Here is a 98,493-nt window from a genome sequence, read left to right on the forward strand (position 1 = left end):
CGGTCGACGGCACCCCAGACCCGCGCAGCCCCGCCAAGCGCAGAGCCGACGCGTTCGGGCAGATCCTCGACCACTACCTCTCCTCCAGCGACCGCCCCACCGAAGGCGGCGACAAACCCCACGTCAACCTCCACATCAACCTCCGCGACCTCACCGACCTCCGCGGCACCGCAGCAGGTGCAGCAGGTGCAGCAGGCAATGACAGCGGCGGTGGCAGTGGCAGTGGCAGTGGCGATGATTGCGGCAGCGCTGCCGGACCGACCCCTGATCGCGGCGCGTATCGGGACCTGTTCGGTGACGGCAGTTCTGTCGGCTGGCTGCCCTGGATGGGACCGCTCTCGCGCAACACCTCCCGACAACTCGCCTGCGACTGCATCCTCACCGCCATCGTCATGGACGAGGAAGGCAACCCACTCAACCTCGCTCGCACCGCCCGCACCGTCACCGCAAAACAGAAACGCGCATTGACAGCGCGCGATCACGGCTGCGCGTTCCCCGGCTGCGGGAAGCCCGCCGCCTGGACAGAGGGGCATCATATTTGGCATTGGGGCGACGGCGGACCCACCGACATGAACAACCTCGTTCTCCTCTGCGGATTCCACCACCGACTCATCCACCACTCGGACTGGGAAGTGTTCATCGGCACCGACAACCACCCCTGGTTCATACCCCCGGCCACCGTCGACCCCACCGGCAACCCCGACAATCCCACGCCCGAGCAGGCCCCCACATCGCCTGAACCGCCTTACCTGAGCGACCCCGAAAACAACACCAGCCCCGCACCGAGAACACGGTGCGGGGCCGGAAGAGTTTCTTCGACAGTCTGATTCGACTGGATCGGGCTCTCAGTCGTTGGCGTGCAACGCCGCGTTCAGTTCGACGCCGGTGCCCTTCCACGGCACCACCTCGACCGCGCCCGAGACAGAATTGCGTCGGAACAACACGTTGGACTTGCCGGTCAGAGTCGCCGCCTTCACCACAGTTCCATCTGGGCCGACAACCTTGGTGCCGGCAGTGATGTAGAGCCCGGCTTCGACTACACAGTCGTCGCCGAGAGAAATGCCGAGCCCGGAGTTCGCACCGAGCAGGCAGCTCTTCCCGACGGAGATGACGTTCTTGCCGCCACCGGACAACGTGCCCATGATCGACGCGCCGCCGCCCACGTCGGAACCGTCGCCCACCACGACGCCCGCGGAGATGCGTCCCTCGACCATCGAGTTTCCGAGAGTTCCTGCGTTGAAGTTGACGAAGCCCTCGTGCATGACCGTCGTTCCGCTGGCCAGGTGGGCACCGAGACGAACACGGTCGGCGTCGGCGATTCGAACCCCGGTGGGAACGACGTAGTCGACCAGGCGCGGGAACTTGTCGACGCCGTACACGGTCACATGACCGCGGGCACGAAGCTTCGCGCGCACCGTCTCGAAACCGTCGACCGCGGCGGGGCCGAAGTTGGTCCAGACCACATTGGCCAGCAAACCGAACACTCCGTCGAGGTTCTGCCCGTGTGGCTGAACCAATCGGTGCGAGAGCAGATGCAATCGCAGATACGCGTCGTGCGCGTCGGTGGGGGCGTCGTCGAGCGATGCGATGCTGGTGCGCACTGCGACTACCTCGACGCCGCGCGCCTCGTCGGGCCCGACCAGAGCGGCCAACTCCTCGGGAATGTCGGACCCCTCGAGCCGGGTGGTGCCGGTCTCGAAGCCCGACCCGAGCTCCGGGCTCGGAAACCAGGTGTCGAGAACGACACCCGACGTGGTGATGTTGGCAATACCTACTGCTGATGCTCCCTGTGCGCTCACGGCACGAAGAATACGCGGTGGGTCCGGTGAGCGGATCCGCCCACCATCACGGGAGCGCCGACTGTTTCTGGACTCGGATCCCGATCCGGCGTCGGTTCGTTACCGATTCGACTGTCGAGTGTGATCGCATCGGGATGCAGGTGGTCGGGAAGGTGTCGGCGCAGCTGACAGAGTTCTGTCGATGACCACCCGCACCGGCTCGCGTAGTCGTGGAGCTGCAGCCGCAATGGCCGACGGTGTGTCGTTCACTGGATTGGTGACGACGCTGGCCACGACGATCATCCTCGGAATTGCGCTGGGTTTGGTTGTCACAGGCGCGTGGTAGACAAGCCCATCGGCTGACAGGGGGTCGCCGGGGGTGGGGAGTGCCATGAATTCGAGCAAGACCGGACGTATGCGTTCGGCCGTGACGGTTGTCGCTGCGGTGCTGATGTCTGTGAGCAGCGTCGTCGGTTCCGGCACCGCGGCTGCTGCTCCCGATTGTGCCGCGGTCGGAGGGCGTTCGGCGGTGGTTGCGAAAATTCCCGGGTCAGCTCTGGAAGGGCTGGCCGTGGACGCCTCGGGACGCGCCTACGTCACCGACATCGTGTCGGGCCGGGTGTACCGAATCGACGCGCCCGGGCAGCCTGCGTACCCGATCGCGAAAGTTCCGAGTGGCGGCGGTGGAGCTCTTGCCTGGATGCCGGACGGCACCCTGCTGGTCGGCTACGGTGCCGACCCCCGCGTTTTCGTAGGCGACCTCGTCAAGGCTGCGGGCATCGTTCGACTCGACGTCGAGTCGCTGGTCGTCACTCCGTTCGCGACGGGTTTGAGTGCAGCCAACGGACTTGCCGTTGCCGCGGACGGGACCGTCTACGCCACCAACGACTTCGGCTCGCTCATCGGTCGGATCGGCCCCGACGGTTCCGTCGACCCGGCTTGGGCGCGCTTTCCGAGTGCCAACGGAGCGGTGCTCGATGCCGCCGGGCAGTACCTCTACGTCTCGCGAACGTTCGTGAACCCGGGCGTCAGCCGAATCCCCATCGCGAATCCATCTGCGCCGCAGAGCCTGCTGAACCTGTCCGGTCTCGATTCCTTCGCTGCTCCGGACGGTCTGACCCTCGATGACGCCGGACGCCCCGTAATACCGCTCAATGCGGGCGGTTCCGTCGTCCGGATCGACTCACCCGGGTCCACGTGCGTGATCGGTACCGGAACTCGGTTGACCAGTGTTGTCGTGTATGGACGTTCCGAGCAGGGCTTTTCGAGCGGGAGATTGTTCGGCGCAGGATTCGACGGCGTGGTCCGAGAGATTCCGGGGCCCACGGCCTAGGGTTGTCGCCGTGACGCTCGATTTGCATGCCGACCCGATAGACCTCACCGCGGCGCTGGTGGATATCCCCAGTGTCAGTGAGGACGAATCACGCATCGCCGACGAGGTGGAGCAGGCACTTCGCGCGCAGACTGCGGGTTTCGAGATCATTCGTAGCGGCAACGCAGTCCTGGCCAGAACCAATCGTGGACTGGGGTCTCGGGTCATGCTTGCCGGTCACCTCGACACGGTGCCCATTGCCGACAACGTGCCGTCGAGGCGGGAGCACGACAGTGCCGAGGGGGACATCCTGCACGGATGCGGAACCGTCGATATGAAGTCGGGTGACGCAGTGTTCTTGCATCTCGCGGCCACGATCGACAACCCCGCGCACGATCTGACCCTGGTGTTCTACGACTGCGAGGAGATCGCGGCCGCACGTAATGGACTCGGCCGTATCGAACGAGAGCTGCCCGAGTGGCTCGACGCCGACGTCGCCATCCTGGGCGAGCCATCCGGTGGTTTCATCGAGGCCGGTTGCCAAGGGACGCTGAGGGTTCGGCTCACGGCGTCGGGAACGCGGGCGCACAGTGCCCGTTCCTGGCTGGGAGACAACGCAATTCACAAATTCGGTGCAGCTCTCAATCGGCTCGCCGCCTACCGAGCCCGCACCGTCGACATCGACGGATGCGAGTATCGCGAAGGTTTGCAAGCGGTTCGGATATCCGGTGGGGTTGCCGGAAACGTCGTTCCCGACGCCGCCGAGCTCGACGTGAACTTCCGGTTCGCACCGGATCGCTCCGTCGACGAGGCCGTCGAGCATGTTCGTGAGGTGGTCCAGGGACTCGATCTGGGGTTCGAGGTCACCGACTCGTCACCGGGCGCTCTGCCCGGTCTGAACCGACCTGCGGCGGCCGCCCTCATCGAGGCTGCGGGCGGCCAGTTTCGGGCCAAGTACGGCTGGACCGACGTCTCCCGGTTCTCGGCGCTCGGTATCCCTGCGGTCAACTACGGGCCCGGCGATCCCAACCTCGCCCACAAGCGTGATGAGCGCGTCCCGGTCGAGCAGATCACGCACGTCACCCAGGTTCTCCGGAGCTACCTCTCCGCCGGATAACCTGAACGCCATGAACAGCGTCGAGGGAACCGGCAGTTTCGAGGGACACAGCAGTTTCGAGGGACACAGCAGCGAGAAGTCTGCCAAGCACAAAGGATCCGTTGTCCTGCGGCGCGGCCGGAACACCGAAACGTCCACCTCCGATCAACGCCTGCTCGACGAGCGTGGAACCGGAAACTGGATTCACTCCGATACCTGGCGCGTACTACGCATCCAGAGCGAATTCGTCGAAGGATTCGGTGCGCTCGCCGAGGTACCCAAAGCTGTGACGGTATTCGGTTCGGCGCGCACCCCCGTCGACCATCCTGAATACGCGCGAGCCCGGCAGCTCGGAGCAGCTCTCGCCCAGGAGGGTTTCGCAGTCATCACCGGAGGTGGCCCCGGCGCGATGGAAGGGGCCAACCGCGGTGCCTGCGAGGCCGACGGCTACTCGATCGGACTGGGCATCGAGCTCCCGTTCGAGCAAGGTCTCAACGAGTGGGTCGATCTGGGCGTCAATTTTCGCTACTTCTTCGTCCGCAAGACCATGTTCGTCAAGTACTCCCAGGCATTCGTCTGCCTGCCCGGCGGCTTCGGTACCCTCGACGAACTCTTCGAAGCGCTGACCCTGGTACAGACGGCCAAGGTGACCAAGTTCCCGATCGTGTTGTTGGGCAAAGACTTCTGGTCTGGACTGCTCGATTGGATCAAAACTACTCTCGTGAAAGAAGGCAAGGTGTCCGAGAAGGACCTCGACCTCATCCACTGCACCGACAGCGTCGACGAGGCCGTCCGCATCGTCCGCGAGGCACAGCAATGAGCGATCAGGCAGGGAACGATCAGTCAGGGAACGATCAGGCAGGAAACGACCGAGAGCGAACTGGGCTCAGTGTCTGCGTCTACTGCGCATCGGGGCCAGTGGACTCCAAGTTCATCGATTTGGCGGCGGAGGTCGGTACCGAGATCGGCAGGCGAGGCTGGCAGTTGGTGTCCGGTGGTGGCAACGTCTCGATGATGGGCGCGGTGGCGGCGGCGACGCGAGCGGCGGGGGGCAACACCGTCGGCGTCATCCCGAAGGCTCTCGTGCACCGTGAGGTCGCCGACGTCGATGCCGACGAACTGATCGTCACCGACACCATGCGCGAGCGTAAGAAGATCATGGAAGACCGCGCCGACGCATTCATCACGTTGCCCGGCGGTATCGGGACGCTCGAGGAGCTGTTCGAGACGTGGACTGCGGGCTACCTCGGGATGCACGGCAAGCCGATGGTGATGCTCGACCCGTTCGGGCATTTCGACGGAATGATGCAGTGGATCGACGGGCTTCGAGCAACCGGATTCGTGCAACAGCGAGCGGTCGATGCATTGGTCAGGGCAACGACTGTCGATGCTGCACTGGATGCGTGCGCAACGTTGTGACAGTTCACGAACCGTGGCCTCGTGGTGAGCTCCTCAAAGTTGTTACTCTCAAGTAGGGTAAGAAATCTCACATAGTCTTTGAAGGGGAGTTCATGGCTGTCGATGCCCGTCAGAAAATCGGAATGACCGACCTCGCGGTCGCGTTGCCGAAGATGGTGACGGAGGTACCGAGTCTGCTCAAAGGCCTGGCGGGATTCACCCGCAAGCCCGATCACAAGGTGTCGATCGGTCTGATCTTCCAGGACGCTGCCGCCAAGCACAGCAGTCGCCCGTTCGTGCGGTTCGAGGGCGAGTCGACCTCCTACAAGGACGCGAACGAGCTGGTCAATCAGTACGCCGCAGTCTTCGTCGAACACGGGGTCGAGCGCGGTGACGTCGTCGGAGTACTGAGCAAGAACCGCCCCGAGGCGTTGTTCGCTGCGCTCGCTGCCGTCAAGCTCGGAGCCACCGCAGGAATGCTGAACTACAACCAGCGCGGCGACGTGCTCGAGCACAGCCTCGGGATTCTCGACGCCAAGGTTCTGGTTCTCGACGAGAACGCGCAGGAAGCTCTCGATTCTCTCGATGGGGAACCGAAGGTCGGAGTTGTGTTGCCGCTGGGGAAGCTGGCCGAGCTCGCTGAGAAGGCGTCGACGTCCAACCCGTCGGTCACCGCGGAGATCCAGGCCAAGGAGAAGGCGTTCTACATCTTCACTTCGGGCACCACAGGCATGCCGAAGGCGAGCCTGATGAGCCATTTCCGCTGGCTCAAGTCGATGTCCGGCTTGGGCAACATGGGCGTCCGACTGCGCAGCAACGACGTGATCTACTGCTGCCTGCCGCTCTACCACAACAACGCATTGACGGTGACGCTGTCTTCGGTGCTTGCCGGCGGAGCGACCATGGCCATCGGCAAGCAGTTCTCGGTGAGCAATTTCTGGGACGACATTCGGGTCAACAAGGCCACGGCATTCACCTACATCGGTGAGCTGTGCCGCTACCTGCTGACGCAACCGAAGAAGAGCTCCGACCGCGACAACTCGGTGAAGCTGATCGTCGGCAACGGACTGCGCCCGGAGATCTGGGAAGAGTTCACCGAGCGATTCGGAATCTCCCGCGTTGCAGAGTTCTACGGTGCCAGCGAGTGCAATATCGCGTTCATCAACGCACTGAACATGAAGAAGACCGCAGGCATCTGCCCGCTTCCCTACGCCGTGGTGCAGTACGACGAGGAATCCGGAAAGGCCAAGCGTGGCCAGGACGGCAAGCTCCGCAAGGTCGGCAACGGGGAAATCGGACTGCTGCTGTCCAAGATCACCGACCGGGCACCGTTCGATGGCTACTCCGACGACAACGCCACCGAAAAGAAGATGGTGCGCGACGGCTTCAAGGACGGCGACGCCTGGTTCGATACCGGCGACCTGGTCCGCAAGCAGGGCTGGATGCATGTCGCGTTCGTCGATCGTCTCGGTGACACTTTCCGCTGGAAGGGCGAGAACGTGGCCACCACTCAGGTGGAGGGTGCTCTCGGCGGGCACTCGGCAGTCGACGGTGCCGTCGTCTACGGCGTAGACATCGACGGAACCGATGGCAAGGCGGGCATGGCTGCGGTCACGCTGCGCGAAGGAGAGACCTTCGACGGTAAAGCGGTGGCCGAACACCTCTACGACAAGCTCCCGACCTACGCGGTGCCGCTGTTCGTCCGGGTGGTCGACAGCCTCGAACAGACCTCGACGTTCAAGAGCCAGAAAGTGGCTCTGCGCAAACTGGGTTACGAGGAGGACAGCGCCAGCGACCTGTACGTGCTGCGCGGCAAGTCCGGTGGCTACGAAAAGGCGTACGACGGTTACGTCGACGAGGTGGCGGCAGGTAAGGCACCCAAGGGTTAGACGCGTGCCACTATTGATTTCATGAGCACTCTCTGCGGCAAACCGGTTGCCGACGATCGCGCTTTGGTGATGGCGATCGTCAATCGCACCCCCGATTCGTTCTACGACGGGGGTGCGAATTTCACCGATGATGCCGCGATGGCGTCGGTGCACCGGGCCGTCGCCGAGGGTGCCGACATGGTTGATATCGGCGGCGTGAAGGCCGGTCCCGGTGCCGTGGTCGATGCCGACGAGGAAATCCGTCGCGTCGTTCCGTTCGTCGAGGCCATCCGGGACGCATATCCGGAGTTGCTGATCAGTGTCGATACCTGGCGCAGCGAGGTCGCCCGGTTGGCGTGCGGAGTCGGCGCGGATCTGATCAACGACACATGGGCCGGGGCAGATCCCGAATTGGTGCGTGTTGCGGCGGCCGAGGGGGTCGGCATCGTCTGCTCGCACACCGGAGGTGCGGTGCCGCGGACCCGTCCGTACCGAGTTCGGTACGCCGATGTGGTGGCGGATGTGATCGCAGAAGTGACCGCAGCCGCCGAGAACGCTGTCGCGGAGGGGGTGAGGAAGGATTCGATCCTCATCGATCCGACGCACGATTTCGGGAAAAACACCTTTCACGGGCTCGAGTTGTTGCGGCGCGTGGACGATCTTGTAAACACCGGGTGGCCTGTGCTCATGGCGCTGAGCAACAAGGACTTCGTGGGCGAGACTCTAGGGGTAGAACTCGCCGACCGGTTGGAGGGAACATTGGCAGCGACAGCATTGGCCGCAGCAGGCGGAGCACGAATGTTCCGGGTGCACGAGGTTGCGTCGACCAGAAGAGTCGTCGATATGGTGGCGGCGATCCAGGGCCTTCGAGCCCCGGCGCGGACGGTCAGGGGTCTGGCATGACCCTTGCAGATCGAACGGACGTGACCATGACATGGTCCGAGAAAAACAGCTGGGACACCCCTGACTGGACCATCGCCGAACTGGAAGCGGCAAAGAAGGGGCGAACGGTGTCGGTGGTACTCCCGGCGCTGAACGAGGAACAGACGGTCGCCGCGGTCATCGACACGATTCACCCGTTGCTCGGGGGCCTCGTCGACGAGCTGATCGTGCTGGACTCCGGTTCGACCGACGAAACAGCCGTCCGCGCGACGGCGGCCGGTGCCCGTGTCATCAGCCGAGAGGAAGCGGTGCCCGGGGTCGACCCGGTCCCGGGCAAGGGCGAGGTGCTGTGGCGTGCGGTCGCGGCGTCGACCGGTGACCTCATCGCGTTCGTCGACTCCGATCTGATCAATCCCGATCCGGCGTTCGTGCCGAAATTGCTCGGGCCTCTGCTGATGGGCGACGGTATCCATCTCGTGAAGGGCTACTACCGCCGTCCACTGCGAGTCAGCGGAACAGAAGACGCCAACGGTGGTGGGCGTGTCACCGAGCTCGTGGCGCGGCCTCTGCTCGCTGCCCTGCGACCCGAGCTGACCGGCGTGATTCAGCCGCTCGGCGGCGAGTACGCGGGTACTCGCGAGTTGCTGTCCGCGGTGCCGTTCGCGCCCGGTTACGGAGTGGAGATCGGGCTGTTGCTCGATACGTACGACAGGCTCGGATTGCAGGCGATCGGCCAGGTCAACCTGGGTGTGCGCAAGCACCGCAACCGCCCGCTGGTCGAACTCGGGGCGATGAGCAGACAGATCGTCGGGACGATGCTCAATCGGTGCGGCATGACCGATTCCGGTGCCGGTCTGATGCAGTTCCGGGTCGACGGAGATTCGTTCGAGCCGTTCTCGACCGAGGTGTCGTTGCTCGACCGACCGGCGATGAACTCGCTGAAGTAGTCGTGTCGGTCGGTCGTGACAAGATCGTGGCATGTTGACGCTGCTGATCTACGTCGTCGTCATTGCCATAGTCGCTGCTGCACTGTTTTTCGTGGCGTCCAGTGTGTTCGGTCGCGGTGAGGAACTGGGTCCACTACCCGAGGGAACCACCGCGACCGTGCTGCCTGCGGAGGCCGTCACGGGAGCCGACGTGCGCTCACTGAAGTTCCAGCAGACCCTGCGTGGGTACAAGCCCAGTGAGGTGGATTGGGCGCTCGAACGCCTCGGTGGCGAAATAGACATTCTTCGGTCGCGGTTGGCTGCAGCCCAGTCGGGGGCACAGTCGGGGGAACAGTTGGGCGCGGTGAAATCGGCGACGACCGATCCGGACGAGTCGTGAGCGCTGTCCCCGGACCGGACGGAGAGCTGCGTTGTCCGTGGGGTGCCACCGACGACGAGGTGTATCGCAACTACCACGACACCGAGTGGGGGCAACCGCTCCACGGGCGCAACGAACTGTACGAGCGGCTGTGCCTCGAAGCCTTCCAATCCGGCTTGGCGTGGATCACGATCCTGCGTAAGCGCGAGAGTTTCCGGAGCGCTTTCGCCGGTTTCGATCCCGAACGAGTGGCCCGATTCGACGACGCCGACGTCGAGCGGTTGATGAACGATGCGTCGATCGTGCGTAATCGCCTCAAGATCGACGCCGCGGTCGGCAATGCTCGTGCAATCGTCGACTTCGAAGACACGGACCTCGACTCGCTGCTGTGGTCGTTCGCGCCCGAACCCCGGCCCGCGCGCCTGACCGAGTTCTCCGAGGTACCCGCCTGGACCCCCGAATCGAAGGCTCTGGCCACGGAGCTCAAGCGCCGAGGGTTGCGGTTCGTCGGTCCGACAACCGCTTACGCGTTGATGCAGGCCGCCGGAATGGTCGACGATCACTTGTCGGGGTGCTGGGTGCAGGTCACGAAACCCGACTCCGTTTCCCGGTATGGGCGGGGATAGGGAAGAATGGCAGTCAACACCCGTCGCCCCGCGACGAATTTATCTTTTAGGCCTAGGCGCCGAGCTGGTGGGCGCAGATCTGGAGGGAGCAGAGGATGGCGGCGATGAAGCCCCGGACTGGGGACGGTCCCCTCGAAGCAACCAAAGAGGGACGAGGAATCGTCATGCGTGTTCCACTCGAGGGGGGCGGCCGGTTGGTCGTCGAATTGACCCCCGACGAGGCCGCGGCACTCGGTGACGAACTGAAGGGTGTCACCGGCTGATCGCCGGGTCGTTAGATCGTCGCTCAGCCCCGCTCGCCGTGCCGGCCAGCGGGGCTTTGTGTTGTCGTGACGAGTGTTGTCGTGACGAGTGTTGTCGTGACGAGTGTTGTGGCCGGCGGGTCCGCTGCGTCCGGCTGTTCGATTGTGAGAGTGGTGTTCGATGCTGACGGACGTCGTCGATCTGTTGTTGTGTCCGCAGTGCCGGGCACGTGATGTCGAATCCGGGCTCGACGTCGGCGACACCGACAGAACACTCGTGTGCGATCGCGGTCATTCGTTCGACGTGGCCCGGCAGGGATACGTCAGTCTGCTGACCGGAGACGGCGGCAAGTTCACCGGTGACTCGGCCGAGATGATCACCGCACGCGAGGTGTTCCTGGAACGGGGGCACTTCGATCCGATAGCAGCGGCGGTCTCTGCTGCCGTCCCGGCCGGCGGTGACGCCGTGCTCGACGTCGGGGTGGGCACCGGACATTATCTCGCGGCCGTGCTCGACGCCCGTCCAGGTGCTCGGGGGATAGGCGTCGACGTCTCGAAGTTCGCTGCGCGCCGCGCCGCGCGGTCGCATCCTCGGCTGGGGTCCGTGATCGCGGACATCTGGAGTGGACTGCCGGTGCGCGCGGGCAGTCTGTCTGCGGTGACGTGCGTGTTCGCTCCACGCAACGCCGGTGAGATCGGCCGGGTCCTCGCCGCCGACGGTGTCCTGGTGGTCGTGACGCCCACGTCGCGGCATCAGCGTGAGTTGCGAGGTCCGCTGGGTCTCATCGGCGTCGAGGAGGACAAGACCCGCAGGCTCGGTGAGTCACTGTCCGGCCTGTTCGAGCCGGTGGCCCAGTCTCCGCTCGAGTACACGATGGTGCTCTCGCACACCGACATCGAATCGCTGATCGGAATGGGCCCGTCGGCGCGCCATGGTGACCCCGAGGCGCGGTCCGGTGCGCTGGCGCAGTTACCGGACAGCGTCGAGGTCACCGCGTCGGTGACGGTGTCGACCTATCGCACGACGGGTCAGCGTCGCCGCGCCAGCGCATCGTTGTAGACGGCGAGGGTCTGCTTCGCGATCGATGCCCACGAGAATTCGGCTACGGCGCGTTCGCGGCCTGCCTTGCCCATCGCCGTCGCGCGCGCGGGGTCCAGGGCGACGTCGTTGACGGTGTCGGCCAGATTCCGCTCGAAGGCGTCGGGCTCGTAGGAGTTGTAGTGCACCAGGCGTCCGGTGCGGCCGTCGTCTACGACCTCCGGTATGCCGCCGACATCCGAAGCCACGACGGCAGTTTCGCAGGCCATCGCCTCGAGATTGACGATGCCGAGTGGTTCGTAGACCGAGGGGCAGACGAACACTGCCGCCGCAGTGAGAATTTCGCGGATCTTCTCGGTGGGAAGCATGTCCTTGACCCAGAACACGCCGCCGCGTTGCTCGGCGAGCAGTGCCACCGCGCGCTCGGTCTCCGCGGCGATCTCGGGAGTATCGGGCGCGCCTGCGCACAGCACGAGCTGGATGGACGGGTCGAAGTGGTGGGCGGCCGCGATCAGGTGGCCGACGCCCTTCTGTCGGGTGATGCGCCCGACGAATGCGACGATCGGCTTGCTTCGATCCACACCGATCTCGTCCAGGGTCGAGGTGCCGTGGTCGGCAAACCAACGCTCGGTGTCGATTCCGTTGCGCACCACGTGAACCCGGCTCGGATCGAGCCGCGGGTAGGCGTCGAGCACATCTTTGGCCATACCTTCGCTGACGGCGATGACAGCATCGGCGTACTCCACGGCGTTGCGCTCCGACCACGACGAGATGCGGTACCCGCCGCCGAGCTGCTCGGCCTTCCACGGTCGCCGCGGCTCGAGCGAGTGTGCGGTGAGGATGTGGGGGACGTCGTACAACTCGGCGGCGAGGTGGCCGGCGAGGCCGGTATACCAGGTGTGTGAATGCACCACGTCCGCGTCGGCGGCCGCGTTCGCCATCCGCAGCTCTGCTGACAACGTCGTCAACGCAGCGTTGGCTCCGGCGAGTGCGGGATCCGGGTCGTGCACCTGCGCGGTGTCGCGAGGCGCGCCCATACAGTGGATGTCCACGTCGCACAGCGACTTCAGCTGCGCGGACAACTCCGTGACGTGAACTCCTGCGCCACCGTAGATCTCCGGGGGATATTCCTTGGTCATCATTGCTACGCGCACGTGAACGAACCTACATTCCCCAGCAGTTGTGCGTGTACTGCTCGCAAGGTTCTCTCGGTGCAGATAGGTTGAGTGGGTGAGGACACAACCGCACGTACTAGGCATCGTGCTTGCCGGCGGAGAGGGTAAGCGTCTTTACCCGATGACCGCTGACCGAGCCAAGCCGGCCGTGCCCTTCGGGGGCGCCTACCGACTCATCGACTTCGTACTGAGCAATCTCGTCAACGCCGGTTACCTCCGGCTTTGCGTGCTCACCCAGTACAAGTCCCATTCACTGGACCGCCACATCTCGCAGACGTGGCGGCTGTCCGGGTTCGCCGGGGAGTACATCACTCCGGTGCCTGCGCAGCAGCGTCTCGGGCCCCGGTGGTACACCGGCAGTGCCGACGCAATATTCCAGTCGCTGAACCTGGTGTACGACGAGGACCCCGAGTACATCGTGGTCTTCGGTGCCGACCACGTGTACCGGATGGACCCGGAGCAGATGGTGCAGCAGCACATCGATTCCGGTGCGGGCGTCACCGTCGCAGGTATTCGGGTTCCGCGCAGTGAGGCGTTCGCGTTCGGGTGCATCGACTCCGACGAGGACGGCAAGATCACCCAGTTTCTGGAGAAGCCGGCGCAGCCGCCCGGCACTCCCGACGACCCCAACGTCACCTACGCCTCCATGGGCAACTACGTATTCACCACCAAGGTGCTCATCGACGCCATCAAGGCCGACTCCGAGAACACCGACTCCGACCACGACATGGGCGGCGACATCATTCCGGCGCTCGTCGAAGCGGGCGTGGCTTCGGTCTACGACTTCAACGACAACGTCGTGCCCGGTGCCACCGAACGCGACCGTGGTTACTGGCGAGACGTGGGCACCATCGACGCCTTCTACGACGCGCACATGGACTTGGTGTCGGTGCATCCCATCTTCAATCTCTACAACCGCCGCTGGCCCATCCGAGGCTCGGCCGAGAACCTGCCGCCCGCGAAGTTCGTCCAGGGCGGTTTGGCCCAGGAATCCGTAGTCGGGGCCGGATGCATCCTGTCCGCGGCCACCGTGCGCAACTCGGTGCTCAGTTCCAACGTCATGATCGACAGTGGTGCCACGGTCGAGGGCAGCGTGCTGATGCCCGGTGTGCGGATCGGCAAGGGTGCCGTCGTCCGGCACGCGATCCTGGACAAGAACGTCGTCGTCGGTGACGGCGAGATCGTCGGTGTCGACCACGAGCGCGATCGTGAACGCTTCAACGTCAGCGCCGGGGGAGTGGTCTCGGTCGGTAAGGGCGTCTGGATTTAGAGCCTGCGGCATGTGAGTGTGGAGCCCTCTGGTCGTTTCGCGGGCTCCACTCTTGCCTCGTGACGGGCTACGAATTACCACTCACATGCTTACGATCTCGACGCGCAGATCAGTCCGTCGCCCAGCGGTAGCAGTACGGTCGTGAGCCGCTCGTCCTCGGCAATCGCCCGCGCCGCCGATCGGACCGCAACGGCGGTAGCGTCGCGCTGAGTCGGGTCGGCGACTCGCCCACCCAGTAACGCGTTGTGCAGCACCAGAACCCCGCCGGGGCGAAGCAGCCTGACGCTTTCGGCCACGAAGTGTGGATGGTCCGCAGGGCTGGCGTCGATGAACACCAGATCGTAGGCGTCGTCGGCCAACCGGGGGAGCACGTCCAGCGCCCAACCGTTGATCAAGCGAGTGCGTGAGGCCGCAATTCCCCCCGCGCGGAACGCTTCTCGCGCCGCACGCTGATGTTCGGGTTCGGTGTCGATAGTGGTGAGCACGCCGTCCGTGCGCATCCCGTCGAGCAGCCACAGGCCGCTGATTCCTGCGCCCGTTCCGATTTCGACGACCGTTTTCGCGCCGAGCATCTGAGTGAAGATGGACAGAACAGCTCCGACCGAAGGCGGGACAGGCGCGGCACCGAGGTCGACGGCGCGCTCTCTGGCTGCGATCAGTACCTCGTCCTCCTGCGCGGAGTCTTCGGCATAGGCGAGCATCTTCTCGGCGTTGGTCGGCACGTCCCGAGGCTATCGTGCCTCGGGCAGATTCTCACCCACACATTCTCAGGTGCGCCTCAGCCAATTCATACCGGACCCACACTCGGATCGGTCAGGCTGTGGAGTAATCGAAGGTCCGTCTCGATTGCGAAGTGTGAGCTGGAACATCCGAGGGTAGTCGTCGGTTGAATCAGAAGGACGTACGCAGTCCTGAGCAGGAGGATCCAGCTATTTACAAGATCAACGGCGATCGCAACACTGCGCGTCTACCCGAGTCCGTACCCACGCCCGACGATCTCAGCGGCACCGCCGTCTTCGATGCGACCGGCGAGGACTCCACCATGCCGTCCTGGGACGAATTGGTTCGCGAGCACGGCGACCGCGTGTACCGACTGGCGTACCGCTTGTCCGGCAACGCTCAGGATGCAGAGGATCTGACGCAGGACACCTTCATCCGGGTTTTCCGCTCGCTGTCGAACTACCAGCCGGGCACGTTCGAGGGCTGGCTTCATCGCATCACCACGAACCTGTTCCTCGACATGGTTCGTCGCCGCAGCCGCATTCGTATGGAAGCTCTCCCCGAGGACTACGACCGCGTCCCCTCCGATCGCCCCAACCCCGAACAGATCTATCACGACGCCCGACTCGACCCCGATCTTCAGTCCGCGCTCGACTCGTTGGCACCGGAGTTCCGCGCCGCGATCGTGCTGTGCGACATCGAAGGCCTGTCCTACGAAGAGATCGGTGCAACACTGGGTGTCAAGCTCGGAACGGTCCGCAGTCGCATTCACCGTGGACGCCAGGCGCTTCGCGAGTACCTTCGAGTGCACGGGAAGGTCGACTCAGGTCACGCAAGTGTCCACTAGCTACGAGGAGGGTTGGATGACGCAGGCGCGCAAGCCCCGGCAGTTCAGCTCAACCGAACATCTGGCCAGTGAGGCCGTGGCGGCCTACGTCGACGGCGAACTTCGGATGCCGGCATACCTTCGTGCAGCCCAGCATCTGTCCGAGTGCACCGAATGCGCGGCCGAGGTCGAGTCGCAGCAGCAGGCACGTCGGGCATTGCGCGGGGCGGGGGAGATGTCGATGCCGCATTCGCTGCTCGGGTTGCTCAGTCAGATTCCGTCCTGCGCGGGCAACGATGGACCCGCCCACACCAAACGAACGTTCAGGTCGTCCGTTGCCGGCGTCCGCCGTCGCCGACGCTGACCACATCGAGATCTGCCCGACGACTTCTCACCTGCATCGAACTTCTCACCTGCATCGAGCTGCCCCGACCGCTCGAGTGATACTGAACTCTCACACCGACGTATGCGAGGGGTAACCGGACGCGTGACATCGAATTCGACCAGCACCGAGACCGCAGGTACCGACCCGGCTGATGTCGAGCCCGCGGGTACCGGCCCGGAAGGTCCACGGTTGCCGCCGCGTCCGGTCTATCGGCCGTCCGTCGACCCGATGTCGGCCTCGGTGTTCGGACGTCCCGTCGACGTCGACGGCCCTTTCTCTCCGCGCCATCCCGGTGAGCAATTGCCCTCCCGAGTCTCGGTTCGGCCACCCGACCCGATCCTCGCCGAGGCGTTCGGACGCCCCGAGGACGCCCAGGAATCGTTGCAGCGTGACCCCACTGCCGAGAAGGAGAGCGATACCGCCCCGCCGGTTCCGGCCGATCCGTGGCGCGACCCCGCCGCCCAGGTGTCTCTCGGTCGGGCAGCGGTGGACACCCCACCGCCTTCTGCGCTGCCGCCGGGTACCAAACTCGGTGTGCGGGACGTGCTGTTCGGCCGATCGGTGTCCATCAGGGCACTCGTCGTGCTCGGTGTCCTGGCGCTCGTCATCGGGTTGATCGGTGGTCTGTTCGGTCGCCTCACCGCCGAAGTGACCGGCGCACTGACCAGCCAGAAAGTAACCCTGACCCAGTCCAGCGGCGACGACATCCCACGCGGGCAGATCAGCAAAGTCGCCGACGCGGTCCTGCCGTCGGTGGTGTCGATTCAGGTGACACTCGGCGAAACCGGGGGCACCGGCTCGGGCGTCGTCATCAGCGGTGACGGCTACATCGTGACGAACAACCACGTGATCTCCCTCGCCGCCTCCGACCCGGACAACTCGACGCTCGAAGTCACGTTCTCCGACGGCACCAAAGTGCCCGGCCGTATCGTCGGCCGCGACACCAAGACCGACCTCGCCGTCCTCAAGACCGACGTCGGCAACCTCACCGAGGCCCAGCTCGGTCGCTCCGCCGACGTTCGCGTCGGACAGGACGTCATTGCCGTCGGTTCCCCGCTGGGTTTGAACAAGACCGTCACCTCGGGCATCGTCAGCGCGCTCGATCGCCCGGTCGCCTTGTCGGGAGAAGGCACCGACACCGACGCCGTCATCGATGCCGTGCAGACCGACGCCGCCATCAACCCCGGCAACTCCGGTGGTCCACTGATCGACTTCGAGGGCCGCGTCATCGGCATCAACTCGGCCATCCGAAGCGAGAGCGGCGGATCGGTCGGCCTGGGCTTTGCCATCCCCGTCGACGAGGTCACCGAGGTGGCACAGGCCCTGATCCGGGACGGCGTCATGCGGCATCCCGACTTCGGCATCAACGCGCGTTCGGTCATCAACGACACCTCGGCAGGTGCTGAAGTTGCGAACGTTCGCGCAGGCGGCCCGGCGCAGCAGGCCGGAATTGTCGAAGGCGATGTCATCACCAAGGTCGGAGATCGTACGGTGGGCGACGCGGACGAACTGGTCGTCGCGGTGCAGTCCACCACGATCGGTGAGCCGGTTCCGGTACAGATAGTCCGCTCCGGACGGCTGGTGGACCTGTCCGTCACGCCGGTTTCGGACTGACGACGTAGGCTGGCAGGCGTGTTCGGCAACATCGGTTGGGGAGAGCTCGTAATACTCCTCGTAGCAGCTCTGGTCATCCTCGGCCCGGATCGCCTCCCCGGCGCGATCAGCTGGGTGTCCAAGTCCATCCGCCAGGTCAAGGACTACGCCAACGGCGCAAGTCAGCAGCTCAAGGAAGAGCTGGGTACCGACTTCGAGGATCTGCGCAAACCGCTCGCCGATCTCAACCAACTCCGCGGAATGACCCCGCGCGCAGTGATCACCAAGCATCTGCTCGACGGCGACGATTCGATCTTCAAGAATCCTCTGGACGACACGTTCAAGGGCAAGCCCTTCGACACCAAACCCAAGAACGTCGGCGGACCCACGCCGCAGAACGGCGTTCCTCCGGCTCCGGGGTCAGGCGCGGTATCCATGAGCAAGAACGAGCCGAAACTTGCTGCAGGCGACACTCCTCCGATCGACGCCGACGCCACGTAGTCGCACTCTTTCGTCCGGCCCGGCCCCACCCGTTCCGTGGCCACACCACTATCGCGTGAATGGACCATTGCATGCGTCTCGGCGGTTCGATGGTCCATTCACGCGGACCTAGCTGATGCGTGAATGGACCATTGGATACGTCTGAGTCGTGCACTGGTCCATTGACCCGGGCGGGGGAGAGCCGACGAAGTCGGGGTGGTCGAGTCGGTTCTAGAGCGTGCGGGCCGAGTCGATTCCGAGCGACATCCCGACCAGGCCACGCTCGCGTACTGCCAACTTCGCCGCCACTGCCTCCAGTGCCAGAGCCGCAGGCGACTCCGGGTCGCTCAAGACGATCGGCATACCGGCATCGCCACCCTCTCGGACGGCGGTGTCGAGGGGAATCTGGCCCAGCAGTGGGACGCTGGCACCCACCGCCTTGGTCAGTCTGTCCGACACATCCTGACCGCCACCGGATCCGAAGATGTCCATGCGGGTGCCGTCGGGGAGTTCGAGCCACGACATGTTCTCCACGACGCCTGCCACGCGCTGGCGCGTCTGCAGCGCGATTGCTCCGGCACGCTCGGCTACCTCGGCCGCGGCCTGCTGCGGAGTGGTGACCACCAGGATCTCGGCGCTCGGAATGAGTTGCGCGACGGAGATTGCCACGTCGCCGGTGCCGGGCGGGAGGTCGAGCAGCAGCACGTCCAGATCGCCCCAGAAGACGTCGGCGAGGAACTGCTGCAGGGCGCGGTGCAACATCGGTCCGCGCCACACCACCGGGGTGTTGCCCTGGGTGAACTGAGCGATCGAGATGAACTTCACCCCGTGCGCCTGCGGCGGCATGATCATCTTCTCGACCTGTGTCGGCCGCGCATCGTTGCCGAGCATGCGGGGCACGGAATGGCCGTAGATGTCGGCGTCGAGCACTCCCACCGACAGTCCGCGAGCGGTCAGTGATGCTGCGAGGTTGACGGTCACACTGGACTTACCGACGCCGCCCTTGCCCGACGCCACCGCGTACACGCGCGTGAGGGACCCGGGTTGCGCGAACGGGATGATCGGTTCGGCGGAATCGCCGCGCAGAGACTTGCGGAGCTCGGTGCGCTGCTCGTCGTTCATCACGTCGAGTTCGACCGAGACGGTGCCGACTCCGGCGACGTCGGCGACTGCGTTCTTCACACGATCGCTGATCTCGGTCTTCATCGGGCAGCCGGAGGTGGTGAGGTAGATACCCACGCCGACCGATCCGTCGTCGGAGATGTCTACGCTCTTGACCATCCCGAGGTCGGTGATGGGTTTGCGGATCTCCGGGTCGATCACTTTCGCGAGCGCGGTCCGAACGTCGGATTCGGTCAGTACAGCCATGGCTTCATGCTAGGCGGTGCGCTGGGTCCCGATGAACAGCAGGGCAGCCCGTTCGGTGCTGAGTCGACTGCAGTGCAGCCTCCGATCAGTGAATGCGCGGCAGCTGGTCCGAGGTCGGCACGATGCCGGTGGCGTATCCGGCAGACCACGCGAGCACGTTCGCCACGTAGGCCATCGAGTTGTTGTAGCGCAGGATCGCTTTCGTGGTGGATCCGAGGTCGCGCATGTTGGTGCCGTCGTCGCAGAGGTACATGCCGGTGGCCAGCGCTGCGTCGTACAGGTTCTGTGGGTCCGAGACCCCGTCGCCGTTGCCGTCGGCGTGGTAGAGGTTCCAGGTGGACGGTAGGAACTGCATGGGTCCGACGGCGCGATCGTATTCGGCGTCACCGTCCAGCGCTCCGCCGTCGGTGTCGGGGATCACCTGGTTGCCGGCGAGGGTGCCGTTCAGACGCGGGCCGAGGATGGGCTCGTGCAATTCGCCCGAGTCGTCGACCTTGCCGTTGTTGGCGTGGGTCGATTCGACGCGGCCGATACCGGCGATGACGGTCCAACTTATGCCGCAGCCCGGTTGCTGCTGGGCCAGGATTCGCTCGGCATTCTTGTATGCGGAGACGTTGACGACCGGAATCGCGATGGGGCTGACGGCGAGATTGGTGGGGAGCTCCGGTGTGGGCGGGATCTCGGGAGCCGGGGCGGGCGCGGGGACCGGAACCGGCACCGGAAGCTCGGCCTGGGCGACCGGCTGCGCCTGCTGATCCTGGGCGATCGGCTGCGGAGTTTCGACCACAGAGTTCGATTCCTGCGCGGCCGGCGCGGTCTTGGCGCTGACGAACGGAATGTATTCCGCGGCTCCGGCGCTGGTGGCCGCGGTGACAAGTCCTGCGGGGACGAGTCCTGCCAGAGCAATCATCGAATTCCGCCGAACCTTGGAAGTCGATGCTTTTCTGTGACGACCCACGCGAGCTGTACCTCCTGATTTCCCCGGATGAGCTCCGGGGTCCGACCTGCTGACCGGGATCGAGGGTACCTGATTCGAGACTGTTCCGTTACCGGGCTGTTATCGGGCGTGAGCGGTACTCGAATTACAGCGGGTCGCTGTCCGATGCCGTGTCGTCCGCCAGCCGCGCAGCAGCCTTCTTGCGTGCTTTTTTCGGGGTGCTCGGTGGCTGACCGGTCGCCGTTTCCAGCAGTGCTTTGATCTCGTCGAGTTCGCGTCGAAGGTAGTCGCGGGTAGCGACCTCGCCGACGGCGATGCGCAACGCCGCCAGCTCGCGAGCGAGGAACTCGGTGTCCGCCTTGGTCTGCTGGGCGCGGGAGCGGTCCTCCTCGAGGGAGACGCGGTCGCGGTCGTCCTGCCGATTCTGAGCGAGCAGGATCAGCGGTGCGGCGTAGGCTGCCTGGGTCGAGAACGCCAGGTTGAGCAGGATGAAGGGATACGGGTCCCACTGCAGGTTGATGGCAACGACGTTGAGGAAGATCCAGACGATGACGATGGCCGTCTGAATCGCCAGGTAACGGCCGGTGCCGAGGAACCGCGCGGCCTTCTCTCCCGACTTGCCGAGGTCGACGTCGAGGCTGACGTTGAACATCCGCGATCCGCGCGGGGTGTCCATTCTCTGGCGTGCTGATTCTTTCACTGTCCGGCCACTTCCTGATCTCGCCAGTCCTGGGGGAGCAGATGATCGAGGACGTCGTCCACGGTCACGGCTCCGACCAGGTGATCTTCATCGTCGACCACTGGGCCGCAGACGAGGTTGTACGTCGCGAAGTATCGCGTCACGGCGGTGAGGCTGTCCTCGGGGGACAACCGCGGCAGCGCGCTGTCCATCACTCCGCCGACCAGGCTCGCCGGGGGTTCTCGCAACAGTTGCTGCAAGTGGACACAGCCCAGGTACGGCCCGGTCGGTGTCGCGGTCGGTGGCCGCACCACGAACACCAGCGAGGCGAGCGCAGGAGTCAGATCGGGGTTGCGTACCCGGGCCAGAGCCTCGGCCACCGTCGTCGACGCGGTCAGTACGACGGGTTCGGGGGTCATCAGACCACCCGCGGTGTCGGGAGAGTGTTCGAGCAGGCGACGAACAGGCGCGGAGTCCTCCGGATCCATCAGTCGCAGAAGGGATTCCGCTTCGGTCTCGGGCAGCTCGCCCAGCAGGTCGGCGGCGTCGTCCGGGTCCATGGCCTCGAGGACGTCGGCACCGCGGTCCACGCCGAGATAATGCATCAACTCCACCTGATCGTCGTCGGGTAGTTCCTGGACGACGTCGGCGAGGCGCTCGTCGTCGAGGGCTCTCGCCACTTCCATGCGTCGTTTGACCGGCAGTTCGCGCATCGCGTTGGCGACGTCGGCTGCGCGCAGGTCCTCGAATTGCATGAGCAGCTGCGCCACACCCTGATCGGGCATCGAGAGCTCGTTCTGGGTGAGCCCTTGCACGTGCTGCCAGTCCACGACATGGATCGCGCCGCGCCGTGCCAGGCGCTGTCGTTGCTTGCGTACCGCCACCCGCGCGACCACCCAGTCCCTGGTTCGGGTGAGTTCGATACCGAGGTCGACGACGATGGAGTCGGCGTCGTGCAGCTCCTCGAGCTCGGGGTCGTCGACGCGCACCTTGGAGTCGAGGATCTGCGCGAACACCAGAATTTCGTTCGCGCGCTGGGTGAATCGACGCAGACTGACATTGCCGGTGGTGAGTTGAACCGAGTTGGGCTCGATGCTGGTCACCCGGAGCATCGGCACGAAAATTCTTCGGCGGGTTGCCAATTCGACCACCAGGCCCAGTGCCCTCGGTTGCGCTCTGCCGACGCGCATCGAGACGACGAGATCGCGAACCCGTCCGATGGATTCGCCGTCGGGGCCCAGGACACCCAGGCCGGAGAGCCTGGCCGCGAATACCTTGCTCAGTGCTGCCATGATGGCAAGGTTAGAGGCTTCTCCATTCGGAGTCGGAATCAGACAGGGGTTGTGTACCGGTGAATGCTTCGGGCCTACGGCGATCGGTGCTGGCCGTTCCTGGCAGTTCGGACAAGATGATCGCCAAGGCCAAGGGCCTACCGGCCGACGCGATCTTCCTCGATCTCGAGGATGCCGTGGCACCGATCGCAAAGGTCGAGGCTCGGGCGCGCATCGTCGATGCACTCAATTCCGATGGCTGGGGCGATCAGCTCAAGGTGGTTCGCGTCAACGACTGGACGACGCAGTGGACCTACGGTGACGTCATCGACGTCGTCTCGGGAGCAGGACACAATCTCGACGCGATTCTGCTGCCGAAGGTGGAGTGCGCCGCGCACGTGCAGGCATTGGATCTGTTGCTCACTCAACTCGAGCGCACGCACGGACTCGACGTCGGTGCCATCGGGATCGAGCCGCAGATCGAGAGCGCGCGCAGTCTGCGCAACATCGACGAGATCGCGACGGCGAGCCCACGGGTGCAGACGTTGGTGTTCGGCCCTGCAGATCTGATGGCGAGCGTGAACATGCGCACCCTCGTGGTCGGCGAGCAGCCGGTCGGGTACGACACCGGCGACGCCTACCACCACATTCTGATGACCATTCTGCTCGCGGCACGGACCCACGGACTGCAGGCGATCGATGGCCCCTATCTGCAGATTCGCGATCTCGACGCCTTCCGCCGTGCGGCGGGTCGCACGGCGGGCCTCGGCTTCGACGGCAAGTGGGTGCTGCATCCGACGCAGATCGAGGCCGCCAACGAGATCTTCGCGCCGCGTCAGGACGATTACGACAAGGCCGAGATGATTCTCGACGCGTACGAGTTCCATACTTCCGCGGCGGGCGGTGGTCGCGGAGCAGTGATGCTCGGCGACGAGATGATCGACGAGGCGAGCCGCAAGATGGCGCTCGTCGTCTCGGCGAAGGGGCGCGCTGCCGGGATGACGCGCACGACGGCCTTCGCACCGCCCACGTCCTGACGGAGCCGTCCGGCTCTGTAAACCGGCACAACGGGTGTGACGGTTGTCCGTTTCGGGGCACAATGGAGCTATGACCAATCCCCTCTCGCAGTCCGGCCGCCCAGGGCAGGGACTGCCGACGCCGCCATCCGGTTGGCCCATCGGCTCGTATCCCACCTACGCCGAGGCGCAGCGCGCCGTGGACTATCTCTCCGACGAAGAGTTCTCGGTGCAGGACGTCACGATCGTCGGCGTCGACCTGATGCAGGTCGAGCGCGTCCTCGGCCGCCTCACATGGCCCAAAGTCATTGGTGGAGGCATTGTTTCGGGAGCCTGGCTGGGCGTCTTCCTCGGTCTGGTTCTCGGAATATTCAGTGAGAACATTTTCGGAGCACTGCTCATCGGTGTCGGTGGCGGCATCATCTTCGGACTGATCTCGGCATCCATTCCCTACGCGGCCACCAAGGGACAGCGCGACTTCGCGTCGAGCATGCAGTTGGTTGCGGGTCGCTACGACGTCCTCTGTGAGCCTCGAACTGCGGAGAAAGCGCGCGATCTGCTCGCCAAGCTGTCGATCTGATCACAACGGTTGGACCATCCGGCAACCGACTGGTAACGGAATAGCCCCAAATCGCCCTCGAGTCCAGTGAGTTCGGTTACGTTTCTTTCGTGCACGGCAGTGTCGTCACGGGTGCTGCGCGAGTAACCGAACGTACGGAGGCGGAGAGTGCCGAGACATCGCGGTCGTAGGCGTGGAAAAGCAACGAGGATAGGGGTGTTGGCAGCAGCGGCTCTTGTCACGAGTCCGTTGCTCGCAGGGTGTGGTTCGTCCGACAGTTCGGTTCCGGTTCTGAGTTTTTACACTGCCGCAGACGGCGCAGAGCAGTACGCCGCTGCGGCACAGGTGTGTTCGGACGCCTCGAACGGTCGCTACCGCGTGGAGCAGTGGACTCTCCCCAAGAGCGCCAACGATCAGCGCCTCCAGCTCGCACGGCGTCTCGCCGGAAACGACCGGACGCTGGATCTGATGACGCTCGACGTGGTGTGGACGGCCGAATTCGCCGAAGCCGGGTGGGCATTGCCCGTCCCGGCCGACCTGTCGGCGAAACTGCGCGACGGCTCCACCCTGCAGGGCCCTCTGGCCACGGCGGAATGGCAGGACCAGCTGTACGCGGTTCCGCTCAACTCCAACACGCAATTGCTCTGGTACCGACCGGACGTGGTGCCCGGCGGTGCGCCGCCGCAGACGTGGGATGAGTTGATCGACGTGGCCGAGGCCAATGCGGCCGCGGGCAAGCCCGCGGAGATCGGCGTCCAGGCCAAGCAGTACGAGGGCTTCATGGTCTGGTTCAACACCTTGCTCGAGAGTGCAGGCGGGTCGGTCGTCGGAGAAGACGGAACGACGGTGACTCTGAACGACACTCCCGAGCACCGCGCCGCCACCGAGAAGGCCCTGGAGATCATCAAGCGCGTCGCCACCGCGGACGGTCACGATCCCTCGGTCTCGCAGAGCGACGAGGGAACCGCCCGGCTCGGCATGGAAGCGGGACGGATGGCCTTCCAGGTCAACTACCCCTTCGTGTTGCCCGGCCTGAAAGAGAACGCCGCGGCCGGCGCGGTGTCGTTCCTGGACCTGTCCGGTGTGCCTGCCGATCAGCAGGACGCGCGGATCGCCGAGGTCTTCCGCAGTGCGCCGTATCCGGAGGTCATTCCGGGTGAGCCCGCGAAGGTCACCATCGGCGGATTCAACATCGGTGTCGCGAAGACCACCCAGCACGAGGATCTGGCCTGGGATGCGGTGGCCTGCCTGACCAACGAGGAGAACCAGCGCAACAACGCCGTCAACGGTGGTGTGCCGCCGGTACTTGCACGTCTCTACGACGATCCCGAGTTCCAGGCTGTCTATCCCGCGTGGGAGGGCGTACTCGGTTCCATCCAATCGGCGGCAGTGCGGCCCGTATCTCCTGCCTACCAGAGCATTTCGATTCTGCTGACCGATGCGCTCAACCCACCCCAGGACATCGATCCGGTAGCCGACGTGGACAAACTCGCAGATCTGGTCACCAAGGCCGTCAATTCCGAAGGGTTGATTCCATGAGTGCTCACGCGGCCGAGCCGCAGCCGAAGGCTCACGACAAACAAGCGGCACTGAAGAACATCTCCGACGGCAAGAAGGCCGAACGTCGGCTGGGTCTGTTGCTCGTCGCACCCGCAGCGATCTTGATGCTCGCTGTCACCGGATACCCGATCGTCTACGCGTTCTGGCTCAGCCTGCAGAAGTACAACCTCGCGTTTCCCGAGGATCGAAGATTCGTCGGTGTCTCCAACTACGTCACGGTGCTCTCCGACGGCTACTGGTGGACGGCGTTTTCCGTCACGGCAGGCATCACGATCATCTCGGTGATCATCGAGTTCATCCTCGGCCTGGCGGTGGCTCTGGTCATGCACCGCACCATCTTCGGTCGTGGGCTGGTTCGCACCGTGGTGCTCATTCCGTACGGCATCGTGACCGTCGCCGCGGCCTACAGCTGGTACTACGCATGGACGCCGGGAACGGGCTATCTCGCGAATCTGTTGCCCGACGGTAGTGCTCCGCTCACCGAGCAGTTCCCCTCCTTGGCGATCGTCGTGCTGGCCGAGGTGTGGAAGACGACGCCGTTCATGGCGTTGCTGCTGCTGGCAGGACTGGCGCTGGTACCCGACGATCTGCTCAAGGCGGCCGAGGTCGACGGAGCGGGTGCCTGGACCAGGCTGATGCGCATCACGATCCCGTTGATGAAGCCGGCGATTCTCGTCGCGGTGCTGTTCCGCACACTCGATGCGTTCCGCATCTTCGACAACATCTACGTCCTCACTCGCGGTAGCAACGAGACAGGATCGGTGTCGATTCTCGGGTACAACAACCTGTTCGGTGCGTTCAACCTCGGACTCGGATCGGCGATCAGCATTCTGATCTTCTTCTGCGTCGCGATCATCGCGTTCGTGTTCATCAAGTTGTTCGGTGCCTCGGCACCGGGATCCGACGACGGAGGCCGCAAGTAATGACCACTGTTACGCCTCGCAAGAAGGTCGGTTGGACGGTCGTCAACGTCCTCGTCCTGCTCTACGCCCTGATTCCGCTGCTGTGGATCATCAGCCTCTCGTTCAAGTCGACGGCCACCATCGCCGACGGCAACTTCATCCCTACCTCGATCACCTTCGACAACTACAAGGGCATCTTCTCGACCAATCAGTTCACCTCTGCATTGGTGAACTCGATCGGCATCGGACTGATCACCACGGTGATCGCCGTGGTGATCGGCACGATGGCCGCCTATGCCGTTGCTCGCCTGGACTTTCCGGGTAAGAAGCTGCTGGTCGGTGCAGCGCTGCTGATCGCGATGTTCCCGCAGATCTCGCTGGTGACACCGTTGTTCGACATTTCCCGCTCGCTGGGACTGTTCGATACCTGGCCGGGACTGATCATTCCGTACATCACCTTCGCGTTGCCGTTGGCGATCTACACCCTCTCGGCGTTCTTCCGGGAGATTCCGTGGGAGCTCGAAAAAGCGGCGAAGATGGACGGCGCAACCCCCGCGCAGGCGTTCCGCAAGGTCATCGCCCCGCTGGCCGCCCCGGGTATCGTCACCGCATCGATCCTGGTGTTCATCTTCGCCTGGAACGACCTCCTTCTTGCCATCTCCTTGACGGCAACAGAGCGTTCGGTCACCGTCCCGGCGGCCATCTCGCAGTTCACCGGTAGCTCTCAGTTCGAGGAGCCCACAGGGTCGATCGCGGCGGCCGCCGTCGTCATCACGATCCCGATCATCATATTCGTGCTCTTCTTCCAACGACGTATCGTGGCGGGCTTGACGTCCGGCGCAGTGAAGGGATAACCGTCATGGCCGAAATCGTTCTCGACAAAGTCACCAAGCTCTACCCCGACGGCGCAGCTGCGGTCAGCGACGTCGACATCACCATCGCCGACGGCGAGTTCATCATTCTCGTCGGGCCGTCGGGCTGCGGAAAGTCGACCACCCTCAACATGATTGCCGGACTCGAGGACATCTCCTCCGGTGAACTGCGGATCGCGGGGGAGCGCGTCAACGAGCGGGCACCGAAGGATCGCGACATCGCGATGGTGTTCCAGTCCTACGCGCTGTATCCGCACATGACGGTGCGGCAGAACATCGCCTTCCCGCTGACTCTTGCGAAGCTCTCGAAGTCCGAGATCAACAGCAAGGTCGAGGAGGCAGCCAAGATCCTCGACCTGAGTCAGCACCTGGACCGCAAGCCGGCGAACCTCTCCGGTGGTCAGCGTCAGCGAGTTGCCATGGGACGTGCGATCGTTCGCACACCCTCGGCGTTCCTGATGGACGAGCCGTTGTCCAACCTCGACGCCAAGCTGCGAGTGCAGACCCGCGCCGAGATCTCGCGTCTGCAGAAGCGGCTCGGCACCACCACCGTGTACGTCACGCACGATCAGACCGAGGCCATGACTCTCGGCGATCGCGTCGTGGTGCTGCGCGGGGGACTGGTGCAGCAGATCGGGTCTCCGCAGGAGCTCTACGACAAGCCGCGAAACCTGTTCGTGGGTGGCTTCATCGGATCGCCCTCGATGAATTTCGTTCCCGGGCAGCTCACCTCGAACGGTGTGTCGACCGCGCTCGGCGATATCGAACTTCCGCTCGAGCGGATGGATTCGATCAAGGCCAAGAACCCGGGCCGCGAAGTGGTGGTGGGCATCCGTCCGGAGCACTTCGACGATGCTGCACTGATCGACGGGTACCAGAAGATGAGCGGGGCCACCTTCACCGCCACCGTCGATGTGCTGGAATCGATGGGCAGCGACAAATACGTGTACTTCACGCTCAAGGGCGCGCGAGTCGAGTCGAGTGAACTTCAGGAGCTCGCCGCCGACGCCGGTATTGCCGATCTCGGTGGCGCACAGGTGGTCGCTCGTCTTGCCGCCGAGTCCAAGGCCGCCGAGGGCGGTCAGGTGGAACTGTGGTTCGACCCGGCGAAGGTTGCGGTGTTCGACCAGGCCTCGGGTGCCAACCTGACGATCTGAGCGCTGCGCGCATGTGCGCGGAACTTCGTAGTGGGTTACGAAGTTCCGCGCACAACAGGTGAGAGCGCAGAACCGGTTGTCGGCCGCGAGAACCTGGTCGTGTCGGAATCGGCAACGACGGTCGATTCCGGATGCGGCGGGGTGCTCTTGATGGCCAGGGCCGCGAGGGCGACGACGGCGCATGCCGCAGCACCGGTGAGGAAGGCCGCGGTGTAGACGATTTCGCGGGCGACGGTCGTTCCGTCGATGGTGAACATGGCCAGCACGGTGGAGAGTGTGGCACTCGCGATCGAGGTGCCGACGGTTCGCACGATCGAGTTGACGCTGTTCGCCACACCGGTGTCCGCTGCGCTGACCTCGGCCATGAGCAGGTTGGGTAGGGCAGCGAACGCGAGGCTGACGAACAGGTTGATGACGATACCGGCGGTGATCAGTTGCCAGGCCCGATCATGGGCGAGTGCGACGAACACGAACCCGATCAGACCGATCATGGCTCCTGCTACGAGGACCCGGCGAGGTCCGTACGACCGAATGAAACGGCCGCTGACGACAGCTGAGACCACGCCCACCGCCGCGCCGGGCAGGAGGTACACGACGCTCGCTTCGAGAACGTTGGCGGTGAAGCCGTAGCCGGCCACGGCGCGCGGGGTCTGTACGAAGAACGAGCAGGCCAGAAAATTGACGAACATCCCGATGCCGACGAAGAGCGTGGCGACGTTGGTGGCGAGCAACGGCCCGTGGGTGAGCATCCGGGGTGCGACGAGGGGTTCGTCGGTGCGGTTCTCGAAGACCCACCACAGGGTTCCCAGCAGCGCGCCGGCGATGGCGCAGCCGATCGTGGCAACCGAACCCCACCCCCAGGTGCGGCCCTGTGTGAGTGCGAGAAACAGAAGCAGAAGTGTCCCGGCGAGCAGCACGGCACCCCACCAGTCGACGGAGCCGCCGGCGGTTCTCGGCCGAGCGGGAACTCCGAACCAGGCGATGGCGAGGGCGACGACGACGATGGCAACGGTGAGCCAGAACACCCGGTGATAGTCGGCGCCGTTGGAAGTGAGCAGTCCGGTCAACACCAGTCCGAACCCACCGCCGACACCGAGTGTGCCGGACAGGATTGCCATCGACCCGACCAGTTTCGCGGGCGGCATCTCGTCGCGCAGCACGGCCAGTGCGATGGGGAACAGGGCGTACGAGACGCCTTGCAGTACCCGACCGGCGAGCAGCCACACGAGTGAATCCGTCATGGCGGCCAGCAGCGATCCGGCGAGCACCACCGTCAGGACACCGACGAGGACGGGACGTTTGCCGTGCAGGTCGGCGAGTCGTCCGATGATGGGAGTGGCGATCACCGCGGCGAGAAGGTTGGCCGTGAGTACCCAGCCGGCTGCGGTGGTGCCGACGCCGAGCTGGGTGCCGATGGTTCCCACGATGGGTACGACCATCGTCTGCAGGACGGCGAGGGTCATGACGACGAAACAGAGTCCGGGCAGCAGAATGCGGCGGGTGGACATAGACGAACTACCTCATTACGTGATCAAAGTTCACAATCGCGCCGAATGAACAAAAGTGTTGAACGCATCTAAGTAGTTACCAGACATCGGTCCACTACGGAAGCGAGGACGGAGTCACTGCGGCCGGGTGGGTCTTCCCAGAGCTTTCTGTCGCAGTTCGCTGACGATCTCGTCGTTCCAGACGTGTTCGCGAACGAGGCGGTAACGCTCGCGGCTCATCCAGAGGTACGCCTCCGCATCGGTGCGATCCTCGAGGATCTCCGCCGCGCGCACCATGCGCACCACCGGCAGGTACTCCTCGCCGAACCAGCGGCGCGCGACGGTACCGCGGTCGACGAATTCACCGACCTCCTGCATCAATCGGAACCCCCAGGCCTCCACCGACTCGCTGAGCTGGGCGTAGTCGAAAGGATCGGAGACCTGAACTGCCTCGCGGGCCTTGCCGACCAACGGCACGCGGCTGAGGAAGATCCGGCGGTGATCCTTGATCAGCAGGTCGCCGGGTCGAGTGATGCCCTCGGGCGAGATGCGCGTGATGATCTCGGTGACCACGGCGTCGATCGTGGTCCGGTGCATCGCGAATGCGATGGAGACTCGATGATGACCGTCGACGACGAAGTGCATTCCACCGATGCGATAGACCTGGATCGGTGGCATCGCCTCGCCACGACGTTGCGCGGCCGCCAGCCGCTGCCAGCGTTCACGGATGCGCGCCGATGTCGGCCGGAAGAAGCGGTCGAAATCGCGGGTGCGATCGACGCTGCCGACGATGGTTTCGACTCGAATGACCTGCAGACCGAGGTGCCGCTCGCCCACCTTGCCGAGGGCGGTGACCACCTCGTCGAACGGCAGGATGGTGTTGACGTCGTCGGGCTGACGACGGAGCCATCCGACCAGGCGGGCCACGTCGGCGCGTCGACGCTGACGAGTGAAGTCGTTCTCCGCATCCGCGGCCGGAAAACCGGTGTCACGTGCCATGTCTGCGCCTCACGATCTTCGGTGCCTCGAATTCCGTTGTGCGGACGCCCGGTTCGATCTCGAGGAGGGTGTATCCGACGGTGTTGATGACCGCGGCGCCGTGCAGGGTCAGATCTTCCGGGGTGGCGCCGTGAGGATGAATGTGGCCGTGCAACAACAACCGTGGGGCCAGTCGACGCGTCACGTCGTCGAGACAGTCGAAGCCGACGTGCGCCGGATCGGTGTCGTCACCGACGCCGAGCGGCGGACTGTGGGTGAGCAGGATGTCGAGGGGGCGCTGGTCTTTGCGGACGGTGCGTTGCCAGGCGAACGTTCGAGTCAGGGTGCGTGAACGTCGGCGTTGCTGCCGCTGGGTCCACTGGTTGGGCCCGCCGTTGTAGCGGATAGACCCGCCCAGACCGGCGATACGCAGGCCGGCCGCGGAGACGATTCGGCGGTCGACGTTGACGGCACCGACCGGGCCCGGCCAGGTCGTGGGTAGCCCGGCGCGCATCCAACCCGCACGGCCGGCCGAGTATCCGGTGAGGTCGGCGTCGTGGTTGCCCGGAACGAACACGCACGGCGCGTTCAAGGCGTCGGTGAGGTACTCGAGGTAGTCGAAGGGGAGATCGCCCGCGCCGAGAATCAGGTCGACGTCGAGCGACTTCACCTGCGGACTCCACAGGGATTCGATCGTTTCGTCGGCAACAGCGAGAACGGAGACCACGGGTACGACGGTACCCACCTCGGGTGTGGTGGTACCTCCGAACGGACTTCTCGGACATCGGTGGTGTTGGATGGGTCAGGTGAGCGACAGTGTCATAGCAGCGGTACGCACACATCTGGCGACCGAGATCGGCGACGAGCAGCCGTCGTCCGCGTCGGTGACGTTCCTCGGTCTGGAGCCACTGGACGTCCTGAGATTCGGCGCGGACCCCGACGTGGTTCGGTACGTCAGTCTCGGCTGTTCTCGACACCCCATGGCCGATCCCAACGAACTCGTCGCGGACCCCGCGCGCGGTCCCCGAGCCGAATTGGTGCTGACCCTCAAAGGCGGCGCAGGTGTGGCGTCGGGCGTGCACAAGAGCGTGGCCGTGCTGGCCGCCTCGCCCGCGGTGGAGGGCGTCGTACTGGTCGAGGATGCGCTACTCGACCTGGGGGAACCGCTGTGGGCCACTGCGCCGTTCACCGCTGTGCTGCTCGGCGCGAGCGACATCGCCGACCTGACGCTGCCCGAGCCCTACGATCCTGTTCGTTTTCTGGCCGCTGTACCCCTGACCGGCACCGAGGCCGCCTGGGTACGGCTGCGCGGTGCCGACGCGCTGCGCGAGGCCTGGGCCGAGGCCGGGATCGACGTACGCGATCCGAATCGGTCCGCGGCCAGCCTCTGACGCTCGTCAGCGCGCGTAGGCCGCCAACTCAGGTTCGGCAGCGACCGAATCTTCGATGAAGTGCCGGGGCACCTGAGTGAGAAAGCTCGACCCGGTGGGCGCGGAGTCCGAGTCGAAGCGCACGTCGGGCATCGAGGTGGTGAAGCACAGATTGTGCGAAATGCGCTTGCGCACTGCCGGTCCGTCGTGATCGAGGGCATCGAGGACGATGTTGTAGGCAACGTTGTCGCCCAGAATGGTGAAGTGCTCCACGGGCCGCAGCGGACAGACGTCCTGGACGGCGATGTTCGCGGCTCCGGCAAGAGTGCTCGCCCGCGGTTGCGGATAGATGAGTTCGTCGAATCGGGTGAAGATCGAGGTGTAGCTGGGACCCTGCGGTAGCGGCTGCGCGGCCAGCGCCGTGAGGAACTGCGATCCGGTGGCGATCTGCCAGTTCGCCGGCGGGCACTGCTGCGAGTCGGCACACCCGTTTCGGGCCGAATCGGTGCCGTTGAACGGGGTGGCGAGGGAGATGAAATCCGACACCAGGGCAGGTAGATCCGGCCAGAAGGTCAAGGCCCAGAGCTCGTCCAAGGGGCCGTGCTGGTGACCCATCAGGACGACCTTGCGGCCGCTGTCTGCGGCCATCGTCCGAACCGCATGCACCACGTACTGCGCCGAGATCTGCAGGTCTCCGTAGCCCTCGTCGGGAAAGGACAGGCTGCACACCGGAATGCCGACGGCAGGCAGGGACTGCAGGTAGTTCCAGCCGAACGATTGCCGATCGGTGGCGAACGCCGGGGTGAGCAGCACAGGATCTCGGGTGGCGTCGTGCAGATCGGTGGTGCACGTGAGCGCGCGGTCGAGCTCGGCAGGCGCGACGGTCAGCGGCGGGCCGGTACCCGGATCGGCGAGAACCGGCTGAGCCGACGCTGCCCCCGGCGCGTACGAGCAGAGCACGGCGACCACCGAGGCCAGTACCAGTGTGCGGATTCTCATCGATCCCTTCCGGACGGGAGTGCAGATCCTCTGCAGTCTCATCCGGTGCCGACCGAGGGGCTCACCGCCCGGAGGGGGTCGGGGTAATCACCAACAACCGTCGGAATCCGTTGGACGACGTCCAGTCTCGCGCGTGCCTGCTAGAGCCAATCGTTCTTGTGGAACGTACGCCACAATCCGATACACACACATGCGACGATTGCGGCGATCACGTGGTACCCGTACGTCCAGTGCAACTCGGGCATGTTGTCGAAGTTCATCCCGTAGATGCCCGCGACCATCGTGGGCACAGCGGCGATCGCCACCCACGCCGAGATCTTGCGCATGTCCAGGTTCTGCTGCATCGTCACCCGCGCCAGCGCAGCGTCGACCAGAGAACTGAGCACCTCGTCGTACTCGGAGATTCGTTCGGCGACCGTGGTGTGGTGATCCTGAACGTCGCGCAGGTAGCGCCGCACGGACTTGGGGACGCTCGGTTCCTGGACCAGCCTCGCCAACGGCGTCGACAGTGGTGTCACCGAACGGCGTAGCTCGACGACTTCACGCTTGAGCAGGTAGATGTTCTCGATCGGCACGTGGTGATTGGGCGAGAACACCTCTTCTTCCATGCCGTCGACGTCCCGCTCGATCGAGTCGGTCACCGCGAGATATTCGTCGACGACGTGGTCTGCCACCGCATGCAACACCGCCGATGGGCCCAGTGCGAGCTGTTCGGGGTTCGCTTCGAGGCGATGCCTCACACCGGCCAACCCCGAATGCTCACCGTGCCGGACCGTGATGACGAACTCGCGGCCGACCATCACCATGATCTCGCCGCTCTCGACGATCTCGTTGGCGGTCGTCACCGACTCGTGTTCGACGTATTTCACCGTACGCAGCACGAGGAACGCGACGTCGTCGTAGCGCTCGAGCTTGGGGCGCTGGTGTGCGTGCACGGTGTCCTCGACCATCAGCTCGTGCAGTTCGTACGTCTGGGCGATCGCACTCATCTGATGGTCGTCGGGTGCGTGCAGACCGACCCACACGAACCCTTCGCCACGGCTTCGCACCTCGGCAATGGCCGAGGTGTGCGTGAATCTGCCGGGCAACCGAGCGCCGTCTACGTACACGGCGCAGTCGACGATCGCGCGAGCTGTGGGTACCGGAATTCGCGGGCCCGGGTCGTGGTCGGCCTTGGACCCTCGTCGATGCAAAGACGGGAGCGACGGGCGCGGCGGAAGGGACGGCATGGCGGACAATCGTACGCCAGCAAAACGACGCCGGAGTGGGCCTGGAACACTGGTCTGGTGCGCATCGATCTCCACACCCACTCGACGGCGTCGGACGGCACCGACAGCCCCGCCGAGCTGGTCCGCTCCGCGTCTGCGGCGGGACTGTCGGTGGTGGCCCTGACCGATCACGACACCACGTCGGGATGGGACGAAGCGGCGGCAGCCGTCCCGTCCGGTCTGACTCTCGTGCGCGGCATGGAACTCTCGTGCACCGGACGCGGCGAGGACGGCAAGCCGGTTCCAGTGCACCTGCTCGCGTATCTGTTCGACCCCGCGGACGAGGCCTTCGCGCAGGAGCGGGTCCGCCTGCGCAGAGAACGGGTGACTCGGCTGCGTGCCATTGCCGAGAACATGGCGGCCGACGGTCTGCCGATCGATCCCGATGCAGTGCTGGCCTCGGCCGGAGACGCGGCCGGACGACCACACCTGGGCCGCGCCCTGATCGACGCCGGATACGTGCCGGACATGAATGCCGCGTTCGCCGGTCCGCTTGCGACCAGCGGCAAATACTATGTGGAGAAGGCCGATACGCCGCTCGAGCTTGCGGTGGAGATGATCGCGGCAGCCGGCGGGGTCAGCGTGCTCGCACACGCCAGGGCCCGTGCTCGCGGCCGCATCCTCGACCTGGACCACATTCGCGAACTCGCCGCGCTCGGGCTCGGCGGGGTCGAAGTGCACCACATGGATCACTCGCCTCGAGACACCGCGGTGATGGCCGATCTCGCCGCCGAACTGGACCTGATAGTCACCGGGTCCTCGGATTACCACGGCACCAACAAGACGGTGAAGCTGGGCGAGTACACCACCGCCCCGGAGCAATACGACCGGATAGTGGCGGCGGCCCGCCCATGACATTCGACGTGACGCTCTACCTGACGGTGTTGATCACCCTGTTCGTGATCATGGACCCACCGGGCGCGATACCGGTGTTCCTGTCCCTGGTCGGCCGCAAGAGCAAGGAAGCCCGCAACAAGGCTGCCTGGCAGGCCCCCGCGGTCTCGCTGACCGTCATCTCGGTGTTCGCGATCGGCGGCCAAGCGATCCTGAGCTACTTGCACATCGGCATTCCGGCGCTTCAGGGTGCGGGCGGGCTGCTGCTGCTGCTCATCGCACTGTCGTTGCTCACCGGAAAGGGCGCGGGCGGCGACGCCGCTGCGGAGGATGTCAACGTGGCGCTCGTGCCGCTCGGAACCCCGCTGATGGCAGGTCCCGGTGCCATTGCGGCGGTGATCGTCTACGTCAGTCAGGCCGACGGCGACGCCGGCTCGCTGCTGGCGATTGCGTTGGGCATCATCACCATTCACGTTCTGTTCTTCCTGGTGCTGCGCTTCTCGACGGTGTTGATCAGGCTTCTCGGCGAAGGTGGTATTTCGCTGCTGGCGCGTATCGCAGGTCTGTTGCTGGCCGCCATCGCCGTGCAGTTGATTGCGGACTCGGTCCGCGGATTCGTGGCCGGAGGATGACCGGGGCAGTGTACGGCGCAGGGGCAGGGCTCCGATTCCTGCGCGGATTCAGCGGTATCGTCACCGCGGGATTGGTGGTGCTCGCGATCGGGGTTGCCGTCACCCAATACCTCGGCCACTCCCGTGGCTTTCCCGGTCCCGGTGTTCTCTCCGTCGCCGCCCACATCGCCGCCGCCGTCGTCGCCGTGGTCGCACAGCGGTTTGCCGACCACCGGCGCGGGTTCTCTGCGGTCCTCGGGGCGATCGCGGTCTTCGGCGTCGCGGCCCTCGTCCTGTGGACCCAGTGGTGGCAATAGAACACTCGATGGTGGCTGACAGAGCAGAGGGGCCACGACCGGTTCGTTCCTGACTCTGTGGTCAGGTCGAGTGGCGATATGGCACACTGGGTCACCGACAGGGCTACAGCCCATCGCCGATTGTGCAGGCACACCCGCCTCACGCGCGAGACACGCTCTCGGCAGTTTGCAGCCAGCACTGGCTCACTCCGGTAGCCCTCATTTCCCAGAACCACTCACTTCGTTGACATGCCTCGCCTTGCTGGTCGAGGTCGAGCGTGCGAGGAGCTTTCACCGTGACGGCAGTCGAAGACACCACAGCACAAGACACAGCACCGGACGGCCCGGCAGCTATCACCGACGAGGAGATCTTCGCCGGACATCTCGGCGGCAAGCTGTCGGTCGAACTGGCGGCACCGCTCGAGACCCAGCGGGATCTGTCCATCGCGTACACCCCCGGGGTAGCCCAGGTCAGCCGCGCCATCGCTGCCGACCCGACACTCGCGAAGCGATACACCTGGACCGACCGCCTCGTCGCCGTCATCTCCGACGGTTCCGCAGTGCTCGGCCTGGGCGACATCGGCCCTCGGGCGTCGTTGCCGGTGATGGAAGGCAAGGCCGCACTGTTCAAGAAGTTCGCCGGCCTCGACTCCATCCCGATCGTGCTCGATACCAACGACGTCGACGAGATCGTCGAGACGATCGTGCGGCTGCGGCACAGTTTCGGGGCCGTCAACCTCGAAGACATCTCGGCTCCGCGCTGTTTCGAGATCGAACGACGCGTCGTCGATGCCCTCGAGTGCCCGGTGATGCACGACGATCAGCACGGCACCGCCATCGTCGTCCTCGCCGCGCTCACCGGCGCGACGCGGGTGCAGGGGCGCGCCCTGTCGGAGCTTCGCGTCGTCGTGTCCGGTGCCGGCGCGGCGGGGGTGGCCTGCGCCAACATCCTGCTCGCAGCCGGAATCTCCGATGTGGTGGTTCTCGATTCCAAGGGCATCATTTCGGCGGGGCGGGGCGATCTCGGCGACGTCAAGGCCGATCTTGCCGCTCGGACCAACCCGCGGGGGATCAGCGGGGGACCGGGCGACGCATTGGCCGGAGCCGACGTGTTCCTCGGCCTGTCCGCGGGCAAGGTCGACGAGAGCTACATTGCCTCGATGGCACCGCAGTCGATCGTGTTCGCGTTGTCCAACCCCGACCCGGAGATCCACCCGCAGGTGGCGGGAAAGTACGCCGCCATCGTCGCGACCGGGCGAAGTGACTTCCCGAACCAGATCAACAATGTTCTCGCCTTCCCCGGTGTGTTCAAGGGCGCGCTCGACGCGGGCGCTCGACGTATCACCGAAGGCATGAAGCTCGCCGCTGCCGAGGCAATCCTCTCGGTTCTCGGCGACGAGTTGGCTGCGGACAAGATCGTCCCGAGCCCACTCGATCCTCGTGTCGCCCCGGCCGTTGCGGACGCAGTTGCGGCAGCAGCGCGAGCCGAGGGCGTCGCGTAGGAAAACGGAAGAAACACCGGCGAACCCAGCCCTACCAGGGCCGGTAGTTCGCCGGTGTCTTTCGTTGTCGGACGGGTCAGACCTCGGCCAGTGCTGTCGGCGTCCGACGCAGGCGACCGGTGCCCGGAACGGACGCCCATACCGCCAGCGCGAGCAGGCCGTCGACGACGAGGGTCAGCACGGCCACCAGGATCGCACCGACCAGAACTCGCACGTAGTCGTACAGCGCGAGCCCGTCGAAGATGTATCTGCCGAGCCCGCCGAGGTTGACGTAGGCCGCGATGGTCGCAGTGGCGATGATCTGCAGGGTGGTGTTGCGCAGGCCACCGAGAATGAGCGGCAGCGCGTTGGGAATCTCGACTCGCAGCAGTACCTGGGTCTCGGTCATGCCCATGGATCGGGCGGCGTCGACCACGTTCGCATCGACGTTGGCGATGCCGGAGTACGTGCCGGCCAGCAGCGGTGGAATGCCCAGCAGTATCAGCGCGATGATCGGCGGCACCAGCCCCAATCCGATCACCAGAACCAGGAACACGAGAATGCCGAGAGTGGGCAGCGAACGGAGCGCGTTGACGAGCCCGACCACCACGGCTTCGCCGCGGCGCAGGTGACCGATGAGCAGGCCGACCGGTATCGCGATGACGGCAGAGAGCAGCACCGCGAGCAGGGAGTAATACATGTGCTCGACCAGTCGCGCGCCGATGCCCGTCGGTCCGGCCCAATTGGCACCGTCGACTATGTACGAGAACGCCTCGGAGAACAGGTTCATGTGCGCGCCTTCTTCTTCGGCGAACTCGAGTTCGGGCGGGTCCACGGGGTGAGTCGACGACCCAGCAGATACAGCGCCGCGTCGAATATCAACGCCAGGAACACGATCGAGATGATGCCTGCGAAGATCTGATCGGGATAGTCGCGCTGGTAGCCCTGCGTGAACAGCTGCCCGAGGCCACCGATTCCGATCACCGAACCCACCGAGACCAACGAGATGTTGGTGACCGTCACGACGCGAATGTTGGCTATCAGCACCGGAAGCGCCAAGGGCAGCTCGACCGCCACCGCTCGCCGCAGCGTCGAGAAGCCCATCGCCTCAGCGGAATCGACGACAGCGAACGGCACCGAATCGAGCGCTTCGGGAACCGCGCGAACGAGTAGCGCGGTGGAGTACACCGTCAGGGCGATCACCACGTTGAGCGGATCGAGCACCGGCAGACCGAGCACCGCGGGGATGGTGACGAACAGTGCCAGTGACGGCAGGGTGAACGCGATGCTGGCCACCGTCAACGTGATTCGGCGGACCCACTTCGTGTTTCGGACGAGAGTGCCGACCGGAATCGCGATGACCAGTCCGATGAGCAGCGGGACGAGTGAGAGATACAGGTGTGTTTTCGTGTAGCCGAGAACGACATCGAAGTTGTCGATCAGCCAGCTCACTGCTCGTCGCCTCGTGCCGCCTCGAAATGGTGCCGATTGCGCTCCTCGTCTTCCGACTTGCGTTGAGCAGCAAGGGTTTCGAGGATCTCGGCACCGTCGACACTGCCCACGGCTGCGCCGGACGCGTCCACCGCGACGCCTATTCCCGACGGTGACGAGATCGCCGAGTCGAGTGCCTGCCGCAGATCGCCGCCCTCGAGGAACAGGGATCCGCCCGCCGCAGAGCTCTCGTCGACGCTCCGGCCGTCGCGCACCTTCTCGACGCCGGTCGCATCGATCCAGCCCAGTGGATGCCGCTGCGAGTCGACGACGAGAACCCACTGCCCCTGGTTCAGCCGGAGCCCGTGGATCTCGTCCTCGGTGGCCGTCTCGATCTTATGCATCGTCACCGACTGCGCCGACCGGAACGACAGGCCTCGATAGCCACGATCGCGGCCGACGAAGGACGCCACGAAGGGCGTCGCCGGAGCGGCCAGAATCGTCTCGGGCTTGTCGTATTGCTGCAGTCGTCCGTGCGGCCCGAAGACCGCGATGTGGTCGCCGAGCCGTACTGCTTCGTCGATGTCATGGGTGACGAACACGATCGTCTTCTTCAGCTCCGCCTGCAGCCGCAGCATTTCGGTCTGCAGATCCTCGCGCACCACCGGGTCGACTGCGCTGAAAGGCTCGTCCATCAGCAGGATCGGCGGGTCGGCGGCGAGGGCGCGGGCCACCCCGACCCGCTGTTGCTGCCCGCCGGAGAGCTGCGCTGGATAGCGCGAGGCGAAGGCCGGGTCGAGGCCGACGCGTTCGAGCACGTCGAGTGCGGCCTTGCGCGCCGCGCGGCGCGACTCGCCGTTGAGCACCGGCACCGTCGCGACGTTGTCGACGACCGTCCGATGCGGCAACAGCCCGGCGCTCTGGATGACGTAGCCGATTCCGCGCCGCAACTTCACCGCATCGGTGTCCGCGATGTTGCGACCGTCCACCGTGATCAGGCCCGAGGTGGGAGTGATCATGCGGTTGATCATGCGCATCGACGTGGTCTTGCCGCAGCCGGACGGCCCCACGAACACGGTGAACGAGTGCGGCTCGATCACCAGGTCCAAGGAGTCGACTGCCGTGGTGCCATCCGGATATGTCTTGTTGACGTGCTCGAAGGTGATCATCAGCTGACCGGCTGGTCCAGGCCCTTGTCCTTGACCCACGCTGCCGCTGCCGCCGCCGGTTCTGCCTTCTCGTCACCGGACACCGAGGTGTTCAGCGCGATCAGCTCTTCGGTGGTGATCTGCGCCGACACGGCGTCGAGAACCTGGGTGAGCTTGTCCGACTGCTTGTCCGTGCGCAGCACCGGGATGATGTTCTGGGCGGCGAAGTTGTTTTCCGGGTCCTCCAGAACGACGAGGTCGTTCTGCGCGATCGCGGGCGAGGTCGTGAAGATGTCCGCGGCCGTGACCTGACCGGAGACGAGGGCCTCGACCGTGGCCGGTCCGCCGCCGTCCGAGATCGGAATGTAGTTGCCGGCCGAGATATCCAGGCCGTACTTGTCTCGCAGTCCCGGCAGGCCGCCGACGCGTTCCTGGAATTCCGGAGTACCGGCGAAGGTCACCTCGGACGAGAACGGTGCGAGATCGCCGATGGTGGTGAGGTTGCGTTCGGTCGCCGTGGCGCGAGTGACCACGACGGCATCCTTGTCCTCGCCGGGAGCCTGGGCCGTCACGGTCAGATCGTCGCCCAGGGCGGCGGGCAGCGCGGCGAGGACGTCCTCCGAGGACGTGGCGGTCGAGGATTCGTCCAAGTACTGCAGCAGGTTGCCGGTGTAGTCGGGGATCATGTCGATCGATCCGTCCCGCACGGCGGGGATGTAGGCCTCGCGGCTGCCGATGTTGAGCTTGGTGCTCACCTCGAAGCCGTTGGCGCGCAGTGCCTCGGCATAGATGTTGGCCACGGTCTCGGACTCGGGGAAGTTGGCCGAGCCGATGATGATGGAGTTGGTGTCACCGTTGCTCTGGCCGCCACCGCTGGAGAGTGGATCCGAATTTCCGCCGCAGGCGGTCAGAGCGGTGACCGAGAGAGCGAGCGCGGCAACGGCTGCCACGGCCCTCGGAGCGGAGAACGCACGCGTGATTCGGGAGGTGGTCATGATGTCCTTCCATCGGTTCGGGCACAGTCCTACCCATCTCCACCGGCCATCACCGCAGTACGGGGGAATCGGCAGAATCAGGACTCGGGCTGTTCGGGATGGTAGTCGAAATCCGGGTACCCATAAGGTTGGTTCGACTACCGTCTCGTTCGCATCTGTGCCCCGCAGTCGAGATCGGTAAACCAGACAGGCAGTGAACAGGAGGAAATGACGGTGCGTTCGTCGGTTCTGGCCACGGCCGTGGTGGTGTCGATCGCCGGACTCCTCGGTGGTTGCAGCGCGGCTCCTTCATCCGAGCCCGCGGCCGTAGTCGTCGGAGCCGGCAACTCGGACGTCTCCCGGCTGCTCGCACAGATATACGCCGGTGCCGTGAGGTCGACGGGAGCGGACGTCACCGTGGACGAGGATCTCGGTGATCGAGCCGAGTACCTCGCTGCCCTCGATCGAGGGGAGGTGACGATGGTTCCCGAGGTGACCGGGGATCTGCTGCGCACCTTCGACACCCTCGCCACGGCAACCGAGGCCGAGGACGTGTTCGTCGAACTGAACCGGTCACTGCCTGCCGGGTTGTCGGTGGGGGATTACGCGACGGCCGAGGACCGACTCGCCATCGCGGTGGCGTCGGGCACGGTGTTGGACGACGTCGTTTTCGGCGAAGACGTGACGATCGGGGTGGTCGAGGGTGAGGTGGATCCGCTGGACGTCGTACACGCTGTTCCGCGTCGGGAGCCGACGTTCACCGGGGCGAGTTTCGGAGAGTTCATGGTGTATCCGGATGCGCAGTTCGCCGTCGACGACCTGAATTCCGGTGCGGTGGGTGCTCTCGCGATCCGCACCGCGTCGTTCGGGCCACTTGCGAAAGAACTGACGACCCTGCCCGACGACGATCATGTGTTCCCGGCACAGAACGTCGTTCCGCTCTATCGCAACGGGGTGCTCGGTGAGAGTGCTCTGAGGTCGTTCTCGGTGGTGGCGGGAGAGCTGACGACAGCGGACCTCGCCGACATGATCGGCGAGGTCCGCAGCGGTGTTCCGTCAGGCGATGTCGCCGGCCGTTGGCTCGGCGAGCACAACCTCTGATGCGCTCGTCGTCGAGGCCCTGACCTTCCGGCCCAGATAGGCGCCCATGTGCTGAACAGCCTGGGCCGCTTCGCGCATGATCGACGCCTGCAGATGCGCGACGTGCCAGAGTTTCTTGTATTCGACGTGTTCGAGCTCGACGCCGGACAGGCGAAGCTTGTCCGCGAACGCGGTGATCTGTGCGAACAACACTTCGTCGGTGCCGACGTGCATGACGATCGGCGGCAGCCCGTCCAGGTTTCCCAGGAGTGGGGCGAAGCCCTGATCGAGCGGATCACCCGCGCCCAGGTAGGCATCGGCCGAGCTGTACGACCACCCGGTGTTGACCACGAGATCCCGGTCCTTGACTGCGTCGCGCGCACCGGGATCGACCCACGGCGAGATCAGTCCGAGGGCAGCCGGGCTGGTTCCGTCGTCCACCAGGCGACGCGCGGTGGCCACCGACAGTCCGCCGCCGGCCGAGTCGCCGGCGATGGCGATGCGGTCCGCGGTGAATCCGTGGGATCGAACCAGCTCACGGAACGCCGCCACTGCGTCGTCCAGACCTGCCGGATACGGATTCTCCGGTGCCAATCGGTAGTCGAGCACGTAGACGGCACTGGCCGATTCCCTGGCCAGGTGTGCAGCAAGTGAGCGGTGTGTGTTGATCGATCCGATCGTGTACGCGCCGCCGTGCAGGTACAGAATCGCGGTGTCGCGTTCGGTCGCGCCGACAGTGACGCGCTCGGCCTTTCGTCCGGCGAGGGTCAGCTTCTGCGCGACGGTTCCGTGGGGAAGCGTCTGCAGCGGAGCCCCGGCTTCGAGGATTCGCCGCTGAGTCCGGAACGAGAACCGCGGATTGAGCGCGACGCGGTAGAACGGCTTCAGCGCAGCCGCGACGATCGGCAGGGGGACGTAGAAGGACTTCATCGTGCGCCCGCCTACTTCTTCGAGCGCGGCAGCGCGCGCTTTGATACTGCAGCGATCAAGCCCTGGTATCGCGAGCCGGTGATGCGCTGCAGCAGATCGAGGGCAATGGCGTCGGATCCGATGAGTACCCGGCCCTTGCCCTTCTCGACACCCTTGAGGATGGTCTTGGCCGCATCGACGGGGGTGGTCTTCGCGAGCTTGGTGTCGAAGAACTTCGCGAAGTCCGCCTGGTCGTAGTTCTCGGCGACGGTGGCGTTGCGGGCGATGGCGGTCTTGATGCCGCCGGGGTGCACCACGGTCACCTTCACCGGAGCCTTGGAGATCAGCATCTCGATGCGCAGGGATTCGCTGAAGCCACGAACCGCGAACTTCGCCGCGTTGTACGCGGACTGCGAGGGGATCGCGAGTAGACCGAAGAGGCTGGAGATGTTGATGATGTGGCCGTCGCCCGAGGCCTGGATGTGCGGCAGAAATGCCTTGGTGCCGTTGACGACTCCCCAGAAGTCGACGTCGACGATGCGCTCGATGTCCTTGAACGAGGACTTGTCCACGTCACCGTGGTAGGCGATGCCCGCGTTGTTGTAGATCTGGTTGACCTTGCCGAAATGTGCGACGACGGCGTCGGCGTAGTCCAGCACCGTCTCGCGCTGTGAGACGTCGAGGAAATCCGACTTGACCTCGGCTCCCAGTGCCTCGGCCTGGCGGACGGTCTCGTCGAGCCCGGTGGTGTCGACGTCGGACAGGGCCAACTTCGCTCCACGTCCGGCCAGTTCGAGGGCCAGTGCGCGGCCGATTCCGGAGCCTGCGCCGGTGACGACGGCTACTTTGCCTGTGAATGCACTCATCGAGAGGTCACCTTGTCTGTGTTGTTGCCGGCGGGGCTGTTCGCCGACGGTGCGGAGGGCAGATCGGACGTTGCGACGCTACGGTACGCATCGAGATCGAAGTGTTTGGTCATCTTGCGGAACTCGAATGTGAAGCCCGGCCACAGTGTCGTGTTGTTGCCGTGCTTGTCGAGGTACCAGCTGGCGCAACCGCCGTTCATCCACACGCTCTTGGACAGCTGGTCCTGCAGGGTGACGTTGTACTCGTCCTGCACGTCCTTGCGCACCTCGATGGTGCCGATGTCGTGCTTGTCGATGGTGTTCAACGCGTCGACCAAGTAGTTGATCTGCGATTCGATCATGAAGACCATCGAGGTGTGTCCCAGGCCGGTGTTGGGGCCGACCAGAAAGAACATGTTGGGGAAGTTCGCAACCGCGGCACCCTTGTAACCCTGCTGGCCACCGTCGTCGAAGGTCTCGGCCAGTGTGCGGCCGTCCTTGCCGGTGATGCCCTGGTACGCGGGGGAGTCGGTGACGTGAAAACCGGTGGCGACGACGAGTGCGTCGATGGGCCGCTCGGTGCCGTCCTCGGTCACGATGGACCTTGCGCGGACCTCGGCGATGCCGTCGGTGACGAGATCGACGTTGCTCTGCGCCAGCGCGGGGTAGTACGCGTTCGAGATCAGCATTCTCTTGCAGCCGATCCGGAAGTTCGGGGTGACCTTGGCGCGCAGCGCCTTGTCCTTGATCTGGGTGCGCAGATGATTCTCCGACGCCCACTGCAACGGCTTCATGAAGGCTGGGGACTTCGTCAATCCGACGACCTGAGTCTCGCGCATCGCGTAGATGCCGGCGCGGGACAGCCGCTGGAAGCCCGGAACGTGCTTGAAGGCGAAACGCTCCAGCTTGGTGTACGGGCGATCGGCGCGGGGGAGGATCCACGGCGCCGTGCGCTGGTAGACGTCGAGGTGCTCGACCTGGCCTGCGATGGCAGGCACGATCTGAATCGCCGATGCGCCGGTGCCGATGACGGCAACGCGCTTGCCCGCGAGTGAGACGTCGTGATTCCACTGCGCGGAGTGGAAGACCTCGCCCTCGAAGTCGTGAATTCCCTTGATGTCGGGAAGGTTCGGCTCGCACAACGCGCCGACGGCCGAGACGACGATCTTCGCGGTGTAGTCGCCGGTGGTGGTCTTCACGTCCCAGCGACTGGTGTCGGCATTCCAGCGGGCCGAGGTGACGTCCGTCCCGAAGACGTGCTTGTCCATGACGCCGTATTTGCGGGCGACTCCGGAGATGTACTTCTGGATCTCGGGCTGGGTGGAGAACGAGCGGGTCCAGTCCGGATTCAGGGCGAACGAGTACGAGTACAGATGCGACGGCACGTCGCAGGCTGCGCCGGGGTAGGTGTTGTCGCGCCAGGTGCCACCCACATCATGGCCGCGTTCGATGACGACGAAGTCCTTCTTGCCTGCTTTTGTCAGCTTGATTGCGGCACCGAGGCCGGCGAATCCGCTGCCGATGATCAGCGTATCGACGTGACGCGGCGTCGTTGCACGGTCCGAAGTATCTGTTACGGGAAGACTCATGTAGAGGACAATAGAAGCTTATTGAGTGTGAGTCAATAGTTATTGACTAACACTCAATAGGATGATTGCATGGCGAATGTGAGCAACGCCGGCGTTCCGACAACAAAGAGGACACGACTCAGTCCGCAACAACGACGAGCACAACTGATCGAGCTCGGCACCGAAATGCTGGCCGAACGCCCCCTCGAACAGATCTCCGTAGAGGACATCGCCGATCAAGCGGGCGTCTCCCGAGGTCTACTGTTCCACTACTTCGCCTCCAAGCAGGACTTTCACCTCGAAATAGTGCGCGAGGCATCCCGGTCGATGCTCGAGAGAACAGCCCCCGATCCCGATCTCGAGCCCTTCGAGATCCTCCGCGATTCCATCGCCAACTACGTCGACTACGTCAGCGAAAAACGCGACACCTTCATCTCCCTGCTCCGTGGCACTGCCAGCGGAGACCCGCAGATGCGCGAGGTGTTTGAGCAGACCCGCACCACCATGGCCGATCGCACCCTGGTTCAACTCGCCGTGCTCGACATGGATGTGACCCCCACCGTCGACCTTGCCGTCCGCGGCTGGATCGCTTTCGTGGAAGAAGCCACCATCACCTGGCTCCGCGACCCCCGCATCAGTCGCGACGAACTCATCGACCTCAACGTCAACGCGCTGCCCGCCGTCGCCCTGGCACCGGGAATGATCGCCGCCCTCCTCGAATCCGACGCGGAAGTCGAAGTCGAAGCGGCGACCTGAGCCGCCCGCCCGCCACCCCGCTCGCGTCAATGGACCATTGCACCGCTCAGACGTATGCAGTGGTCCATTGACGCAGAAGCAGGGGTCTGGAAACGACGACAGCGGCCCACCCCTAGAAAGGGGTGGGCCGCTGTCGCTAGTGGACTTTTCTAGCCTTCGCCGACTGCGTTGAAGGCCTCGTCGATGATCTCGAGCTGCTCGACGGCGTGGACCTTGCTCGAGCCCGACGACGGGGCGGACATTGCGCGACGGGAGATGCGCTTGATGCCGACCAGTTTCTCGGGCATGAGCTCGGGCAACGCGAGACCGAAGAACGGCCACGCACCCTGGTTCGCGGGCTCTTCCTGAACCCAACGGAATTCCGTTGCGTTCGGGTAGCTTTCGAGCGCTTCCCGGATCCGGCGGACCGGCACGGGGTAGAGCTGTTCGATGCGGACGATGGCGACGTCGTCGCGGTTGTCCTTCTGCTTGCGAGCGAGGAGCTCGTAGTAGAGCTTTCCGCTGACCATCAGTACGCGCTTGACCGCACTGCGGTCACCGGTGCCGGTGTCGTAGGTGGGCTCGTCGAACACCGAGTGGAACTTGCCGTCGGTGAAGTCCTCGATGTTGCTCACCGCAGCCTTGTTGCGCAGCATCGACTTCGGGGTGAAGACGATCAGCGGACGACGGATGCCGTCACGCGCGTGCCTGCGCAGCAGATGGAAGTAGTTCGCGGGGGTCGAGGGGAGAGCGACGGTCATCGAGCCTTCGGCGCACAACGTCAGGAAGCGTTCGATGCGACCGGACGTGTGGTCGGGGCCTTGACCTTCGTGGCCGTGCGGCAACAGCAGCACGACGTCGGAGAGCTGACCCCACTTGGCTTCACCGGACGAGATGAACTCGTCGATGATGGACTGTGCGCCGTTGACGAAGTCGCCGAACTGCGCTTCCCACATCACCAGCGCGTCCGGGTTGCCCACGGAGTAGCCGTACTCGAAGCCGACGGCCGCGAACTCGCTCAGTGCGGAGTCGTAGACCATGAACTTGCCGGGGTTGTCGCTGCCCAGGTTCTGCAGCGGGGTGTACTCGGCTCCGGTCTTCCGGTCGATGATCACCGAGTGCCGCTGGGTGAACGTTCCGCGTCGGGTGTCCTGGCCGGAGAAGCGGATGTTGCGTCCCTCGTCCACGAGCGATCCGAGTGCGAGCAGCTCACCGAAGGCCCAGTCGACCTTGCCTTCGTACGACATTTCGCGACGCTTCTCGAGCACCGGCTTGACGCGCGGGTGCACGTTGAAGCCGTCGGGCACGTCGAGGTGGGCGTCGCCGATGCGGTGCAGGACCGATTTGTCGACGGCTGTCTTGAGCTTGGTGGGCAACTGCTGGTCGAGTTCGACGGACTCGCTGGGCTCGGGGGTGTACTTCTCGAGTTCACGCACCTCGTTGAAGACGCGTTCGAGCTGGCCCTGGTAGTCGCGGAGTGCGTCCTCGGCTTCCTTGAGCGAGATGTCGCCGCGGCCGATGAGCGATTCGGTGTAGCTCTTACGGACGCTGCGCTTGGTGTCGATCACGTCGTACATCGCAGGCTGGGTCATCGAGGGGTCGTCGCCCTCGTTGTGACCGCGTCGGCGGTAGCAGATCATGTCGATGACGACGTCCTTGTGGAACTTCTGACGGAAGTCCACCGCCAGCTGCGCGACCCAGGCGCATGCCTCGGGGTCGTCGCCGTTGACGTGGAAGATCGGGGCGGCGATCATCTTCGCCACGTCGGTGCAGTACTCGGAGGAGCGTGAGAACTCCGGCGAGGTGGTGAAGCCGACCTGGTTGTTGACGACGATGTGCACGGTGCCGCCGGTGCGGTAGCCCCGCAGATCCGACAGGTTCAGTGTCTCGGCGACGACGCCCTGGCCGGCGAACGCAGCATCTCCGTGCAGCATGAGAGGCAGGACGGAGTAGCCGCCCTGGCCGGTGCCCTTGTCGTGCAGGTCCTGCTTGGCTCGGACGAGTCCTTCGAGAACCGGATCGACGGCCTCGAGGTGCGACGGGTTCGCCGTGAGCGAGACCTTGATGTCGTTCTCGCCGAACATCTGGATGTACGTGCCCTCGGCACCGAGGTGGTACTTCACGTCGCCGGAGCCGTGTGCGGCGGCCGGGTTCATGTTGCCCTCGAACTCGGTGAAGATCTTCGAGTAGGGCTTGCCGACGATGTTGGCGAGCACGTTCAGTCGGCCGCGGTGCGGCATGCCGATGACGACCTCGTCGAGCGCGTACTCGGCGCTCTGGTCGATCACCGAATCCATCATCGGGATGACCGACTCGGCACCTTCGAGCGAGAAGCGCTTCTGCCCGACGTACTTGGTCTGCAGGAACGTCTCGAACGCCTCGGCGGCGTTGAGCTTGCTCAGGATGTACTTCTGCTGCGCCACAGTCGGTTTGACGTGCTTTGCCTCGACGCGTTCCTGCAGCCAGGACACCTGCTCGGTCTCGAGGATGTGGGTGTATTCGACGCCCACGTGGCGGCAGTACGAGTCGCGCAGGACGCTCAGCACGTCGCGCAGCTTCATCTTGTCCTTGCCGTGGAACCCGCCGACCTTGAACTCGCGGTCGAGATCCCACAGCGTGAGGTCGTGGCTGATCACGTCGAGATCCGGATGCATCCGGAACTTGTCCTTGGTGAACTGCAACGGATCGGTGTCGGCCATCAGGTGCCCGCGGTTGCGGTACGCCGCGATGAGCTCGAGCACTCGGGTGTTCTTGTCGACCGTGCCCTCGGGCAGATCCTTGCGCCAGCGGATGGGCTCGTACGGAATCTTGAGCGAATGGAACAGCTCGTCGTAGAACTCGTCGCTGATCAGCAGGTTGTGGATCGTCTTGAGGAAGTCGCCCGATTCCGCGCCCTGAATGATGCGGTGGTCGTACGTCGAGGTCAGGGTCATGAGCTTGCCGACACCGAACTCGGCGAGGCGCTCGTCGCTGGCCCCCTGGAACTCTGCCGGGTACTCCATCGCGCCGGCACCGATGATGGCACCCTGGCCCTTCATCAACCGCGGCACCGAGTGCACGGTTCCGATTCCGCCGGGATTGGTCAGCGAGATGGTGACACCCTGGAAGTCTTCACCGGTGAGCTTGCCGTCGCGGGCGCGGCGCACGATGTCCTCGTACGCGTTGTAGAACTGCGTGAAGGTGAAGTCCTGAGTGTTCTTGATCGCGGCGACAACGAGGGAACGGTTTCCATCCTTGCCGGGCAGGTCGATAGCGAGACCGAGATTGATCGCTGCGGGAGTGACGGCGTTCGGCTTGCCGTCTACCTCGGCGAAATGGCGGTTCATGTTCGGGAACGCCTTGACGGCCTGCACGATGGCATAACCGAGCAGGTGCGTGAACGAGATCTTGCCACCTCGGGTACGCGCGAGGTGGTTGTTGACGACGAGACGGTTGTCCACCATCAGCTTCGCCGGGATTGCACGGACACTTGTCGCGGTCGGAATTTGCAACGAGGCGGACATGTTCTTCGCCACCGCCGCTGCGGCACCGCGCAGAACCTTGCTCGACTCCTCGCCGAATTCGGCTGCAGCGGGAGCCGACTTGGCCGGAGCTGCCTTCTTCTCGGCAGGCTTGGCGGCAGGCTTCGAGGCTTCTGCCTTGGGAGCGGGGGCCTTCGGAGCTTCGGTTTTGGGAGCAGCCTTCGGCGCTTCGGTATTTGGAGCAGCCTTCGGCGCTTCGGACTTGGGAGCGTCGGTCTTCTGCGGAGTCGAGGCGGCAGGCTTGGCTGGGGGCGCGGGTGCTGCGGGAGGAGCAGACTTGGTCGAGCTACCGTTCGAGGCCGCGCCGTTGCCCGACGCGCCGTTGGAGTCGCCAGCCGTGTCGTCGTCCATCACGGCGTCGGGGTCGTAACCGGTGAGAAACTCGTGCCAGCTCGCGTCGACGGAGGAAGGGTCCTGCTTGAATCGCTGGTACATCTCGTCGACCAGCCATTGATTCTGTCCGAATTGGGTAGTAGAGCTGCTGCTCACGGCAGTAGTTCGCCTCGTTTCTGTCTTCGTTCCCGTTCAGCGCGCGTACATCTCCAGGCTAGACCTTTGGTCCAGCTCACATGTGTCCGGGACGTAGCTGTGATACGTACTCACCGGTAACCATCGGCCTCGTTGTCGATGACTCCTTGGACTATCGAATTATTCCCGCGGTTCGTTTCGGCTGCAGTCCACAACTGCGTGTAGAAGCCGCCACGGAAGCGAAGCTCCGAGTGTTGTCCGACTTCCACGATACGGCCGCCGTCGACGACCACGATGAGATCCGCTCGTGCGGCGGTAGCCAATCTGTGAGCAACGACCACGGCGGTGCGGGTGCGCGCGACGGCATTGCTGGCCGCAAGCACGGTGCGTTCGGTCGCCGGATCGAGTGTGGCGGTGGCCTCGTCGAGTAGGAGCAGGTCGGGGTCGACCAGCTCGGCTCGGGCCAGTGCGATCAGCTGTCTCTGACCCGCGGACAATCCTTGACCCCGTTCTCCTACGGGTTGGTGCATACCGCCACGAAGTGCAGCAATGGTGCTCAGAGCACCCACCGAACGAGCCGCCTGCTCGATATCGGCGCGGCTGGCATCGGGTCTGCCGTAGGCGATGTTCGACGCCACGGTTCCGGTGAACAGGTGCGCCTCCTGCGGTACGACGCCGAGTCGGTGCCGGTAGTCCGAGAGGCGATAGTCGCGCAGATCGTGGCCGCCGACCCGCACCGAACCGGAGGTCGGATCGTAGAAGCGGGCCAGCAGTTTCACCACGGTGGATTTGCCGGCTCCGGTGCGCCCGACCAGGGCGACAGTGGTGCCGGCAGGAATGGTGAGAGTTACCTCACGCAGTGCATCGGTATGAGCCCCGGCATACCGAAAACCGACGTCGACGAGATCGATGTCGGCCCTGAGGCGACCGCCCGGGAGAGCGGTGGGGTCCGCGGCGGTGGCAGTTTCGATCGAACTCGTAGTGCGTAGCAGGTCGCCGATGCGACCGACTCCGACGCGCGCCTGCTGGTAGCCGTCGAACACTTGCGAGAGCTGCTGGATCGGGCCGAAGAGCAGTCCGAGGTAGAGCACGAACGCCACGAGGGTTCCCGCGGTGGTCGCCCCGGTTGCGATCTGATGCGCGCCGACGAACACCACGACGGCAAGGGCGATGTCGGAGAGCAACGTGATGAGCGGAAAGAACACCGAGATCGCGGTCTGCGATCTCATCCGGCTCGCTCGGTAGCGGTTGGAACGCTCGGCGAACCGGGACGCGGCGTACTCCTCGCGACGGTATGCCTGTGCGGCGCGCAACCCCGTGACGTTTTCCTGGAAGTCGGCATTGACGATCGAAATACGTTCGCGGGACGTCGAGTACGCCGCCGAGGAAATTCGCCGGAAGATCACGGTGGCCACGGCAAGGGGTGGTACGACCGCCAGCGCCACCAGCCCGAGAGTGAGGTCGGTGACGAGCAGTGCGGCGGCAATGCCCACCACGGTCAGCACGCTCACCACGGCCGTCGATGCGCCCGTTTGAATGAACGACGAGAGCGCATCGACGTCGGTTGTCATCCGGGTCATGATGCGGCCGGACAGCTCACGTTCGTAGTAGTCCAGGCCCAGCCGCTGAATGTGCGCGTAACTGCGCACGCGTAGTCCGAAGAGCACCCGCTCACCCGCTCGCGCGGTGATCACCGTCGTCCAACAGACGACGAACCAACTCGCTGCGGCCAGCACGACGCCGATAGAGGTGGCGATCCACAGAGTGTTCGAGTCTCCGCGCGCCACTCCGCTGTCCACCGCAAAGCGCACGAGGGAGGGAAAAGCGATCGAGGCCAGCGAGTCCAGTGCGAGCAGCACCACCACGGCTGCGAGCAGCAACCTGACCGGTCCGAGCAACCTCGACAGCCGGAAACCTGGATCGGGGCGCCGGAGCTCGGATCCCGATGCGCCGGGATCCTCGGTCGCCGGAGGCAGGGCCGCGACGGCCTCGGCGATGGCCGGGGTGGGCGCGAGCGAGCCGAAGGCCCCTGCCATCGCAGGACCGTGCCCACCACCACCGCCGGGTGCGGGCGAGGCGATGGTGCCGGGCTCGGGAGTCGATTCGAGCGCGCTATCGGGCCACAGTGTTTCGGCCGAGGGCTCAGGGACCGTGCCCGGCTCGAACTCGCCGCCGCCTGTTTCGTCACCGCCTGTTTCATCACCGCCTGTTTCGTCACCGCCGGCGAGCAGGGCGCGGAACAGTGGACAACGCCGATCGAGTTCGTCGACCGTCCCGGTGTCGATGATGCGGCCGTTGTCGAGTACGGCGACTCGGTCGGCCAGTGTCAGGGTGGAGCGGCGATGAGCGAGGACGAGAGTCGCGCGAGAACGGACGCCGCGCAACGCGTCGAAGATCGCGGCTTCGGTCTCGGCGTCGACTGCCGAGGTGGCGTCGTCGAGGATCAGAATTCGCGGATCGACGAGCAGAGCTCGCGCGAGGGCGATGCGTTGTCGTTGACCTCCGGAGAGGGTGAGTCCGCGTTCGCCGACGAGGCTGTCGTATCCCTCGGGCAGCGCCTCGATGAAGGTGGAGGCCTGCGCCAGGCGCGCCGCGTGCTCGATCTCGTCCGTAGTGGCGTCGGGCCTACCGAGAGCGATATTGGCGGCGATGCTGTCGGAGAACAGGAACGGTTCGTCGAACACCAGGGACACCGCCTCGCGCAGCGATGTGGAGTCGAGGTCGTCGATATCGACGGACATGTCGCCGGATGTGAGCGCGATCCGGCCCGCGGAAGGGCGGTAGAAGCGGGGCAGCAGGAGCGCGAGCGCGGTCTTTCCCGAGCCCGCATGCCCGACGACGGCAACCGTTTCGCCGGGCGAGATAGTCAGGTTCAGGCCCGTGAGCACGTCCCGCTCGGGCTCGAATCCGAAGGTGACCTCGCTGATACTGACGCCGAGTGGGCCGTCGGGCAATGCGATCGGCTGCGTCGGTTCCGGGTCGGACGGCTCGGTGTCGACAACCTCGTAGACGCGTTCGACGGCAGCGCGGGAGAGCTGCGCCATGATGATCACGGACGAGACGGTTCGGGTGACGGCGGACAGCGTGGCGACGTAGGTGGCGAAGGCCAGAAATGTGCCGATGGTGATGTTGCCCTGCAGCGCAAGATAGCCGCCGAGGGCGATGACACCGACGAGACCGAGCTGGGGGATGGTGGCCATCGACGGTGCGAACCGTGAGTTGATCCGCGCCGACCGCATGCGCTCGGAGAACAGTGTGCGGCCGAGTGCTTCGATGCGGTCCACGGCGCGAGCTTCCTGGCCGAAGCCCTTGACCACTCTGACGCCGGTGACGGTTTCTTCGACATGCTGGGCAAGGTCGGCGGCGCGCTGCTGCGCAGACCAGGTGGCCGCGAACAGGATCGGGCGGATGCGGTAGACGACGATGCCGACCGCGGGAACGATGAGGACCGCGACCACGGTGAGCAGCGGAGACAGGTACGCCATGACCATGAGGGCAAGGACGAACTGCAGTAGCGCCCCGGCCGACAGCGGCACCATGGCCAGCAGTCCCTGCACGAGTTGCAGGTCGGTGATCGACCTCGACACGACCTGACCGGTACGGATCTCGTCCTGCTTGCGGCCGTCGAGCCGCTGCAACGAGGCCAGCAGGTCCAGGCGCAGATCGTGTTGGACGTCGATGGAGAGCCTGCCTGCGAGCATGCGCCGACCGAACTGGCAGGCGAATCGTACGAGACCCAACAGCGCAATGGCCACCGCGACCGTGAGGATGACCTCGCCCTTGCCCGCGGTCGCGTCGTCGATCGCCAACCTGGTGAGCAGTGGGAACGAGATATCGATGACCGCGGCGATCATCGTCACGCCCAGCGCGCCCAAGGCCGTGCGACGGTGCAGCATGCACTGCGCGATCAGACGCCGAATCCAGCCGCGCGGCGTGCGCGACGCATCGCTGTCGGCAGCGACATCACTACTCGACCGATCGAGCTCGACGAGGGTGCTGTTGTTCGCCGAGTCGCTGCCTGCGGCCTCGCCACGGTTCGTCACCGAATTACTGTGTGCCATCGATCGACAACGGTAGACCCGACCACCGACACGATCGGCAGGCGAATGCGGGTCCCGGCGTCGACCTCAGTCGATGTCGCGGGTGCGGGCCGTAAACCAGCCGCCACCGGTCAGCACCGCGGCCCACAGCGCGAGCCCGAGCGGTGCCCACGGCCACGACGCCAGATCAGCGGCGCCGTCCAACTGAGTCGCCGCCATCGTCGGCAGTGTCAGGTTCGACGGCAACACGATGGCGATCGGTCCCAATCCCACTCCGAACAGGATCAGCGAGAGCAGTCCCTCGCCGAACGGCAGCCAGGCGACCAGCACGATCGCGGACCACGTCGGAGATTTGAGCAACAGGCCCAGGCCGGCACCGATCATCGACCACAGCACGATGGCCAGTAGGCACGATGCCACGACACCGATGAACGGGCCGTCGAGAACCACGGTCCGGTCGTTGAAGATCAGCAGACAGATCAGGCTGGCCAGCAAGACGATCAGTCCGTATCCGAGCCCGAACAGGGCAGTGACGATGAGCTTGGCCGCGATCACCCCGTCGCGGCCGCGGGCCGTCAGGAAGCTGGTGGTGATGGTCTTGTGGGGAAATTCGGTTCCGGCATTGACGGCACCGAAGATGCCGGCGAACAGAATCGCGGCACCGGCAGCGACGTACAGGCCGATCGAGGCGACCCCACCCGAGATCTGGAGGTCCTCCTCGAATTCACCCAACTGGTTCGCGATGACCGAGGTGATGACGGAGGCGAAAATTCCGACCACGATCGGTGCGATCGCCAGTGCCCACCAGAATTTCAGCGTCGTGACTTTGCGGATCTCCGAGGTCAACAGCGCGTTCATCGGGGACCTCCGTTCCAGTTCTGCGGCGGACCGTAATTCGGTGGCGGCGCGCCGTGGCCCTGCTGATAACCCGGGGGTGGTCCGTAGCCCTGCTGGTAGCCCGCCGGTGGTCCGTAGCCCGGTTGATGTCCGGGCGGCGGTCCGTACGGATCCTGCCGAACGGGTGCCGCGGCGTATTGACCCGCGGTCATGGACAGGAACACCTGCTCGAGGTCGACGTGTTCGCTGGTGGTGCCGAATACCGTGACAGCGGCACCGACGGCGATGCGTGCGATGGCGGCCTCGTCGACGCCGGCGACGCCGATGCGCCCGTCGGGCAGCAGTTGAGTGTCGTTGATGCCGTTCGAAGCCAACGCGAGAGCGAGTTTTGCGGGGTCCGATGCCGCCACGAGCACGCGACTCGGGCGGGTGGACCGTAGCTGTGCGATCGAACCCTGATACATCAGTGCGCCTGCGCTGACGATGACCAGGTTGTCGACTGTCTGCTCGATTTCGCGGAGGATGTGACTCGATACCAGGACCGTGCGACCCGACGCGGCAAACCCCTTGAGGAAGTCGCGAAGCCAGGCGATTCCTTCGGGGTCGAGACCGTTCGCGGGTTCGTCGAGTACGAGGATCTCCGGATCTCCGAGCAGAGCCGTCGCCAGTGTCAGGCGTTGACGCATGCCGAGGGAGAAGCCCCCTGCGGCGCGGTCTGCGGCATCGCCGAGGCCTACCAGGTTCAGCACGTCGAGTGCGCGGCTGTCGGGCACCCCGATCGCGGCGGTGTAGATCTGCAGATGATGTGCGGCGGTGCGCTTGGGATGCAGGCTCAGCGAGTCGAGGACGGCTCCGACCGTGCGTGCCGGGTGCGTGGCCGCGCGAAACGGGCTGCCGTTGACGAGGCCGACACCCGAGGTGGGTGCGACGAGTCCGAGCAGCATGCGCAGGGTGGTGGTCTTACCCGATCCGTTGGGGCCGAGGAATCCGGTGACGGTGCCGCGTGGAACGACGAAGCTCAGCTCCGACACCGCGCGAACGGTGCCGAACTGCTTGGTCAGGGCCTGCGCTTCCAGTGCTGCTCCCGGATAGCTGGTCATCTGTGCGAAATCCCCCTGGCCGTTGGTCACCTCGTGTGCCGGCTGCGCGAGGCAACCGGTACCCGAGGCTACGGGGTGCTCGGGTGTCACCTGTGCAATGCGGCGGCGATCTCTCGGTAGGTCTCGAGCGGATCGGCGTCGTCGGGGAGCGCGTGCAGTGTCACGTGCGATGCTCCGGCACCCAGATGCTCGTTCAGTCGAGCGGCGATTGCGTCGGCCGTGCCGTGCGCCACCAATGCGTCGATCAGGCGGTCACTGCCGCCGTCACCGATTTCCTCGTCCGAGTAGCCGAGCCGGTTCAGATTGTTGGTGTAGTTGCGCAGGTGCAGGTAGGGGTTGTTGACCGGCGGTCGGCCGATCGACCGCGCCTGCTCCGGATCGGATTCGAGTACCACTTTGTGTTCGGGTGCCAGGATCTTGTTCGGTCCCAGTGCTTCTCGCGCCTCGCGGGTGTGCTCGGGGGTGGTCAGGTAAGGATGCGCACCGGCGGTGCGGTCGGCGGCAAGGGCAAGCACCTTGGGCCCGAGCGCCGCGAGGACGCGCCGCTCCACCGGCACTCCGGCGGTGTCGAGGTCGTCGAGATACGCCACCAGGGCGTCGTACGGCTTGGTGTACTCCTGCGTCGCCTCGGGGTGGCCGGCACCGATTCCGAGGAGGAAGCGTCCTGGGTGCTTGCTCTCCAACCGGTGATACGACGCGGCGACGTCGGCCGCGGAATCGGACCAGATGTTGACGATTCCGGTTGCCACGACGATCGTCTCGGTGGCGTCGAGAATCTCCTCACTGGTAGCCAGATCCGCCGGCGGCGAGCCGCCCAGCCAGATCGTGCCGTAACCGAACGATTCGATCGCGCGCGACAGTTCGGGGGTGAAAGCCGAATGAAGTCGCCAGACGCCGTACGTGCCGAGTTCAGGTGTGGAAGTCATATCGAGTGCAACCCCTCCGCCTCGCGATGATTCCGCATCTCAGGCGTCGGGCTCGATGACGAGATTCTCCGGAAAGCGAGCGGGCGGTGCTCCGAAGGCATCGCGGGCGTTTTTGATGACGCCCTTGCCGACGGCGCGGTTTCCTGCTCCGCCGATCGCCGCGCCGATTCCGGCGGGGAGCATCTTGCCTACCACCAGCGCGCTGCGCCTGGCGAGGTACTTGGTGATGAACTTCTTCGCCAGAGACTTGTTCATGCTCGTCATCGAGCCACGGGGGATGCGGGAGGTGATCAGTGGTCCCCAGTTCTTGGCGGTCTTACCGACCGTCCGCTGCACGATCTGCATGCCCGACTCGCCCAGCGCGACCGAGAGCACCAGTGCGCGCCGCTGTTGGTGGTTCTCGACGGGAATGCCGTGCACGGACGCGACCGACAGCGTCAGCAGAGCCGAGGACTCGATGAAGAATGCGGTTTCGGCACCCACGGCGGTGAGCGACGCGACGGTTCCGATGCCGGGGATCGCCGCTGCGCCGCCCACCGCCGATCCACTGCCGGTGACCGCGAGCAGGAATCGCTTCTCGAGGCGTTCGATGATCTGCGCCGGGGTGTCGTACGGGTGTGCCCGACGCACGTGCGCCACGTACTTGTCGACAGCAGGTCCCTGCAGGCGGCTGGCGTTGTCGAGAATGTTGACCAGCGCACGTTCGAGCTTGCCTCCGTTAGAGACCTCGACCTCTGCATCGTCCTTTTTCCCTGCCATCGGTATCTCTTTCGGTCGCGATCATGGTGGCCCGGGCAGGGCCGGGCCGTGTGGGGTGCGGTGGTTCAGGCGACCCAGTGCTCCGGCGGAACGAGCTCGTCGGGCTTCGGCGGTGGGGGAGCAGTTCCGTCGCCGAAGGGCGATCCGCCCAGTGACTCGCGCCCGTGTGGCTCCAGCCAGCTCTGCAGATCCGGGCCCTTCGGCACGATGCCCGACGGGTTGATGTCGGTGTGCACCTCGTAGTAATGCCGCTTGATGTGGTCGAAGTCGACGGTGTCGCCGAATCCGGGGGTCTGGAACAAGTCGCGTGCGTAGTTCCACAGCACCGGCATCTCGCTGAGCTTGCTGCGGTTGCACTTGAAATGACCGTGATAGACGGGATCGAAGCGCACCAGGGTGGTGAACAGGCGCACGTCGGCCTCGGTGATGTGGTCGCCGACGAGGTAGCGCTGCGTGGACAGGCGTTCGACGAGCCAATCGAGGCGGGCGAACAGTTGGTCGTAGGCCTTGTCGTAGGCCTCCTGCGATCCGGCGAAACCACAGCGGTAGACGCCGTTGTTGACGTCCCTGAACACCAGTTCGGCGACTTCGTCGATCTCGCTGCGCAGCGCCTCCGGATACAGATCGGGCGCACCGTCGCGGTGGTACTGCGTCCACTCCGTGGACAGGTCGAGGGTGATCTGCGGGTAGTCGTTGGTGACGACCTCACCGGTGGGAACGTCGACGAGGGCTGGGACGGTGATACCGCGCTCGTACTCCGGGAATCGCGCGAAGTAGGCGTCCTGCAGTCGGGGGATCTGCAGTACCGAGTCGACGCCGTCGGGCTCTTCCTGGAAGTTCCAGCTGCGGGGGTCGTGGGTCGGCCCGGGAATCCCCAGAGACAGGACGTCTTCGAGGCCCAGTAGCCGGCGAACGATGATGGACCGGTGCGCCCACGGGCAGGCCCGAGCCGCAATCAGTCGATACCGCCCGGGCTCCACCGGATAGCCGTCCCGGCCGTCTGCGGTGATTCGCGTCGGAATGTAGTTGGTGTCGCGCTTGAATTCTTTGCCCGGTTCCACGTAGGCCGCATCGTCGCCCATGCTCTCAACTCCTCTTGTCGGTCGCTCTACCCGACGCTACCCACATCGGATACACCTCAATCTCGGTCACGAGCGGAGCGCGGCGGTGTGACACGCGCCGATTTCCACGTAGCCCAGGCGCGCGGCAAGGCGTCGAGCAATGGTGTTCTCGGGGCGTGATCGCCACTGCGGGATCAAGCCGTCGTCGATGGCGTCGTTGGTCGCCAGCCGGCCGACCACGTGGGCGTGACCCCGGCGGCGATGCTCCGGGTCCGTCAGTACGCGCATGTCCGCCAGGATCAGCTGCTCTTCCGAATAACCGGCTGCGGCGAGGGAGCGCGCGGAGTCTGCGGGTCGATCGTCGCCGAGCAACGTGAACCAGTTTCTCGATACCGGCTCTCCGAATGCCTCGCTGACGTCGGCAGCGCTGCAGTGTGTCGCGAGGTTGCGGGCGTGCGCCGCATCGTGGGAGATCAGTGGGTCGTGTACGTCTATGGAATGGCCGATCTCCGAGCCGTATGCCAGCGTGTGCGTATCGATCTCGTAGCGCTCGGAGCGGTCTCCCAGCAACGACGACATCCAGGTTCGGTCGGTACCCGCCTGGCCGGTGACAGTGCGTGAAGCGTCCACCGCCCAGGACGGACCCGAGATCAGGGTGGTCCCGGCGATTCGCAGGACCGTGATGTCCTCGGTGTCGACGACATGCTCGACGCGTGGTGCGTCGGTGTCGAGGGCCCGATCGTCGAGGTGCAGTCGCCGACACCAGGCCAGGCGGACGATGTCGAGTTTGTGAGTGTCGAATCGGCCGGCGTCGAAAGGGGGGAAATCCACGTTTCGAGACTATCCATCGCGTCACCGCGCCCGTGAGCAACGTTCTCGTTTCGTCGTCCGGAAGAAATCTTTGGGACTTTTTCGCCCCCGGAGTATCGCTCAGCGCCGATAGATGGCAGACTCACTTTTGAGATTAGAGCTTCGACGTGAAGATCTAGCTCGCTTACAGAAGGTTTACAGAATGACGCAGGGCAGTGTGAAGTGGTTCAACGGCGAAAAGGGCTTCGGCTTCATCGAGCAGGATGGTGGCGGACCGGACGTTTTCGTTCATTACTCGGAGATTCAGGGTAGCGGCTTCAAGTCGCTCGACGAGGGCCAGCGCGTGGAGTTCGAGGTGGGCCAGGGTCAGAAGGGCCCCCAGGCTACCGGCGTCCGCGCCATCTGATTCAAACTTCGTAACCCGAATTCCCCTGGCGGAGTGAACTTCTCGAAGTAATCTCCACCAGAAACTCGGTGACAGGGCCGGATACACGGAAGAAATTCCGAGTATCCGGCCTTCGTCTGTTCGAACGGGACATCGACTTCGGTCGGTGTCCCTTGTTCGTTCACATGGCATTGTGCGCGGTATGTCCGGTTGATCCCAGGTCGGAGCAATGTCCGTGTTGCTTTCGGTCGAATCACGGCCGTATATTCCAGCTGGAATAATTCAGCCGGAATATCGAGACGAGGTTCAATGCGTGGCGAGGTGGTGAACCCGCTGGGTGTCTCGGTTCTGGCACTGCTGTCGGAGGGGCAGATGCATCCCTACGAGATGTATCAGCTGCTGCTGGAACGCAAAGAGGATCGGATCGTCAAGGTTCGACCCGGTTCGCTCTATCACGCGGTCGCGCGACTTCACGAGCAGGCGCTGGTCGCCGAAGTCGGAACCGATCGCGGCGGAAATCGCCCCGAACGCACGACGTACGAGATCACGCCCGCCGGCAGACGAGCTCTCGCCGATCGACTGGCCGACATCCTCCGCTCCCCGGTTCGTGAGTATCCACGGTTCACGCTCGGTCTGTCCGAGATGCACAACCTGCCGGCCTCCGAGACCGTCGCATTGCTCCGAGCACGCGTCGAGTACCTGGCCCGCGAGATCGAGGAACTGTCCGGGTATCAGCGGCTGGCGGCAGAACGCAAGGTGTCCGAAATCTACTGGGCTGGAATCGATTACACGTACCACATGCTGACGGCCGAAGTGAACTGGTTGACGAGCTACATCGATCGCGTCGACAGCGGAGAGTTGCCGTGGCCGCACGAGATCTCCGCACTCCACGCCACCCTGACCGATCGTCACCGACCACACGACCCGACGCCTCGGGGATGAGGAGAACGCCATGAACGCCGTCGAGACCGCTCCGCTGCGAGCAGAGATCAGACCCTGGCCTGCCCTGTGGGCGCTGTGCCTGGGATTCTTCATGATCCTGGTCGACACCACCATCGTGGCCGTCGCGCAACCTGCAATTCTCGCCGGGTTGAACACCGACATCAACAACGTCATCTGGGTCACCAGTGCATATCTGTTGGCCTACGCGGTGCCACTGCTCGTCACCGGGCGTCTCGGTGACAAGTTCGGCCCCAAGAATCTGTACATCGCAGGGCTCGTCGTGTTCACGCTCGCATCGGCGTGGTGCGGACTGTCCGGATCCATCGAGATGCTCATCGCGGCCCGCGCCGTGCAGGGCCTCGGCGCTGCGATGATCACCCCGCAGACGATGGCCGTGATCACCCGGGTGTTCCCGGCCGAGAAGCGCGGAACGGCCATGGGCGCGTGGGGAGCGGTCGCCGGAGTGGCGACCCTCGTCGGCCCGATCCTCGGCGGTGTACTCGTCGACTCGCTCGGGTGGGAGTGGATCTTCTTCGTCAACCTGCCGGTCGGCATCGTCGCAATCGTGTTGGCGCTGAAGTTCGTTCCGGTGCTGCCCACTCACGACCACAAGTTCGATCTGCTCGGCGTCGCACTGAGCGCCATAGGTCTGTTCTGCATCGTGTTCGGTATTCAGGAGGGGCAGAAGTACGAGTGGGGGACCGGAATCTGGATGCTCATCGGCGTTGGAGTTCTCATCTTCGCTGGGTTCGTCTACTGGCAGGCGGTGAACACGAGCGAACCCCTCGTCCCCTTGGCGCTGTTCCGCGATCGCAACTTCTCGCTGTCCAATGTCGGTATCGCGGCAATGGGTTTCGCAATGTCCGGAATGATGCTGCCGATCATGTTCTACGCGCAGAGTGTCACCGGCCTGTCGCCTACTCGGTCGGCGCTGCTGTTCGTGCCGATGGCACTGCTGACCGGCATTCTCGCGCCCAACGTCGGCAAGCTCGTCGACAAGACGCATCCGCGGTACATCGCCGGATCTGGGCTGTTCATTCTTGCCGCATCGCTGCTGTGGTTCGCCTACGAGATGACGCCCACCACCGCAATCTGGAAGCTGCTGCTGCCCGTCGCGGCCATGGGCGTGGCAAATGCGCTGATCTGGTCTCCGTTGGCGGCCACAGCAACTCGTAATCTGCCGATGAGTCAGGCAGGCGCGGGCTCGGGTATCTACAACACCACCCGCATGGTCGGCTCGGTGCTCGGTAGCGCCGGCATCGGCGCGCTCATTCAGTCTCGCCTGGCCGCGGAACTACCTGCCGGTGGATCAGCCTCGGGCGCAAGCGAATTCGCAGGCCGAGTGCCCGAGATGTTGCGCGACGGATTCACCGCCGCCATGGCGCAATCGCTGATCTTGCCTGCCGCAGTGCTGTTCGTCGGCATGATCGCCGTCTGCTTCTACGCCCGGCCTGCGTTCAAGTAGCCCATGTGTGTGGAACTTCGTAGCCCACTACGAAGTTCCACACACATGCGGCGCAGCCGCTCTACAGTCCCAGATCGCGGCCGATGAGTTCCTTCATGATTTCGTTCGAGCCGGCCCAGATCTTGGTCACGCGAGCGTCTTTCCAGGCTCGGGCGGCGCGGTATTCGTTCATGAAGCCGTAGCCGCCGTGCAGTTGCACACAGTGGTCGAGAATCTCGTTCTGCACCTGCGAGCTCCACCACTTCGCCTTGGCCGCGTCGATGGCCGTCAGTTCGCCCTGACCGTGCGCGGCGATGCAGTTGTCGATGTATGCCTGCGCCACATCCAGTTTCGTGACGAGCTCGGCGAGCAGGAACTTGTTCCACTGCAGCGAGCCGATCTGCTGCCCGAATGCTTTACGGTCCTTGGCGTACTGCAGCGTCTCCTCGAGGATGGGGCGCACGTGTCCGAGGTTGGCCACCGAGCAGCTGATGCGTTCCTGGGGGAGCAGCTGCATCATGTGGATGAAGCCGCCGTCGAATTCGCCGATCATGTTCGCACTCGGCACCCTGACGTTCTCGAAGAACAGTTCGGCGGTGTCGGATTCGGGCTGACCGACCTTGTCGAGTTTGCGGCCGCGGGAGAAGCCCTCGGTGCCGTTCTCGACGGCGAAGAGTGTGATGCCCTTGGCCTTCTTCTCCGGGGTCGTGCGGGTGGCGACGATGACGAGGTCGGCGGAGTTGCCGTTGGTGATGAACGTCTTGGACCCGTTGATGATGTAGTCGTCGCCGTCCTTGACAGCAGTGGTTTTCAGCGCGGCCAGGTCGGAGCCGCCGGACGGCTCGGTCATCGCGATGGCAGTAAGGATCTCACCGCTGCAGAAGCCTGGCAGCCAGCGCTTCTTCTGCTCCTCGGTTGTGAGTTTGACCAGGTACGGAGCCACGATGTCCACGTGAATACCGAAGCACGACGCCACCGCGGCACTCGAGCGCGCGAGTTCCTCGCCGAGTACGGCGTTGAATCGGTAGTCCTCGGCTCCGCTGCCGCCGTACTCCTCCGGTACTTCGAGTCCCAGAAAGCCGTTGCGTCCCGCTTCGAGCCAGATCTCGCGGTCTATGTACCGCTGCTCGACGAGCTTCTCTTCGACTGGCGCGATGGTCCTGGCGACGAACTCACGTACCGACGCGCGGAAGTCGTCGTGGTCGGACTCGAACAGGCTGCGCTTCACTTACTTGTTCCTCTCGGTAACGGCTAATTCTGCGAACAATACTCGCTGGTAACAACCGTCCTGAACGGGTGTGGCACTATGCGAGACATGGTTGACGCACCCACTTCGCTCGTTCGATCCACCACCGAGGCCGGCGCCGAGGTTGCCGTGCTCACCTTCGATCACGGTCCTCTCAATCTCTTCGATCAGGCGATGTTCGACGCGGTGGCCGCGAATGTGGCCGATCTCGTCGCGAATCCACCGCGTGCGGTGTTGCTGCGCGCCGAGGGCAAGGTCAACTCTGCAGGCGTCGACGTGCATGTCTTCGAGGGGTTGTCCGCCGCGCAGGGCGCCGATCTGTGGCGTGGTTTGTTCGCCGAGATCGCGCACCCGCTCGAGTCGCTGCCCTGCCCGGTGATCTACGCCGCGCACGGTTTGACGCTCACCGCGGCGTTCGAGATCTCGTTGGCCTGCGACATCATTCTTGCCGGACCCAAGGCGAAATTCGGTCTGGTCGAGACCGTCGTCGGGTTGACGCCGTCGATGGGTGGGCCACAGCGGCTGGCCGAGCGGGCCGGGTCGGGTCGGGCTCGCGAGCTCGTCATGACCGGTGATCTGTACGACGCGCAGACACTGATGCAGTGGGGCGTGGTCAATCGGATCCACGACGATGTCGACGCCGCGGCTCTCGCACTGACGCATCGACTTGCCGACGGACCCACCGTTGCCCACTCGGCAACGAAACAGATTGTGGCGGCCTGGCGTTCGGGTGGCGTGGCCCACGCGGACGAGATCACCTCGGAGGTCTCGGGCGCACTGTTCGAGACCGAGGACCTGCGCGGCGCAGTCGCGAGTTTCCTCGAGAACGGTCCGGGAAATGCGACGTACCGCGGCAAGTAGGCTCGTATGAGTGAGTAACGATCAACTGGCCGAACTGCACCTGCACATCGAAGGATCGCTCGAGCCGCCGCTGATATTCGAGCTCGCCGAACGCAACTCCTTGTCCTTGCCGTACAACGACGTCGACGAGCTACAGGCGAAGTACGAGTTCACCGATCTGCAATCCTTCCTGGATCTGTACTACGCGAACATGGCCGTGCTGCAGACTGCCGAGGATTTCGCCGATCTCGCCCGGGCCTACTTTCGCCGTACGGCGCAGGCCGGAGTGACGCACGCGGAGATCTTCTTCGATCCGCAGGCACACACCGAACGCGGCGTGCCCCTCGCGGCCGTCGTCGACGGATTGGCCGACGCGTGTGCGTCCAGTGAGCGCGAATTCGGCGTCACCAGTGGGTTGATCGCGTCGATCCTGCGAGACAAGCCGGTGCTACACGCGAATCAGCTACTCGACGACCTGTTGGCGATGCAGGCTCCCATCATCGGTCTCGGTCTCGATTCGGCCGAGGTGGGCTATCCGCCGTCGTTGTTCGTCGACGTGTTCGCCAAAGCGCGCGCCGAGGGGCTGCACGTCGTTGCGCACGCCGGTGAGGAGGGGCCGCCGGAATACATCTGGCAGGCATTGGATCTGTTGAAGGTCGAGCGCATCGATCACGGGGTGCGGTGCCTGGAAGACGAGGCGCTGATCGCCCGCCTCGTCGAGGAGCAGATTCCGCTCACCGTCTGCCCGCTGTCCAACGTTCGACTCAAGGTGATCGACGACGTGCAGCAGCTCCCGCTGCGACAGATGCTCGAGCGAGGGCTGTCGGTGTCGATCAATTCCGACGACCCCGCCTACTTCGGCGGCTACGTCGACGACAATTTCGCTGCTCTCGAAGCAGGTATCGGCCTCACCGGGGCCGAGCGTACGACGCTGGCCGAGAACTCGATCCGCGCGAGCTTCGTGACGCGGTAGGAGTGGAGCCTGCAGGAACGACCCAATTATCAGATCAGCTCGCCGTCACCGAGATCTTCGGGTAGCCGGTGGCACCGTCTGGCACGGTGTCGGCGGTCCGGTTGGTTTGTAGCTCCCCGGCGGAGTTGGTGGCTCGGGCTCGGATCGAATGTTGCCCGGCAGGCAGGTCCATCTCGACCGCCCATTGCCGCCACGTGTCCTTGGAGTACTGCTCGGAGAGCGTGGCCGGAACCCAGTTACCCTCGTCCACCTGTACTTCTACGGCGTCGATGCCGGTGTGCTGATCCCAGGCGACGCCCGCGATCATCGATTTTCCGGCCGACACCGAGCTGCCCGACTGCGGGGTGTCGATACGCGAGGCCGTTTTGATGGGGCCACGAGCTCCCCAACCACGGTCGGTCCAATACGCCGTCACGCGATCGAATCGGGTGATCTCGATGTCGGTGACCCACTTGGTCGCCGAGACGTATCCGTACAGGCCGGGGACGACGAGCCGGGCCGGGTAGCCGTGCTCGACGGGCAGTGGTGCGCCGTTCATACCGACGGCGAGCAAAGCGTCGCGGCCGTCGAGCAACACTTCCAGGGGCGTGCCCGCAGTGAAGGCGTCACTGCTCGACGACAGCGCCATGTCGGCATCGGCGGAGATGCCCGCTTCTTCGAGAATGTCTCTGAGCGGGTAGCCGATCCATGTCGCGTTGCCCACGAGGTCACCGCCGACGATGTTGGACACGCAGGTCAACGTGACCGTCTTCTCCACCGCCTGGCGCTCGGCGAGATCGGCGAACGTCAGCTCGATCTCACGGTCCACCATGCCGTGGATGCGCAGCGACCACGTATCCGACGCCACGCGCGGCACGACCAAGGCAGTATCGATGCGGTAGAAGTCCTCGTTCGGGGTGATGTACGACGCGAGGCCGTCGATCTGCAGGTCTGCCCCGTCCGGGATCGGCGGTTGGGGCGTCGGTGTCGGAAGCATGAAGCCGAGCCGGTCGGCGGTGACGGCGCGGGCCGAGGTGAGCATCCGGCCGGCCGTTCCGGCGACAACACCGAGTACGGCGGCACCGGCGGCCAGAGTCAGGAAGCTGCGGCGGTTCATGCCCTCCGTCGCAGGCTCTGTAGCACCGATCAGGGCGTGCAGAACGACGATGCCCACGATGACGCCGCCGATGGTCGGGACGGCGTAGAGGACCGTCGCGTCCGGTCTGGTCACTGCCGCGAGAACGCCGAGCACCCCCAATACTGCAAATACCACGGCACCGATGGGTTTGCGGGCAATTCCCGCCCCCGCGGCGATGGCGCCGATCACCACGGCCATGCCGAGGAACAGGGCGAGCTTGTCGGAGGTACCGAAGGTATCGATGGCCCACTCGCGGACGGGGGCCGGACTGTTGTCGACGGCCGAGGACCCGACGGCGGTCAGTGGGGACGAGGTCGGTCCGATGGGTACGGCGATCAGCTCACCGACGCCGAGGACGACCCCGGCCGCGATGATGCCGGACAGCGCGCGTTTTCCTGTGCTCACTCGCTCCAATGTAAGCGTGCGGGCAGTGGCTGCGTCCACGGGATGCTCCACTCGAAGCGCTGACCTGGAGGAAACCGCCAGAACGTCGCAGGACCGGAGCAGAAATTGTGCGCACCGCTACACCGGTCAGCCGCTCAGGACAGCAGGTGCCCGAGGTAGTTGCTCCCGAACAGTTGCGTCGGATCCAGCGAGCTACGGATGCGCACGAAGTCGTCGAAGTGTTCGTAGGAACCGCGCAATTCTGCGCTGCCGAGAGAGTGCAATTTGCCCCAGTGCGGTCGCCCGCCGACGCTGCGGCAGACGGCTTCGACGGCGCCGAAGTATTCGCGGTGATCGCGGCGGTGGTACTGGTGCACGGCGATGTAGGCCGTCGGGCGTCCGTATGCGGTGGAGAGCCAGATGTCGTCGGCCGCGGCGAATCGCACTTCCACAGGGAACGCGATGGAGAGCGCGGATCGCTCGAGCCATCGATCCACCTCACGCAGTACCCAGCCGATCTCGGAAGCCGGCACCGCGTATTCCATCTCGACGAACTTGACGGTCCGCGACGACGCGAACACCCGGTACGAGCGGTCGGTGTACTCGCGGGCCGACAGCGCCCGGGCCGAGACCGCATTGAGACGAGGAATCAGGGCCGGCGCGCGCGTCACCATGCGGTTGAGACCTTCGAAGACCGTGTTGGACAACAATTCGTCGTCGATGTATGAGCGCACCTTTCCCAGCGGCCGCAGCGCAGTCTCACCGGGCAGGCGAGTGTTGCGTTTGGTCAGTACGCGGTCGGTGTGCGGAAACCAGTAGAACTCGAAGTGGTCGACGCCTGCGACGGTCTCGTCGAGACCATCGAGCGTCCCCCGCAGCGTCGACGGCTCCTCGACGGCTCGCAGAGCGAAGGCAGGCACGCAGTCGAGGGTGACGCGGGTGATGACACCGAGTGCGCCCAAGCCGATACGCGCTGCGCTGAACAGCTCCACATTCTCGTCCCGAGAGCACCGCACCGGCTGTCCGTCCGCGGTCATCAGCTCGATGGCGTGCACCTGGGTGGCGATCCCGCCGAAGCGTGCTCCGGTTCCATGAGTGCCGGTGGAGATGGCACCGGCAACGGACTGCTCGTCGATATCGCCGAGGTTCGTCATGGCCAGGCCCAGGTCCCACAACAATGCAGTCAACTCGCGCAATCGGGTACCGGCGAGCACGGTCACCCGGGCGGAACCGTCGTCGGCGCGAACGACCGATTCGATACCGCGTAGCGAGTCCAGATTGATCTGGACACCGTCGGTGACCGCAATCGGGGTGAAGGAGTGACCGGCACCGACGCACCGCACCGACCGAGACTGGTCGACGGCAGCCTGCAGTACGACGCGCAGTTCGTCCACCGACGAGGGTTCGGCTCGATACGACGGATACGCATGCTGGTTGCCCGCCCAGTTCTGCCACGACCGCTCGATCATCGAATCACTATGTCAAACGCGCGTTCCGCAGGCTCCACTCCTGTCCTGCCCGGGTCGTTCCGCAGGCTCCACTCCTGTCCTGCCCGGGTCGTTCCGCAGGCTCCACTCCTGTCCTGCCCGGGTCGTTCCGCAGGCTCCACTCCTGTCCTGCCCGGGTCGTTCCGCAGGCTCCACTCCTGTCCTGCTCCCGGTTCCGCCGGGTCAATCCGAGGCGCAGACCTCGGACGCGCCCTAGTATCGGGTCATGCAAACGAGGTTGCCCGCGGACGTGCGACGCGCACAACTGGTGCAGTCGGCGATCGACGTCGCAGAGCGGGTGGGTATCGAGTCCTTGACGGTGCGCGCGCTCTCGGAGGATGCGGACGTCACCAAGGGCATCGTGCAGTACCACTTCGAGACCAAGCAGGATCTGGTGATCGCGATGGGGGAGCACCTCATCGTCGACGTCACCGAAATTCTGCACGCCGCGCTGGACAGCGCTGTCGGGACGCGTGAACTGCCCGGCGTCCGGGGCCTGCGAGAGCTGGTACACGGTGGATTGAGCGCGGTGTGGTTGCTGATCGAGAAGTCGCCGGATCGGCAGTTGCTCGCGTACGAGATCAAGACCTATCTGCTCCGCCATCGCGCGCTCGGCTCGGCGACGGCCGCCGAGATCGCCAGCGGACAGTATCGAATCCGAGATTCCGAGGCGCAGCTGTTCTTCGAGAAGTGCTCCGCTCACACCGGCACGCGATGGCTCGAGCCGGTCGAGTCGATCGCGCGGTTCGCGATGGCCACCCTCGACGGTCTGGTGCTGCGCTGGTTGGTCGACCGTAACGACCTCGAGGTGCTGGCGCAGATCGACGACCTGTCGGGGTCGATCGCAACCAAGGCCCACGACCGCTGAGGGCCCCGACACTCGCCGGGACTTCTGGGCCGCGGAGTGTTTGACTGTGTAGGCCCGGCAACGACGAAGGAATGAGCCGTATGAGTTCGATCGCCGGTGTCGCAATCACCGACTCGACACCACTGTCCCGCATAGCCACTGCCACCGAGGGACTCGAATCTCCTTTGGCTGCAGTCGATTCAGCAGCTCTCGACGCCAACGCGGCGGCTCTGCGAGCACGAGCGAACGGCGTACCGATCCGGATCGCCAGCAAGTCGGTGCGATGCCGGGCCGTACTCGATCGGGTCCTCGCGATCGATGGCGTGAGCGGAGTCATGGCGTACTCATTGCGCGAGGCAGTGTGGCTGGCGCGCCAGGGAGTCGAGGACATCCTGATGGGATACCCGAGCGTCGATCGCACCGCGCTCGCAGAGGTCGTCAACGATCGCGTGCTGTCGGGGCGTATCACGCTGATGGTCGACGACGTCGCGCAACTCGAGATCGTGCGCGACGCCACCCACAGTGAGCTTCTCAAACCCCGTATCTGTATCGACGTCGATGCCTCGCTGAGGATCGGGCCGCTGCACATCGGGGTCAGGCGTTCCCCGCTGCGTGAACCCGAGCAGGTTGCCGCCTTCGCGCGGGTTGCGCACTCGCAAGGGTTCAGGGTGGTCGGCCTGATGTTCTACGAGGCGCAGATCGCCGGGGTGCCCGATTCCAACGTCGCGGTGGAATTGATGAAGTCGCTGTCGTCCCGTGAGATCTCCACGCGCAGAACGGCAGTGGTCGAGGCGGTGACTGCAGCGGTGGGGCGTATCGAGATCGTCAACAGCGGCGGCACCGGTTCGCTCGACTTCTCGGCAGCCGATCCGGTCGTCACCGAGGTCACGGCCGGATCCGGCCTGTTCGCGCCGACGCTGTTCGATCGGTATCGCGCGTTCTCGGCCGAGCCGTCGCTGTTCTTCGCGTTGCCGGCGGTGCGCAAACCGACCCCGCAGATCGCGACATTGTTCGGCGGTGGTTACATCGCGTCGGGCCCGGCGTCGGCGTCCCGTTCGCCCCGTCCGGTCGCCTGGTCGAGGAAGGCCAGGGGGCTGGTCACATCCGGGCTGAAGTTGCTGCGCAACGAGGGGGCAGGCGAGGTGCAGACGCCGGTGAGTGGAGCCGATGAGGTGCAGATCGGTGATCGAGTCTGGTTCCGACACGCCAAGGCGGGCGAGCTGTGCGAGCGATTCGACACCCTGCATCTGGTGCACGCGGACGGATCGGTCGAGGCGGTTCCCACCTATCGCGGCGAGGGCATGGCGTTCGGCTGAATTCCGTTCTCGCACAAGCTCATGAAGGTGCCGAGGGTGACCAGTCCGGCCGGGGTCGACGGTAGGTAGTGGGTCAGTGCTCGCGATCGGATCAGTATTGCGGCCCACTGACCGCGCGATACAGCTACGTTGAGTCTGTTGCGAGAGAGCAGAAATCCCATGCCGCGCGGAACGTCCTCGATCGCCGATGCCGCCATCGAAATCAACACCACCGGTGCTTGACGGCCCTGGAATTTGTCGACGGTCCCCACCGAGACGTCGCCGAGTCCGGCGGCCGCGAGTCGCTCGAGGATGACGGCGACCTGCGCGTTGTAGGCCGCGACGACCAAGAAGTCGGCCTGCTCCATCGGCCGCGCACCGTCGAAGGAGTGTGGATCGCTCCACCGTAGGCCCAGTAGGTCCTGCACTCGTGCGACGATTTCGTCGGCCTCCTCCACCGAGTCCGTGGAATTGCCGTGATGGTCCAGGTAGACCGTGTGTAGGCCAGGATCGATGGATTCGAGCGAACGTGCCTGTGTCACATCGCTGTTGGACTCCAGTTTGCCCTCGTACGACAGCGCCGAAACCGGTGCGCACAGGTCCGGATGCATCCGCCAGGTCGTCGCGAGGAAGTATCCGCGATCGGCGGGCAGGGTCGGGTGACCGTTCGTGATCCAGCCCAGAGCCGACTCGTCCACGGGCTCGGGGTGGGTGCCCTGGCTGACCTGCGGCAACTGTGCGGGGTCGCCGAGCAGCAACAGATTGCGTGCGGACACCGAGACCGCGATGGTGTTGGCCAGCGAAAACTGCCCGGCCTCGTCGACGACGAGCAGATCCAGGGCCCCGGCCGGTATCCGGCCGGGGTTGGAGAAGTCCCACGCGGTGCCGCCGATGACGCAGCCCGCCTCGGCCTCGGTGACGAATCGGGAGTAGTCCGTCGGCTCGACGACGGTGTGGGCGGTCGGGGCTTTCTTGCCTACCCGGGCTGGATCCACCCCGGCTTTGACGATCGTGTCCAGCAGATTGTTCACCACGTGATGCGACTGGCCCACCACACCGATGCGCCAGTGATGGACATCGACCAATTCGGCAATCACCCGCGCTGCCGTGTAGGTCTTCCCGGTCCCGGGTGGGCCCTGCACGGCAACGTAGGAATTGTCCAGATCGAGCAGCGCAGCGGTAACCGCCGTTGCGTAATCGCTGCCCTGCGCAGCGGGAAGGCCGGTACCGGACCGGGTTCGGGGCGCGGACCGCGTCAGTAGATCGGCGACGGCCGTGCGCGGAAGATGCGGCAGAACGGCGCTGACCTCGGTGGCAACGCCGGCGATCGCTTCTTCGAGATATTTGGTCGCCGGCGGCGGTTCCGGTGCGGTCGCGATGGGAAAGTCGGTGTACTCGTCCACGCCCTTACGCAGGTTCTCCTGCACCACGACCATGTCGAGGGTTCCCTCGTAGCCGGTCTGGACAATCTCGACCGACGTGGTCGCCCGATGGTTCGGTTGCTGCTTCGGCAGTCCGTCGGGGGCCGGGTCGGCGTAGAGCAGTGTGACCTTCGAGCCCGAGAGGGCACCGTTGCTCAGGTGTCCCAGTAGTTTGATCTGCCGACGCAGAACTCGTTGCTTCGGTGCTGTTTTCATCCAGTCGTGCACCAGTTCGGCGCGCTCGACCTTCAGCACGTCGGCGGCGTCGGCCCACTCGTCCAGTGGCTCGGTCAGGCGATCGAAGTGACCCCACCAGAACGGCTTTCGCTCGCGCCGGTGATATCCGATGGCCCCGGAGAACAGGGCGACGGCCTGCTGCGTCGGGGTACGGTCCCAGGGCAGTCCTGCGTACTCGGCGAGTTGGAGCTCGAGTTCGCTCGCGCTGTCCCCGGCGCGCTCTTCGAGCTCGAGTTGCTGGTTCGCCCGCGGCTGCACACCGGCATCCGACGCGCGTTCGAGTAGCCAGTCACGCAGTCGCAGAGTCGATTCGCAGTCGGTTCGGTTGTACTCGGCGATGTCGGCCAGGAGAGCCGCGGCCTCGGCATCTTTGCCCTGATCACGTAGATCGCACCAGTTCGCGTACTCGACGATCGACGCCGCCGCGTCGGTGACCTCGCCGTCGCGGGCTGCGGGCATGTACAGCGGTTCGAGTTTCTTGATGCTGTAGGACCGGGCTCCGATGCGCACCGCGGATCGGACGACGGGATACAGGTCCACCAGCACGTTGTGTCGCAACAGGTCGTCGACCGCGTCCTCACCCACTCCGTACCGTCCGGCGAGCCTGAGCAGAGCGGTCTTCTCGTACGGCGCGTAGTGGTAGACGTGCATGTTCGGGTACACAGAACGGCGCGCGGACACGTAGTCGAGGAACTCGATCAGGGCACGGCGTTCCTGGGCGCGATCGTGCGCCCAGAACGGCAGGAATTCGCCGTCGGCGGTGTAGACCCCGAAGAGGTACTCCAATCCCCATTCGGTGCTGCCGTTTTCGGCCCACAGTGGGTCGCCCTCGAAGTCGAAGAAGATGTCGCCGGGATCGGGCTCGGGTAGCACTCCGAGGGCGTCGGCGTCGAAGATCTCGAACTCGGCGTCGCCGCTGCGCTCCTGGCGAACCTGTAACGCGGCCTGCGCCCGGAGATTGGCCAGCGTGCGCGTGGACATGCCGTCCACGGTCCCGGTCGAGGCGGCGAGCTGGTCCACCGTCACGATTCCCGCGTCGAACAGCTTGTCTCGGGCACTCGCGCGCATGCCGGCGACGAGAACCAGATCCCGATGCTGCTCCACTTCCACCGTGCAGGCCTCGCACTGCCCACAACCGGAGTAGCGCGGATCGAACCAGTCCACAACGCTGCCCTCGGCGTGATGTTCGTCGAGGATGTGTTGTAGGTGTTCGCGAGACTGTCGGTAAACCGGGAGTATCTCGGCGAGAGCGTGTGCGGAGTCGCTGCCGTCGCCGAGCATCAGGTGGACGTTCTCGCTCGGGGTGATCCCGCCGGCCCGCAGTGCGTCGGCATAGGCCGCCAGCTGCAGCAGCGCAGGCACTTTCGCGTGCCGCGACAGTTTGGTGTCGTAGACGGAGTAGCTCGGGCCCTGTGCCACCAGGAAGTCGCAGAAGCCCAGGAACCGACCGTCGAAGAAGGTGGCCTGGTATACCACTGGGGTGCGTGCGGTCAGGGCGGTGAACGTCGCCCAGGAGGCGTCGGCCAGTTCCTGCGCAGTGCGGCCCGGTCGCTCCATCGTCAGTACGCCGCCGGGGTAGCGCTGCTCGAATGCGTCCAGCTGGCGGCGTTCGTGCTCGAATCCGAGTGCAGACGTGCGGTCGAGCATGGGATCGGACTCGGCGACTGCTCGTGGGATCAGTCCGGTCAGCCCGTCGAGCCGGCGCAGCAACCCGAATTCGCAGGACGCTGCTGCCGCGAGGTCGCTGGCGCTGTAGATGACCCGATCGCCGAGGAGGAACACAAGCGCCAACCCTAGCTATCGACGTACGAGCGACCGACGAGAGCGCTACCGGTCACGTTGCGCGCGGAAGCCGTCGCGAAGAGGCAAAATGGTCCAATGCCTTTTTTCGACGGAGCCACCGGTGCGGTCCACTACCGAAACTGGACTGTTCCCGATGCTCGTTTCGGTCTTGTCTTTCTGCACGGTCTCGGTCAGAACAGTGGCCACTACCACCGCTTCGCTCGCGTCCTGAACGGACGCGGAGTGGACGTGTGGGCGGTCGATCACGTGGGCCACGGTCTCACCGAGGGGGAGCTGACCGACGCTGCTCAGATTCGCGGCCTCGCCCAGAATGCACTGCAGTTGCTCGACATCGCCGAGGCCGAGCATCCGGAGTTGTCGTTCGCGCTGATGGGTCATTCGCTGGGTGCGGCGACGGCCATCGCAGCGCTCGGCGCGCATCCGCAGGCGGTTCGGTGCGCCGTGCTGTGCGGCACCCCGAAGTCGGTGACCGGTGCGGCCGACGATCTCGCAGACAACGTGATCCCGATTCTCGCCGTGCACGGCGTCGACGACCGGTTGGCTCCGGTCGATGCGGTGCGTGAGTGGATCGGCGGCGTGCCCGACGCGTCCCTGCGCGAGTTCGAGGACGGCGGTCACGACCTGCTGCACGAGAAGATCCACCTGCAGGTGACGTTGTCGGTCGCGGAGTTCCTCGACGACCACATGTCCTGACCCGGCAGCCGTGAGGCCGGTACCGCACGCAGGAAGGGCCCGACGCGAGGAGATTGCGCCGGGCCCTTCTTGTGTGTTCTGTTCCTACGAGTAGATGGCCTCGATGTCGCTGCCACGCTCGGAGTGGATGATGTTGCGCTTGAGCTTCATCGTGGGGGTGAGCTCACCGGTTTCGACGGTGAAGTCGTGCTCGAGGAGCGAGTATTTCTTGATCTGCTCCGGGTTGGAGACCTTCTTGTTCGCCTCGGCGACGGCCTTGTCGATCTCTGCGACGAGGTCGGCGTTCTTCGACAGTTCCGCGAACGGGATATCGGCAGAGAGGTTGTGCCGTTCGAGCCAGCCCGGCAGTGCTTCGGGGTCGAGGGTGATGAGTGCTCCGATGAACGGCTTGGCATCACCGACGACGAGGCACTGGCTGACGATCGCGTTGGCGCGCAGGGCGTCCTCGAGCACCGCGGGGGCGACGTTCTTGCCGCCGGCGGTGACGATGATTTCCTTCTTGCGGCCGGTGATCGAGACGTAGCCTTCCTGGTCGATCGCGCCGAGGTCACCGGTGTGGAACCAGCCGTCGACGATCGACTCGGATGTGGCCTTCTCGTTGTGCCAGTAGCCGCTGAACACCACCGGGCCCTTGAGGAGCAGTTCACCGTCTTCGGCGACCTTCACCGAGTGGCCGTTGATGGGCTTGCCGACGGTGCCGACGCGCTGTTCCTTGGTGGTGTTGACGGTGACAGCGGCGCTGGTCTCGGTCAGTCCGTAGCCCTCGTAGACCGGTACGCCCGCACCGCGGAAGAAGTGGCCGAGGCGAGCGCCGAGAGGACCGCCGCCGGACACTGCGCGCTCGCAGTTGCCGCCGAGCGCAGCCCGCAGCTTGGAGTAGACGAGCTTGTCGAACACGGTGTGCTTGAGGTTCAGGACCAGGCCGGCTCCACCCTTTTCCTGTGCCTCGCTCCACTCGATGGCCGTGGCGGCTGCCTTGTCGAAGATGCTGCCCTTGCCGCCGTCGTGTGCCTTCTGCTTGGCCGAGTTGTAGACCTTCTCGAATACTCGCGGCACCGAGAGGATGAAGTCCGGCTTGAAGACAGCGAACTGCTCCACCAGGGTCGATACGTCCGAGGTGTGGCCCACGGTGGCTTTGGACTCGAATGCGCCGAACGAGATGGCGCGGGCGAACACGTGCGCCATCGGGAGGAACATCAACGTGCGGTTGCCCTCCTTCATCGAGTCGTGCAGGGCGATCTGGGTGGCCTGGACCTCGGCGTAGAAGTTCGAGTGCGTCAGCTGCACGCCCTTGGGGCGGCCGGTGGTGCCCGAGGTGTAGATCAACGTTGCCGGCGACTGCGCGGTGACCTGGTGGCGACGTGCATGCAGGTCCTCGTCGCTGACCTCGGCGCCGCGGGTGGTCAGTTCGTCGATGGCTCCGGCGTCGATCTGCAGCACCTCACGCAGATCCTTGGCACCCTCGGTGACCTCTTTGAGGTTCGAGGCGTGCGCTGCCGTCTCGACGACGAGCAGTTTCGTGGCCGAGTCCTCGAGAATCCACTGGGCCTGATCGGCGGAGGAGGTCTCGTAGATCGCGACGGTGCATCCGCCCGCGGTCCAGATGGCGTAATCGACGACGACCCACTCGTAGCGTGTCGCGCTGAGGATGGCGACGCGGTCGCCGAGTTCGACGCCGGAGGCGATCAGTCCTTTGGCTACTGCGGCGACTTCCTTGGCGAACTGGGCCGCGGTGACGTCGGTCCAGGTGCCGTTGACGAGTCGCTGGAACGGTACGAGGTTCGGCGATTCCTTCTCGTACCGGAAGACGGTGTCGGCCATGGATGCGTCGTCGGGAATGGTGAACGACGCCGGCACAGAATATTCGCGCACTGCTGGACCCCTTACGGAAAGAAAGCGTGGTAGTTGTGCATTTCATCACACCCGAGTCCGTAACGCACCACCGAGGTTGTCCGGTATGCGCATTTTGCCGGTCGATTCGGATGAGTTGAGTGTGACTTGGAGTACAACTTAACCGTCCGTCGTGGAGCTTCGCCGTCGGGTCGGGGCTGTGAGGCCGCTCGCACGAGCCGCTACCGTCGCCGTTTTCGTCACCTGATCAGCGCAGAAGGGGTCGAACAGGGCGAGCAGGTACTAAACTCTTCCGATATATGAGCACTTCAGAATCTGATCAGGATGCCGCCGTGACGTCTGACGAGACGAGTTCGCCCCCTCCGGAGTCCACGACCGTTCCCGGTGAGTCCACTACCGCTCCCGGTGAGTCCGCGTCCGTACCCGAAGGTGACGACATCACCTTCGCCGATCTCGGAATCGACGAGCGGGTCCTGAAGGCCCTGCGCGACGTCGGTTACGAGAGCCCGTCGCCCATTCAGGCGGCCACCATTCCGCCGCTGATGGCCGGCAACGACGTCGTCGGTCTCGCACAGACCGGAACCGGTAAAACCGCCGCGTTCGCGGTGCCGATCCTGTCCCGTCTCGACGTATCGCGACGGGTGCCGCAGGCCTTGGTGCTGGCACCGACGCGCGAGCTGGCACTTCAGGTCGCCGAGGCGTTCGGCAAGTACGCCACGCACATTCCGGGTCTGCACATTCTGCCGATCTACGGCGGCCAGGCGTACGGCATTCAGCTCTCCGGCCTGCGCAAGGGCGCGCAGATCATCGTCGGTACACCGGGCCGCGTCATCGACCACCTCGAGAAGGGCACGCTCGACCTGTCCGGCCTCGAATATCTGGTACTCGACGAGGCCGACGAGATGCTCAAGATGGGTTTCCAGGAGGACGTCGAGCGCATCCTCTCCGATACCCCGGAGTACAAGCAGGTCGCGTTGTTCTCGGCGACCATGCCCGCCGCGATCCGCAAGATCTCCAAGCAGTACTTGCACGATCCGGTGGAGATCACCGTCAAGACCAAGACGTCGACGGCGCCGAACATCACCCAGCGCTACGTTCAGGTGGCCCACCAGCGCAAGCTCGAGGCGCTCACTCGAATCTTCGAGGTCGAAGAGTTCGAGGCCATGATCATGTTCGTGCGCACCAAGCAGGCCACCGAGGAACTCGCCGAAAAGCTGCGGGCGCGGGGCTTCTCGGCGGCTGCCATCAACGGCGACATCGTGCAGGCTCAGCGTGAGCGCACCATCGGCCAGCTCAAGAACGGTCAGATCGACATTCTGGTGGCCACCGATGTCGCGGCCCGTGGTCTCGACGTCGATCGCATCTCGCACGTCATCAACTACGACATTCCGCACGACACCGAGTCCTACGTGCACCGCATCGGTCGAACCGGCCGCGCCGGTAGAGCCGGTCAGGCGCTGCTGTTCGTTGCACCGCGCGAGCGGCATCTGCTCAAGGCCATCGAGCGTGCGACGCGTCAGCCGATCACCGAGATGCAGCTGCCCAGCGTCGACGACGTCAACGCCCAGCGCGTGACGAAGTTCAAGGACTCGATCACCGAGAGTCTGGGCAACGAGAATCTGGCGTTGTTCCGTCGGCTGATCGAGGACTACGAGCGCGAGCACGACGTGCCGTTGGTCGATATCGCCGCGGCGCTGGCCATCCAGTCTCGCGACGGCGAAGCGTTCCTGTTGAAGCCGGAGCCGCCTGCCCCGCCGCGGGCACCTCGTGAGCCGCGGGAAGCTCGTCCGCCGCGGACGTTCGACGAGGATGCGGCCAGTTCGCATCACCGCAAGACCGGACAGGAAATGGCGACGTACCGCATCAGCGTCGGCAAGCGGCATCATGTCGCTCCGGGCGCGATCGTCGGTGCTATCGCCAACGAGGGCGGTCTGCGTCGAAGCGACTTCGGGCACATCAGTATTCGCCCCGATCACTCGCTGGTGGAACTGCCGGCCGATCTCGCCGACGAGACCGTCGAGGCGTTGCGACGTACCCGCATCAGCGGCGTGCTGATTCAGCTGCAACCCGATTCCGGTCCTCCCGGACGTAGTGGCGGGCCTCGCGGCGGCGGAAAGTTCAAGGGCAAGCGCTAGAGCGCTGCGCGCATGTGCGCGGTAATTCGTAGTGGGCTACGAATTACCGCGCACGACCCGAGGATCGACCGGGATCTCGGCGTTTGGTGGCCGAGGCCTCGGGTATCCGCCCGAGCATGACCACCGTCACACTTCGTGTCAATGGGGCCGATCGCGAGTTCGACTGCGATACCCGAACCACCCTGCTCGACGCGCTCCGCGAGAATCTCGATCTGATCGGTGCCAAGAAGGGCTGCGATCACGGGCAGTGCGGAGCATGCACCGTTCTGGTCGACGGGCGGCGAATCAACAGTTGCCTGACGTTCGCGGTCGCGCAGAGCGGTCGGGACATCGCCACAGTCGAAGGATTGGCCGACGGAGACACACTGCATCCCGTGCAGCAGGCTTTCGTCGACCGGGACGCGTTCCAATGCGGATACTGCACTTCCGGGCAGATCTGCTCCGCGGTAGCGGTGATCGAAGAGGCCAAGCAGGGTTGGCCCAGTGCGGTCACCGAGGACCTCGAGGCCACCGACGTCGAACTCGATTCCGGTGAAGTGCGAGAACGTATGAGTGGCAACCTCTGTCGCTGCGGTGCGTACGCCAACATCGTTCCGGCCGTACAGGACGCGAACTCGTGAGAACCTTCGAATACGAGACCGCCACCGCAGTCGACGACGCCGTGGCCCGCCTCTCCCAGGACGAACACGCGATGGTGCTCGGTGGGGGAACCAACCTCGTCGACCTGATGAAGCTCGGTGTCTCGCATCCGACGACCCTGATCGACGTGACGCGGCTACCGTTGCACGACATCGATATCTCCGACGACGGTTCCCTGCGCGTCGGCGCGGCCGTGACCAACAGTGATCTCGCTGTGCATCCGGTGGTTCGTCAGCGCTATCCGGTGCTCTCGCGTGCGGTGCTCTCGGGTGCCTCGGGCCAATTGCGAAACATGGCGACGACCGGCGGAAATCTGTTCCAGCGCACTCGATGCGTGTACTTCATGGACGCGTCCAAGCCGTGCAACAAGCGCGAACCGGGCTCGGGCTGCCCGGCGCGTGCGGGTGAGCACCGAAACCTCGCCATCCTCGGTGCCTCGGAGTCCTGTGTGGCAACCCATCCCTCGGACATGGCAGTCGCGCTGTCGGCGCTCGATGCGCGCGTCGTGGTTCGCGGAGTCGACGGTGAGCGTGTCCTCGAGATCGACGACTTCTATCGACTTCCCGGTGACGAGCCCGAGCGCGACAACACGGTTGCGCGGGAAGAGATCGTCACAGCCATCGAGATTCCGAAGCCCGCGGACACCTCCCACTCCACCTACCGCAAGGTCCGGGATCGGCAGTCCTATGCGTTTGCGGTCGCATCCGTTGCCGCCGTGCTCGATGTCGAGGACGGGATCGTGCGCGGGGTATCGATCGCGCTGGGCGGTGTCGCACACAAGCCGTGGCGGGCGCGCACTGCCGAGCACGCGCTGCTGGGCGCGGCCGCTGATGAGGCGTCGTTCCGGCGGGCGATGGCGCTCGAGCTCGACGCTGTTGAACCGCTCCGAGACAACGCATTCAAGATTCCGCTTGCGACCAACCTGGTTGCTCGCACGCTCGTCGAACTCACAGAGCTGGCCGCACTCACGGAACGAGGAGATCGGGTATGACCGCATCGATCGGGCAGTCGATTCGGCGGACCGAATCGATCGCGAAGGTGACCGGCCGAGCGAGGTACGCCGCGGAGCAGCCGCCGGCCGTCGGGCAGCTGTACGCCTGGTACGTGCCTGCGACGATTCCGGCGGGCACGGTCGAGCACGTCGAACTCGATGCCGATTCGGAGACGCACACCGTCCTGTGGCACGGCAACGCCGAGAAGCTCGGAGACGTCGAGGATGCCGAGCTGCATGTGCTGCAGTCGAGCACCGTCGCCTACCGAGGCCAGGTCGTGGCTGTCGTCATGGCCGACACCCTTCAAGCTGCGCGTGCGGCCGCTGCCCGAGTGCAGGTGCGCTACGCAGATGTTCGTTCGCCCGACAACACTCTGACGGCCCAGCACGCCTCGCTCTACGCACCGGAATCCGTCAACGCGGGATTTCCCACCGATGTCACCGTCGGTGATCCGGATGCCGCGTTGCAGACGGCCGCGCACGTGGTCGACAACTGGTACTCGACGGCTCCGATGCACAACAGTCCTATGGAACCGCACGCCACCACGGCACAGTGGTCCGACGGTGTTCTGACGGTGTGGGATTCGACGCAGGCACCGTCGGGAGTCCAGGGCGATCTGGCCACTGCCTTCGGCCTCGAGCCCGAGAACGTTCGTGTGATCGCCGAAAACGTCGGCGGCGGATTCGGCGCGAAGGGGAGTACCCGGCCCAACGCCGTCCTCGCGGCGATGGCTGCTCGGGCCACCGGCCGCACGGTGAAGCTGGTACTACCGAGGCAGGCACTGTTCGATCTGGTCGGATATCGCACGCCGACGCTCAATCATGTTCGCCTGGGGGCCGATGCGGACGGCATGCTGCTGGCGATCACGCACGATTCTTTCCAGCAGACCAGCACGATCTTCGAGTTCTGCGAGCAGACCGCCGAATCCAGTCGGCACATCTACGCGGCCGCGAACCGGCGCACCACGCATCGCTTGGCGACGCTCGATGTAGGAACGCCGCGGTGGATGCGGGCACCGGGGGAAGCGCCGGGCATGTTCGCGGTCGAGGTGGCGATCGACGAATTGGCCGTTGCCACCGGTATCGACCCCATCGAACTGCGCATCCGCAACGAGCCGGACGTCGACCCCGCGAGCGGCAACGCGTTCAGCTCACGAAGCGTGGTGCAGTGCCTCCGGGAAGGCGCAGAGAAATTCGGATGGGACCGCCGCGACGCCAGGCCCGGTCAGCGCCGAGAAGGGCGCACCCTCGTCGGGATGGGCGTGGCATCGGCGAGTTATCCGGTGCTGATCTCGCCGAGTACCGCCTCGGCTCGGGTGCAGCAGGACGGCACGATCACGGTGTCCGTCGCAGCGACCGACATCGGAACCGGCGCGCGCACGGTGCTCCGCCAGATCGCCGCCGACGCTCTCGAGGTCGATGCGGACAGCGTCACCGTCGAGCTCGGCGACAGTGCTCTGCCCACTGCTCCCGGAGCCGGAGGATCCTCGGGTACCTCGTCCTGGGGCTGGGCTGTCACCAAGGTTTGTCATGCGTTGAAATCTCAGGGTCCGTACGAGCCGGGCAACTCCGCCGAGGCAGATACCACCGAGGACGTCGAGGGCCAGAAGGAGTTGGCGCGCATGGCGTTCGGTGCCCAGTTCGCCGAGGTCGCCGTCGACATCGACACCGGTGAAATTCGGGTGCGAAAGATGTTGGGCGTCTTCGGCATCGGTGCGGTGATGAATCCACGCCTGGCCAGGTCTCAGCTCATCGGTGGCATGACGTTCGGGCTCGGGATGGCGCTGATGGAGAACGGCGTCGTCGACCACGAGTTCGGCGGGTTCGCCAATCACGATTTCGCGGAGTACCACATCCCGGTGTGCGCGGACGTCACCGATCTCGAGGCCGTCTGGGTCGAGGAGGTCGATACCGAGCTCGCTCCGATGGGCGGCAAGGGAATCGGTGAGATCGGTGCAGTGGGGTCTCCGGCGGCCATCGACAACGCGATCTACAACGCCACCGGCGTTCGAGTCCGTGATCTGCCGATTACGTTGGACAAGGTGCTACGGCAGTGGCGCTAGGCCAGAATCCGCTGCAGGAATTGCCGCGTGCGCGGCTCGGTCGGGTTCACCAGCACCTGATCGGGAGTGCCTCGCTCGAGGACGACGCCGTTCTCGATGAAGAGCACCTGATCGGCGACCTGCTGAGCGAAGCGGATTTCGTGAGTCACGATCACCATCGTCCAGCCCTCGGCCGCAAGGCTTTTGATGACGGCCAGAACCTCACCGACGAGCTCGGGATCGAGGGCCGAGGTGGGCTCGTCGAACAGCATCAGTTTCGGGTGCAGCGCGAGGGCGCGCGCAATTCCGACGCGCTGTTGCTGACCGCCGGAGAGCTGGAACGGGTATTGGTCGGACTTCGCGTCCAGACCGATCTGATCGAGAATCGCATGCGCGTCGCGGACGGCATCGTCCTTGGCGCGCCTCTGCACGATCACCGGTCCCTCGATGATGTTCTGCAGCACCGTCTTGTGTGGAAAGAGGTTGTGGCTCTGAAAGACCATGCCGCTCTGGGCGCGAAAAAGTCGCAGCTGTGCGGCATCGACCGGCTGGTCGAAGTCCACCGACACCTCGCCGATGCGGATGATCCCCGAGTCGGCCCGGTCGAGTGCATTCAGTGAGCGCAGCACCGTGGTCTTGCCGGATCCGGACGGCCCGATGATGACGGTGACGGTGCCGGACGGCACCGCGAACGAGATGTCCTTCAGCACCTCGAGAGTTCCGAACGATTTCTTCAGCGCGGATACTTCCAGCAGGTCTGTCATTTCGCCACGTACCTGTCGAGTCGGACTTCGAGTTTGCCTTGGAAGAACGAGAGAATGATGCAGATCACCCAGTAGTACAGCGCTGCAACGGAATACAGCGTGAAGAAGTCGAAGGTCGGGGCCGCCGCGAGTTGCGCGACGCGCAGCAGTTCGGTCACCAGGATGGTCGAAGCGAGGGAGGTGTCCTTGACGAGCGAGATCAGCGTGTTGGACAGCGGGGGTACCGCGGTGCGGAGGGCCTGCGGAAGCACGATGCGCTGCAGCGTCGTTCGGTACCCCATGCCGATGGTCTGCGCGGCCTCCCATTGGCCCTTGGGCACGCTCAGTATCGCCGCACGGATGACCTCGGCCGCATAGCCACCGACGTTCAACGAGAATGCGACGACTGCCGCCGGGAACGGCGAGATCACGATGCCGAACTGCGGTAACCCGTAGAAGATGATGAACAGCTGCAGTAGCAGGGGAGTGCCACGGATGATCGAGACGTAGAACCGGGCGACTGCAGCGAGCGGTTTCATCGACGAAATGCGCGCGAGCGCCACCGCGAGAGCGATGACGAGCCCGACCACGAAGCTGATGGCGGTCAGCGGAATGGTCATGGTGACTGTCGCTTCGAGCATCGGCCACAGGTTGTCGAGAACCAACTGCATCTTCGACGGTGCGGTCGAGCCCGCATCCTCGCTCACCGGCGCGGCGGTGTCGGCGGTCGGTGCCGCGACGTCGCTGCCGAAATACTTGCTCGAGATCTCCGCGATGGTGCCGTTCTCACGCAGTGTGTCGATGGCGGTGTCGACCTCGTCCATCAGCCCGCTGTTCTTGCGGGTCACGAAGGATTGCAGGGTCGTGTCGCCGGTATCGCCGGCAATCTTCACTCCGGTGTCGCCGGTCTGCTGCAGGTATTCGGCGATCGCGAGCGAGTCGTTGACGGTGGCGTCGACGCGGCCGTCCTTGACGAGAGTGACCGCCTGGACGAATCCCTCGACGGCCTCGACGTTCGCTCCTGCGTTCGCGGCGACCTCGGCCCAGTTGCTCGTCGAGGACTGGGCGGTGGTCTTGCCGGCGAGGTCCGCCAACGAGGAGATGGTGGTGTCGTCTGCGGCGGTGAGGATTTGGCCTTGCGACACCGTGTAGGGCTTGGACAGGTCGTAGGCCGCTTGCCGAGCCGGAGTGATCGAGACCTGGTTGGCGATGAGGTCGAATCGTTGGGACTGCAGGCCGGCGAAGATCGAGTCGAACGGGGTCTGCACGAAGTCGACGCGCACGCCCAGCTCCGCGCCGACCGCGTTGACGACGTCGATGTCGTATCCGGTCAGTTGCCCGTCCGCGCCCTGATAGCTGAACGGGCTGTAGGTGCCCTCGGTACCGACCACCAGGACACCCTCGTCCCGGATGCGTTCCAGCAGTGACTGCGTGGACGAACTGCACCCGGACAAACCGAGTATGCCGATCAGAATTGCGACCAGAGCGAGGGTCGATCTGCGCACCATGCGCGCCTGCTTTCGCTGTAATGACGAGTGGAGAAAAACCTACCCGTCGATCTCCAACTCCGCTGACACCACCACGGTGTTGTTCATGGGGAGTGCGGCCACCCCGAGCGCAGTGCGCGCGTGGCTACCGATCTCGGGACCGAAGAGCGCAAGCACGATGTCGGAGAAGCCGTTGACGACCGTGGTGGTCTGAGTGAAGCCGTGATCGGCGTTGACCGACCCCGTCACTGTCAGCCATGCGCTGATGCGATCGAGGTCGCCGATCGCGCGGGCGACGCTACCGAGGACGGCCAGTGCAGTATCGCGGGCGGCGTCGGTGGCAGCGTCGAGACTCACCTGCGACGGAACTGCGCCGAACGGGCCCGCCAAGGTGCCGTCGGGTGCCAACGGAGAGTGACCCGAGGCGAAGACGCGGCGGCCGCGCACCCGCACCCATTCGAACGAGAACTCGAAACCGGGTGGTGCGGTCGGTTCCCCGGGCAACGTGAAGCCCAGTTCGGTGATGCGACGTTCGATCTCCATGATCGAAAATCCTGTCAGACCGCGACACCGTTGATGGTGCGAACGGTCCAGCGAGAACCGTCGTGTTCGAGGGTGGACACGCCCGCGTTGAGAATTCGCGGGGAGTGCCGGCGCCGGATCGCGTCGAAGATCGCTCGGATGACGCCGCCGTGTGCGACGGCGATCACCGCCGCCTCCGGGTAACGCGAGGCGATGTCGTCGACGGCGCGCACGCCTCGCACGATCAGGTTCGAGCGCGGCTCCAAACCCGGGTACAGACCGTCCGGCCAGTGCGAATATGCATCCCAGTCGGTGAATCCCTCGGCGTCGCCGAAGTGCCGTTCGGCCAGATCCGGGAATTCGTCGGTGCGGGTCAGACCCAGGTGAGCGCCGATGATGTCGGCGGTTTCGGCTGCTCGGACCAACGGTGAACTGACGAGGTGGTCCCACCCGCGGTACTCGAGTTGGTAGCCGGCCTCGCGAGCCTGAGCACGGCCGGTGTCGTTGAGAGGTATGTCCGATGAGCCCTGCAGACGCCCGTGCAGATTCCAGTTCGTTTCACCGTGCCGAACCAGTGCTAGAAAAGTCATAGTGAGCGGAGAATATCCCAGAGTTACCAGGGAGTACGGTCGATACAAGGATACGCGAACGAGCTTGGAGGATTGTCGATGAATCTTGCCCTGACAGAAGAAGAGGCCGCGTTCCGCGAGGAGATGCGGACGTTCTTCACCACGAAGATCCCTGCCGAGATTCGCGAGAAGAGCGCGACGGGTCAGGAGTTGAGCAAGGACGAAGTGGTCACGACCATGCGAATCCTGAACGAGAACGGCTTGGCGGTGCCTCACTGGCCTGCAGAGTTCGGCGGTCGCGACTGGTCCGCGGTGCAGCGTCACATCTGGCTCGACGAGATGCAATTGGCCTCGGTGCCGGAGCCGTTGGCGTTCAACGCCTCGATGGTCGGCCCCGTCATTGCGACGTTCGGCTCGCAGGAGCTCAAGGAGAAGTTCCTGCCGAAGACGGCGAACCTCGACATCTGGTGGTGCCAGGGGTTCTCCGAGCCAGAAGCCGGATCGGACCTTGCGTCGCTCCGCACCACCGCGATTCGCGACGGCGACGACTACATCGTCAACGGGCAGAAGACGTGGACCACGCTCGGCCAGAACGCCGACTGGATCTTCATGTTGGTGCGAACCAACCCGGACGCGCCGAAGAAGCAGGCCGGAATTTCGTTCCTGCTCATCGATCTGGACACCCCCGGCATCGAGATGCGGCCCATCAAGCTGGTCGACGGCAGCGTCGAGGTCAATGAGGTCTTCTTCGAGAACGTCCGCGTTCCGGCCGAGAACCTCGTCGGCGAGGAAAACCAGGGCTGGAGCTACGCCAAGTTCCTGCTCGGCAACGAGCGCACCGGCGTCGCCCGCGCCGGACACACCAAAGTGCATCTGGGACAGGCGAAGAAGCATGCCGCGCAGACGAAGGTCGGCACCGGGACGCTCCTCGAGGACCCGTTGTTCGCGGCCAAGATGGCCGAGGTCGAAAACGAACTGCTCGCCCTGGAGTTGACTCAGCTTCGGATGGTCTCGAGCTCGGACGACGGCAAGCCGAATCCGGCGTCGTCCATCCTCAAGCTTCGGGGATCGGAACTGCAGCAGTCCACCACCGAATTGCTGATGGACGTCGCTGGACCGGATTCGCTGCCCTACGAGGCAGGCGAGGACATCGAGAGCGAAGGCTGGGCACAGCGGTCGGTACCGGGGTATCTCAACTTCCGCAAGGTCTCGATCTACGGCGGCTCGAACGAGGTTCAGCGCACCATCATCGCCTCGGCGATTCTCGGACTGTAAGGGAGCATCTGAAGACATGGATTTCGAACTCAACGAAGAGCAGAAGCTGCTGCGCGACACCACCCGTGAGGTGTTCTCGCGTGCCTACGACACCGAGAAGCGCAACAAGATCGTTGCCGGCGAACTCGGGTGGAGCACCGACGTCTGGAAGCAGCTGGCCGAGGTCGGCCTGCTCGGTCTGACGTTCAGCGAGGACGACGGTGGTATGGACGCCGGTCCGGTGGAGATCATGGCGGTCATGACCGAGGTCGGACGCCGTCTGGCGCCGGAGCCGATTCTCGACGCCGTTCTCGTTCCCGGCGGTTTGATCTCGGAGCTCGGCAGCGCCGATCAGCGCAAGCGGCTCCTGCCGCCCGTGGCCGAGGGATCGTCGATGCTGGCGTTCGCGCACAACGAATCCGGTAGTCGCTGGCCCAACGTCGAGGTCGCTACCACCGCCACCGAGGATGGCGGATCGTGGTCGATCAACGGCGTCAAGAACCCGGTTCCGCACGGCGGCAGCGCAGATGTGATCGTCGTGAGTGCCGCACTCGCCGACGGCGGAACGGGCCTGTTCGTCGTCGACGCCGACGCGACCGGCCTCACCCGCAAGTCCTACGCGACCCACGACGGTCAGCGCGCCGCTCAGATCGAGTTCGTCGATGTTGCGGCCGAGCCGCTCGGCACAGCGGAGAATGCGGCGGCCGCGATCGAGGGAGCCGAGGTACGGGCGCAGGCCGCGTTGTGCGCCGAGGCCGTCGGTGCCATGGAGGAGTCGCTTCGGTTGACCACCGACTACCTCAAGGCGCGCAAGCAGTTCGGGGTTCCGCTGGCCAAGTTCCAGGCGCTCACCTTCCGGGCGGCGGATATGTACGTGCTGCTCGAGCTGGCCCGCAGCATGAGCCTCTACGCCACGATGGCGTTGGCGGACGGCAATGTCGACCCGACGATCGCCTCGCGTGCGAAGCTGCAGATCTCGCGGTCCGGTCGCAAGATCGGCCAGGAGGCGATTCAGCTGCACGGTGGAATCGGCGTCACCGCCGAATATCCGGTGGGTCACTACACCAGTCGACTGGTCGCCATCGAGCACACTCTCGGCGGTGCCGACGAGCATCTGCGCATTCTGGCGTCCAAGGTCTCCGATCACGACCTCATCGAGATCTGACCTGTAAATTGGGTCGTTCCGTAGGCTCCACGCCTGCTCGGATACACGTCACAGAAACCTCGGGCCCGGTCACCTTCCGAAGGTGACCGGGCCCGAGGTTTTCGTGAACGGTGTCAGCTGCCCAAATCTGCCTGAACGACAAGGTCGGCAACCGCTGTGGGATTCGATACCAGAATGGCGTGCGAACCGGGTACCTCGGTCACCGTCGCCCCGGCTCGTTGTGCCATGAAGCGTTCGGCCGACGTCGGGATGATCTGGTCTTGCTGGGGAATCAGTGCCCAGGAGGGCGTGTCGGCCCAGGACGGTGGGCCGCTCGGCTCGAGCAGAGCACCGGCGGCGATGGTCTTCTGGTGAGCAGCCATGCGGGCCGCCTGCTCCTCGCTCAGGTCAGGCGCGAAGAACGTGCGAAACAGAGCGGGCGTGACGTACGAGTCGACGTTCTTGCCGATCACGTTGGAGGTGTCGTCGACGATCGACAGGCCGATCACCGGTGGGACCAACGCCGTCACAGGGAATCGGAACGGATCGAGTTCGAGCGCGACGGGTTCGCCTTCGACCGGCATGAACGCAGCAACGTAGACCAGGGCCTCGACGTTCTCGGCGTGCACGTTGCTGATCACGGTGCCCGCGTACGAGTGGCCTACCAACACCACGGGGCCGTCGATACCCTCGACGACGTCGGTCACCGAGGCCGCATCGAACGCAGGGCCCCGCAGGGAGTTCTCAGCTGTGACGACGGGGTAGCCTCGGCCGCGTAGGTTTGCCGCGACGCCGTCCCAGCTGGTGCTGTCGGCGAAGGCTCCGTGTACGAGAACGACGGTCGGCAGCCCCTGTGCAGCGGCCGGAGCAACGCCGATGCCGACCATGGTGCCCACGGTCAAGGTCGCGGCCGCGAGCAATGAAGTCCAGCTTCGTGTACGCATGCTTCCAACTTGCCACACGCCATAAGTTCTCGCGGTGTTCACCGCCTGGATCGGACCAGCTTGGTCTCAGGGAGAGCTCGTATGCTTGGGTTGTAGGCAGTCGCGTTTGCCCGACCGGGTGATCGTGAAACGGTAGGTCCGATCGTGAGCGAGAGTTCGATGAAGTCTCGGATGGCCGAGTACCCACGTCCCCATCACTGTTTGCTGCACATCAGTGACACGCATCTCGTCGACGGTGAAGGCCGGTTGTACGGCGGGGTGGACAGTGAGTTACGGCTCGAGCAGGTAATGACCGACGTTCGCAACTCCGGCGTCCGCCCCGACGCATTGGTGTTCACGGGCGACCTGACGGACAAGGGCGAGCCGGGCGCCTACGAGAAGCTGCGGGCTCTGGTCGAGCCGGTCGCCGAGGAACTGGGCGCGCAGATCGTCTGGGCGATGGGCAATCACGACGACCGCGCGACGTTCCGTCAGAAGCTTCTCGACGCCGAACCGAGTGGTCGGTCCATCGATCGCCTGCACGACGTCGACGGTCTTCGCATTGTCACCCTCGATACGACGGTCCCCGGCGAGCATCACGGCGAACTCGGCGACGAGCAATTGGCCTGGCTGGCCGACACTCTCGCAACGCCGGCCGAATTCGGCACCATTCTGGCGATGCATCATCCGCCGGTGCCTACTGTGCTCGATCTCGCCGTGCTGGTCGAACTGCTCGATCAGCCGCGCCTCGCCGCCGTGCTGCGCGGAACCGATGTGAGATCCATTCTCGCTGGGCACCTGCACTATTCGACGACCGCCACGTTCGCAGGCATTCCCGTTTCGGTCGCGTCGGCCACGTGCTACACGCAGGATCTCAACGTGCCCGCCGGCGGATTGCGCGGCCGCGACGGTGCCCAGGGATACAACCTGGTCCATGTATACGACGACACGATCGTGCATTCGGTGGTGCCGACGGGATCGTACGACACCGTGGGAGAGACGGTGTCCGCACAGGAAACCGCGCGCAGGTTGAGCGAAGCGGGAGTCACCATCGCAGACAGCGCTCGCCGAAAGACCTTCAGCGACGCCTGAGTGTCAGCGCTCGTCGTTGCGGGGGCGTTCCCAGGGTGCGGCGATGGGGAAATACTGATCCAGGAACTGCGTCACCGACCGCGTGCGCAGATCCAGGTCGACCTCGGGAAAGCTGCCGTCGTTGAGGCAGAAGAAGTCGACCGACCGCTTGGGTAGCAAGTTCTCCATGGCTTCCAACCCCGCTGCGGTAGTGGTGTCCACATACCGAACCTTGGCGTCCTTCTGGACCACGGCGCGACCGCTCATCAGTGCGTAATAGTGGTACAGCGAATTCGTCACCGAGATATTGGTACTGGCCCGGAATGCACTCGCTGCGGTGGAGGCGAATTCGTCCGGGAATTCGTTCTCCATTTCCTGCATCACACTGCGGCGCAACGGAGTTGCTGCATGTTCGAGGTGTCTGGTGGTGGTCATCCCGAATCGGTCCTGCAGGATTCGACGGTTCACTCGTGCCGCATTCTCGAACCCGCTGCGATCGGCGTCGCTGTAGCCCAACCCGATTCGGGTCGTCGCCTCGATGAACATGCTGATTCCGCCGGGGGAGAAGAACATCGAGGGACTGACCGGACGGCCGAAGAACATGTCGTCGTTCGAGTACAGGAAATGCTCGGACAGTCCGGGGATGTGATGCAGCTGACACTCGACGGCCTGCGAATTGTGGGTCGGTAGAACGGATGTGTCGACGAAGAACGCCTCGCTCGGCACGAACCTCACCGTGGGATGGTCGGCGAGCCATGCCGGTCTCGGCGAGTCGGTGGCCACGAAGATGCGTCTGATCCACGGCGCATACATGTGAATCGACCGCAGCGCGTACTTGAGCTCGTCGATCTGACGGTAACGAGCGGCCGAATCGTCGCCCTCGCCGACCACGTAGTTGGACATCCGTCGCGCGCGCTGGGCCTGAAATTCCGCCGAGGAGCCGTCGACCCACGAGAAGACGATGTCGATGTCGAAATTGATGTCCGACGCGTGGTCGGCGAACATGTTCTCGATGGTCGGCCAGCTTCTACCGAAGCGTTCGACAGTTCCACGAACGGCCTCGTCGGGCCGGATGTTGCGTCTGGTCAAGGAGTTCTCGATCGGTAGCACGATCTCGGACGGCGAGAACGACCACAGTTCGATCTGTACCGCCGTCGACGCGCCGTAGTACAGCCCGCTGAAGGGCTCTACCCGTGGGCGGTACAGGCGCACGATCCGCGCGTTCGCCGACGGCGACAGCGTGCCGTCGGCCACCAGCACTGCTTTTCCGCGGGCGTCGACGGTCTTGGAGTAGAACGGCTCGGCGTGGCAGGCATGCACCAGCGCGGCGGTGAGTGCTTCTCGGGCGGCCAGTTCGATGGCGATGACGGGGCGTTCGTCGTTTCCGCGAACGAGCAAGTATTTGATGCGTGCGGAGTCCAGTACGGCGCGAACGAACAGCAGATCCTCGACCATGGCCTGGTGGGGAGTGGTGGAGGTGATGGTCAGCGCGTAGCGGCCGTCGTGGCTCACGACGTCGGATCGTTCACTCAGTCGCGCTGCGGATGCTGCAGATTCTCGGGTGGCGGCATCGTCGGTCTCGTGCTCCGGTGGAACGAGGTAGATTTCGTGCGGGGCAGAAGACGTGGTGATGGCGTTCCTTCCGGAGTGTGCGCGCTGGCCGAGAAACCCCGGTGCCCGCTCAGTCTAGTGCAGGTCCGCGGCATTTCCGACGGGCTGCGGTAGAACCCGGCTCGCCGCGACCAGGCCCAGTGCTACTCCAGCGGCGTCAGCGAGAGCGTCGGCGGCCGATCCTGACCGGCCCAGCGGCAGAATCGCCTGCAGAAACTCCGAGGCGATCGCGAATCCCAGCACCCACAGTGCAGTCCGAATCCAGTCGATCCCGGCCAGGCGTGAGGTGTACGCCAGTACCGCGAACAGGACGAAGTGAATGATCTTGTCGCTGTGCTCGAACCCCGACGGCACCCCGGAAGCGGGGGTGAACAGTACGACCAGCGACACCACGAACGTGACGGCGAGGGGAACCTGATACTTCGACGGCGAGAACACCTGCCGAGTTTACCGGCGCTGCAGCACCACAACTGTGTCGATTCGCTCATCGCCGTCGGGCGTGATGCGGGTCCGATGTTCGGCGTGGATCACCTCGAACCCGTCGCCGGCCGCAGCGACGACCGGTTCCGGTGCAAACAGTCGATGCCTGGCCGGATGCTGCGCCGCATGGCTGTCGCTTGGACTGTGGCCGACGATCAGGAGACGTCCCTTCGGTGCGACCGCTGCGGCGAACCTGCGGGTGGTCAGTTCGAGTTCGTCCGGTGGCACCTGCAGGAAGTGCACCGACACCAGATCGAACGCCGCGGCCGGGGGAGTCCAGTCCAGAACATCCTCTTGTTGCCACTGCATCGAGAGTGTCGGCGGCTCGAGTGCCTGTTGTGCTGCACGAGCGCGGCCGAGGGCTACATCGGAGATGTCGACACCTGTCACGTCCCAACCCGCACCGGCCAGCCACAGGGAGTCGGCACCTTCACCGCAGCCGATGTCCAGGGCGCGGCCCGGAGTCAGCTCGGACGCTTCCTGTACCAACACTGCGTTGGGATTGCCGCTCCAGATCGCGGTGCGCTGGTTGTAGAGGTCGTCCCAGAATGCTTCGTCGAAGGTGCCGTTCTCGAAATCCGGTTCCGTGTTGCTCCGGTCGGCGGGATGAGCGTGCGCGTGCGTGTGATCGGCCATGGTTCGAGACTGCCCGCTCACGTACGCGGGCGCAAACAAATTTGCTCGATCAGCAAAGAGAGGTTTTGGGTAGAGTGGCTCGTCATGGACGAACCGGAACGCGAAGTACTGACGTGGGAAACCTTCGGGGACGTCTCGCGCGACCTGACCAAGAAGATCGTCGACGACGGCTTCGTTCCGGACATCGTCATCGCGATCGCCCGCGGAGGGTTGATTCCCGCCGGAGCGATCGCGTATGCCATGGGTGTCAAGGCTGCCGGCACCCTCAATGTCGAGTTCTACTCCGATATCGAGGAGACTCTGGCCGATCCTGTTGTCCTGGAACCCCTCTTGGATACCGACTCGATCGTCGGCAAGAAGCTGCTCGTCGTCGACGATGTCGCCGACTCCGGTCGCACACTGGCTCTGGTCATCGATCTGTTGAAAGTGCATACGCCCGATGTGCGCTCGGCCGTCATCTACACCAAGCCGAGAACCATTGTGCAGCCTGACTATTCATGGCGTGAGACCGACAAGTGGATCAATTTTCCGTGGTCCACGTTGCCGGTCATCAGCTGAGTTATTCGCTGGAGACGTCGATCAGCACCTTGCCGACGGTTCCGTTCTCCACTGCGTCGTGCGCGGCTGCGGTCTCGCTCAGCGAGTAGCGGTGCAGCGGAAGCCCGGTGTCTTCACCGACCTCCAGCACGCCTGCGGCCGCGGCGGCGCTGACGTCTGCCTCGGCATTGCGCAGAGCCTCGTCGCCGACGGTGTAGAGGAGAATGAACTGGTAGCGAGTGTTGAGCACCATATTCGGCCGAACGTCGAATGTGACGGTGTCGCCGCCGTTGTTGGCGTAGACGGCAACCGATGCTCGGTTCGCTCCCACGGCAGCGTTGAGTGCGGCGTTCTGAGCGGGAGCGACCTCGACGATCAGATCGATTCCGGCAGGGATCAATTCGCGAATCTCGGCTGCGGCGTCGCCGGTCTTGTAATTCACGACATGGTGCGCACCGGCCGCAGTGGCCAGAGCGCCCTTCTCCGGTCCGCTGACCGTCGTCACCACGGTCGCGCCGGCCCACCGAGCCAACTGGATCGCGGCGTGTCCGACGGCACCGGCACCGCCGGCAACCAGAACCGACTTGCCGTCCAGCGCGCCTGGATGAAGCCGTGTGGGTCCGTCCTCGGAGACGGTCAATGCGCGGTGCGCCGTCATCGCGGGGACTCCGAGGCTTGCGCCCACGTCGAACCCGACGCCGTCGGGCAGCGAAACCACCCGGGAGGCGGGCAGAATCGCGAAGGCCTGTGCCGTTCCGGTCGGACGTTGGTGCTGGGCGAGGTAGACCCAGACCCGATCTCCGACGGAGACTCCGTCGACGTCGGGGCCGACAGCGTCGATCACGCCGGCACCGTCCTGGTTCGGTACCACCTCGTCGAATGCCAGCTTCTCGCCCGGCCCGGAGCCGGTCCTGTTCTTCCAGTCCGTCGGATTGACGCCCGAGACCACGATGCGTACGCGCACTTCGCCTGCGGCGGGAGCGGTCACCTCGCGATCCTTCAGTTCCAGGACGGACGAATCGCCGGTGCGGGTGTACACGATCGCTGAAGCAGTCATACCGGGGTCAACGCGCGCGGCCCGCCCCGATGTTCCCCGCGAGGTAATCGGGGTATGCATGACTGGTCATCAGTGCTGTCGAAGAAGAGATGGATCTTTCATGAACCACAACGACCTGCTCACCGACGCGTTCGACCGGATCAAAGAACTCGTTCATTCGATATTGGACGACATCCCCGCCGCCGCGTTGACCTACCGGCCGGACTCCGATGCAAACAGCGTCGCGTGGTTGGTGTGGCACCTGACTCGGGTGCAGGACGACCACATCGCCGGTGTTGCCGGAAGCGAGCAGCTCTGGAACTCCGACTCGTGGTTCGAGCGCTTCGGTCTTCCGTTCGACCGGTCCGACATCGGATACGGCCAGTCGTCCTCGGACGTCGCCGAGGTCACCTCCAGCGCCGAGCTGCTGCGCGAGTACCACGACGCCGTGCACTCGAAAACCGTTGCGTACCTGAGCAGCGTCGGTGTCGACGACTTGGACCGGATCGTCGACGAGAACTGGGATCCGCCGGTGACGCTCGGTGCACGGCTGATATCGGTGGTGTCCGACGACCTTCAGCATGCCGGGCAGGCGAGCTACGTGCTCGGCCTGTACACCCGGCAGGCCCAGTAGTCAGGCGTAGCGCTTCTGCAGGTTTTCCAGCGTCTTGGCGATGTTGCGACGCTGGAACTGCGGGAACGTCTTGCCGCTGGTGACGATCTTGTCGAACACGAGGGCCAGGGCATCGGGCCACTTCGTGCGGTCGTCGGTCCAGGTCTCGGTGACTTTCGTGCCGCTCGCCACCGGCTCGAAGTCGTAGCGCCAGGTTGCGTTCGCGCCCTTGATCTTCGGAGTGCTCTTGCCGATGGCGTGGACGCGAAATTCGAATGTCTTGCCCGGGTCGGCTGCGGTGACGGTGCAGCGAGTGATCCACTTCGCCCGGCCGCGCTTGTTGGTTCCGTCGAACACCATCCCCACGTAGGCACTCTCGCGAGCGTCGTGGACCGTGGCACCCGTGTTCTCGGGGCTCCACCCGCCCATCTTGGTGGGGTCGCTGATTGCAGCGTAGAGCGTGTCGGCGTCGGCGTTCACGACGATGCTGTCCGAGACGGTGAATTCACGTGTCATGACGACGCACCGTTCTTCAGACCGGGATGGATTCGAGTGAGCATGGGCACTAACAGCGTTCGCGGGGTGATCTGGGCGAAGATCGATCCGATGCGGTTGGCGGGCCCGGGGATCGAGACCATGCGTCCCTTGGTCATATCGTCGACGGCTGTCTTGGCCACCGTTTCTGCCGACACCCACATGATCGATGGAAGTGCCTTCTCTGCATCGTCTTTCGCGAACCCTGCGGCCTCGCCGAATCCGGTCTGCACCGGTCCGGGGCACAGTGCGGTCGCGGTCACTCCGGTTCCGCGCAGCTCACCGGTCAGGGACTGGGTGTACGAGAGCACGAATGCCTTGCACGCGCCGTAGCCGGCCTGGCCGGGCAAGGGCTGGAACGCTGCAGTCGAGGCCACATTGAGCAGTGCGCCGCGCCCTCGCTGGATCATGCCGGGGAGGAATCGGGTGCACAGGTCTGCGACGGCGACCACGTCGACCTCGATCATGTGCATCTCCGCGTCCGGGTTCGATTCCGCGACGGGCCCGAGAGTGGAGAGTCCGGCGTTGTTGATCAGGATGTCCGGGATCATGCCGAGCTCGGTGATGCGGCCGAGCAGTTCTGCGCGCACCGTGCGGTCGGAGAGGTCGGCGGCGAGGACTTCGGCGCGGACGCCCAGCGCGCGGATTTCGTCGGCCAGTTCGCTCAGCTTGTCGGCGCGGCGGGCGACGAGAGTGACGCCGTGGCCACGGGAGGCGAGTTCGCGGGCGATGGCAGCCCCGATTCCCGAAGACGCTCCCGTCACGACGGCTGTCCGGTCAGGGGCTGGGCGGGGAAGGCTCATGGTCCCACCGTAGCGAACGCGCCTTGTGCAGCGCATTTGAGTACGTATAGAAGGTTAGCCTACTCTTACTTTGCTTTCCTGATTGTTCGTCGAGAGGTAACCATGTCTTCAGCTCCGTCGGCCGGCCCACGGACTGCCCGTCGTACGACTTTGCTGTCCGCCCTCGTCGTGTCGGCCCTCGTGGTCGGTGCGTGTTCCAGTACCGATACCGCCGACGCAGAACAGGCCGATGGCGGCGAATTTGTTGCCGTCACTATCGATTCGGCACTGGGCCAGGCCGTCATTACCGACAAGCCGGAGCGCATTGTCACCCTCGGGCAGGGATCTGCCGAGACGGCGATCGCGCTGGGTACCGTCCCGGTCGGTGTCGAGGAGTATTCGTGGGGTGCCGACGAATCCGGTTATCTGCCTTGGGTTCACGACGCGGTGACCGAGCTAGGAGCCGAATTGCCGCAGCAGTTCACCGGCGGAACAGAATTGAACATCGAAGCGGTCGCGGCGCTCGCGCCGGATCTGATCCTGGCCCCGTGGTCGGGAGTGACGCAGGATCAATTCGACAAGATGAGCGCGTTCGCTCCGGTGGTCGCATACGAGGAGCAGCCGTGGACAACGGCCTGGCAAGACCAGATCATTGTCATCGGCAAGGCCATGGGTGAGGAGCAGAAGGCGGCAGAAGAAATCGACAAGATCGAGAGCCGCTTCGCCGACGCTGCTACCGAGCATCCTGATTACGCCGGAGTGAGCTTCTCGTACATCTACAACACCGGGCCCGGGACGCTCGGGGTGTTTCTCGCCGATGAGCAGCGCGTTGCGATGGTCCGCGCCCTCGGGTTGCAGGTCGATCCGGTGGTGAACACGCTCGACGAGACCGAGGGCACCGACTCGGCGGTCATCGGGTTGGAGAACGCGAATCTGTTGAACGATTCCGATCTGATCTTCACCTTCTACTCGGATCCGCAGAACCGCACCGATACCGAGAAACAGCCCGCGTACAAGCAGATTCCGGCGGTGTCGCGTGGTTCGGTCGTCGCGCCGACGGATCAGTCCTTCGTGACCGGGTCGTCCATCATCAACCCTTTGACGGTGCCGTGGGCACTCGAGCGATATGTGCCGATGATCGACGAGGCCGTCTCGACGCTGGGCGAAGCGGGGCCGTCGTAAGCGGACGTATGCTTTCGCCGTTGTCTCGATACCGAGCTGTTACGACTGGGAGGCCCGGTGGCGTCTCACCGGCCAGCGAGGGTTCCGTCGAACATGTCGAAAGGGAGAACGGACTATGGGCGTCGCATCGATCGTGACTCTCGCGGTAATTATGGTTGCCGGCTCGATGTCTGCGGTCATCATCGCCGTTACCACCCGTCGGAAGAAATAGGCATTGCACCGCACGGTGACTGCATCAGCAATGTACTCGAATCAGACTGTCGAACAGGCTCTTCCGGCCCCGCACCGGGTTCTCGGCGCGGGGCTGGTGTTGTTTTCGGGGTCGCTCAGGTGAGGTGGTTCAGGCGATGTGGGGGCCTGCTCGGGCGTGGGATTGTAGGGGTTGTCGGTGGGGGTCGACGGTGGCCGGGGGTATGAACCAGGGGTGGTTGTCGGCGGCGATGAACACTTCCCAGTCGGAGTGGTGGATGAGTCGGTGGTGGAATCCGCAGAGGAGGACGAGGTTGTTCATGTCGGTGGGTCCGCCGTCTGCCCAGTGCCAGATGTGGTGGCCTTCGGTCCAGGCGGCGGGTTTGCCGCAGCCGGGGAAGGCGCAGCCGTGATCGCGGGCGGTGAGGGCTCGTTTCTGTTTGGCGGTGACGGTGCGGGCGGTGCGGGCGAGGTTGAGTGGGTTGCCTTCCTCGTCCATGACGATGGCGGTGAGGATGCAGTCGCAGGCGAGTTGTCGGGAGGTGTTGCGCGAGAG

At 64.7% G+C, this 98,493-nt stretch carries 92 protein-coding genes and 1 pseudogene; 49 read left to right on the forward strand and 44 right to left on the reverse strand.

Going from position 1 to position 98,493, the window contains the following annotated elements; all coding sequences use genetic code 11:
• A pseudogene (locus RHODMAR_RS10565) lies at nucleotides 1-739 on the forward strand (DUF222 domain-containing protein); the annotation flags it as partial.
• 106 nt (nucleotides 740-845) lie between these two features.
• Here RHODMAR_RS10565 and dapD read toward each other — a convergent pair.
• On the reverse strand, nucleotides 846-1,799 hold the full coding sequence (dapD, locus tag RHODMAR_RS10570; RefSeq protein ID WP_008714262.1) for a 2,3,4,5-tetrahydropyridine-2,6-dicarboxylate N-succinyltransferase: 954 nt from the start codon (nucleotides 1,797-1,799) through the stop codon (nucleotides 846-848).
• 181 nt (nucleotides 1,800-1,980) lie between these two features.
• Here dapD and RHODMAR_RS28230 point away from each other — a divergent pair, with 181 nt between their 5' ends.
• From RHODMAR_RS28230 to RHODMAR_RS10625, 12 genes are all read left to right on the forward strand, one after another.
• Nucleotides 1,981-2,124 (forward strand): hypothetical protein, encoded by a 144-nt coding sequence (locus tag RHODMAR_RS28230; protein ID WP_157226056.1) that lies wholly within the window; start codon nucleotides 1,981-1,983, stop codon nucleotides 2,122-2,124.
• A gap of 45 nt (nucleotides 2,125-2,169) precedes the next feature.
• Nucleotides 2,170-3,111, forward strand: a complete 942-nt coding sequence (locus RHODMAR_RS10580; protein WP_008714264.1) for an SMP-30/gluconolactonase/LRE family protein — start codon at nucleotides 2,170-2,172, stop codon at nucleotides 3,109-3,111.
• Between the two features lie 10 nt (nucleotides 3,112-3,121).
• A complete protein-coding gene (dapE, locus tag RHODMAR_RS10585; protein ID WP_008714265.1) occupies nucleotides 3,122-4,207 on the forward strand; it encodes a succinyl-diaminopimelate desuccinylase in 1,086 nt (361 codons plus the stop codon).
• A 10-nt stretch (nucleotides 4,208-4,217) separates the two neighbouring features.
• Nucleotides 4,218-5,006 (forward strand): TIGR00730 family Rossman fold protein, encoded by a 789-nt coding sequence (locus RHODMAR_RS10590; RefSeq protein ID WP_008714266.1) that lies wholly within the window; start codon nucleotides 4,218-4,220, stop codon nucleotides 5,004-5,006.
• On the forward strand, nucleotides 5,003-5,605 hold the full coding sequence (locus RHODMAR_RS10595; RefSeq protein WP_081605963.1) for a TIGR00730 family Rossman fold protein: 603 nt from the start codon (nucleotides 5,003-5,005) through the stop codon (nucleotides 5,603-5,605). Before RHODMAR_RS10590 ends, RHODMAR_RS10595 begins: the two co-directional genes overlap by 4 nt.
• 92 nt (nucleotides 5,606-5,697) lie before the next feature.
• Entirely contained in the window at nucleotides 5,698-7,473 is a 1,776-nt protein-coding gene (locus RHODMAR_RS10600; RefSeq protein WP_008714270.1) for a long-chain-acyl-CoA synthetase, read from the forward strand.
• Between the two features lie 21 nt (nucleotides 7,474-7,494).
• The gene (gene folP, locus RHODMAR_RS10605; RefSeq protein ID WP_008714271.1) at nucleotides 7,495-8,355 is read left to right on the forward strand and encodes a dihydropteroate synthase; all 861 of its coding nucleotides are present in this window, start codon (nucleotides 7,495-7,497) and stop codon (nucleotides 8,353-8,355) included.
• On the forward strand, nucleotides 8,352-9,281 hold the full coding sequence (locus RHODMAR_RS10610) for a glucosyl-3-phosphoglycerate synthase (protein ID WP_008714272.1): 930 nt from the start codon (nucleotides 8,352-8,354) through the stop codon (nucleotides 9,279-9,281). Before folP ends, RHODMAR_RS10610 begins: the two co-directional genes overlap by 4 nt.
• Nucleotides 9,282-9,312: 31 nt before the next feature.
• Entirely contained in the window at nucleotides 9,313-9,660 is a 348-nt protein-coding gene (locus tag RHODMAR_RS10615; RefSeq protein ID WP_008714274.1) for a DivIVA domain-containing protein, read from the forward strand.
• The gene (locus RHODMAR_RS10620) at nucleotides 9,657-10,265 is read left to right on the forward strand and encodes a DNA-3-methyladenine glycosylase I (RefSeq protein WP_008714276.1); all 609 of its coding nucleotides are present in this window, start codon (nucleotides 9,657-9,659) and stop codon (nucleotides 10,263-10,265) included. Before RHODMAR_RS10615 ends, RHODMAR_RS10620 begins: the two co-directional genes overlap by 4 nt.
• Nucleotides 10,266-10,360: 95 nt before the next feature.
• On the forward strand, nucleotides 10,361-10,528 hold the full coding sequence (locus RHODMAR_RS27520; RefSeq protein WP_008714277.1) for a DUF3117 domain-containing protein: 168 nt from the start codon (nucleotides 10,361-10,363) through the stop codon (nucleotides 10,526-10,528).
• Between the two features lie 160 nt (nucleotides 10,529-10,688).
• Nucleotides 10,689-11,567 (forward strand): methyltransferase domain-containing protein, encoded by an 879-nt coding sequence (locus RHODMAR_RS10625; RefSeq protein WP_008714279.1) that lies wholly within the window; start codon nucleotides 10,689-10,691, stop codon nucleotides 11,565-11,567.
• Here the strand turns inward: RHODMAR_RS10625 and glgA are convergent.
• Nucleotides 11,537-12,700 carry a glycogen synthase gene (gene glgA, locus RHODMAR_RS10630; RefSeq protein WP_008714281.1) on the reverse strand — a complete coding sequence of 388 codons (1,164 nt, stop codon included), beginning with the start codon at nucleotides 12,698-12,700 and terminating at the stop codon, nucleotides 11,537-11,539. The genes RHODMAR_RS10625 and glgA overlap by 31 nt on opposite strands.
• A 76-nt stretch (nucleotides 12,701-12,776) precedes the next feature.
• Here glgA and glgC point away from each other — a divergent pair, with 76 nt between their 5' ends.
• On the forward strand, nucleotides 12,777-13,991 hold the full coding sequence (gene glgC, locus RHODMAR_RS10635; RefSeq protein ID WP_008714283.1) for a glucose-1-phosphate adenylyltransferase: 1,215 nt from the start codon (nucleotides 12,777-12,779) through the stop codon (nucleotides 13,989-13,991).
• Nucleotides 13,992-14,080: 89 nt separating this feature from the next.
• On the opposite strand, the gene RHODMAR_RS10640 is transcribed toward glgC, so the two are convergent.
• Nucleotides 14,081-14,692 (reverse strand): O-methyltransferase, encoded by a 612-nt coding sequence (locus tag RHODMAR_RS10640; protein ID WP_042938747.1) that lies wholly within the window; start codon nucleotides 14,690-14,692, stop codon nucleotides 14,081-14,083.
• Nucleotides 14,693-14,931: 239 nt separating this feature from the next.
• Between RHODMAR_RS10640 and sigE the strand changes: the two genes are divergently transcribed.
• The 4 genes from sigE to tatB all read left to right on the forward strand — a co-directional run bounded on the left by sigE (nucleotide 14,932) and on the right by tatB (nucleotide 18,016).
• A complete protein-coding gene (gene sigE, locus RHODMAR_RS10645) occupies nucleotides 14,932-15,558 on the forward strand; it encodes an RNA polymerase sigma factor SigE (protein WP_051047947.1) in 627 nt (208 codons plus the stop codon).
• Nucleotides 15,559-15,574: 16 nt separating this feature from the next.
• Nucleotides 15,575-15,901, forward strand: coding sequence for a hypothetical protein (locus RHODMAR_RS10650; RefSeq protein ID WP_008714288.1), 327 nt, complete (start codon nucleotides 15,575-15,577; stop codon nucleotides 15,899-15,901).
• Between the two features lie 102 nt (nucleotides 15,902-16,003).
• Nucleotides 16,004-17,536: a trypsin-like peptidase domain-containing protein gene (locus tag RHODMAR_RS10655; protein ID WP_081605964.1), complete on the forward strand. Its 1,533-nt coding sequence runs from the start codon at nucleotides 16,004-16,006 to the stop codon at nucleotides 17,534-17,536.
• Between the two features lie 18 nt (nucleotides 17,537-17,554).
• On the forward strand, nucleotides 17,555-18,016 hold the full coding sequence (gene tatB / locus RHODMAR_RS10660; protein ID WP_008714291.1) for a Sec-independent protein translocase protein TatB: 462 nt from the start codon (nucleotides 17,555-17,557) through the stop codon (nucleotides 18,014-18,016).
• Nucleotides 18,017-18,226: 210 nt separating this feature from the next.
• Here tatB and RHODMAR_RS10665 read toward each other — a convergent pair whose 3' ends face one another.
• The 4 genes from RHODMAR_RS10665 to RHODMAR_RS10680 all read right to left on the reverse strand — a co-directional run bounded on the left by RHODMAR_RS10665 (nucleotide 18,227) and on the right by RHODMAR_RS10680 (nucleotide 22,271).
• Complete coding sequence (locus tag RHODMAR_RS10665) at nucleotides 18,227-19,363, reverse strand: Mrp/NBP35 family ATP-binding protein (protein ID WP_008714292.1); 1,137 nt, start codon at nucleotides 19,361-19,363, stop codon at nucleotides 18,227-18,229.
• A gap of 85 nt (nucleotides 19,364-19,448) precedes the next feature.
• Entirely contained in the window at nucleotides 19,449-20,273 is an 825-nt protein-coding gene (locus RHODMAR_RS10670) for a lytic transglycosylase domain-containing protein (protein ID WP_008714295.1), read from the reverse strand.
• 172 nt (nucleotides 20,274-20,445) lie between these two features.
• Nucleotides 20,446-20,976, reverse strand: coding sequence for a DUF1003 domain-containing protein (locus RHODMAR_RS10675; protein WP_008714296.1), 531 nt, complete (start codon nucleotides 20,974-20,976; stop codon nucleotides 20,446-20,448).
• Between the two features lie 20 nt (nucleotides 20,977-20,996).
• Nucleotides 20,997-22,271 carry a magnesium transporter MgtE N-terminal domain-containing protein gene (locus RHODMAR_RS10680; protein ID WP_008714298.1) on the reverse strand — a complete coding sequence of 425 codons (1,275 nt, stop codon included), beginning with the start codon at nucleotides 22,269-22,271 and terminating at the stop codon, nucleotides 20,997-20,999.
• A gap of 59 nt (nucleotides 22,272-22,330) precedes the next feature.
• Here RHODMAR_RS10680 and RHODMAR_RS10685 point away from each other — a divergent pair, with 59 nt between their 5' ends.
• The 6 genes from RHODMAR_RS10685 to RHODMAR_RS10710 all read left to right on the forward strand — a co-directional run bounded on the left by RHODMAR_RS10685 (nucleotide 22,331) and on the right by RHODMAR_RS10710 (nucleotide 28,316).
• On the forward strand, nucleotides 22,331-23,287 hold the full coding sequence (locus RHODMAR_RS10685; RefSeq protein ID WP_042938732.1) for an HpcH/HpaI aldolase/citrate lyase family protein: 957 nt from the start codon (nucleotides 22,331-22,333) through the stop codon (nucleotides 23,285-23,287).
• A gap of 70 nt (nucleotides 23,288-23,357) precedes the next feature.
• Entirely contained in the window at nucleotides 23,358-23,846 is a 489-nt protein-coding gene (locus tag RHODMAR_RS10690; protein ID WP_008714301.1) for a general stress protein, read from the forward strand.
• Between the two features lie 195 nt (nucleotides 23,847-24,041).
• A complete protein-coding gene (locus RHODMAR_RS10695; RefSeq protein WP_008714303.1) occupies nucleotides 24,042-25,364 on the forward strand; it encodes an ABC transporter substrate-binding protein in 1,323 nt (440 codons plus the stop codon).
• Nucleotides 25,361-26,308 carry a carbohydrate ABC transporter permease gene (locus tag RHODMAR_RS10700; RefSeq protein ID WP_008714304.1) on the forward strand — a complete coding sequence of 316 codons (948 nt, stop codon included), beginning with the start codon at nucleotides 25,361-25,363 and terminating at the stop codon, nucleotides 26,306-26,308. The genes RHODMAR_RS10695 and RHODMAR_RS10700 overlap by 4 nt, the downstream gene beginning before the upstream one ends.
• Nucleotides 26,308-27,141 carry a carbohydrate ABC transporter permease gene (locus tag RHODMAR_RS10705; protein ID WP_008714305.1) on the forward strand — a complete coding sequence of 278 codons (834 nt, stop codon included), beginning with the start codon at nucleotides 26,308-26,310 and terminating at the stop codon, nucleotides 27,139-27,141. Before RHODMAR_RS10700 ends, RHODMAR_RS10705 begins: the two co-directional genes overlap by 1 nt.
• Nucleotides 27,142-27,146: 5 nt before the next feature.
• Entirely contained in the window at nucleotides 27,147-28,316 is a 1,170-nt protein-coding gene (locus RHODMAR_RS10710) for an ABC transporter ATP-binding protein (protein WP_008714307.1), read from the forward strand.
• A gap of 35 nt (nucleotides 28,317-28,351) precedes the next feature.
• Here RHODMAR_RS10710 and RHODMAR_RS10715 read toward each other — a convergent pair whose 3' ends face one another.
• The 3 genes from RHODMAR_RS10715 to RHODMAR_RS10725 all read right to left on the reverse strand — a co-directional run bounded on the left by RHODMAR_RS10715 (nucleotide 28,352) and on the right by RHODMAR_RS10725 (nucleotide 31,508).
• Nucleotides 28,352-29,824, reverse strand: coding sequence for an MFS transporter (locus RHODMAR_RS10715; protein ID WP_008714309.1), 1,473 nt, complete (start codon nucleotides 29,822-29,824; stop codon nucleotides 28,352-28,354).
• Between the two features lie 114 nt (nucleotides 29,825-29,938).
• Entirely contained in the window at nucleotides 29,939-30,802 is an 864-nt protein-coding gene (locus tag RHODMAR_RS10720; RefSeq protein ID WP_008714311.1) for a hypothetical protein, read from the reverse strand.
• Entirely contained in the window at nucleotides 30,792-31,508 is a 717-nt protein-coding gene (locus tag RHODMAR_RS10725; protein ID WP_042938751.1) for a metallophosphoesterase family protein, read from the reverse strand. Before RHODMAR_RS10725 ends, RHODMAR_RS10720 begins: the two co-directional genes overlap by 11 nt.
• A gap of 79 nt (nucleotides 31,509-31,587) precedes the next feature.
• Between RHODMAR_RS10725 and RHODMAR_RS10730 the strand changes: the two genes are divergently transcribed.
• On the forward strand, nucleotides 31,588-32,172 hold the full coding sequence (locus tag RHODMAR_RS10730; RefSeq protein WP_198289430.1) for a suppressor of fused domain protein: 585 nt from the start codon (nucleotides 31,588-31,590) through the stop codon (nucleotides 32,170-32,172).
• Between the two features lie 6 nt (nucleotides 32,173-32,178).
• Here the strand turns inward: RHODMAR_RS10730 and RHODMAR_RS10735 are convergent, their stop codons facing one another.
• Nucleotides 32,179-33,150: an esterase/lipase family protein gene (locus RHODMAR_RS10735; protein ID WP_008714317.1), complete on the reverse strand. Its 972-nt coding sequence runs from the start codon at nucleotides 33,148-33,150 to the stop codon at nucleotides 32,179-32,181.
• Nucleotides 33,151-33,290: 140 nt separating this feature from the next.
• Complete coding sequence (locus RHODMAR_RS28665) at nucleotides 33,291-34,379, reverse strand: magnesium and cobalt transport protein CorA (protein ID WP_042938733.1); 1,089 nt, start codon at nucleotides 34,377-34,379, stop codon at nucleotides 33,291-33,293.
• 57 nt (nucleotides 34,380-34,436) lie between these two features.
• On the opposite strand from RHODMAR_RS28665, the gene RHODMAR_RS28670 reads away from it, so the two are divergent.
• The 4 genes from RHODMAR_RS28670 to RHODMAR_RS10760 all read left to right on the forward strand — a co-directional run bounded on the left by RHODMAR_RS28670 (nucleotide 34,437) and on the right by RHODMAR_RS10760 (nucleotide 37,661).
• Nucleotides 34,437-35,273: a PHP domain-containing protein gene (locus RHODMAR_RS28670; RefSeq protein WP_042938734.1), complete on the forward strand. Its 837-nt coding sequence runs from the start codon at nucleotides 34,437-34,439 to the stop codon at nucleotides 35,271-35,273.
• Nucleotides 35,270-35,884, forward strand: coding sequence for a MarC family protein (locus RHODMAR_RS10750; protein WP_008714323.1), 615 nt, complete (start codon nucleotides 35,270-35,272; stop codon nucleotides 35,882-35,884). The genes RHODMAR_RS28670 and RHODMAR_RS10750 overlap by 4 nt, the downstream gene beginning before the upstream one ends.
• Nucleotides 35,881-36,180, forward strand: coding sequence for a hypothetical protein (locus tag RHODMAR_RS10755; protein ID WP_008714325.1), 300 nt, complete (start codon nucleotides 35,881-35,883; stop codon nucleotides 36,178-36,180). Before RHODMAR_RS10750 ends, RHODMAR_RS10755 begins: the two co-directional genes overlap by 4 nt.
• A 275-nt stretch (nucleotides 36,181-36,455) precedes the next feature.
• Nucleotides 36,456-37,661, forward strand: coding sequence for an NAD(P)-dependent malic enzyme (locus tag RHODMAR_RS10760; protein WP_008714327.1), 1,206 nt, complete (start codon nucleotides 36,456-36,458; stop codon nucleotides 37,659-37,661).
• Between the two features lie 76 nt (nucleotides 37,662-37,737).
• On the opposite strand, the gene RHODMAR_RS10765 is transcribed toward RHODMAR_RS10760, so the two are convergent.
• Genes RHODMAR_RS10765 through RHODMAR_RS10780 form a run of 4 tightly spaced genes read right to left on the reverse strand, consistent with a single transcriptional unit; the run spans nucleotide 37,738 to nucleotide 41,214 of the window.
• A complete protein-coding gene (locus RHODMAR_RS10765; RefSeq protein ID WP_008714328.1) occupies nucleotides 37,738-38,430 on the reverse strand; it encodes an ABC transporter permease in 693 nt (230 codons plus the stop codon).
• Nucleotides 38,427-39,092 (reverse strand): ABC transporter permease, encoded by a 666-nt coding sequence (locus RHODMAR_RS10770; RefSeq protein ID WP_008714329.1) that lies wholly within the window; start codon nucleotides 39,090-39,092, stop codon nucleotides 38,427-38,429. The genes RHODMAR_RS10765 and RHODMAR_RS10770 overlap by 4 nt, the downstream gene beginning before the upstream one ends.
• Entirely contained in the window at nucleotides 39,089-40,240 is a 1,152-nt protein-coding gene (locus RHODMAR_RS10775) for an ABC transporter ATP-binding protein (protein WP_042938735.1), read from the reverse strand. Before RHODMAR_RS10775 ends, RHODMAR_RS10770 begins: the two co-directional genes overlap by 4 nt.
• Nucleotides 40,240-41,214: an ABC transporter substrate-binding protein gene (locus tag RHODMAR_RS10780; protein ID WP_008714330.1), complete on the reverse strand. Its 975-nt coding sequence runs from the start codon at nucleotides 41,212-41,214 to the stop codon at nucleotides 40,240-40,242. Before RHODMAR_RS10780 ends, RHODMAR_RS10775 begins: the two co-directional genes overlap by 1 nt.
• Before the next feature lie 207 nt (nucleotides 41,215-41,421).
• On the opposite strand from RHODMAR_RS10780, the gene RHODMAR_RS10785 reads away from it, so the two are divergent.
• Nucleotides 41,422-42,294 (forward strand): glycine betaine ABC transporter substrate-binding protein, encoded by an 873-nt coding sequence (locus RHODMAR_RS10785; protein ID WP_008714332.1) that lies wholly within the window; start codon nucleotides 41,422-41,424, stop codon nucleotides 42,292-42,294.
• On the opposite strand, the gene RHODMAR_RS10790 is transcribed toward RHODMAR_RS10785, so the two are convergent.
• The 3 genes from RHODMAR_RS10790 to RHODMAR_RS10800 are packed head-to-tail and all read right to left on the reverse strand — an operon-like array spanning nucleotide 42,250 to nucleotide 45,616.
• On the reverse strand, nucleotides 42,250-43,203 hold the full coding sequence (locus RHODMAR_RS10790) for an alpha/beta hydrolase (protein WP_008714334.1): 954 nt from the start codon (nucleotides 43,201-43,203) through the stop codon (nucleotides 42,250-42,252). The two genes, RHODMAR_RS10785 and RHODMAR_RS10790, sit on opposite strands and share 45 nt — an antisense overlap.
• Nucleotides 43,204-43,214: 11 nt before the next feature.
• Entirely contained in the window at nucleotides 43,215-44,048 is an 834-nt protein-coding gene (locus RHODMAR_RS10795) for an SDR family NAD(P)-dependent oxidoreductase (RefSeq protein ID WP_008714336.1), read from the reverse strand.
• Nucleotides 44,045-45,616 (reverse strand): flavin-containing monooxygenase, encoded by a 1,572-nt coding sequence (locus RHODMAR_RS10800; RefSeq protein WP_008714339.1) that lies wholly within the window; start codon nucleotides 45,614-45,616, stop codon nucleotides 44,045-44,047. Before RHODMAR_RS10800 ends, RHODMAR_RS10795 begins: the two co-directional genes overlap by 4 nt.
• A gap of 69 nt (nucleotides 45,617-45,685) precedes the next feature.
• Here RHODMAR_RS10800 and RHODMAR_RS10805 point away from each other — a divergent pair, with 69 nt between their 5' ends.
• On the forward strand, nucleotides 45,686-46,351 hold the full coding sequence (locus tag RHODMAR_RS10805) for a TetR/AcrR family transcriptional regulator (RefSeq protein ID WP_008714342.1): 666 nt from the start codon (nucleotides 45,686-45,688) through the stop codon (nucleotides 46,349-46,351).
• Between the two features lie 149 nt (nucleotides 46,352-46,500).
• Here RHODMAR_RS10805 and RHODMAR_RS10810 read toward each other — a convergent pair whose 3' ends face one another.
• The 8 genes from RHODMAR_RS10810 to RHODMAR_RS10845 form a co-directional block, all read right to left on the reverse strand.
• Nucleotides 46,501-50,340, reverse strand: a complete 3,840-nt coding sequence (locus RHODMAR_RS10810) for a multifunctional oxoglutarate decarboxylase/oxoglutarate dehydrogenase thiamine pyrophosphate-binding subunit/dihydrolipoyllysine-residue succinyltransferase subunit (RefSeq protein WP_008714344.1) — start codon at nucleotides 50,338-50,340, stop codon at nucleotides 46,501-46,503.
• A 110-nt stretch (nucleotides 50,341-50,450) separates the two neighbouring features.
• Nucleotides 50,451-54,215, reverse strand: a complete 3,765-nt coding sequence (locus RHODMAR_RS10815; protein ID WP_232433626.1) for an ABC transporter ATP-binding protein — start codon at nucleotides 54,213-54,215, stop codon at nucleotides 50,451-50,453.
• Between the two features lie 231 nt (nucleotides 54,216-54,446).
• The gene (locus tag RHODMAR_RS10820; RefSeq protein WP_008714347.1) at nucleotides 54,447-55,217 is read right to left on the reverse strand and encodes an ABC transporter permease; all 771 of its coding nucleotides are present in this window, start codon (nucleotides 55,215-55,217) and stop codon (nucleotides 54,447-54,449) included.
• The gene (locus tag RHODMAR_RS10825) at nucleotides 55,214-56,296 is read right to left on the reverse strand and encodes an ATP-binding cassette domain-containing protein (RefSeq protein WP_042938761.1); all 1,083 of its coding nucleotides are present in this window, start codon (nucleotides 56,294-56,296) and stop codon (nucleotides 55,214-55,216) included. Before RHODMAR_RS10825 ends, RHODMAR_RS10820 begins: the two co-directional genes overlap by 4 nt.
• An 86-nt stretch (nucleotides 56,297-56,382) precedes the next feature.
• Entirely contained in the window at nucleotides 56,383-57,222 is an 840-nt protein-coding gene (locus RHODMAR_RS10830) for an LLM class F420-dependent oxidoreductase (RefSeq protein WP_008714351.1), read from the reverse strand.
• A gap of 39 nt (nucleotides 57,223-57,261) precedes the next feature.
• The gene (locus RHODMAR_RS10835) at nucleotides 57,262-57,981 is read right to left on the reverse strand and encodes a hypothetical protein (protein WP_008714353.1); all 720 of its coding nucleotides are present in this window, start codon (nucleotides 57,979-57,981) and stop codon (nucleotides 57,262-57,264) included.
• A gap of 65 nt (nucleotides 57,982-58,046) precedes the next feature.
• On the reverse strand, nucleotides 58,047-59,063 hold the full coding sequence (locus tag RHODMAR_RS10840; RefSeq protein ID WP_008714355.1) for a glutathione S-transferase family protein: 1,017 nt from the start codon (nucleotides 59,061-59,063) through the stop codon (nucleotides 58,047-58,049).
• 66 nt (nucleotides 59,064-59,129) lie between these two features.
• Nucleotides 59,130-59,873, reverse strand: a complete 744-nt coding sequence (locus tag RHODMAR_RS10845) for a GNAT family N-acetyltransferase (RefSeq protein ID WP_008714357.1) — start codon at nucleotides 59,871-59,873, stop codon at nucleotides 59,130-59,132.
• Between the two features lie 181 nt (nucleotides 59,874-60,054).
• Between RHODMAR_RS10845 and RHODMAR_RS10850 the strand changes: the two genes are divergently transcribed.
• The 3 genes from RHODMAR_RS10850 to RHODMAR_RS10860 all read left to right on the forward strand — a co-directional run bounded on the left by RHODMAR_RS10850 (nucleotide 60,055) and on the right by RHODMAR_RS10860 (nucleotide 62,644).
• The gene (locus tag RHODMAR_RS10850) at nucleotides 60,055-60,258 is read left to right on the forward strand and encodes a cold-shock protein (RefSeq protein WP_008714360.1); all 204 of its coding nucleotides are present in this window, start codon (nucleotides 60,055-60,057) and stop codon (nucleotides 60,256-60,258) included.
• Between the two features lie 288 nt (nucleotides 60,259-60,546).
• Complete coding sequence (locus RHODMAR_RS10855; protein WP_008714362.1) at nucleotides 60,547-61,179, forward strand: PadR family transcriptional regulator; 633 nt, start codon at nucleotides 60,547-60,549, stop codon at nucleotides 61,177-61,179.
• 10 nt (nucleotides 61,180-61,189) lie between these two features.
• Nucleotides 61,190-62,644 (forward strand): DHA2 family efflux MFS transporter permease subunit, encoded by a 1,455-nt coding sequence (locus RHODMAR_RS10860; RefSeq protein ID WP_008714365.1) that lies wholly within the window; start codon nucleotides 61,190-61,192, stop codon nucleotides 62,642-62,644.
• Between the two features lie 61 nt (nucleotides 62,645-62,705).
• Here the strand turns inward: RHODMAR_RS10860 and RHODMAR_RS10865 are convergent, their stop codons facing one another.
• Nucleotides 62,706-63,851 carry an acyl-CoA dehydrogenase family protein gene (locus RHODMAR_RS10865; RefSeq protein WP_008714367.1) on the reverse strand — a complete coding sequence of 382 codons (1,146 nt, stop codon included), beginning with the start codon at nucleotides 63,849-63,851 and terminating at the stop codon, nucleotides 62,706-62,708.
• A gap of 87 nt (nucleotides 63,852-63,938) precedes the next feature.
• Between RHODMAR_RS10865 and RHODMAR_RS10870 the strand changes: the two genes are divergently transcribed.
• Both RHODMAR_RS10870 and RHODMAR_RS10875 read left to right on the forward strand, forming a co-directional pair.
• Complete coding sequence (locus tag RHODMAR_RS10870; RefSeq protein ID WP_042938736.1) at nucleotides 63,939-64,730, forward strand: enoyl-CoA hydratase/isomerase family protein; 792 nt, start codon at nucleotides 63,939-63,941, stop codon at nucleotides 64,728-64,730.
• A 10-nt stretch (nucleotides 64,731-64,740) separates the two neighbouring features.
• Entirely contained in the window at nucleotides 64,741-65,682 is a 942-nt protein-coding gene (locus RHODMAR_RS10875) for an adenosine deaminase (RefSeq protein ID WP_008714372.1), read from the forward strand.
• Between the two features lie 34 nt (nucleotides 65,683-65,716).
• On the opposite strand, the gene RHODMAR_RS10880 is transcribed toward RHODMAR_RS10875, so the two are convergent.
• Both RHODMAR_RS10880 and RHODMAR_RS10885 read right to left on the reverse strand, forming a co-directional pair.
• Nucleotides 65,717-67,204: a molybdopterin-dependent oxidoreductase gene (locus tag RHODMAR_RS10880; RefSeq protein WP_042938765.1), complete on the reverse strand. Its 1,488-nt coding sequence runs from the start codon at nucleotides 67,202-67,204 to the stop codon at nucleotides 65,717-65,719.
• 134 nt (nucleotides 67,205-67,338) lie between these two features.
• A complete protein-coding gene (locus RHODMAR_RS10885) occupies nucleotides 67,339-68,652 on the reverse strand; it encodes a D-arabinono-1,4-lactone oxidase (RefSeq protein WP_008714375.1) in 1,314 nt (437 codons plus the stop codon).
• Between the two features lie 244 nt (nucleotides 68,653-68,896).
• Here RHODMAR_RS10885 and RHODMAR_RS10890 point away from each other — a divergent pair, with 244 nt between their 5' ends.
• Nucleotides 68,897-69,538 carry a TetR/AcrR family transcriptional regulator gene (locus RHODMAR_RS10890; protein ID WP_042938737.1) on the forward strand — a complete coding sequence of 214 codons (642 nt, stop codon included), beginning with the start codon at nucleotides 68,897-68,899 and terminating at the stop codon, nucleotides 69,536-69,538.
• An 80-nt stretch (nucleotides 69,539-69,618) separates the two neighbouring features.
• Nucleotides 69,619-70,833, forward strand: coding sequence for an alanine racemase (locus RHODMAR_RS10895; protein ID WP_008714379.1), 1,215 nt, complete (start codon nucleotides 69,619-69,621; stop codon nucleotides 70,831-70,833).
• Here the strand turns inward: RHODMAR_RS10895 and RHODMAR_RS10900 are convergent.
• Nucleotides 70,803-74,252, reverse strand: coding sequence for a TM0106 family RecB-like putative nuclease (locus tag RHODMAR_RS10900; protein WP_042938738.1), 3,450 nt, complete (start codon nucleotides 74,250-74,252; stop codon nucleotides 70,803-70,805). The genes RHODMAR_RS10895 and RHODMAR_RS10900 overlap by 31 nt on opposite strands.
• Before the next feature lie 96 nt (nucleotides 74,253-74,348).
• Between RHODMAR_RS10900 and RHODMAR_RS10905 the strand changes: the two genes are divergently transcribed.
• On the forward strand, nucleotides 74,349-74,966 hold the full coding sequence (locus tag RHODMAR_RS10905) for an alpha/beta hydrolase (RefSeq protein ID WP_042938739.1): 618 nt from the start codon (nucleotides 74,349-74,351) through the stop codon (nucleotides 74,964-74,966).
• Between the two features lie 84 nt (nucleotides 74,967-75,050).
• On the opposite strand, the gene RHODMAR_RS10910 is transcribed toward RHODMAR_RS10905, so the two are convergent.
• The gene (locus tag RHODMAR_RS10910) at nucleotides 75,051-76,838 is read right to left on the reverse strand and encodes an AMP-dependent synthetase/ligase (RefSeq protein WP_008714384.1); all 1,788 of its coding nucleotides are present in this window, start codon (nucleotides 76,836-76,838) and stop codon (nucleotides 75,051-75,053) included.
• A 311-nt stretch (nucleotides 76,839-77,149) separates the two neighbouring features.
• On the opposite strand from RHODMAR_RS10910, the gene RHODMAR_RS10915 reads away from it, so the two are divergent.
• The 4 genes from RHODMAR_RS10915 to RHODMAR_RS10930 all read left to right on the forward strand — a co-directional run bounded on the left by RHODMAR_RS10915 (nucleotide 77,150) and on the right by RHODMAR_RS10930 (nucleotide 82,645).
• On the forward strand, nucleotides 77,150-78,952 hold the full coding sequence (locus RHODMAR_RS10915) for a DEAD/DEAH box helicase (protein WP_008714385.1): 1,803 nt from the start codon (nucleotides 77,150-77,152) through the stop codon (nucleotides 78,950-78,952).
• Between the two features lie 116 nt (nucleotides 78,953-79,068).
• Entirely contained in the window at nucleotides 79,069-79,572 is a 504-nt protein-coding gene (locus RHODMAR_RS10920) for a 2Fe-2S iron-sulfur cluster-binding protein (protein WP_042938768.1), read from the forward strand.
• Nucleotides 79,569-80,582 carry an FAD binding domain-containing protein gene (locus tag RHODMAR_RS10925; protein ID WP_008714390.1) on the forward strand — a complete coding sequence of 338 codons (1,014 nt, stop codon included), beginning with the start codon at nucleotides 79,569-79,571 and terminating at the stop codon, nucleotides 80,580-80,582. Before RHODMAR_RS10920 ends, RHODMAR_RS10925 begins: the two co-directional genes overlap by 4 nt.
• Nucleotides 80,579-82,645: a xanthine dehydrogenase family protein molybdopterin-binding subunit gene (locus RHODMAR_RS10930; protein ID WP_008714392.1), complete on the forward strand. Its 2,067-nt coding sequence runs from the start codon at nucleotides 80,579-80,581 to the stop codon at nucleotides 82,643-82,645. Before RHODMAR_RS10925 ends, RHODMAR_RS10930 begins: the two co-directional genes overlap by 4 nt.
• On the opposite strand, the gene RHODMAR_RS10935 is transcribed toward RHODMAR_RS10930, so the two are convergent.
• From RHODMAR_RS10935 to RHODMAR_RS10955, 4 genes are read right to left on the reverse strand one after another with little or no spacing between them, the layout of a single operon-like run.
• Entirely contained in the window at nucleotides 82,642-83,388 is a 747-nt protein-coding gene (locus RHODMAR_RS10935; RefSeq protein ID WP_008714393.1) for an amino acid ABC transporter ATP-binding protein, read from the reverse strand. The genes RHODMAR_RS10930 and RHODMAR_RS10935 overlap by 4 nt on opposite strands.
• The gene (locus tag RHODMAR_RS27525) at nucleotides 83,385-84,875 is read right to left on the reverse strand and encodes an ABC transporter permease subunit (RefSeq protein WP_008714396.1); all 1,491 of its coding nucleotides are present in this window, start codon (nucleotides 84,873-84,875) and stop codon (nucleotides 83,385-83,387) included. Before RHODMAR_RS27525 ends, RHODMAR_RS10935 begins: the two co-directional genes overlap by 4 nt.
• A 39-nt stretch (nucleotides 84,876-84,914) precedes the next feature.
• Nucleotides 84,915-85,397 (reverse strand): RidA family protein, encoded by a 483-nt coding sequence (locus RHODMAR_RS10950; RefSeq protein ID WP_008714398.1) that lies wholly within the window; start codon nucleotides 85,395-85,397, stop codon nucleotides 84,915-84,917.
• 14 nt (nucleotides 85,398-85,411) lie between these two features.
• The gene (locus RHODMAR_RS10955; RefSeq protein WP_008714399.1) at nucleotides 85,412-85,966 is read right to left on the reverse strand and encodes a histidine phosphatase family protein; all 555 of its coding nucleotides are present in this window, start codon (nucleotides 85,964-85,966) and stop codon (nucleotides 85,412-85,414) included.
• A gap of 78 nt (nucleotides 85,967-86,044) precedes the next feature.
• Between RHODMAR_RS10955 and RHODMAR_RS10960 the strand changes: the two genes are divergently transcribed.
• Nucleotides 86,045-87,220, forward strand: coding sequence for an acyl-CoA dehydrogenase family protein (locus RHODMAR_RS10960; protein ID WP_008714402.1), 1,176 nt, complete (start codon nucleotides 86,045-86,047; stop codon nucleotides 87,218-87,220).
• Between the two features lie 16 nt (nucleotides 87,221-87,236).
• Entirely contained in the window at nucleotides 87,237-88,364 is a 1,128-nt protein-coding gene (locus RHODMAR_RS10965; RefSeq protein ID WP_008714404.1) for an acyl-CoA dehydrogenase family protein, read from the forward strand.
• 113 nt (nucleotides 88,365-88,477) lie between these two features.
• Here RHODMAR_RS10965 and RHODMAR_RS10970 read toward each other — a convergent pair whose 3' ends face one another.
• A complete protein-coding gene (locus RHODMAR_RS10970) occupies nucleotides 88,478-89,287 on the reverse strand; it encodes an alpha/beta hydrolase (RefSeq protein ID WP_042938772.1) in 810 nt (269 codons plus the stop codon).
• Nucleotides 89,288-89,446: 159 nt separating this feature from the next.
• Between RHODMAR_RS10970 and RHODMAR_RS10975 the strand changes: the two genes are divergently transcribed.
• The gene (locus tag RHODMAR_RS10975; protein ID WP_042938740.1) at nucleotides 89,447-90,358 is read left to right on the forward strand and encodes a phosphodiesterase; all 912 of its coding nucleotides are present in this window, start codon (nucleotides 89,447-89,449) and stop codon (nucleotides 90,356-90,358) included.
• Between the two features lie 3 nt (nucleotides 90,359-90,361).
• Here RHODMAR_RS10975 and RHODMAR_RS10980 read toward each other — a convergent pair whose 3' ends face one another.
• The 3 genes from RHODMAR_RS10980 to RHODMAR_RS10990 form a co-directional block, all read right to left on the reverse strand.
• The gene (locus RHODMAR_RS10980) at nucleotides 90,362-91,870 is read right to left on the reverse strand and encodes a stealth family protein (protein ID WP_232433627.1); all 1,509 of its coding nucleotides are present in this window, start codon (nucleotides 91,868-91,870) and stop codon (nucleotides 90,362-90,364) included.
• Nucleotides 91,871-92,023: 153 nt separating this feature from the next.
• A complete protein-coding gene (locus RHODMAR_RS10985) occupies nucleotides 92,024-92,386 on the reverse strand; it encodes a VanZ family protein (RefSeq protein ID WP_008714413.1) in 363 nt (120 codons plus the stop codon).
• Nucleotides 92,387-92,395: 9 nt separating this feature from the next.
• Complete coding sequence (locus RHODMAR_RS10990) at nucleotides 92,396-93,064, reverse strand: class I SAM-dependent methyltransferase (RefSeq protein WP_008714416.1); 669 nt, start codon at nucleotides 93,062-93,064, stop codon at nucleotides 92,396-92,398.
• A gap of 84 nt (nucleotides 93,065-93,148) precedes the next feature.
• Here RHODMAR_RS10990 and RHODMAR_RS10995 point away from each other — a divergent pair, with 84 nt between their 5' ends.
• The gene (locus RHODMAR_RS10995) at nucleotides 93,149-93,622 is read left to right on the forward strand and encodes a phosphoribosyltransferase (RefSeq protein WP_008714418.1); all 474 of its coding nucleotides are present in this window, start codon (nucleotides 93,149-93,151) and stop codon (nucleotides 93,620-93,622) included.
• 1 nt (nucleotide 93,623) lies between these two features.
• Here the strand turns inward: RHODMAR_RS10995 and RHODMAR_RS11000 are convergent, their stop codons facing one another.
• Nucleotides 93,624-94,658, reverse strand: a complete 1,035-nt coding sequence (locus tag RHODMAR_RS11000) for an NADPH:quinone reductase (RefSeq protein ID WP_042938742.1) — start codon at nucleotides 94,656-94,658, stop codon at nucleotides 93,624-93,626.
• A gap of 100 nt (nucleotides 94,659-94,758) precedes the next feature.
• Between RHODMAR_RS11000 and RHODMAR_RS11005 the strand changes: the two genes are divergently transcribed.
• Nucleotides 94,759-95,271, forward strand: a complete 513-nt coding sequence (locus tag RHODMAR_RS11005) for a mycothiol transferase (protein WP_008714422.1) — start codon at nucleotides 94,759-94,761, stop codon at nucleotides 95,269-95,271.
• Here RHODMAR_RS11005 and RHODMAR_RS11010 read toward each other — a convergent pair whose 3' ends face one another.
• Nucleotides 95,272-95,766, reverse strand: a complete 495-nt coding sequence (locus tag RHODMAR_RS11010) for an SRPBCC family protein (RefSeq protein WP_008714425.1) — start codon at nucleotides 95,764-95,766, stop codon at nucleotides 95,272-95,274. It abuts the gene before it with no gap.
• Nucleotides 95,763-96,587, reverse strand: coding sequence for an SDR family NAD(P)-dependent oxidoreductase (locus RHODMAR_RS11015; protein WP_042938743.1), 825 nt, complete (start codon nucleotides 96,585-96,587; stop codon nucleotides 95,763-95,765). The genes RHODMAR_RS11010 and RHODMAR_RS11015 overlap by 4 nt, the downstream gene beginning before the upstream one ends.
• A 102-nt stretch (nucleotides 96,588-96,689) precedes the next feature.
• Between RHODMAR_RS11015 and RHODMAR_RS11020 the strand changes: the two genes are divergently transcribed.
• Nucleotides 96,690-97,748, forward strand: a complete 1,059-nt coding sequence (locus RHODMAR_RS11020) for an iron-siderophore ABC transporter substrate-binding protein (RefSeq protein ID WP_008714428.1) — start codon at nucleotides 96,690-96,692, stop codon at nucleotides 97,746-97,748.
• A gap of 340 nt (nucleotides 97,749-98,088) precedes the next feature.
• Here the strand turns inward: RHODMAR_RS11020 and RHODMAR_RS11025 are convergent.
• A partial coding sequence (locus tag RHODMAR_RS11025) for an HNH endonuclease signature motif containing protein (protein WP_042938745.1) occupies nucleotides 98,089-98,493 on the reverse strand: 405 nt, incomplete at its 5' end.

Source organism: Rhodococcus sp. AW25M09 (assembly GCF_000333955.1).
GTDB lineage: Bacteria > Actinomycetota > Actinomycetes > Mycobacteriales > Mycobacteriaceae > Rhodococcoides.

Coding starts and splice junctions, on each gene's coding strand:
- RHODMAR_RS28230 (WP_157226056.1), top strand. CDS start 1,981: ATGACCACCCGCACCGGCTCGCGTAGTCGTGGAGCTGCAGCCGCAATG.
- RHODMAR_RS10580 (WP_008714264.1), top strand. CDS start 2,170: ATGAATTCGAGCAAGACCGGACGTATGCGTTCGGCCGTGACGGTTGTC.
- RHODMAR_RS10590 (WP_008714266.1), top strand. CDS start 4,218: ATGAACAGCGTCGAGGGAACCGGCAGTTTCGAGGGACACAGCAGTTTC.
- RHODMAR_RS10595 (WP_081605963.1), top strand. CDS start 5,003: ATGAGCGATCAGGCAGGGAACGATCAGTCAGGGAACGATCAGGCAGGA.
- RHODMAR_RS10600 (WP_008714270.1), top strand. CDS start 5,698: ATGGCTGTCGATGCCCGTCAGAAAATCGGAATGACCGACCTCGCGGTC.
- folP (WP_008714271.1), top strand. CDS start 7,495: ATGAGCACTCTCTGCGGCAAACCGGTTGCCGACGATCGCGCTTTGGTG.
- RHODMAR_RS10610 (WP_008714272.1), top strand. CDS start 8,352: ATGACCCTTGCAGATCGAACGGACGTGACCATGACATGGTCCGAGAAA.
- RHODMAR_RS10615 (WP_008714274.1), top strand. CDS start 9,313: ATGTTGACGCTGCTGATCTACGTCGTCGTCATTGCCATAGTCGCTGCT.
- RHODMAR_RS27520 (WP_008714277.1), top strand. CDS start 10,361: ATGGCGGCGATGAAGCCCCGGACTGGGGACGGTCCCCTCGAAGCAACC.
- RHODMAR_RS10625 (WP_008714279.1), top strand. CDS start 10,689: ATGCTGACGGACGTCGTCGATCTGTTGTTGTGTCCGCAGTGCCGGGCA.
- RHODMAR_RS10640 (WP_042938747.1), bottom strand. CDS start 14,692: ATGCTCGCCTATGCCGAAGACTCCGCGCAGGAGGACGAGGTACTGATC.
- RHODMAR_RS10650 (WP_008714288.1), top strand. CDS start 15,575: ATGACGCAGGCGCGCAAGCCCCGGCAGTTCAGCTCAACCGAACATCTG.
- RHODMAR_RS10655 (WP_081605964.1), top strand. CDS start 16,004: ATGCGAGGGGTAACCGGACGCGTGACATCGAATTCGACCAGCACCGAG.
- RHODMAR_RS10665 (WP_008714292.1), bottom strand. CDS start 19,363: ATGGCTGTACTGACCGAATCCGACGTTCGGACCGCGCTCGCGAAAGTG.
- RHODMAR_RS10670 (WP_008714295.1), bottom strand. CDS start 20,273: ATGATTGCTCTGGCAGGACTCGTCCCCGCAGGACTTGTCACCGCGGCC.
- RHODMAR_RS10675 (WP_008714296.1), bottom strand. CDS start 20,976: ATGGACACCCCGCGCGGATCGCGGATGTTCAACGTCAGCCTCGACGTC.
- RHODMAR_RS10680 (WP_008714298.1), bottom strand. CDS start 22,271: ATGGCAGCACTGAGCAAGGTATTCGCGGCCAGGCTCTCCGGCCTGGGT.
- RHODMAR_RS10690 (WP_008714301.1), top strand. CDS start 23,358: ATGACCAATCCCCTCTCGCAGTCCGGCCGCCCAGGGCAGGGACTGCCG.
- RHODMAR_RS10700 (WP_008714304.1), top strand. CDS start 25,361: ATGAGTGCTCACGCGGCCGAGCCGCAGCCGAAGGCTCACGACAAACAA.
- RHODMAR_RS10705 (WP_008714305.1), top strand. CDS start 26,308: ATGACCACTGTTACGCCTCGCAAGAAGGTCGGTTGGACGGTCGTCAAC.
- RHODMAR_RS10710 (WP_008714307.1), top strand. CDS start 27,147: ATGGCCGAAATCGTTCTCGACAAAGTCACCAAGCTCTACCCCGACGGC.
- RHODMAR_RS10715 (WP_008714309.1), bottom strand. CDS start 29,824: ATGTCCACCCGCCGCATTCTGCTGCCCGGACTCTGTTTCGTCGTCATG.
- RHODMAR_RS10720 (WP_008714311.1), bottom strand. CDS start 30,802: ATGGCACGTGACACCGGTTTTCCGGCCGCGGATGCGGAGAACGACTTC.
- RHODMAR_RS10735 (WP_008714317.1), bottom strand. CDS start 33,150: ATGAGAATCCGCACACTGGTACTGGCCTCGGTGGTCGCCGTGCTCTGC.
- RHODMAR_RS28665 (WP_042938733.1), bottom strand. CDS start 34,379: ATGCCGTCCCTTCCGCCGCGCCCGTCGCTCCCGTCTTTGCATCGACGA.
- RHODMAR_RS10750 (WP_008714323.1), top strand. CDS start 35,270: ATGACATTCGACGTGACGCTCTACCTGACGGTGTTGATCACCCTGTTC.
- RHODMAR_RS10755 (WP_008714325.1), top strand. CDS start 35,881: ATGACCGGGGCAGTGTACGGCGCAGGGGCAGGGCTCCGATTCCTGCGC.
- RHODMAR_RS10765 (WP_008714328.1), bottom strand. CDS start 38,430: ATGAACCTGTTCTCCGAGGCGTTCTCGTACATAGTCGACGGTGCCAAT.
- RHODMAR_RS10775 (WP_042938735.1), bottom strand. CDS start 40,240: ATGATCACCTTCGAGCACGTCAACAAGACATATCCGGATGGCACCACG.
- RHODMAR_RS10780 (WP_008714330.1), bottom strand. CDS start 41,214: ATGACCACCTCCCGAATCACGCGTGCGTTCTCCGCTCCGAGGGCCGTG.
- RHODMAR_RS10785 (WP_008714332.1), top strand. CDS start 41,422: ATGACGGTGCGTTCGTCGGTTCTGGCCACGGCCGTGGTGGTGTCGATC.
- RHODMAR_RS10790 (WP_008714334.1), bottom strand. CDS start 43,203: ATGAAGTCCTTCTACGTCCCCCTGCCGATCGTCGCGGCTGCGCTGAAG.
- RHODMAR_RS10795 (WP_008714336.1), bottom strand. CDS start 44,048: ATGAGTGCATTCACAGGCAAAGTAGCCGTCGTCACCGGCGCAGGCTCC.
- RHODMAR_RS10800 (WP_008714339.1), bottom strand. CDS start 45,616: ATGAGTCTTCCCGTAACAGATACTTCGGACCGTGCAACGACGCCGCGT.
- RHODMAR_RS10805 (WP_008714342.1), top strand. CDS start 45,686: ATGGCGAATGTGAGCAACGCCGGCGTTCCGACAACAAAGAGGACACGA.
- RHODMAR_RS10815 (WP_232433626.1), bottom strand. CDS start 54,215: ATGCTGCACCGTCGCACGGCCTTGGGCGCGCTGGGCGTGACGATGATC.
- RHODMAR_RS10820 (WP_008714347.1), bottom strand. CDS start 55,217: ATGAACGCGCTGTTGACCTCGGAGATCCGCAAAGTCACGACGCTGAAA.
- RHODMAR_RS10825 (WP_042938761.1), bottom strand. CDS start 56,296: ATGACCAGCTATCCGGGAGCAGCACTGGAAGCGCAGGCCCTGACCAAG.
- RHODMAR_RS10830 (WP_008714351.1), bottom strand. CDS start 57,222: ATGACTTCCACACCTGAACTCGGCACGTACGGCGTCTGGCGACTTCAT.
- RHODMAR_RS10835 (WP_008714353.1), bottom strand. CDS start 57,981: ATGGCAGGGAAAAAGGACGATGCAGAGGTCGAGGTCTCTAACGGAGGC.
- RHODMAR_RS10840 (WP_008714355.1), bottom strand. CDS start 59,063: ATGGGCGACGATGCGGCCTACGTGGAACCGGGCAAAGAATTCAAGCGC.
- RHODMAR_RS10850 (WP_008714360.1), top strand. CDS start 60,055: ATGACGCAGGGCAGTGTGAAGTGGTTCAACGGCGAAAAGGGCTTCGGC.
- RHODMAR_RS10855 (WP_008714362.1), top strand. CDS start 60,547: ATGCGTGGCGAGGTGGTGAACCCGCTGGGTGTCTCGGTTCTGGCACTG.
- RHODMAR_RS10860 (WP_008714365.1), top strand. CDS start 61,190: ATGAACGCCGTCGAGACCGCTCCGCTGCGAGCAGAGATCAGACCCTGG.
- RHODMAR_RS10870 (WP_042938736.1), top strand. CDS start 63,939: ATGGTTGACGCACCCACTTCGCTCGTTCGATCCACCACCGAGGCCGGC.
- RHODMAR_RS10885 (WP_008714375.1), bottom strand. CDS start 68,652: ATGATCGAGCGGTCGTGGCAGAACTGGGCGGGCAACCAGCATGCGTAT.
- RHODMAR_RS10890 (WP_042938737.1), top strand. CDS start 68,897: ATGCAAACGAGGTTGCCCGCGGACGTGCGACGCGCACAACTGGTGCAG.
- RHODMAR_RS10895 (WP_008714379.1), top strand. CDS start 69,619: ATGAGTTCGATCGCCGGTGTCGCAATCACCGACTCGACACCACTGTCC.
- RHODMAR_RS10905 (WP_042938739.1), top strand. CDS start 74,349: ATGCCTTTTTTCGACGGAGCCACCGGTGCGGTCCACTACCGAAACTGG.
- RHODMAR_RS10920 (WP_042938768.1), top strand. CDS start 79,069: ATGACCACCGTCACACTTCGTGTCAATGGGGCCGATCGCGAGTTCGAC.
- RHODMAR_RS10930 (WP_008714392.1), top strand. CDS start 80,579: ATGACCGCATCGATCGGGCAGTCGATTCGGCGGACCGAATCGATCGCG.
- RHODMAR_RS10935 (WP_008714393.1), bottom strand. CDS start 83,388: ATGACAGACCTGCTGGAAGTATCCGCGCTGAAGAAATCGTTCGGAACT.
- RHODMAR_RS27525 (WP_008714396.1), bottom strand. CDS start 84,875: ATGGTGCGCAGATCGACCCTCGCTCTGGTCGCAATTCTGATCGGCATA.
- RHODMAR_RS10950 (WP_008714398.1), bottom strand. CDS start 85,397: ATGGAGATCGAACGTCGCATCACCGAACTGGGCTTCACGTTGCCCGGG.
- RHODMAR_RS10955 (WP_008714399.1), bottom strand. CDS start 85,966: ATGACTTTTCTAGCACTGGTTCGGCACGGTGAAACGAACTGGAATCTG.
- RHODMAR_RS10960 (WP_008714402.1), top strand. CDS start 86,045: ATGAATCTTGCCCTGACAGAAGAAGAGGCCGCGTTCCGCGAGGAGATG.
- RHODMAR_RS10965 (WP_008714404.1), top strand. CDS start 87,237: ATGGATTTCGAACTCAACGAAGAGCAGAAGCTGCTGCGCGACACCACC.
- RHODMAR_RS10970 (WP_042938772.1), bottom strand. CDS start 89,287: ATGCGTACACGAAGCTGGACTTCATTGCTCGCGGCCGCGACCTTGACC.
- RHODMAR_RS10975 (WP_042938740.1), top strand. CDS start 89,447: ATGAAGTCTCGGATGGCCGAGTACCCACGTCCCCATCACTGTTTGCTG.
- RHODMAR_RS10990 (WP_008714416.1), bottom strand. CDS start 93,064: ATGGCCGATCACACGCACGCGCACGCTCATCCCGCCGACCGGAGCAAC.
- RHODMAR_RS10995 (WP_008714418.1), top strand. CDS start 93,149: ATGGACGAACCGGAACGCGAAGTACTGACGTGGGAAACCTTCGGGGAC.
- RHODMAR_RS11000 (WP_042938742.1), bottom strand. CDS start 94,658: ATGACTGCTTCAGCGATCGTGTACACCCGCACCGGCGATTCGTCCGTC.
- RHODMAR_RS11005 (WP_008714422.1), top strand. CDS start 94,759: ATGAACCACAACGACCTGCTCACCGACGCGTTCGACCGGATCAAAGAA.
- RHODMAR_RS11010 (WP_008714425.1), bottom strand. CDS start 95,766: ATGACACGTGAATTCACCGTCTCGGACAGCATCGTCGTGAACGCCGAC.
- RHODMAR_RS11015 (WP_042938743.1), bottom strand. CDS start 96,587: ATGAGCCTTCCCCGCCCAGCCCCTGACCGGACAGCCGTCGTGACGGGA.
- RHODMAR_RS11020 (WP_008714428.1), top strand. CDS start 96,690: ATGTCTTCAGCTCCGTCGGCCGGCCCACGGACTGCCCGTCGTACGACT.